The following is a 111,145-nucleotide window of genomic DNA, read 5'->3' on the forward strand; positions in this document are numbered from 1 at the left end:
GCTGCGAACAGTCAGAAGCGAGTTATGACCCTCCTCCTCCCTTCAAGTCCTACCATACAAGCGGGTTTACCCGCGAAGAGGCCGGGCCTGCCTAGATCAACGCTCGATCGCCAAGGCTACGCCTTGCCCGCCACCAATGCACAGGGTCGCCAGGCCTTTCCTGGCGTCCCGCTTGATCATCTCGTGCAGCAGGGTCACCAGCACCCGGCATCCGGACGCCCCAATCGGGTGGCCGAGGGCAATCGCCCCGCCATTCACGTTGACCCGCGCGGCATCCCATTCCAGCGCCTTGCCCACGGCCAGCGCCTGCGCGGCAAAGGCTTCGTTGGCTTCGATCAGGTCCAGCTCGGCCAGTTGCCAGCCGGCCTTGTCCAGGCAGCGCCGGGTGGCCGAAACCGGGCCAATGCCCATGATCGCCGGGTCTACACCGGCACTGGCATAGGCCGCGATCCTGGCCAGCACCGGCAGGCCCAGGGCCTTGGCCTTGGCGGCGCTCATCAGCAGCACGGCGGCGGCGCCGTCATTCAGGCTAGAGGCGTTGCCGGCGGTGACGCTGCCATCTTTCTTGAACGCCGGACGCAGTTTGCCCAGGGATTCGGCGGTGGTACCCGGACGCGGCTGTTCGTCCTGCACGAAGACCTTGGGTTCGCCCTTTTTCTGCGGTAGCACGATCGGGGTGATTTCATCATCGAAGCGGCCGGCCTCTATCGCCGCCACCGCCTTGCGCTGCGACTCGGCGGCAAAGGCGTCCTGCTGCTCACGGCTGAGGCCGTATTGGTCCACCAGGTTTTCGGCGGTGATACCCATGTGGTAGTCATTGAAGGCATCCCACAGACCGTCGGTGATCATGCTGTCGATCAGCTGGCCGTGGCCCATGCGCTGGCCGGTGCGGGCCGAGGGCATTACGTAGGGGGCAAGGCTCATGTTCTCCTGGCCGCCGGCGATTACCACCTCGGCGTCCCCGCAGCGGATGGCCTGAGCGGCCAGGTGCAGCGCCTTGAGGCCGGAGCCGCAGACCTTGTTCAGGGTCAGCGCCGGTACGCTGAAAGGCAGGCCGGCCTTGATCGCAGCCTGGCGTGCCGGGTTTTGCCCGGCGCCGGCGGTAAGCACCTGGCCGAGGATGACTTCGTCGACCTCTGCCGGGGCCAGCCCGGTCTGCTCCAGCAGGCGCTTGATCACGGCGGCACCGAGGTCGACCGCAGGCACAGTGGCCAGGGCGCCCTGGAAGCTACCGATGGCGGTACGGGTTGCGGCGACGATGACCACGTCGTTCATGTTGTTGTTCTCCGTGCGATGGGCGTAGTGCCTCAAGCATCGGTGGCTTTGGCTCATTTGTTAAGTTTGTTTTTTTTTATGATTGATATGCAAAGCAAATGAATGGGCATGAAGCAACCTCCAGATCTATGCTAAAGGATGCTCTACAACACTCAACTGAATGGAGATCATGCTCATGCGCATCTTCATGGCCCTTACCCTCCTTATCGGCAGCAGCATTGCATTCGCTGCCACCGAATGCACCACAGCCGATAAAAGCACCTGGCAAGACCAGGAAAAGTTCCAGGCCCAGCTCAAGGAACAGGGTTACAAGATCAACAAGTTCAAGGTCACCAAGGGCAACTGCTACGAGATCTATGGTCTCGACAAGGAAGGCCGCAAGGTCGAGATCTACCATGACCCTGTGACCGGCAAGGCAGTCAAGTCCGAGGTCGAGGAGTGAACAGCGATGGCACGGTGCAGCTGTGGGACCCTCTCCTGCGACTGTGCCACCTGTCGATCGCCGTGGTGTTCTTTGCCAACTACTTTTTCAACGAAGAAGGCGAAGACTGGCACCAGTGGCTGGGCTACTACGCACTGGGCTGTGTGGTAGTCCGTGTGGTCTGGGGTTTTGTCGGGCCACGCAGTGCGCGCTGGGCCGACTTCTGGCCAACCCCGGCGAGCCTGGTCGGGCATGCCCGGGCGCTGCTGCGTGGGGAGCTAGACCATCACATGGGGCATTCGCCGATTGGTGCCCTGGTGATGATGCTGATGCTGACCGGCATCGCCGGCCTGGGCCTGACCGGGTGGGCGTCGCAGGAGGTGGACGCGCTGTGGGGCGTCGACTGGCCGATGGACCTGCACAGCTGGCTGGCCAACGCGCTGCTGGTGCTGGTTTGCGTGCATGTGCTGGCGGCCATCTACGAGAGCGTGCGCATGCGGGAAAACCTGCCGTGGTCGATGATCACCGGGCGCCGTCGGCATCGCGATTGACTGTTCCGGCCCCTTCGCGGGTGAACCCGCTCCTGCAGGTATTGCGCAGCCTTCAGGATTTGCGCCGTCCCTGTGGGAGCGGGTTCACCCGCGAAGGGGCCGGAACAGGCTAACCACCGTTTTGCATCCCTTTGATCACCCCGTAATATGTGTCGGATAACCTGCGGGGGTAGTCTCACCCTCTGATCAATCGGAATCGCCCATGGCGGCGTTTCCCCCGGCATAAACCTGACGAGGTACAGACATTGGCCATCATTCATCCTAAGGTCCGCGGTTTCATCTGCACCACGACTCACCCGAAGGGCTGCGAGCTCAACGTCCGTGACCAGATCGAAGCCACCCGCAAGCTGGGCGTGCGCGAGGATGGCCCGAAGAAGGTCCTGGTCATCGGTGCTTCCAGCGGCTACGGCCTGGCAGCCCGCATCACCGCGGCGTTCGGCTTCAAGGCCGACACCCTGGGCGTGTTCTTCGAAAAGCCAGGCACCGAGACCAAGGCCGGCACCGCTGGCTGGTACAACGCTGCAGCCTTCGACAAGTTTGCCAAGGCCGAGGGCCTGTACAGCAAGTCGATCAATGGTGACGCTTTCTCCGACGAAGCCCGCGCCAAGGTCATCGAGCTGATCAAGCACGAAATGGGCGGCAAGGTCGACCTGGTCATCTACTCGCTGGCCTCGCCGGTGCGCAAGCTGCCGCAGACCGGTGAACTGGTGCGTTCGGCCCTGAAACCGATCGGCCAGCCGTACAAGTCGACCGCCATCGACACCAACAAGGACACCATCATCGAGGCCAGCATCGAGCCGGCTACCGAGCAGGAAATCGCCGACACCGTCACCGTCATGGGGGGCCAGGACTGGCAGCTGTGGATCGATGCCCTGGCGGGTGCCAACGTGCTGGCCGAAGGCGCCCGTACCGTGGCCTTCAGCTACATCGGCAGCGACATCACCTGGCCAATCTACTGGCACGGTGCGCTGGGCCAGGCCAAGCAGGACCTTGACGAAACTGCCCTGCGCCTGGACCAGAAGCTGGCCGACGAAGTGAAAGGCGGCGCCAACGTGGCCGTGCTGAAGTCGGTGGTCACCCAGGCCAGTTCGGCTATTCCGGTGATGCCGCTGTACCTGTCGATGGTGTTCAAGATCATGCAGGAGAAGGGTGTTCACGAAGGCACCCAGGACCAGCTGGACCGCATGTACCGTGACCGCATGTACCGTGCCGACGGCGCGCCGGCCGAGGTCGACGAGAAGGGCCGCCTGCGCCTGGACGACTGGGAACTGCGTGATGACGTACAGGACGCCTGTAAGGCGCTGTGGCCACAGGTGACCACCGAGAACCTGTTCGAGCTGACCGACTACGCCGGTTACAAGAAGCAGTTCCTCAACCTGTTCGGCTTCGAGCGCGCTGACGTCAACTACGACGAAGACGTGGCTACCGATGTGAAGTTCGACTGCATCGAGCTGTAATCGGCTTTAGCCTGCACCGGCCTCTTCGCGGGTAAACCCGCTCCCACAGTTTCTGCACCATCCTCAAACTCGGTGCTGTACCTGTGGGAGCGGGTTTACCCGCGAAAGGGCCGCTACAGGCTGCACAATCTTTGCTAGCGTTGGCGCACGACAACAGGGAATGTGCCATGAGCAGCCTCACCCAGCCCGCCACTGCCTTTCGCCACACCGCAGCCGACGGCTACAGCCTCGGCGGCTTCCGCTGGCGCCACGCCCGACCTGACCCCCTCCGCCCGCTGGTGATCATCAACGCTGCCACCTCGGTACGCTGCCGCTACTACTCGCGTTTCGCCGACTACCTGTTCGCCCAGGGTTGCGATGTGCTGACCTACGACTACCGTGGCATCGGCGAATCCCGCCCGGCCTCGCTGCGTGGCTTCCAGGCTTCCTGGAGCGACTGGGGGCAGCTGGATTTCGAAGCCATGCTGGTGTACGCCGCAGAACATTTCCCGGGCCAGCCGATGGACGTGGTGGGGCACAGTTTTGGCGGCTGCGCAGTGGGGCTGGCACCGTCGGCGAGCAAGGTACGCCGGGTGGTGATGGTTGGCGCGCAATTCGCCTACTGGCGCGACTACGCGGCTGACCAGCGCTGGCAACTGTTCGGCAAGTGGCATGTGGTAATGCCCCTGCTCACCCGGGTGTTCGGTTATTTTCCCGGCAAGCGCCTGGGGTGGATGGAGGACACGCCATCCGGCGTGGTGCATGACTGGACCACCCGTACCCCGCGCTATGAGCAGCGACCCAGCGGGCGTGCACTGGAGGCACTACCGTTCGCCCAGGTACGGGCGGCGACGCTGGCCATCAGCCTGACCGATGACCCCTTTGGTACCGTGGCGGCGACCGAGCGTTTGCTGGGTTATCTGCAGGGCGCCGAGCGCCAGCACCTGCGCATTGCGCCTGTGGATATCTCGGTCGGGGAAATTGGCCATTTCGCGTTCTTCCATGACCGGTTTCGCGAAAGTTTGTGGCCGGTGGCCTTGCAGTGGTTGCAGCAGGGTGGGTTGGCGGGTGGGGTGCCGGGAACCATCATGGATTGATGGTGGGTTGGAAAATCTGGGGCTGCCTTGCAGCCCATCGCGACGCAAGGCCGCTTCCACAAGGGATCGCATTTCTTCTGTGGGAGCGGCCTTGTGTCGCGAAAGGGCCGCAAAGCGGCCCCGGCTATCTCAAGCCTTGCGCGCAAGCGGCAGCTCGGCAAACTTCACGCCCGCCAACCCATGCTTGATCAGCGCGCGGATATTGCCATGGTCGCTGCCCTCGGGCGTGGCCAGCACGTCCCGGTAGTGCTCGCCAAAGGCCAGCAGTGCTTCCTGGTCGCTCAGCCCTTCCAGCAGCGCCAGGCCCAGGGTCTTGCACGAACCTTCGTTCTGCCCGGCCGCATTCGCCACGCCGCCATTGTCGAAGGCCTGTGGCTGGTAGCTGTAGTTGTCGGCAATGAACGCCAGGGTGTCGGCAAACACGTGTTGGCCGCTGGCCAGGCTGGCGCGCAGAGTATTCAGGTCAGTCACGGGGTTTTCCTTTTTCGAACGCCGCTTGTTGGTCGGCGCTGGCTTCTTTCTGGTATTGGGCTTTCCATTCGGCGTAGGGCATGCCGTACACCGCTTCGCGGGCGTCATCCAGGCTCAGGTCGAGCTGGCGCTCGTCAGCCGCGGCCTTGTACCACTTGGACAGGCAGTTGCGGCAGAAGCCGGACAGGTTCATCAGGTCGATGTTCTGCACGTCGGTGCGCTTTTGCAGGTGTTCGACCAGGCGCCGGAACGCGGCGGCCTCGAGTTCGAGCTGTTGCTGTGGGGTCATGGGCTTCTCTCAGGTCATGCGGTTCTTCAGGTGGCGGCCACCGTTGATGACCACCTGGCTGCCGGTGCTGTACTGGCTGGCGAGCAGGTACTTGACCGTGTCGATCAGCGGGCCGGCGCCGGGTTCGAACTCCAGCAGGGCCTTTTTCAGGGTTTGCTGGCGGTAGGCTTCGTCACCCCCTTCCTTGAGGATCAGCAGCCCAGGCAGGATACCGTTCACATGCACCTTGGGCGCATATTTTTCGGCGAACGACAGTACCATGTTCTGCAACGCGGCCTTGGTCGCGGCATAGCCGATGTGGCTTTTGCTGCCGCGCGAAGAGGTTTCGTCGCAAATGTGGATGATGTCGGCCTTTTCCACCTTGGCCAGCAGCTCGCCCAGGGCCAGGTTGAGGTGGTAGGGCGCTTCGACGTGCAGGCGGAACATGGTCTCGAGGTTGTCGAGGCCATCGTCGAGCCACAGCGAGGCGTTGTGGATGATCGCGCGCAGGCCGTCGTAATGGTTGTGCAGGTAGTCGATCAGGGCCTGGCGGTCGGCCAGCTGGCACAGGTCGGCCTGGAACTGCACGATGTTCGGGTGGGCCGCCTGTGGCTGGATGCTGCGGCTGGCACTGACCACCGTATGGCCGGCCTGCGCCAGTTCAAGGGCCAGGGCCAGCCCGACGCGCTGGCTGGCTCCGGTAACGAGAATGGGGCTGTTCATGTTCGGGGCGGTCAACTTGTCTGTCCTTTGGTTGCCGCCCAGCATACCCGAACTGTTTACCGCGTGTACGGCCTGGCCTCAGCGGCTGCGCAGGGCGCCAGCAGTGGCCGGGGAGGCATGCAGCCAGCCGGCCAGCAGGCGGGTGGACAAGGGGATGAACAGGTAGACCATCACGGGCGTCAGGCCCAAGGTGCTGAGCAGTACGCGGGGCAGCAGGTCCAGCGTTGCCAGCCAGTGGCCGAACACCAGGTTGAACACCAGAGAAACCGGGAAGAAGGCCAGCCAGATGGCCACGGCCTGCTTCCAACGTGGCGGTTTTTGCACCATGTTGGTGCCAAACCAGTCGTCGATGCCGCTCACGCGCGCCTCTTTGGGGCGTTCGAACAGGCCGTTGCCGCGTTGCAACCAGGCCCGGCGCGAGGCGGAATGCTCCCAGGCATGCAGGGTCGGTTCGTCGCTGAAGCGGAAGATGATCTGGAACTCGTCGCTATCGCGGGGTGGTGCGAGGATGCCCGAGCCAAGGTAGCCGGGGAAGTCGGTGGCCAGCTGTTCGCCTTCATGCAACCAGGCCAGCAGGTCCTGGTAGCGGCCGTGGGCGGCGCGGCGCGACACCATCAGGGTGACGGGTGGGGTAGACATCGTGTATCTCCTGGCAACGGGGCTGGCGGGTAGCCGGCCCCTTTGGCTGTGTGGCCCGGGGTGGTGGGCAACACAGGCGTGCATGCAAGAATCGGGCGCGGATTATCGCTCATTGGCGATCTTCGGCAACCGTCAGCTGGCAAACGGTTGCGGCCCAGCGTCTGGCATTGCCGTAGTAGACTAGGTGTTCAACTTGAGCACACAGGGTACCCCGTACAGATGAATGAACAGGGACGTAAACCGGTAATCGATGCGGGCCTCGCGCAGCAGGACCTGTTTCCGATCCGTGAAGTTTCCCGCCTGACCGGCGTCAACGCCGTGACCTTGCGTGCCTGGGAGCGCCGCCATGGGCTGATCCAGCCAACCCGTACCGACAGTGGCCACCGCCTGTACTCCCAGGCCGACATCGATGACATTCGCCGCATCCTTGGCTGGCTGGAGCGTGGTGTAGCGGTGAGCAAGGTGGCCAGCATCCTCGCGCGCGACCATGCCCTTGCCGGGCAGGCAGGTTGCGCTATGGGCGCCTGGGTGCGCTGGCAGCAGCAGATTCGCCAGGCGCTGCAGCGTTTTGACGTGGCCGGCCTAGACCGTCTGTTCGACGAGGTGTTTGCCGCCAGCACCCTGGACCAGGTATTCAGCGAAGTGTTCATGCCGGTATGGCATGACCTGGCGGTCGGGCAGGGCGGCTACGGGCAGGCCAGCGAGTGGCTGTTCCTCGATCAGTTTCTGCGTGGCCGGGTGTTCGCCCGCTTGCAACTTGCCCATGCACCGCGCAGCCGCAGGGTGCTGCTGGCGCCGTTGCCAGGGCAGTGCCACGAGCTGGAATTGCTGGTGACCAGCCTGATCCTGGGCAGCGATGAAGTCGGCGTGACGCCACTGGCAAGCGGGCAGCCGCTGGCGGAACTGGCACTGGTCTGCGAGCGCCTGAAGCCGGATGCCTTGGTGCTGTTTTCCCACCAGTCGCCCACGATGGAACTCACCCGGCGCCTGACGCGCCTGGTGGCAGGGCTGGAATGCCCGTTGTTACTGGCCGGTGAAGCGGCGGAACTGGCGCAGGACAGCCTGGCTGGCAGCCCGATCGTCTGCATGGGCGCGCAGGGTGGCGTGATGCGCCAGCGTTTGCGGCAGTTTCTGGCCGGTCAGCTCGATACCTGAGTGTGTAGCTCGGGGTGGGCCCGGCGATGGGCCTGGAGGATGTAGTCGCGCAGGCGTTCGATCTCTTCGGCCGGGCTTTGGCTGAGGTCGTAGGCGGCCAGGTCCGTGCCGATACGCCGGCCTAGCACGCCATGCAGTTCGATGGGGTTGATACCGCCAGGGGCGAAGCGCAGTTCGAAGCTGGCTGGCGCTGCTGGCAGGCCACGGACTTCCAGCAATGTACCCTTGAACGAAATATCGCGAACCCACAGGCCGCTTTCCTGCCCATGGGCATCGAGCAGTGCGCTCGGCTGGTCCATCGACAGGCGCCAGGGGCGCAGCATGGGGCCGTCTTCATAGATTTCCGGTGAGCCCAGTTGCAGGTGCAGGGCATGGAACTCGTCTTCCACCAGTTGCAGCGGGAAGCTGATCTGCTGGTTGTTGAACTGGGCCTGCAAGGTTACCTGCTCGTTGGCCACCAAGCGGGTGAGCAAGCTCTGGATGCGGCGGTCGCCATTGACCAGCAGGCTCGACATGGGGTCGGCCAGGTTCAACTGCGGCGAATGCTGCATGTTCTGTATGAAGTCCAGCTCGTCCTGGGTCAGGATCGCTTCTGCTTGCATGATCGAACTCGGTGGTGGCGATTTCTTCAACAGGATTGACCGCGCGTGGCGTACTTGGTTCAGGTGCGTTCGTCGGGTTTCGGACGAACGCGCAGTTGGGCCAATTCCCGCTCCAGTTCGACCTGCCGAGTAACGTCTTTCTGGATACCGATGAAGTAGGTGCGCTGTTCGGCGTCGTGCCTTACCGGGGTGATTGACAGCTCGTTCCAGAAAGCGCTGCCATCCTTGCGGTAGTTGCGCAGCACTTCGCGGCACGGGCGGCCTTCGGCCAGGGCCTTGCGGATGCGGGCGCGGCCAAGCTGGTCACGGTCGTCGGCCTGCAGGAAGCGGCAATCCTGGTAGAGGATTTCGTCACGGCTGTAGCCGGTCAGGCGTTCGAAGGCGGCGTTCACGTAGATGAGGATGGTGTCGTCGCCTTCCTGTTCGGCGACCACGATCCCGTCATTGGACGCATCGACCATGGATTGCAGTAGTTGCGCGTTGATCATGTTCGGGCCCTTGGGCAAAGAAGGGTGCGAAGAACGGCTGAAGATGGCTACTTTGGTAGAGGCGGCCTTTTGCCAGCGCTGGATGCTAGTATCCTACGTTTTCACTCAGTTTCGGAATCCTCTACCCGATGAAAGTCGCCATTATTTGCGGATCGGTCTACGGCACCGCCGAAGAAGTCGCCCGTCACGCTGAAACGCTGCTCAAGGCTGCGGGCCTGGAGGCCTGGCATGCGCCGCGCGCCACCTTGCAGGACCTTGAAGGTTTCGCCCCCGACGCCTTGCTGGCCGTGACCTCGACCACGGGCATGGGCGAACTGCCGGACAACCTCATGCCGTTGTACAGCAGCATTCGTGACACCCTGCCTGCGGCCTGGCGTGGCCTGCCGGGTGCCGTGATTGCGCTGGGTGACAGCAGTTACGGCGATACCTACTGCGGTGGTGGCGAGCAGATGCGCGAACTGTTTGCCGAACTTGGCGTGCGGGAAGTGCAACCGATGTTGCGCCTGGATGCCAGCGAGACGGTGACTCCGGAGGCGGATGCAGAGCCTTGGTTGGCTGAGTTGGTGAGTACACTTAAAGCCTGACGGGTATTTTTCGCCTGTACCGGCCTCTTCGCCGGCAAGCCAGCGCTCATAGAACTGCACATAACTCGTTGAATTAGCAGGGCCCCTGTGGGAGCGGCTTTAGCCGCGAACACCGGCGCAGCNCAGGATGCACGGACCGCTTGCGAATTCAGTTCTCTATGCGACAGCGCAGCCCAAAGGGCTGGGCCATCTCCCACAGGTACTGCACAGATTTCAGAGGCTGTGGTGTTCCTGTGGAAGCGGGTTTACCCGCGAAGAGGCCAGCAAGGGCAACTCATTCCTTGCTGTCGAGCACCGGCCACTCGTTCACCAACGCCAACCACGCCTGCGCCGCCCGTGACAGGTACGCCCCGCGCCGCCAGATGAACGCGATATCCCAACGCAAATCCCCCGGCGAGCGCAGCGGCAGGCGCACCACACCAGGGCGCTCCAGTGCTTTCGCCACCACACGGGGCAGCAGCACCACGCCCTGGCCCGCCGCAGCCAGCGCCGCGAGGAAGTCCGCCTGGCCACTGCGCCCGCCTTCCTGGGGAGTAAAGCCCTGCTGCTGACACGCCTTCAGCAGCCGGTCATTTAGCACGAAACTGCGCTGGTAAAGCAGGAACGGGGTATCGGCCAGTTGCTGCAGGTCCACCCCGTTTTTGCCCGCCAGCGCGTGGCCAACCGGCAGCAGGACGTCCATCGGTTCGTTGCAGAAGGGCTGGTAGTCGAACGCCTCGTCACTGGGCGTCAGGCTGCCACCCAGTTCCAGTTCGCCGCTCCTGACCGCCTGCTCGATGTTGCGGCTGCCGCCTTCGAGCAACTGGACCGCGATGTTCGGGTGACGCCGCCGATACTCGGCGAACAACCCGGCGAACAACGCGTCGCTGCCCAGCATCGGCAAGCCTAGGCGCAGTTCGCCGCGGCCCATCTGGCTGAGGTCGTCCAGTTCGCTGAGCAGTGCCTGACGTTGGCGCAGCAAGGCTTCGCCGCGCTCCAGCACAATGCGCCCGGCAGCAGTCAGGTGCAGCCGCGAGGCCTGGCGCTCCAGTAGCGGCTGGCCCATATCTTGCTCCAGCTGGGCCACCTGTTTGCTCACCGCCGACTGGCTGATGTGCAGGGTCTGCGCCGCTTGGGTAAAACCGCCGCGGTGGACCACTTCGATAAAGCTGCGCAGCTGTTTGAATTCCATGATCGCAATTCCATTCTGGAATGGTGTTCAGTCTAACAATTCGCTTCTGGCCTAGGCAGCCGAATCTTAAAATGAGGGCCTGTCGAGGACCACCCCATGAAACCCGCGTTACTGAAAAAAGCCCTGCGCCTGCTCGTCGAGGTGGCGATCCTCTGTGGCCTGTTCCTGCTCGGCGGCCAGCTTGCCACCTGGCTGGGCTGGCCGATTCCCGGCGGCGTGATGGGCCTGGCATTGCTGCTGTTGCTGTTCGCCTCGGGTGTGCTCAAGCCGGCCATGCTGCAACTGGGCGCCGGCTGGCTGATGGCGGAGATGCTGCTGTTCTTCATCCCGGCGCTGATGAGCCTGCTCGATTATGGCGCCCTGATCCGTGACGAGGGCTGGCGCATCCTGCTGGTGATCGCCGTGAGCACCCTGATGGTAATGGTGGTGACCGCGTTGACCGTGGAACTGGTGTGTCGCTGGAGGTTGCGCCATGAGCCTTGAACCCATGCCGCTGTTCTGGCTGGCCCTGACCTTGCTGGCCTACCTGGGCAGCCGCTGGTTGTACCGGCGCAGCGGGCGCTACCTGCTGTCGCCGCTGATCCTGGTGCCGGTCCTGTTGCTGGCGGTGGCCGTGCCGCTGCACACCGCCTATGCCGAGTACGCTCGCAACACCCACTGGCTGATGAGTGTGCTTGGCCCGGTGACCGTGGCATTCGCGGTGCCGATCTGGCAGCAACGGGCCATGCTGGCGCGCCACTGGCCGGCGCTGATGGTGGGCATGGTCGCCGGCAGCAGCGCTTCGATCGCCAGTTCCTGGGGGTTGGCTCATATGTTGGCGCTGGACAGCGCGACCAGCCTGTCGTTGGTGCCGCGTTCGATCACCACGCCCTTCGCCATGCCATTGGCCCATGACCTGGGTGGCGTACCGGAGCTGACGGCGGTGTTCGTGATATTCACCGGCGTGCTGGGCGCCATGTTCGGTGGCGTGCTGCTGCGCTGGTTGCCGTTGCGCACGCCGCTGGCGCGGGGCGCGCTGTTCGGTGTCGGCGCCCATGGCGCCGGGGTCAGCCGGGCACAGGAGGTGGGCCGCGAGGAAGGCTCGGTGGCCGGCCTGGTCATGGTCCTGACCGGGCTGCTGAACCTGTTCGCGGCACCGCTGCTGGCCATGCTGCTCTGACCGTTCGTGCCCCTGACTCGCCAAGTCATCAAGCTGGCTGGCAACGCAAGTTCCAGCCCATGGGCTGCTGGCTAGACTCAGCCTCGACATAGAGAGCACATGTAAGTGCCGAGGTGACATGCAATGACCGCAGCCTTGCTCTATTCCATCAACAATTCTTCACCGGGACCGTTCTGATGCCTATGGCTGAAATTCCATTGTGCGTCTGGCGTACCCGGGGACAGAGTTTCACCTTCCGGGCCCAGAGCATCCGCTACTGGACCGCAGGGCAAGGAGAGCCCCTGCTTCTGTTGCACGGTTTCCCCACCGCCAGCTGGGATTGGCACTACCTGTGGGGGCCCTTGACCCAGCGTTTCCGGGTGATCGCCTGCGACATGCTCGGCTTTGGCGATTCGGCCAAACCGGTCGATCACGTCTACAGCCTGATGGAGCAGACCGACCTGCAGCAGGCTTTGCTTGCCGAGCTGAAGGTTGACCAGCCGGTGCATCTGCTGGCCCACGATTACGGTGGCAGTGTGGCCCAGGAACTGCTGGCGCGACATCATGAACAGCGCGTCAACATTGCCAGCTGCGTATTCCTCAACAGCGGGCTGTTCCCCGAAAGCTGCCGCATGCTGCTGATCCAGAAGCTGCTGCTCAGCCGCTTGGGCTGGCTGGTAGGGCGCTCGTTCGGGCGCGATGACCTGGTGCGCAACTTGACCCAGGTCTACGGCCCTTGCACCCACCCCAGTGAAAGCGCGCTGGATGATTTCTGGAGCCTGATCGCCGCCAACCGTGGCACCCGCATCCTGCACAAGCTGGCAGGTTACATGCCGGAGCGCAGGTTGCACCGCGACCGCTGGGTTGGTGCGATGCAGCACGAAGGCGTGCCGCTGCGCTTGATCAATGGCGTGGTCGACCCGCTGTCCGGCGCGCACATGGTGGAGCGCTACCGGCAACTGGTGCCGAAACCGGACACCGTGCAGTTGCAGGGCATCGGCCATTACCCGCATACCGAAGCACCGGTGCAGGTGCTGCGCCATTACCTGGCCTTTCGTGAACAACCGCTGAGCTGTCTTCCGCAGAAAGTGGCGTGGTCCTGAGGTCGGTGCGGTTGGTGTAGGAGCTGGCTTGCCGGCGATGGGCCGCACAGCGGCCCCATAACCATCGTGCGGCGTTATTGCCAGGCATTCAGCCGGCGTGAGCTTGATTGTCCACCCGCCGCTGGCGGCGGACACTCGGCTGACCTGAAACTGCCTGGAGCCATGAGCATGAGCGAGCCTGTCCGTCTGCAAGATCGCGTGGTGATCGTCACCGGAGCCGGCGGCGGCCTGGGCCGTGCCCATGCGCTGCTGTTCGCTGCGCGTGGTGCCCGGGTGGTGGTCAATGACCTCGGCGGCTCCACCCACGGTGAAGGTGCCAGCGCCTCCGCCGCCGACCGGGTGGTAGAGGAGATCCGCGCCGCTGGTGGCAGTGCCATTGCCAACCATGACTCGGTCAGCCACGGCGCGCGTATTGTCGAGCAGGCCCTGGACAGCTTCGGCCGGGTCGATGTGCTGGTGAACAACGCCGGCATCCTGCGTGACAAGACCTTCCACAAGATGGACGACAGCGACTGGGAGCAGGTGTATCAGGTGCATGTCGAGGGGGCCTACAAGGTCACCCGCGCGGCCTGGCCGCACCTGCGTGAGCAGAACTGGGGGCGGGTGATCTTCACCGCGTCCACGTCCGGCATCTACGGCAACTTCGGCCAGGCCAACTACGGCATGGCCAAGCTGGGCCTGTATGGGCTGACTCGTACCTTGGCGATCGAAGGGCGCAGGCACGGCATCCTGGTCAACGCCATCGCCCCCACGGGGGGCACCCGCATGACCGAAGGGCTGATCCCGCCCCAGGTGTTCGAGCGACTCAAGCCTGAACTGGTCAGCCCGCTGGTGGTGTACCTGGGCAGCGAACAGTGTCAGGGCAGTGGTGAGTTGTTCGAAGTGGGCGGCGGCTGGGTGGGCAAGGTGCGTTGGGCGCGTAGCCTGGGGGTAGGCTTCGATCCGCGCGAAGGCTTTACTCCGGAGCAGGTGGCGGAGAACTGGGCACGGATTGGCGACTTCGACGGGGCAGTGCACCCGCAGGACAGTTTGCAGGCGTTGCAGCAGATGATGGCGAACCTGCAGAAGTATCCGCTGGGCTGAAACTTGTATGCCTGTGCCGGCCTCTTCGCGGGTAAACCCGCTCCCACAGGTACACCACAAGCCTCTGGGGTAGTGATATCCCTGTGGGAGCGGGTTTACCCGCGAAGAGGCCAGCACGGGCGAAGAATTTTTCAGGGCAAATAAAAAAGGCCGCTGCAAGTCGCAGCGGCCAATCGAGACGTCAGATCAAGGAGCTTCAAAATCTACGTCGGTGAACCTCGCAGGCCTGAAGGGCGGGGGGGAGAGCCCTTCAGGCCGGCCAGTGAGTCAAGCATAAGCGCCTGATCCAGTGGGAAAAATAGCCGCTTATGACATTCACCTTTACGCATCGGGCAATAGTGTCGCAGGCGCTTAGCCAGCGGGCGAATAGCCCATGCGCCAGCTGGTTTCCCGCGCTGCCGCCAGCAACCGTTGCGCCGCCGGGCCATGCTCGTCGGCATGGAAGATCGACGTAGGCCCGACCACGGTCATCACTGCGACGATCTGCCCCATGGCATTGAACACCGGGGCCGACAGCGCATCCACGCCCGGCATCAACAGCCCGTGCACATGGTGCAGGCCACGTTCACGAATGCCCGCCAGTACCGCCTGGTAGTCAGCGGCGCTATGCTGCAGGGCGGCCAGTTCCCGGTCACGCAACTCCACGGTCTCGCGCTCGGGCAGGTAGGCGGCGAACACCAGCCCGGTGGACGATGTGAGCAGCGGCAGTACCGAGCCGATCTGCGTTACCACGGTGACCGCACGCACTGCCGGCTCGATGCTGACCACTGTCGCGCCCTGGTTGCCCCATACGGCAACGAAGCAGCTCTCGTTCAGTTCATCGCGCAGTTGCGACAATGGCAGTGCGGCAATCTTCAGCACATCGATGCTGCCCAGCGCCGCCAGTCCTACCCGCAGTGCCTCGCGGCCCAGGCCGTAATGGTTGGTGGCCGCATCCTGCTCGGCAAAACCGCTGGCGATCAATGCCTGCAGGTAGCGGTGTACCTTGCTCGCCGGCATCTGCACATGTTCCGCCAGGCGTGACAGGGAGGTGGACGGGGAGAGCTCGGCAAGGGCTTTGAGGATGTCGGTGCCGACCTCCGCCGAGCGGACTTTCTGCTTGCCGTTGTCGGCGGGGGAGCTGGCTTTGGCCATGGACATCTTCTTCCGGATTCTTCGAGTCGCGCCTTTATAGCTTGACGCATTGTCCGTAGCAAATTACGTTATTCGTAATTTGATTACGATAAAAACAATGCAGAAGCGCTGCCACCCCGCTCCGGGCCAGCAGCCAGCTGCCAGCAACGGCTCGGCCAGAGCCCGGAGGCATCGATGAATCGCGATACGTCACCCGACCTTCACTACCTCAGCGGCTTCGGCAACGAGTTTGCCAGCGAAGCGCTGCCAGGGGCCTTGCCGGTCGGGCAGAACTCGCCGCAGAAGGCGCCCTATGGGCTGTATGCCGAATTGCTCTCGGGCACGGCGTTCACCATGACCCGCAGCGAGCTGCGCCGCACCTGGCTGTACCGTATTCGCCCGTCTGCCTTGCACCCGCGTTTCGAGCGCCTGGCGCGCCAGCCGCTGAGCGGCCCGTTGGGGGCCATCACCCCCAACCGCCTGCGCTGGAATCCCCAGCCGATCCCCGCCGAGCCGACCGATTTCATCGAAGGCTGGCTGCCTATGGTGGCCAACGCCGCTGGGGAAAAACCGGCCGGCGTGAGCATCTACATCTACCGCGCCAACCGTTCCATGGAGCGGGTGTTCTTCAACGCCGACGGTGAACTGCTGCTGGTGCCGGAACAAGGCCGCCTGCGTATCGCCACCGAGCTAGGAGTGATGGAAGTCGAGCCGCTGGAGATCGCGGTGATCCCGCGTGGCATGAAGTTCCGCGTCGAACTGCTCGACGGCCAGGCCCGCGGCTACATCGCCGAAAACCACGGTGCGCCGCTGCGCATCCCGGACCTTGGCCCGATCGGCAGCAACGGCCTGGCCAACCCGCGCGACTTCCTCACCCCGGTGGCGCACTACGAAGAGGCCGATGGCCCGGTGCAGCTGGTGCAGAAGTTCCTTGGCGAACACTGGGCCTGCGAACTGCAGCACTCGCCACTGGACGTGGTCGCCTGGCACGGCAGCAACGTGCCGTACAAGTATGACCTGCGCCGCTTCAACACCATCGGCACGGTCAGCTTCGACCACCCGGACCCATCGATCTTCACTGTGCTGACCTCGCCGACCAGTGTGCACGGCCTGGCCAACATGGACTTCGTGATCTTCCCGCCACGCTGGATGGTGGCCGAAAACACCTTCCGTCCGCCATGGTTCCACCGCAACCTGATGAACGAGTTCATGGGCCTGATCAACGGTGCCTACGACGCCAAGGCCGAGGGCTTCGTGCCGGGCGGTGCCTCGCTGCACGGCGTGATGAGCGCCCATGGCCCCGACGCCGAAACCTGCGAAAAGGCGATTGCCGCCGACCTGGCGCCGCACAAGATCGACAACACCATGGCCTTCATGTTCGAGACCAGCCAGGTGCTGCGCCCGAGCCTGCAAGCCCTTGAATGCCCGCAGTTGCAGGCCGACTACGATAGTTGCTGGGCCACCTTGCCGAGCACCTTCAACCCGAACCGGAGATAACCCATGAACCAGACCGCCATTGCCCGTAGCTGGGTCGAGCACGCCAACGGGCACAGCGACTTCCCGCTGCAGAACCTGCCGTTGGGCATCTTCAGCCGGCCGGGTGAAGCCAGGCGCTGTGGCGTGGCCATCGGCGACGCGATCCTTGACCTGGAGGCGGTGCTGGCCGCCGGCTTGTTCGACGGTGCCGCCAAGGCCGCCGTCGAAGCCACCCGTGGTGGGGCTTTGAACGCATTCTTCGCCCTCGGCCGCGGAGCCCGCGTTGCCCTGCGCGAGCGCCTGTTGGTGCTGCTGGGCGAGCACAGCGAACACCAGGCGGCGCTGCAGGCCGCACTGTATCCAGCCAGCGCTTGCCAGCTGCATGTTCCGGCGCGGATCGGTGACTACACCGACTTCTACGTGGGCATCGAGCACGCCAAGAACGTGGGCAAGCTGTTCCGCCCCGACAACCCGCTGCTGCCCAACTACAAGTATGTGCCGATCGGTTATCACGGCCGCGCCTCGACCATCCGCCCGTCCGGCACCGATGTGCGCCGGCCCAAGGGCCAGACCCTGCCGGCCGGGCACACCGAGCCAAGCTTCGGCCCTTGCGCACGCCTGGACTATGAACTGGAGCTGGGCATCTGGATCGGTCAGGGCAATGACATGGGCCAGGCGATCCCGGTTGGCGATGCCGCCGAGCACGTGGCCGGCCTGTGCCTGCTCAACGACTGGTCGGCGCGCGATATCCAGGCCTGGGAATACCAGCCGCTGGGCCCGTTCCTGTCCAAGAGCTTCATCACCACCGTCTCGCCCTGGGTGGTCACCGCCGAAGCGCTGGAGCCGTTCCGCTGTGCCCAGCCGGCACGCCCGGAAGGCGACCCGCAGCCACTATCGTACCTGCTGGACAAGCGCGATCAGGCCGCCGGTGCATTCGATATCGAGCTCGAGGTGCTGCTGCTGACCGAGCGCATGCGCGAGCAGGGCCTTGCCCCGCATCGCCTGACACTGAGCAACACCCGCAGCATGTACTGGACCGTGGCGCAGTTGGTCGCGCACCACAGCGTCAACGGCTGCCAGCTGCAACCGGGCGACCTGTTCGGCTCCGGCACGCTGTCGGGCGCCACGCCAGGGTCGTTCGGCAGCCTGCTGGAGATCACCGAAGGCGGCAAGCACCCGGTGGAACTGGCCAGCGGCGAGGTGCGCAAGTTCCTCGAAGACGGTGACGAGATTATCCTGCGTGCCCGCTGCGCGCGTGACGGTGTGGCCAGCATCGGCTTCGGCGAATGCCGTGGCACGGTCATCCCAGCCAACTGAGGAGGCACGGGCATGGAGCTGTACACCTATTACCGTTCCACCTCGTCCTACCGGGTGCGCATTGCCCTGGCACTGAAGGGGCTGGCCTACCAGTCCCTGCCGGTCAATCTGTTGCAGGGTGAGCAGCGCGGTGCGGGCTATGTCGCTGTCAACCCGCAGGGCCGGGTGCCGGCCTTGCGCACCGATGGCGGTGAACTGCTGGTGCAGTCGCCAGCGATCATTGAGTACCTGGAAGAGGTTTATCCACAGCCCGCGCTGCTGCCTGCCACGGCCGAGGCGCGCGCCAAGGTACGGGGCGTGGCGGCGATCATCGGTTGCGACATCCACCCACTGCACAACGTCAGCGTGCTCAACCGCCTGCGTCAGGCGGGCCAGGACGAAAGCCAGGTCAACCAGTGGATAGGGCACTGGATCAGCCAAGGGCTGGCGGCAGTGGAGCAACTGATCGGTGATCACGGCTTCTGCTTCGGTGATGAGCCCGGTCTGGCGGATGTCTACCTGATCCCGCAGTTGTACGCGGCCGAACGCTTCAACATCGACCTCGGCAGCTTCCCGCGCATCCTGCGGGTTGCCGCCCTGGCGGCCGGGCACCCGGCGTTCGCCCAGGCCCACCCGGCACAGCAGCCGGATAGCCCGGCTCAGTGAATGGAACGGTTCGCCGCCGGAAGCTTGCCGATACGTTCGGACAGTTTCAGGCGCTGGACTGGGTCTTCCGTCAGCAGTAACGCATGCTCCAGGTCGAAGCGCTCGGCCTGCGGGCAATCCAGGCGTTGGTAGAGCGAGGCGCGGGTCACGTAATCGCTGACCTGCACCGGGCCCAGTTGCATGACCCGCTCGGCATCGATCAGCGCCGCCAGGTGGTCGTCGTTGCTGATGTGCAGCTGGCGCAGGTTGCGTGACAGGCGTTGCAGCATTTGCTGCGGGCTGGCGCTGCGCATGTGCTCGGCCGTCAGCGCCACCTGCGGGCCGAACTGGCGAGCCAGCAGCTCACGGCAATCGTTAGGGTACAGGCGCCGGCCACCACAGGGGTCGAGCAGGTGATCGGCACCCGGCACGCGCAGCAGGAAATGGCCGGGGAAGCCTACGCCTTCAAGGGGGATGGACAAGCGCCGGGCCAGTTCCAGGGCGAGGATGGCCAAGGTAAGCGGTTGGCCACGGCGGCGCTGCAGCACCTTGTCCATCATCGCGGCATGCGGGCGCAGCGGGTGGTATTCATCCTGCTGGAAGCCCAAGGCATTGAGTTGGCGCAGCAGTGGCTGGGCCAGTTCGCACAACGGCAGCATCGGCAGGTTGGCGCTGATCTCGCGCTGCAGGTCATGCAGCTTGGCAAGGCTGGCTGCGGGCTCGACGCTGTGGTCGTGCTCGGCGGCAATCCATAATGCGGCTTCCAGCAGGGCGACGGGCTCGCGTTCCAGGCAGGCCAGGCAGGCTTGACGTGGCTTCATGGGACTTCTCCACACACGCTTGAGTATTAGCCGCGGCGCATGGTTTCGTCCAGTGGTCCGGCGGCGGCGCCAGCCTTGGGGCCACGCCTATACTGGAAGGAGCACCTCGTTGGGGAGCCCGTTGATGTTCGCACTGATGCAAAGCACCCGCACCCAGTCATTGCACCTGTTCACCGACCCGCCCACCGGCCTGAAAGCTGTGGTGGCGATTCACAGCGAGCAGTTGGGCCCGGCCATGGGCGGTTGTCGCTACCTGCCTTATGCCGATGATGAAAGCGCCATGACCGATGCCATTCGCCTGGCGCAGGGCATGAGCTACAAAGCGGCGCTGGCCGGCCTGCCACTGGGTGGTGGCAAGGCGGTGATCATGCGTAACCCGCATGTGGAAAACCGTGCCGCGCTGTTCGAGGCCTTTGGCCGCTTCATCGATACCTTGCAAGGGCGCTTCATCATCGCCGTGGACAGCGGCACTTCAACGCTGGACATGGACTGCATTGCCCAGAGCACTCCGCATGTGACCAGCACCACCGCCTCGGGTGACCCCTCACCCCATGCGGCGATGGGGGTTTTTGCCGGCATTCGTGCGACTACTTCGTTCCGCCTTGGCAGTGATGACCTGCAAGGGCTGCGGGTGGCAGTGCAAGGGCTGGGCAATGTCGGTTATGCGCTGGCGGAGCAACTGCATGCGGCGGGGGCGGACCTGCTGGTGAGCGATCTGGACCCCGGGCGGGTGCGACTGGCAGTGGAGCAGTTCAATGCCCATCCGGTGACCAACGACGCGTTGATCAGCACTCCTTGCGATATCTTTGCCCCTTGCGGCCTGGGACCGGTGCTGAACGGGCAGAGCGTGATGCAGTTGCGTTGCGCGGCAGTGGCGGGTGCGGCGAACAACCAGCTGACCACCTTGCAGGTAGCCGACCAGTTGGAGTCGCGCGGGATACTGTATGCGCCTGACTACGTGATCAATGCCGGTGGGTTGATCTACGTGGCGCTTACCCATCGTGGCGAAGACCTGGGCACCATCACTGCGCACCTGGCGCGAATACCTTCACGGCTGACCGAAGTGTTTGGACATGCGCAGGCCGAGAAGCGCTCGCCGGCGCGGGTGGCGCAGATGCTGGCGGAGCGGTTGCTCTATGGCTGAGGGTTGATACTGGCTTTGCTGGCCTCTTCGCGGGTAAACCCGCTCCCACAGGTAGGGCACAGCCCTCAATACCTGTGCGATACCCGCGAAGCAGGTGGCGCCGATATCACTCGGCAGCACCACCCTCGAGCAACTCGGCCAACGCATCCGGCTGGTTCTTGAATGCCCGGGCGAACACATCGCGGTTCTTGGCCATGTAGACACCGGCTTCCTCGACCTGCTGCTCGGTCAGCGAGGGCACTGCCTTGTGCAGTACTTCGGCCAGGCGCTCGGCCAGTTCGAGCATCTTGTCGTGACGGTCTGCTTCGGCCTTATCCATGAACAAGCGCTCCGGGTCGCGGCTGCTGCGGTACACCACTTCGACGGCCATTCATCACCTCTATGCCTTTTGCTGGGTTTTTACTGTATCCATATACAGTAATGGCAATGTTGATTGGTTCGCAAGCAGAAATTGTAGCGCGGCGCAAAGGGCTTACTGCTTCAGGCCGGTGATGGTCAGTTCGCGTACATAGCCCATCAGCTCTGAGGACTGCTCGCGGGCGTCCCGGCAAGGGATGCCTGGCTCGATGCGCAAGAGTGGGTGGGTGCCGTTTTCACCTTGGAAGAAGGTGGTTTTGCCGACGGTGGATTGGGTGTCTTCTGTGGTCATTTTTGAATCCCCTGAAAATTCTCGACTGCCTGGGCGGGCCCTTTCGCGGGTGAACCCGCTCCCACAGGTACTGCATCTACCTCAAGGCCCGTGGAGATCCGGTGGGAGCGGGTTTACCCGCGAAGAGGCCAGCCCAGGCAACGCAACACTCAAACCTCAGTGCAAAGTCCGAGGCTCAGCGGGCATCTGCACCTGAACCCGTGCCGACTCAAGCAAAGCCCGCAACGTCTCCAGCTCATGCATTGAAGTCATCATCAAAATCGATGCTGACGACTTGGGCTGAAGCAACAAGGCCTGATGCACCACGGTGGCTGCGCACAATGCATAGTCCATAGCCTGGATCAGGGTGTCTTCAAGGGTGGAAAGGCAAAGCCATGTGGTTAGTTCAGGGCGGCCTGTCAAAGCCGGTCGCTGTTTGGCAGCGACGATCCGAGACTAGTGCTCATCCCCGAACACCACAATGGCAGGGAGTATCTTTGGGAAATGCCCTACAAGGAAGGGGTTAAATCTGATTTTTCCCAGCACAGGGCCGTGTTTCTGGCAACTTGCCACGCCTCAAGGTGCCTTGCGGCAATCGGTCGCCTTCCAAGCCAGGGGCCTGGCCCTTTAACTGCATGGCACAAGCGTCACACCGGTGACGCATCATCCTTCAAGACGTATCGGGGAATGGAACATCGTGAACATCAAATGGGCAGAAAAGCTGCGCAAGGGCCTGCACGGCTCGGCCGACTCGCTGGGCAACCTGTGCGTCGAGGCATTCCATTACCTGGCGCTGTTCGGCATTGGCGCGATCACCGCCTATGCAGCGGTGATGACGTTCCTGGACATGCTCGGCAAGGGCGGGGTCAGTGTCGATGACATCCTGCTGCTGTTCATCTACCTGGAGCTGGGGGCGATGGTCGGTATCTACTTCAAGACCAACCACATGCCGATCCGCTTCCTGCTGTATGTGGCCATCACTGCGCTGACCCGCCTGCTGATCGGCGACGTCTCGCACCACAAGGCGCCGGACGTAGGGCTGTTGTACCTGTGCGGTGGCATCCTGTTACTGGCGTTCGCAATCCTGGTGGTGCGCTACGCCTCGTACCGCTACCCCTCGACCAAAGTGCTGGATGCCAACGGCAAGGAAGTGGAGGAGGGCAAGTAAGCCTCAGTTGGCGATGAAATGGCGTGGCTCGTGGCGGGCGTCGCGGGTCAGCGCGGCCAGCACCTGCAGCGGGTTCTGGCTGAGTTCGATGGCCAGGCCCAGGCGGATGCTGTCGATCACCCGCTGCAGGCGCACCGGGTCATTGCGCTGGGCCTGGGTGATCAGGCGCTTGGCGACCACGCCGGCGTCGTCGGACAGGGTCAGCATGATGCTGCCGTCGAGGTTTGCAATGCTCAGGTTGACCCGGTATTCGGGGGCGAATGCAGCACTGATTCGTTCGAATGGGTTGATCATGGTCGTGCTTCTGCGCTGAATGAATGCAGAAGTTGACCGGGTAAATCACCGGTTGGTTCAGCGCCATCGATCGATACAAACGAAAACGCCCGGCAGCAGGCCGGGCGTTTTGCATTGCCGATCAGGCGTCCGGGTCACTCAGTTCCAGGGCACCGCGCTTGCTGCGCAGCTTGCCGTAGAAGTGTTCCAGCGCATGGTTGAGCTTGGCGGCGGCACCATCGACCGCCAGGTCCAGCGAAGTGGCCGTGTGGGTCACGGAAATCGGTTGATGGCCTTTGGGGCGAGCCTCCATCTGGCAGCGTTTGTCATGCGGTCCGGGCTTGGCGCCGTTCTCGTCGCGCAGGTGAACCTCGATGCGGGTGAGGTCGTCCTCGTAACGTTCCAGCGAGTTCTGCAGTGTGCTGCGGACCCACTGGTCGAGCCGGGCATTGCCTTCGAAATGGTTGCTGCTGTTGACCTGGATTTGCATGATTCAATCCTTATTCAGCTTGCTCGCATGGAGACGCGCCTAGGCCTTTGAGACCCTTGGTATTTCTGCGTCTCTTGACTCTAAGGTCAGGCAATGGCGTGACGAATTCAAGCCCTTTTGGAAAATAAATTTCTTGTTGCATACAAGGCGACAGGCGGCGCATCGCTCGGCCTTTGCTTATGAGAATTGAAATCATTATTATTGCAGCCCCGTAAACGCCCGGACCTTCGCCATGACGCGCAAAACCGCCGGCCTCTCGCTCAGCTATCGCCTGGCCGTGACTTCACGCAGCCTGGCCGCGCTGCTGGGCGGCTACCTGCTGGCGTCCATGGCCAGCGTCTGTATTGCCCTGTTAGCGCCACTGGCGCAGGTCGATGCCACGCTCACCGGCCTGCTGTTGTCATTCGTCTTCTACCTGCTGGCGTTCATCTGGTGCTTCGCCTGCCGCAGCGCTTTGCGTGCCTGGCTGGGTGTGCTGGCGCCAAGCGTGTTGTTGGCGCTGATCAGCGGGTTGGCCTACTGGATGAGAACCCCATGAAAGAAGGCTTCCGCCAAGCCATGGCCTGGCTGCACACCTGGACTGGCCTGATCTTCGGCTGGCTGTTGTTCGCCATCTTCCTCACCGGCACGCTGTCGTACTTCAAGGAAGAAATCACCCACTGGTCGCAGCCTGAAGTGCGCAGCCATGCACTGGACCCAACCCATAGCCTGGAGGTGGCCCAGCGTTACCTGCAGGACAACGCCGGGCATTCCGGCACCTGGCTGATCCGTATGCCCAACGCACGCGAGGCCGCCTTGAGCGTGGGCTATCGCGACCCCGATGGCGGGCCACGCGGCATCGCCAGCAAGACCCTCGATACCCAGACCGGCCAGCCGGTGGAGGCGCGCGACAGTCGCGGTGGCGAATTCTTCTACCGCTTCCACTTCCAACTGCAGATGCCTCACCCCTTCGGCCGCTGGCTGTCGACGTTCTGTGCCTTCATCATGCTGCTGGGCCTGGTCACCGGCATCATCACCCACAAGAAGATCTTCAAGGAGTTCTTCACCTTCCGCCCTGGCAAGGGCCAGCGCTCCTGGCTGGACGGGCACAACGCCATCGGCGTGCTGGTGCTGCCGTTCCACCTGATGATCAGCTACAGCAGCCTGGTGCTGTTCATGTACCTGGTGATGCCGGCCGGCATCATGGCCAGCTACGGCAATGACACCGGCAAGTACTTCAACGACCTGTTCGGCCGTAACGCTGCGCCCAAGGCGGCCCATGTGGCCGCGCCGCTGGTACCGTTGCCGAGCCTGTACGCCAAGGTGCAGGACCTGCAACCGGGCGCGCGTATCGGCCGTATCCAGGTGGACAATGCCGGCGACAGCAATGCCCGCGTCACCTTCACCCAGTCCGCGGCCGACCATGTGGCCTATCGGCGCAGTGCCAACTGGACCTTCGATGGCGCCAGTGGTGCGCTGCTGAGCCAAGGCAAGCCGGAGAGCGCGGCGATGGTGACCGCCTTCAGCTTTGCCGGCCTGCACATGGGCAACTTCGCCGGGCCCTGGCTGCGCTGGCTGTACTTCTTCTTTGGCGTGGCCGGTACTGCGGTAATCGGTACCGGGTTGGTGATGTGGCTGGGCAAGCGCCAGCTCAAGCATGCCAACAGCGAACGCCTGCCGGGCGAACTGCGCCTGGTCGAAGTGCTCAATATCGCCAGCATGAGCGGCCTGCTGCTGGCCGTGGCGGGCTTCTTCTGGGCCAACCGCCTGATCCCCATGGGCGTCGAGGGCCGGGCCGACTGGGAGGTCAATGCCTTCTTCATCACCTGGGGCCTGTCGCTGGCGCATGCCGTGCTGCGCAGCGGGCGCCGGGCCTGGGGCGAGCAACTGGCGCTGGGTGCGCTGGCCTTCGCCTTGCTACCGCTGCTCAATGGCCTGACCACCAGCCAGGGCCTGAACCATTCGCTGCCGGTGGGTGACTGGGCCATGGCCGGCTTCGACCTGACCGCGCTGGGCAGCGGCCTGTTCCTGGCCTGGTTGGCCGGCAAAATGTTGCGCAGCCCGAAGCCGGTGGCCAAGCGCACCCCTCGTGCGGCAAAAAAAACGAGCACTGAAACGGTGGAGGCAAGTTGATGCTGGGTAGTGCACTGATCGCCTTCGCAGGCTCCGTTGCCTTGTGCCTGGCCAAGGAGAAACACTTCGTCGAGCTGCTCGGGCGCAAGCCGCGTCCGGGGCAGTTGCGCCTGTTGCGCAGTGCCGGCTGGCTGCTGCTGGTGCTGTCGCTGGTGCTCAGCGTGCACCTGCGCGGCGGGGCCCATGGCCTGGTGGAGTGGACCGCAGTGCTGATGGCCGGGGTGACCCTGTGGGTGTTCGGCCTGCCATATCAGCCCCGCCTGCTGCTGGGGCTTGCCACCGTCAGCGTGGTGCTGGGGCCGTTGCTGGCCGTGTTCGCCGAGTGACCCGGTGAGCGAGCCGGGCGACATGACCGAGGCGGATGCCGAAAGCGGCGGCGGGCGTGCGCGCTTCGTCCAGGTGTTCCAGGCCCAGCGGGCACGCATGGAGGCGCTGGTGAGCCGCCGGGTCGGCTGCCGGGCCACGGCATCGGACCTGGTCCAGGAGCTGTTCCTGCGCTTCTGGCGCCGCCCTGAGGTCAAGGTCGAGGCGCTGGACACCTACCTGCTGCGTTGCGCCGGCAACCTGGCCATCGACTACCTGCGCAGCGAAGGCAGCCGTGAACGCGTGGCCGAAGCTGTGCTGTCGGTGGATGAAGTGGCCATGGCCCAGGCCCCGGAGCAGGCCGTGGAGGTCGACCACGACTTGCGGCGCATCGAAGCTGCCTTGCGCGCCTTGCCTGAACGTACCCGGCAGATCTTCCTGCTCAACCGCATCCACGGCTGCAAGTACGGCGAGATCGCCAAGGCCATGCAACTTTCCCAGAGTGCTGTGGAAAAGCATATGATGCGCGCCCTCGAAGCGTGCAAGGCGAGTGTTGCCGAGCCCGCGTCCACCCCACGCCGGCCAGGGAGTGCCCGCCGATGAGCTGTTTATCGCCGATCACCGAGGCGCAGTCCCGGGCCGCGCTGCAATGGCTCAGCCGTATCAACGAGCAGCCCGCGCAGGCCGAGGGGGCTGCGTTCAAGCGCTGGCTGCTGAGCGACCCCGCGCACCGTGCGGCCTACGAACAGGCCCAGGCGTTGTGGCAGAACAGCGCCGCTCCGGCGGCGCGGCTGGCCAGCGAAGAACAGCAAACCCTGCAACGCTACCTTGATGCCATGGCCAGGCCACCGGCCCGTAGCGCGTGGTGGCGGGGAGCAGCACTGGCAATGGCGGCCTGCATGGTGCTGGCCGTCGGCGTTGCTGGTGGTTGGCATCCGGGTTACTGGTTGCAGGACTTGCGATCGGACTACAGCAGTGCCAGGCACGTTCGCCAGGTGACCTTGGCCGACCAGTCGCAGGTGACACTTGATGCGGCCAGTGCAATTGCGGTCGATTTCGCCCACGGCGAGCGTCGTGTGCGGCTACTCCATGGCGCGGCGTTCTTTCAGGTCTCGCATACCGGCGAGCCGTTCCTGGTCGAAGCAGGTGGTGGCGAGGTACGGGTGCTCGGTACCCAGTTCGAGGTGCGCGAGCAAGGCGACGGGGCCCAGGTCACGGTGCGCGGTGGGCGGGTGGCGGTGAGCCCGGCACAGGGCGCCTTGCCGCGTGAACTGACGGCCAACCAGCAGGCGGCCTACGCTGCCGGTCGAGTCGGCGACACCCTGGCGGTGGACAGCGACAACCGCTTGGCCTGGCGCCAAGGCTGGCTGAATTACTACCAGGTGCCGCTGGCGCAGGTGGTCGAGGACCTGGGGCGCTATTACCCGGGGCGCATCCTGTTGCTCGATGATGAGTTGGGGCAGCGCAAGGTCAGTGGCAGTTTCCCGGCGGCCGAGCCGTTGCTGGCGCTGGATTCGCTGGGCAAGGTGATGGGCTTTTCGCGGCAGACGGTGCTGGGGCGGTTTACCCTCATTCGGTAGGCGCCTGCACCGGCCCCTTCGCGGGTAAACCCGCTCCCACGTGCTCATTGCTTAAAGATCTGAAGGCACAGGTATCACACTGTGCTCAAGGCCTGTGGAAATCCCTGTGGGAGCGGGTTCACCCGCGAAGAGGCCGGCACAGGAAAATATTTTAGATAGCGGGTGAGGTAACAGGACGTGGCATCCGTGTAATGAGTGGAAGTGCGATTCATTCGCAGTCATATCTCTCTCTCAGGTCAGCGTCCATGAAGTTCACCCCGCGTTGCGTCCCCCTCTGGCTAGGCCTTTGCGCGCTGCCGGCCCTCGCTGTCGCCCCCTTGGCCTGCGCCGCCGAGCAACAGCAGGCGTACGTCTTCGCCCAGCCGGCGCAACCCCTGGCCCAGGCACTCAACGCCTTCAGCCGCACCACCGGCCAGAGCGTGGTCTACACCCTGGAACTGCCCGGTGTGCAGGCGCCGGCGCTGAATGGCAGGTTCAGCGCCGAGCAGGCCCTGCAACAGCTGCTGGGCACTACCGGGCTGGCCTGGCGCCGCGTCGATGCACGTACCCTTACCCTCGAGGCGGTGGACACCTCCGGCGCCCTCAACCTGCAGGCCACCACCGTGACCTCGCAACTGGACGACTACAGCTACCAGCCCCCGGCTACCGCCTCGATCATGCGCGGGCAGGGCCCGAGCCAGGACATCCCCCAGGCGATCAACGTGGTACCGGCCCAGGTCATCCGTGACCAGGCCCCGCGTAACCTCGACGACGCCCTGGCCAATGTCAGCGGCATCACCCAGGGCAACAACTTCGGCGGCACCTCCGACACGGTGATGAAGCGCGGCTTCGGCGACAACCGCGACGGCTCGATCATGCGCGATGGCATGCCGGTCGTGCAGGGCCGCAACCTCAACGCCAGCACCGAGCGGGTCGAAGTGCTCAAGGGCCCGGCCTCGCTGCTGTACGGCATCCAGGACCCGGGCGGGGTGATCAACGTGGTCAGCAAGCGGCCGCAGCTTGAGCAGTACAACGCCCTGACCGTGCGCGGGTCCACCTACGGCAGCGGCAAGAACGGCAGCGGCGGCGGCTTCGACAGCACTGGCGCGCTGGGCGACAGCAATTTCGCCTATCGCCTGATCGTCGACCACGAGGACGAGGACTACTGGCGCAACTACGGCGTGCACCGCGAATCGCTGGTGGCGCCGTCGCTGGCCTGGCTGGGCGACGACACCCAAGTGGTACTGGCCTACGAGCACCGCGAATTTCTCTATCCCTTCGACCGTGGCACGGCGTTCGGCAACAACGGCCACCCGCTGGACATCCCGGCCACGCGGCGCCTGGACGAGCCGTTCAACGACATGGAGGGGCGTTCCGACCTGTACCGTCTGGAAGTCGACCACCAGCTGGCCGATGCCTGGAAGCTGCACTTCGGCTACAGCTTCAACCGCGAAACCTATGATGCCAGCCAGGTGCGGGTGACTGGCGTAAATGAGAAAAGCGGCACGCTGGCGCGCAGCATCGACGGCACCCACAACGCCATGAGCCGTGACCAGTTCGCGACCCTGAGCCTGGCCGGCAATGTGCAGTTGGCAGGCATGCAGCACGACCTGCTGTTCGGCGTCGATCATGAGGACCGCAAGATCTTCCGTGGCGACCTGATCCGACAGGCGCCGCAATCCACCTTCAGCTATGTGAACCCGGTCTACGGCCAGGAAGTGGAGGGCACCACGGTAAAGGCCAGTGACAGTGACCAGACCGACAAGCTGCGTACCGACGCGCTGTTCGTGCAGGATGCGCTGCACCTGGACGATCACTGGATCCTGGTAGCCGGTGCGCGCTTCCAGCAATACGACCAGTACGCCGGCCGTGGCCGCCCGTTCAAGGCTAACACCGATACCAGTGGCCAAGCCTGGGTACCGCATGCCGGTATCGTCTACAAGGTCGATGACCAACTGTCGTTCTATGGCAGCTACAGTGAGTCGTTCAAGCCCAACTCCAGCATCGCACCGCTGAGTGGCGGTGTGGTACTGGATTCGTCGGTGGCCCCGGAGGAAGGCAAGTCGTGGGAGCTGGGTGCGAAGCTCGACATGCCAGGCCGCCTGACCGGCACCTTGGCGCTGTTCGACATCACCAAGCGCAACGTGCTGGTTTCCAACTATGACACCATCCTCCGCGAGACGGTCTACAGCAATGCCGGGGAGGTCAACTCGCGGGGTGTCGAACTGGACCTGACTGGCCAGATCAGCGACCGTTGGAGCCTGATTGGCAGCTATGCCTTCACCGATGCCAAGGTGACCAAGGACCCAGACCTGAAAGGCAACCGCCTGCAGAACGTGGCCCGGCACAGTGGCTCGCTGTCGGCGGTGTATGACTATGGCAGCCTGTTTGGCGGCGATCGCCTGCGTATTGGCGCAGGGGCGCGGTACGTGGGCGAGCGGGCTGGCAACCCGACCAACAGCTTTGAGCTGCCGTCCTATACCGTGGCCGATGCCTTTGCCAGCTACGAGACTCGGCTCGACGAGCACAAGGTACTGTTGCAACTGAACGTGAAGAACCTGTTCGACAAGGTGTATTACAGCTCGGCGGTGAACCAGTACTTCGTGGCGATTGGCGATGCGCGGCAGGTGAGCTTGTCCAGTACCTTCGAGTTCTAGGCCAGCCTGTACCGGCCTCTTCGCGGCTAAAGCCGCTCCCACAGATACTGCACTGCCCTTGAGGGTGGCGCTGCCCCTGTGGGAGCGGCTTTAGCCGCGAATGGCCGAACGGTACTCGCCAGGCGTTGCACCGACCGCCTGGCGGAACCGGTTGCTGAAATGGCTGGCACTGGCAAACCCGCACACCAGGGCGATCTCCCCCAACGGCATCACCCCCAACCGTAACAGCTGGCAGGCCCGGTGCAGCCGCCGGGCCAGTAGATACTGGTGCGGCGGCAGCCCGAAGCTGGCGCGGAACATGCGCGCAAAGTGGTATTCGGACAGGTTGCCGCGCAACGCCAGTTCGCCCAGGGTAATCGGCTGGTCCAGGTGCGCCTCGATGTAGTCGACCAGTTGCCGGCGCAGGTTCGGTGCCAGCCCGCCTTTCAGGCGCAGGCCCTGGCGCAGTCCGACCTGGCTGAGCAGCGCATGGTCGACGATCTCGTGCGCAAGGCTGCTGGCTAGCAAGCGTTCGCCAGGTTCGTCCCAGTTCAGGGTTATCAGCTGGCGAAAGCGCGTGGCCTGTTGCCGGTCATCAAGAAAGGTCGCTTCCTGCAGTTGCAGCTCACGTGGTTCCCGGTCGAGCAGGCGCACGCAGCCCAGGGCGAACTGCGCCTCGCTGACATACAGGTGTGCCAGGCGGATCGCGCCATTGACCACCCAGTTCGATTCCTGCCCGGCCGGCATCACGCACAGCTTGTCGGGCGCCCCTTTGTCGCCCGGGCGCTGGCGGCGGAAGGTACCGGTGCCGTCGGCGATGTAGCACGACAGGGTGTGATGACTCGGTGCCTGATAGTCGCGGGCATCGTCGCGGTTGCTCCACAACGCCGCCGCCAGCCCGTCGCCCAGGTGCGCGCTCAGCTCCAGCCGGGCGTGTGGCGAGGCATGCAGGGCGTTGAACACTTGCAGCTGAGTGAGTGGGGTCATGGGCGGTTCCTCTTGCCAGCCATCCTACTGCGCCTTGGGCGGGCTTACAGCTACCCGCAAGACAAATGCGCAAGTTTGTGCAAGCGCGTGGTGGCCCGGCAGGAGAACACTGACCTGCCTCGGCGAGGGCTGCGCCCTCGATTCGCGGGTGAACCCGCTCCCACAGGGACTGCGCCAGCCTTGAGAGCGGCGCACTCCCTGTGGGAGCGGCTTTAGCCGCGAAGCGCCGGGCACCGATCCTGAAAGGCCCAAGGAACCGCCGCCATGAACCTGTCACTCTACCTGCTCACCGTCCTGATCTGGGGCACCACTTGGATCGCCCTGAAACTCCAGTTGGGCGTGGTCGCCATTCCGGTCTCGATCGTCTACCGCTTTGCCCTGGCCGGGCTGATCCTGTTCGCCTTGCTGCTGCTCACCCGTCGCCTGCAGCCGATGAACAAACGCGGCCACCAGATCTGCCTGGCCCAGGGCCTGTGCCTGTTCTGTGTCAACTTCATCTGCTTCCTCAGCGCCAGCCAGTGGCTCGCCAGCGGCCTGATCGCCGTGGTGTTCTCCACCGCCACCCTGTGGAATGCGCTCAACGCGCGGATCTTCTTCGGCCAGAAGATCGCCAGCAATGTGCTTGGCGGCGGCGCCCTGGGGCTACTTGGCCTGGGCCTGCTGTTCTGGCCGGAGCTATCGCACCAGGCGGCCAGCCGCGAAACCCTGTACGGCCTCGGCCTGGCCCTGCTCGGTACGCTGTGCTTCTCGGCCGGCAACATGCTGTCGAGCATGCAGCAGAAGGCCGGGCTCAAGCCCATGACCACCAATGCCTGGGGCATGGTCTACGGGGCAGCGATGTTGGCGCTGTTCTGCGTGGTCAGCGGCGTGCCGTTCAGCATGGAGTGGAACGTGCGGTATATCGGCTCGTTGCTGTACTTGGTGGTGCCGGGCTCGGTGATCGCCTTTACCGCCTACCTGACCCTGGTCGGGCGCATGGGGCCGGAGCGGGCAGCTTACTGCACGGTGCTGTTCCCGTTGGTGGCGTTGAATGTTTCGGCGGTGGCCGAGGGCTATCAGTGGACCGCACCGGCCTTGTCGGGGTTGGTAGCGGTGATGGCGGGGAACGTGCTGGTGTTTCGCAAGCCCAAGGCCCGGGTGGCTGAGGGTGTTGTGGTGGCCAAATAGGTAATGGGTTGCCTGCACTGGCCCTATCGCCGGCAAGCCAGCTCCCACAAGTACTGCACAAGGCTCAGGCCGGTGGGTTACCTGTGGGAGCTGGCTTGCCGGCGATAGGGCCGGTGCAGGCAGTAGAGGGCTATCAGCCCTTCCACACCTGCGGATTGACCAGGTCCTGCGGTCGCTCACCCAGCAGCGCTGCGCGCAGGTTGTCGATTGCCCGGTTGGCCATGGCCTCGCGGGTTTCGGCAGTGGCCGAGCCAACGTGCGGCAAGGTCAGCGCATTGGGCAGCTTGAACAGCGGCGAATCGCTCAGCGGCTCTTTCTCGTACACGTCCAGGCCCGCACCACGAATGGTGCCGTTCTGCAGTGCTTCGATCAGCGCAGCTTCATCCACCACCGGCCCGCGGGCGATGTTGATCAGGAACGCGCTTGGCTTCATCAGTTGCAACTCACGCGCACCGATCAGCTTGCGGGTGGCATCGGACAACGGCACCACGATGCAGACGAAATCGGCTTCAGCCAGCAGTTGCTCCAGGCTGCGGAACTGCGCCCCCAGCTCTTGCTCCAGCGCGGTCTTGCGGCTATTGCCGGAATAGATGACCGGCATGTTGAAACCGAACCGGCCGCGACGGGCAATGGCGGCACCGATGTTGCCCATGCCGACGATGCCCAACGTCTTGCCATGCACATCGCTGCCGAAGTGGGCCGGGCCCACGGTGGCCTGCCAGTTGCCGGCCTTGGTCCACGCGTCCAGCTCGGCGGTGCGGCGGGCGCAGCCCATGATCAGCGAGAAGCCCAGGTCGGCGGTGCTTTCGGTCAGCACGTCGGGGGTGTTGGTCAAGGCGATGCTGCGTTCGTTGAAGTAGTCCAGGTCGTAGTTGTCGTAGCCAACCGACACGCTGGATACCACTTCGAGCCTGGCCGCCCCTTCGAGTTGCGCCCGGCCGAGCTTGCGGCCAACGCCGATCAGGCCATGGGCCTCGGGCAGGGCTTCGTTGAACTGGGCATTGATATCACCGAGCTTGGGGTTCGGCACGATCACGTTGAAGTCTTGCTGCAGGCGTTCGGCCATGGCCGGGGTGATACGGCTGAAGGCCAGGACGGTCTTTTTCATCGGGCTACTTCTCTGCAAGGCGTTGGGGCGGTGGGGGGTTCTTCGCGGGTGAACCCGCTCCCACAGGTATTGCACAGGCCTGGAGGGCGGTGGTGTACCTGTGGGAGCGGGTTTACCCGCGAAGAAGCCGGCAATGGTTAGCAACCTACCATTGTCCGCCCCCGCAATGCAGCAGCTTTTTAGTTGGCGATCATCACCTGATGGGTTTTCAGGTCCGCCTCATGGGCTGCAAGAATTTCCGGCAGCGAGTTGCGCAGGTACTCGACCCAGGTCTTGATCTTGGCATCCAGGTACTGCCGCGACGGGTAGATGGCGTACAGGTTCAGCTCCTGCAGCCGATACTCGGGCAGTACCCGCACCAGGCTGCCGTCGCGCAGGCCGTCGATGGCCGAATAGATCGGCAGCACGCCCACACCCATGCCGCTGCGGATCGCAGTCTTCATGGCATCGGCAGTATTCACCATGAACGGCGAGCTGGTGATGTTGACCATTTCCTGGCCTTCCGGCCCGTCGAACAGCCACTTTTCCAGCGGGATCACCGGGCTGACCATGCGCAGGCAGGCGTGCTTGAGCAGGTCGGCAGGCTTGTGCGCCACGCCGTGGCGGGCGATGTAGGCGGGCGAGGCGCAGACGATGCTGTAGGTGATGCCCAGGCGCTGGGACACGAACCCCGAGTCGGGCAGTTCGGTGGCCAGCACGATGGACACGTCATAGCCCTCGTCGAGCAGGTCGGGCACGCGGTTGGCCATGGTCAGGTCGAAGGTAACGTCCGGGTGCGATTCGCGGTAGCGGGCGATGGCGTCGACCACGAAGTGCTGGCCGACCCCGGTCATCGAGTGCACCTTCAACATCCCGGCCGGGCGGGCATGGGCGTCGCTGGCCTCGGCCTCGGCTTCTTCGACATAGGTAAGAATCTGTTCGCAACGCATCAGGTAGCGCTTGCCGGCTTCGGTCAGCGCAATGCGGCGGGTAGTACGGTTGAGCAGCCTTGTTTGCAGATGGGCTTCCAGGTTGGAGACCGCGCGCGACACGTTCGCGGTGGTCGTATCCAGTTGCCCGGCGGCGGCAGTAAAGCTGCCGAGTTGAGCTACGCAACTGAAAGCACGCATGTTTTGCAGGGTGTCCATGGGTCACTCTCGATTTAGAGGACAAAATTGTGTCACGAAGTAACGTAAAAGAGATGAAAAGTTGCCTTCGACCAAAGGCGGATTATCGCCGTTTTGGTAACAAAGATTCGCAGGAATCCACGCTTATCGCCAGTGCTGCCGCCCCCTAGAATTGCCCGGCCCCTTCACCTCTTCCTCGGGAAATCGCAGCTGTGCCGCGTCGCATCATCAGAACGCTCAATGCGTTCAGTGCCTGTGCCCTTGCCCTCACCTTGAGCGGTTGTATCGGAACCTGGGGCATTGCCCCGCAAAGCAAGACGCTGCAAGCCAACACCCTGACCACCGACGCCGCCATACGCGAAGCCGCGACCGACGCCCACTGGCCCGACCAGCAGTGGTGGCACGCCTATGGTGACCCACAGCTGGACCGCTGGGTTGCCTTGGCCGTGGCCGGTAGCCCGAGCCTGGCCTTGGCTGCGGCGCGGGTGCGCGAAGCCAAGGCCATGGCCGGTGTGGTCGAGTCGGCGGAAAAGCTGCAGGCCAACGGCCAGGCCACGCTCAAGCGCCACAACTGGCCTGAAGACCAGTTCTATGGCCCGGGCGCGCTGTCCGGCGCCAACACCTGGGACAACAACGCCGCGATTGGCTTCAGCTATGCGCTCGACCTGTGGGGCCGCGAACGCAATGCCAGCGAGCAGGCCGTGGACCAGGCGCACATGAGCGTGGCCGAAGTCCGCCAGGCGCAGCTGGAACTGCAGAACAATGTGGTACGCGCCTACATCCAGCTGAGCCTGCACTTCGCCCAGCGCGATATCGTCAAGGCCGAGCTTGTGCAGCAGGAGCAGATCCTGGCCCTGGCCAAGCGCCGCCTGGATGCCGGCATCGGCACCCACTTCGAAGTCAGCCAGGCCGAAGCGCCGCTGCCGGAAACCCACCGCCAGCTCGACAGCCTCGACGAAGAAATTGCCCTGACCCGCAACCAGCTGGCCGCCCTGGCGGGCAAGGGGCCGGGGGAGGGCGCACAGTTGCAGCGTCCGAGCCTGGCCCTGGCCGCACCGCTGAAACTGCCGTCCAACCTGCCGGCCGAACTGGTCGGCCAACGCCCCGACGTGGTCGCCAGTCGCTGGCAGGTAGCCGCCCAGGCGCGTGGCATCGATGTTGCCCACGCCGGCTTCTTCCCCAACGTCGACCTGGTCGGCAGCCTGGGCTTCATGGCTACCGGCGGTGGCCCGCTGGAGTTCCTCACCGGGCGCAAGTTCAACTACAACGTCGGCCCGGCCATCAGCCTGCCGATCTTCGACGGTGGCCGGCTGCGCTCGCAGCTGGGCGTGGCCTCGGCGGGCTATGACGTCGCCGTGGCGCGCTACAACCAGACCGTGGTCGGTGCGCTGAAGAACATCTCTGACCAGCTGATCCGCCGCGAGTCGATGACGGAGCAGTCGCACTTCGCCGCCGAGTCGGTCGCGGCCGCGCAGAAAACCTACGACATCGCCATGGTCGCTTTCCAGCGTGGCCTTACCGACTACCTCAACGTGCTCAACGCCCAGACCTTGCTGCTGCGCCAGCAGCAGGTGCAACAGCAGGTGCAGGCCGCCCGCCTGATTGCTCATGCCGAGCTGGTCACTGCCTTGGGCGGCGGCTTGCAGGCTGGTCAGGACGTGCCGAAAGAGGAGCGTCAGGCAGCGCCGAAAACCCCGGCCACCCTGGCCATTTTCGACAAGAAGCCGGATAACGCCGAATGAGCACTTCCAGTTTGCCCGTGCGCTGGCTGCAGAGCCTGGAATGGCGCCGGGGCTTCTTTGCCTGGGCGCGCACCGACGGCGTGACCTGGGTGTACATCTTCAAGGTGCTGGCCGCAGCGTTCATCACCCTGTGGCTGGCCATGCGCCTGGAGCTGCCGCAACCACGCACGGCGATGATCACCGTGTTCATCGTCATGCAGCCGCAAAGCGGACATGTGTTCGCCAAGAGCTTCTATCGGGTACTCGGCACCCTGGCTGGCTCGGCGATGATGGTGGCGCTGATCGCCATCTTCCCGCAGAACACCGAGCTGTTTCTGCCCAGCCTGGCCTTGTGGGTGGGCCTGTGCTCGGCCGGTGCCATGCGCTACCGCACTTTCCGCGCCTATGGCTTCGTGCTGGCCGGCTACACCGCAGCGATGATCGGCCTGCCGGTGCTGCAACACCCCGACCAGGCGTTCATGGCGGCGGTATGGCGGGTGCTGGAAATTGCCCTGGGCATCCTCGTTTCCACCTTCGTCAGTGCCGCGATCCTGCCGCAGTCGGCCAGCGCCGCCATGCGCAACGCCTTGTACCAGCGCTTTGGCGTGTTTGCCGGGGTGGTGGTCGAGGCCTTGCGCGGTGACAGCCAGCGCGACCGTTTCGAGAGCAGCAACGTGCGCTTTGTTGCCGAGGCGGTGGGCCTTGAAAGCCTGCGTAACGTCACCGCCTTCGAAGATCCGCACATGCGCCGCCGCAGCGGCCGGCTGGTGCGGATGAACAGCGAGTTCATGGCCATCACTACGCGCTTCAATGCCCTGCACCGTTTGCTGGAGCGCCTGCGCGCCCGTGGCCCGCTGCAGATCGTCGGCGCCATCGAGCCGGGCCTGAACACCCTGGTGGAACTGTTGCAACCCTACGTGGGCCGGGCGCTGACCGACGCCGATGCGCTGCGCCTGACCCTGGAGCTGGCCGCCTACAAGGAAGGCCTGCAGGCCCAGGTCCGCGGCCTGCGCGCCGAGTACCTGGCGACCGAACCGAGCGAGTCCGACCTGCTCGACTTCCACACCGCCTTCGAGCTGCTCTACCGCCTCGTCGACGAGATGTACAGCTACGCCGAAACCCACGCCTCGCTGGCCGCGCACCGGCACGAACGCGAGCAGTGGGATGAGCCCTACGTGGCGCAGACCAGCTGGCTGGTGTCGTTGGCCGCCGGTGTGCGTGCCTCGGCGGTGCTGTTGCTGCTGGGCAGCTACTGGCTGTTCAGCGACTGGCCCAGCGGCGCCATGATGACCCTGATCGCCACCGTCACCGTGGGCCTCTCGGCGGCCTCGCCGAACCCCAAGCGCATGTCGTTCCAGATGGCCTGCGGCACGGCCATGGGTGCCTTCGTCGGCTTCTTCGAAACCTTCTTCGTGTTCCCCTGGATCGACGGTTTCCCGCTGCTGTGCATGGTCCTGGCGCCAGTGTTCGTACTGGGCGCGTTCCTTTCGTCACGGCCGGCCTATGCCGGCTACGGCATCGGCCTGCTGGTGTTCTTCGCCATCGGTTCGGTGCCGAACAACCTCACCGTGTATGACCCGTACACCTTCATCAACGACTACATCGGCATGGTCATCGGCATGTTCGTCTGTGCCGCTGCCGGGGCGATCATCCTGCCGCCCAACAGCCGCTGGTTGTGGAGCCGCCTGGAGCAGGAGCTGCGCGAGCAGGTGCTGTTCGCCATCAGCGGCCGCCTGCGTGGCATCGGCACGGCCTTCGAAAGCCGCACCCGTGACCTGCTGCACCAGGCCTATGGTCTGGCCGCTGGCAAGCCGCAGGTGCAGAGCCAGCTGATGGGCTGGATGTTCACCGTGCTGGAGATCGGTCACGCTGTCATCGAGCTGCGCAAGGAGCAGGCCCGTGCGCCGGTGCACCCGGCCTACGCCGAGTCGCAGCCCTGGCGCCAGGCGATCCGCGTGATGGGTCGTGCTCTGGCCCGGCTGTTCCTGCAGCCCAGCGCCAGCAACCACGAGCGCGCGCTGGTGGCAGTGGACCATGCCATCGCCCGTGTGCAGGCCACCGACGAGCCCTTCGCCCGCCACTTCGACACTTCGGTGCTGCGCCGCGCGCAAAGCTACCTGCACTTCATCCGTTCTTCCCTGCTCGACCCACAGTCGCCGTTGGCAGCGGCGAAAGGACTGCCCGATGCTCCGTGAAACCATGCCCCGTGAAATCGCCTTCCATGGCGTGTACATGCCCACCATGACCTTGATGTTCCTGTTCGCCCTGGGCCTGGCCTGGGGCCTGGACCGCTTCATTGCCAGCCATGATGGCTACCGCTTCTTCTGGCACCCGGCGCTGCTGCGCCTGAGCCTGTTCGTCTGCCTGTTCGGCGCCCTGGCGCTGTCGCTCTACTGGTGAGAATCCTTCGATGAAAAAGTTCTTCAGCCTGATCGCCACCCTGTTGGTGCTGGCCGCTGCCGTGGTGATCGGTCGCCAGTTGTGGCTGCATTACATGACCACGCCATGGACCCGCGACGGCCGCGTGCGTGCCGACATCATCAACGTCGCCGCCGACGTGCCCGGCTATGTGGTGGATGTGCCGGTCAAGGACAACCAGCGGGTGAAGAAGGGCGACCTGCTGATCCAGATCGACCCCGAGCACTACCAGCTGGCCGTCGACCAGGCCAAGGCGCAGGTTGCATCGCGCAAGGCCACCTGGGAGATGCGCAAGGTCAACGCCAAGCGCCGTGCCGACATGGACAACCTGGTGATCTCCAAGGAAAACCGCGACGACGCCAGCAACATCGCCAACTCCGCCCAGGCGGACTACCAGCAGGCCCTTGCCGAACTGGCTGCGGCCGAGCTGAACCTCAAGCGCACGCATATCGTGGCCACGGTGGACGGCTACGTGACCAACCTGAATATCCACAAGGGTGACTATGCGCGTACCGGAGAAGCGGTGATGGCGGTGGTCGACGAGAACTCGTTCTGGGTGTACGGGTTCTTCGAGGAGACCAAGCTGCCGCATGTGAAGGTGGGCGATCAGGCCGAGCTGCAGATGATGAGCGGCGAGCGCATCAAGGGCCATGTGGAGAGCATCGCCCGCGGCATCTACGACCGCGACAACCCGCAGAGCCGCGAGCTGATCGCCGATGTGAACCCGACCTTCAACTGGGTGCGCCTGGCGCAGCGGGTGCCGGTGCGCATTCACATCGATGAAGTGCCGGAAGGGTTTTTGCTGGCGGCGGGGACGACTTGTACGGTGGTGGTGAAGCCGGGTTCGCCTTGAGTGGTGTGGCGTCTGTGGGATCGAGCGCCGCCCGCGCGGCGCATCGCGAGCTACGCTCGCTCCTACGTTTGTTTCGGGCCAGTCATGTCTGTGACAGACGCGCGCGACCGCCTGGTTTGCATGACGCAATATCGAGCCATGTGCCAAGGCGTTCGCGCGCAAATCCCACTGGAATAATTGGCCCGAAACAAACGTAGGAGCGAGCGTAGCTCGCGATGCGCCGCGCGGGCGGCGCTCGATCGCCCAGGCGATGAACCTCTCGAGTCATCCACCCGCAGCCCCCACCAACACCGGCACCTCAACCCGGTCAATCACCTTCGCGCTGATCGACGGGTCCAGCAGCCGCCCCAGCCGTGACAGGTGGCGGTGGCCCATGATGATCAGTTCGCAGTTCAGCTCCTGCGCCTTGGCTACGATCGCCTCGACCGGCTGCCCGGCCACCATGCAGCCCTGGCTGGCGAAGCCGGCTTGCTGCAGCGCGCGCACGGCCTCGGTCACGGCCTGGTCGGCCTGATGCTGCTCCTCGCAGGCGGCTGGGTATTCCTCCAGTTCTTCGGCGGTGTAGGGCGCGGGTCGCTCGTGCACGGCGAAGGTGGCGTCGATGGCCAGTAGCACGTGCAGTTCGTGCTCGCCGGGGCGGCAGTAGCGGCGGGCGAGGGTGAGCAGGGCGGTGGATGCAGGGGAGGCATCGATGGCGATCAGGACGGGGCTGGGCATGTGGGATCCTTGTTTCGGGCTGGCTAAGGGGTTGTCTGTTCTGGCCTCTTCGCGGGTGAACCCGCGAAGAGGCCGAACCTGCCATTCCTCATTCTTGGCTCAATCCACCCGCAGGATAAATGCCCCAGCACGCACGGGCGCATTGCGTCTGGTGCAATCCAGCAACCTGCTACCATCGCCATTCCTCACAGCTGTAACGGAAAACGGCCATGCAACTCCCGGACATGAACCTGCTCGTCGCCCTCGATGCCCTGCTCGACGAGGGCAGCGTGGTGGGCGCGGCGCAGCGCATGAATCTGAGCCCGGCGGCGATGAGCCGGACCCTGGGGCGTATCCGCGATGCATTGGGCGACCCGATCCTGGTGCGCGCCGGCCGTGGCCTGGTGCCGACGCCGCGGGCGCTGGCCCTGCGCGAGCAGGTGGCGGCACTGGTGGAGCAGGCTGGCGAGGTGTTCCGCAGTGCCGACGAGGTCGACCTGGCCAAGCTTGACCGGGCCTTCAACATTCGCACCAATGACCTGTTCATCGCCCTCTACGGCGCTCAGTTGCTGAGGCGCATGCACGAGCAGGCGCCGCGCACGGTGCTGCGCTTTGTGCCGGAAAGCCCCGGCGGCGATGACGACAGCGTGCTGCGTGACGGGCGTACCGACCTGATCATCAGCTCGACCGTCGACCTGGGGCCGGAGATCAAGGTGCAGAGCCTGTTCCAGACCTACTACGTGGGTCTGGCGCGGCGTGACCACCCAATCTTCGACCAACCGATCACGGCGCAGCGTTTTGCCAGTTATCCACAGATCAGCGTGTCCCGCCGTGGTCGGGCCAACGGACCGATCGATGTGGAGTTGGCCAACTTCAAGGTGCAGCGGCGGGTGGCGCTGATTACCCCGAGTTTTCACTCGGCGCTGTTCTCGCTGCCGGATTCCGACCTGATCCTGCCGATGCCGGCGAACATCCTCAACAGCGTGCACAAGCTAGGGCTGCCGCTGCGTTCGTTCGAGATACCGGTGCCGCTGGAGCGGGTGACGGTGCTGCAGGCGTGGCACCCACGGTTTCACAATGACCCGGCGCATCGGTGGTTGCGGCAGACCCTGAAGGCTTGCTGCAGCGTCGATCCTTGAGTGATGTTCTGCCTGGGCCGGCCTTTTCGCGGGTGACTCGGTTTCGAAGTGGATTGCGCCTGACGCAACATAAAACTGCCGAGAAGTCAGTTTTCGTCAGCATTCGACCTTCTTAGACTTGTTCCAGTCGCAAATTTGTTGCTGGAGATGTCTGCCCATGAATTCCCTGTCCGCCCCGTCTGCCGCGATTGCCGCCGCCCCAGCGCCGGCCGCGCCTGCGCAGACTGCGTTTGGCCTGCAGGTAGTGGTCGGGCTGTTCGGTGTGTTGCTGGCCGTGCTGTGCGCGGGCCTCAACGAGTCGGTGACCAAGATCTCCCTGGCCGATATCCGCGGGGCCATGGGCATCGGTGCCGACGAAGGCGCCTGGTTGCTGGCGGTTTACAGCGCCGCCTCGGTCTCGGCCATGGCCTTCGCGCCATGGCTGGCCACCACGTTCTCGCTGCGGCGCTTCACCATGAGCGCCATCGGCCTGTTCGCCGTGCTCGGCCTGCTGCAACCGTTCGCCCCCAACCTGCACAGCCTGATGCTGCTGCGTGTGCTCCAGGGCTTCGCCTCTGGCGCCTTGCCGCCGATGCTGATGAGCGTAGCCCTGCGCTTCCTGCCGCCGGGCATCAAGGTCTATGGCCTGGCCTGCTATGCCCTCACCGCCACCTTCGGCCCCAACCTCGGCACGCCGCTGGCAGGGCTGTGGACCGAATACGTCGGCTGGCAATGGGTGTTCTGGCAGATCCTCCTGCCCTCGGCGCTGGCCATTGCCTGCGTCGGCTGGGGCCTGCCGCAGGACCCACTGCGCCTGGAGCGCTTCAAGCAGTTCGACTGGCGCGGCGTGCTGCTCGGCCTGCCCGCCATCAGTTGCCTCGTGCTGGGCCTGTCGCTGGGCGACCGCTGGGGCTGGTTCGATTCGCCGCTGATCTGCTGGCTGCTCGGCGGTGGCCTGCTGTTGCTGGTGCTGTTCATGTACAACGAATGGTCCGAGCCACTCCCGTTCTTCCAGTTACGCATGCTGTCGCGGCGCAACCTGAGTTTCGCCCTGGTGACCCTGGCTGGCGTGCTGATCGTGCTTTCGGGCGTGGGCAGCATCCCGTCGGCCTACCTGGCGCAGATCCAGGGCTACCGCCCGGCGCAGACCAGCCCGCTGATGATGCTGGTGGCCATGCCGCAACTGATCGCCCTGCCGCTGACCGCGGCGCTGTGCAACATCCGTGCGGTGGACTGCCGCTGGGTGCTGGGCATCGGCCTGGCGATGCTGGCGGTGTCCTGTGTCGGCAGCAGCTTGCTGACCAGCGAGTGGATCCGTGGCGACTTCTACCCGTTCTACCTGCTGCAGGTGTTCGGCCAGCCGATGGCGGTGCTGCCATTGCTGATGCTGTCCACCAACGGCATGACCCCGCAGGAAGGCCCGTTCGCCTCCAGCTGGTTCAACACCGTCAAGGGCATGGCCGCAGTGATCGCCGGTGGCCTGCTGGACGCCATGGGTACCCTGCGCCGGCACTTCCATTCCAACCACCTGGTGGACAGCCTGGGCAACGCCCCGCTGGTCGACGGTAACGCTGCTGGCCTGGCCAGGCGTATCCACGACCAGGCGCTGGTGCTGACCTCGGCCGACCTCTACCTGGTCATGGCCTGCATTGCCGTGGCCCTGATCTGCCTGATTCCTTTCGTGCCTACCCGGGTCTATCCGCCGCGCGCGGTGGCCTGAACCCTGGATGAATTCGAGAACCACTGAAATGACCAACAACCGCAAGACCCTGTTCATCGGCTCGGTACTGGCCGTGGCCGTCCTGGCCGGCATCGTCGGCCCCTGGATGTTCGGCAGCGACCACCGCCAGAGCACCAATGACGCCTATGTGATCGCCGACTACACCGTGGTAGCGCCCAAGGTCGCCGGCTTTATCAAGGAGGTGCTGGTGGAAGACAACCAGCAGGTCAGGGCCGGTCAGTTGCTGGCGACCATCGATGCCCGCGACTACCAGGCCGCGCTGGATGCCGCACAGGCGCAGTTGCTGGTGGCCCAGGCGCAAAGCGCCGATGCCCGCGCCACCCTCGAACGCCAGGCGTCGCTGATTGCCCAGGCGGAGGCTGCCGTGAAAGCTGCCCAGGCCGAAGCTGCGTTCGCCGACCATGAAGTCAACCGCTACAGCCGCCTGGCCGAGCAGGGGGCCGGCACCGTGCAGAGCGCCCAACAGGCGCGCAGCGGGGTCGACCAGGCCCGCGCGCGCCTGGCCAATGCCCAGGCGGCACTGGTAGCGGCGCGCAAGCAGGTGGATATCCTTACCGCCCAGGTGGCCAGTGCCGACGGCCAGCTGAAACGGGCCGAAGCGGGGCTGGAAAAGGCCCAGCTCGACTTGTCCTACACCCGCATCACCGCGCCGGTGGACGGCATGGTCGGCGAGCGCGCCTTGCGTGTCGGTGCCTACGTCAACCCGGGCGCCCGCCTGCTGTCGGTGGTGCCATTGCAGCAGGCCTACGTGGTCGGCAACTTCCAGGAAACCCAGCTGACCCACGTGCAGCCCGGCCAGGCGGTGAGTATCAGCGTCGACACCTTTGCCGGTGAGACGCTGCAAGGCCATGTGCAAAGCATCGCCCCGGCCACCGGCGTGACCTTCGCCGCCGTAAAGCCGGATAACGCCACCGGCAATTTCACCAAGGTGGTGCAGCGCATCCCGGTGAAGATCGTTTTCGATGATGGCCAGCCGCTGCTTGCCCGCCTGCGCGTGGGCATGTCGGTGGAAGCGACCATCGACACCCGTGGCGACCAGCTGGACGGCAAAGAGGTAAGCGCACGATGAAACCGGCATTACGCTTGAGCCCGTTGCTGCTGGCCGTGTTGCTGGCCGGCTGCACTCTGGGCCCGGACTTCCAGCGCCCTGACAGCCAGGCACCGCACCAGTGGGCGCCGCTGCAAGGCGAGGCGGCGACCAGCCAGCCGCAGGCCGAACCGCTGGAGCTGCGCTGGTGGCAAAGCTTCCACGACGCCCGCCTGAGTGCCTTGATCCAGCGCGTTGCCGAGCGCAACCTCGACCTGCAGATGGCCAGCGCCCGCCTGCTGCAAAGCCGCGCCTTGCGCAGCACCGTGGCTGCCGACGAAGTACCGGCGGTGGATGTGAATGCCGGCTACAGCCGCGCGCGCAACAGTGCCGAAGGCCTGAGTGATCCGTCCGGCAAGGCGGGCAAGCAAGCCTTCAACCTCTGGCAGGGCGACCTGGTGGCCGGTTGGGAGTTGGACCTGTGGGGCCGCGTGCGGCGCCAGGTCGAGGCTGCCGATGCCACGGTCGAAGTGGCCGAGAACGACCGCCGCGGCGTATTGCTGGCATTGCTTTCGGAAACCGCCGGCAACTACATCCAGCTGCGCGCCGTGCAGCACACCATCGATGTGACCCGCGACAACCTCAAGGTCGCCCAGCACAGCCTGAAATTGTCTGAAAACCGCCAGGTCGAAGGTGTCGCCACGCGTCTGGACGTGGCCCAGGCCAGTGCCCAGGTCGCTTCGATCGAGTCGCGCCTGCCAAGCCTGGAAGCACGGCGCGATGACCTGATCAACGCCCTCAGCCTGCTCGCCGCCGAACCGCCGCGCAGCCTGCAGGCCGAGTTGCTGCAGGGCGGCGAGCTGCCTGCGCCGCAGCAGACGTTCGCCATTGGCTTGCCGTCCGAACTGGCCGAACGCCGCCCGGACATTCGCCAGGCCGAGGCCCGCCTGCATGCCGCCACCGCCAGCATTGGCGTGGCCAAGGCCGACTTCTACCCGAGCATCCGGCTGTCGGGCAGTGTCGGCTTCCAGGCCATGCAGCTGTCCGATTTCGGCGCTTGGGATTCGCGCCGTTTCGCCTTCGGGCCGCAGCTGTCGCTGCCGATCTTCGAGGGCGGCCGGCTCACGGGTACCCTGGAACTGCGCGAGGCGCAACAGCAGGAAGCGGCGTTGAACTACCGCAAGGTGGTGCTGGGCGCCTGGCATGAAATCGACGATGTGCTACGCCTGTACAACGCCAGCCAGTTGCGGCGCGACCACCTGGCCGAGGCGGTGCGGCAGAACCGCATCGCCCTGGAGACCGCCCAGCGCCAATATGTGGAAGGGGCGGTGGACTTTCTCAATGTGCTGACGGTGCAGGGAGCATTGCTGGCCAGCGAGGAGCAGTGGATCGACAGTTCGGCGGCGGTATCGCAGGCGCTGGTGGGCTTGTACAAGGCCTTGGGTGGTGGCTGGCAGGCATTCGACGAACAGCCGGTCAAGGAAGCATGAAAGCGGGGCCGCTGTGCGGCCCATCGCCGGCAAGCCAGCTCCCACAGGTACAGCGCAGATTCCAGAACCTGTGGAGACTTTGTGGGAGCTGGCTTGCCGGCGATAGAGCCGGGACAGGTAATAACAATGTTAAAGCGGGCGCAGCAGGCCAAAGCGCTTGCGCAACGCCCAATCCAGCACCCGCCGCGGCAGTAACCGGGCCATCAACGGCAACGCCGTGCTGCCATTCCCCAACCGCACCACCGCCGGCACCGGCGACTTGCCCACCGCTGCCAACACACCCTGGGCAAACACCGCCGCCGAAGTAGGTTTGTCCTGCGATGCCCGCGCCCGAGCCTGCACCTGCTCGCGCAACGGCCACCACGCTGAGTCCGCCGCCAGCACCTGCTCGGCCTGGCGCTGGGCATTGCTGGCGAACTGCGAGGCAATCGCCCCCGGCTGCACTTCCATCACTTGCACGCCGAACGGCGCCAGTTCCAGGCGCAAGGCATCGCTCAGGGCATGCACGGCAGCTTTCGAGGCGCAGTAGGCGCCAGCGAACGGGGTGACAAGCACACCGGAAACGCTGCCGATATTCACCACCAGGCCGCGTGAGCGGCGCAGCAGGGGGAACAGTGCGCGGGTAACGCCAACCACGGCAAAGACGTTGGTTTCGAACTGTTGGCGTAAGGCTTCCACGCCGCCATCGAGCAATGGGCCCATGGCGCCGTAGCCAGCGTTGTTGATCAGGATGTCGAGGTTTTCCAGGTCCTCGGCCAGGCGGGCCACGGCCTCGCTGTCGTTTACATCAAGTTGCCGGGCGGTGTAGCCGGCGGCGTTCAGTTGCTCGACATCTTCAGGTTTGCGGGCGGTGGCCCAGACATGGTGGCCGGCATCGCGGAAGGCGTCGGCCAGGGCGCGGCCGATGCCGCTGGAACAACCGGTGATCAAAACGGTGGGCATGGTTGGGGCCTGTTGTCAGGGAGGATTGGTTTTCCTGTACCGGCCTCTTCGCGGGTGAACCCGCTCCCACATGGACTCCACAATCTTCGAGTAGGTGGTGATCCTGTGGGAGCGGGTTTACCCGCGAAAGGGCCGGCACAGGCGATACATTAATTGGCAAACGCACCTTGCAGATGCTCTGCACGAAACTCCAGGGTCTGCGGCCGGTACCCGGAGCGCAGTGGCGGCAGTGGCAGGCAGTCTTGCCACTCGGCCCCAGGCTGCAGTTCACCCGGCCCACGGTAGCGCGGGGCGTTGTAGGTGTTTTCGGCCAGGTTCACGGTATCGCCCGGCGCATACGCCGCCACCCGCCAGCGCAGTTCGGTGAGCGGTACTTCGTTGCCGTTCTTCATGCGCACTTGCAGGGCACGGTCGGCGGGGCAGTGTTCGGGGGCGTAGCTCAGGCGCAGGTCCAGGCGGGCCAGTTGCGAGGTTTCGCGGGTGTCCTGCCAGACGACGAACAGAGCTACCAGGCCCAGGCCACACATGGCAGCCAGCGAGATCGGCAAGGCCTTGGCCGGGTAGCGCAACAGCAGCACCAGCCAGGTGAGGATGAGGACGGCACCGATGATCATGGGGCTTGCAGACCTTGATTGCGCGGGGTCTGATCATCGTAGCCCGAAATGGGGAGTGGCTCAAAAAGCGGGGCCGCAAAGCGGCCCCAAGGGTGGAGTTACTGCGCGATGGTCTTCACCGAAATGCCACGCTCGACCGGCGTGGAGGTACGCCCGTACACATCCTCGAAGCGTTCGATGTCATCCTCGCCCAGGTAGCTGCCGGACTGCACTTCGATGATCTCCAGCGGGATCTTGCCCGGGTTGCGCAGGCGGTGGACCGAGGCGATCGGGATGTAGGTCGACTGGTTCTCGGTCAGCAGGAACACGTTCTCGTCACAGGTTACCTCGGCAGTGCCGGACACCACGATCCAGTGCTCGGCACGATGATGGTGCATCTGCAGCGACAGGCTGGCGCCCGGTTTGACGGTGATGTGCTTGACCTGGAAGCGGCCGCCCATGTCCACCGAGTCGTACGAGCCCCACGGGCGATACACTTCCAGGTGGTTCTGGGTTTCGCTGCGGCCCTGCTCGTCGAGGGTCTTGACCATCTGCTTGACGCCCTGAACCTTGTCCTTGTGGGCAATCATCATGGCGTCCTTGGTCTCGACCACCACGATGTTCTCCAGGCCGATCACCGACACCAGCTTGCCGTTGCCGTGGATCATGCAGTTGCGGCTGTCCTGCACCACCACGTCGCCCTTGGTGACGTTGCCGTTGTCGTCCTTCTCGTGCACCTCCCACAGCGACGACCAGCAGCCCACGTCGCTCCAGCCGGCCGACATCGGCACCACGCAGGCGCGCTGGGTCTTTTCCATCACCGCGTAGTCGATGGAGTTGTCCGGGCAGCAGGCGAAGGTGGCTTCGTCGATGCTCAGCACATCACCGTCTTCCTGGCTGCGCTCCAGGGCCAGCACGCAGGTGTCGTAGATGTCGCCGTCGTGCTTCTTCAGCTCTTCGAGGAAGCGGCTGGCACGGAACAGGAACATGCCGCTGTTCCAGAAGTAGCCGCCGGCCTGGACGAACTCGGCGGCGCGTTTTTCGTCAGGCTTCTCGACGAACTGCGCCACGCGCGCCACGCCTTCAGGCAGCAGGGCGTCCTGGCTGGATCGGATGTAGCCGTAGCCGGTTTCCGGCTTGGTCGCCGGCACGCCGAACAGCACCATCTCGCCACGCTCGGCGGCCACGGTGGCCAGGGCCAGGGCGCGTTGCAGGGCCTTCTGGTCATCGATCACGTGGTCGGCGGGCAGCACCAGCATCAACTCGTCACGACCTTCGTTGAGCAGTTTCATGGCTGCCATCGCGACAGCTGGCGCGGTGTTGCGACCGAACGGCTCCATCAGGATGCCTTGGGTTTCCAGCTTCAGGGCCGCCAGCTGTTCCTGGACGATGAACTTGTGGTCCTTGTTGCAGACCACGATGGGCGTGTCCATGCCCTCGAACACCAGGCGCTCGATGGTCTGCTGGAAAAGGGTGTGTTCACCGGTCAGGGCCAGGAACTGCTTGGGGAACTGCTTGCGCGACAGAGGCCACAGACGGGAACCGCTACCACCAGAAAGAATTACCGGGATCATCATGTTTCTCCAATAGTCGTTGAGAGGCAGGGCAATCAGTTGCTAGCCACGGGGCGAGTTACCCACACCGGCGACAAGGCGTTGCCGGAACCCGTTACGTACAGCACTGCGGCTTCGCCGCGCTCCAGGGCGACGGGTTTCACGTCACCCACTTTCTTGTCTCCTTGGTACAGCGCCAGGTTGACCTTGACCGGGTTGATTTCGCGTTCGCCACGGCCGTTGGCGGCTACCGGCTTGACCACTTCGGTCTTGCCATCGGCGGTCTTCAGGGTCAGTTGCTGGTCGCTCAGGTTCTGCACGCGAACCAGGGCTTTCTGCTTGTTCTTGAACGGCGGCTCTTCGATCAGCTGCGGGTTGCCGCTGGCGCTGTTGACCAGGGTGTAGTACTTGTCCGAGGCCAGCTTGACCGGCACGCTCTTGCCGCCGACCTGGGCGGTGTAATCACCCCCTGGCAGGAAGCTGAAGTCGCTGCTGGCCTGGGCGCCAACCTGCTTGATCTGGGTATTGCCGACCGAGGCTGCAGCCGGTGCGCTGGAAGCGTTGTACAGGCGCACGAAGCTCGAGCCTTTCGGTGCGCTCGGGCCATACAGGGCGGCGTCGGCGCCGGCGAAAGCCTGCATGGAAGCCAGGGACAGGCCGGCCGCGAGGGTCAGGGCTTTGGCAATGGAAGTCTTGGTAGTCATGTGTGCGTTCCTCTGATTAGTGGTTCGTCCGGGTGGACGACAAGGCCAGGTTTTCTTCGGATTTACGGGTGTTTTTCAGCTGGGCGATCCACTGCGGATCGAAGCTGCTGAGGTCGTTCTTCATTGGCAGATAACGTTCGGGGAATTCCCACACCACCACTTGCGGTGCGGCGTTTTTAAAGGCGTCGCTTTGCAGGTACTTGAGCATCGGCAGTAGCGGGCCATGGCCGTCTTCGGCGTAGTTGGCCACGTCGCTGCGCAGGGCCTGCTGCAGCGCGCCGAGGAAGTTCCAGTGCGGGTTGGCGCTGTAGCTGGTGCCCACCAGCGCTACCGGGATCTGGGTGTCGGCGAACAGTGCGTCACCGGTTGCACCTTCGGTCTCGACCGGGCGAGTGGTGCGCTGCTGCAGGTTGTCCGGGGCCGGCAGCAGGTTGCTGAACAGCGGGTCCAGTGGCAGGAAGTTGGTCAGGTCGCCCTTGTACGGCGCGGTGCTGCCGGCTTCGGTGATGAACGCCTGCGGGTCGCCATTGAGCAGGCTCTGGCGGCTGACCGCTTCGGCCAGTGCCTGCGCTGCCACTTCAGCGCCCATCGGCGTCCAGTGGGTGTCGGTACGCAGGAACACCTGGCCGCGGGCCTTGGCCTGCTCCATAGGTGCCATCAGGTCCGGGGCGAACACGTTGGCCTGGCGCGCCTGGGCATGGAACTGGTTGTACAGGTCGGCATGCAGGCTGGTCGGCAGCTGCTTGCCCAGGTACTCGGCGTACACCCGCGCCTTGGCCGGCACGATCGTCAGCACCAGCTGGCTGCCGTGCTGCTGCAGGGTGTCGCGCACGCCACGGATCAGCGCCAGGTTTTCCTGCATCAGTTGCTCGGCACCGGCGCTGGGCTTGAACTCTTCGTCACTGAACAGCCACTGGTCGCGGCCCAGTACCACGCCGGGGCGGCCTTCGTTGAACAGCTTGAAGTCCATCGCCGCCCACAGGTTGGTGCCCAGGCGCTTGATCGGGAACTGCTCGTCGTAGTGGGTCTCGGCGGCCTTGGCCAGCTTGCCGTTGAGCAGGGTCATCTGCTCGGTGCGCTGGAAGCTTTGCAGGCCACCGGTGGACCACACGCCCATGCCCACCAGCAGGCCGAGGAACGACAGCGAATAGGTAATGCGTAATGTCCGGGTCATGTCATCAACCTCAGAACTGGAAGTAAAGGAACGGCGAGTAGCTCTGCGCCGAAAGCTTGAGGATCGAGGCCACGAACAGCAGCAGCACCAGAGCGCGGGTCATGACCCGGGTCCAGTCCAGGCCGATCGAGCCGTCGTTGTTGACCTGCACCGGGCTGGCCTTGGGCGTCGGCCTGGCGTTGCGGTAGAAGTCGCGCAGGCCGAAGAACGCCAGGGTGATGTAGGCGACCACCAGGGTGGCTACCTGCAGGCCGGTAAGCTGGGCGCGGTTGAGTTCCGACAGCTGCCAGTCGCCGAAGCTGAACATGGCACCGTACATGCGGCCGGCCACTTCCAGGTTCTCGGCGCGGAAGATCACCCAGCCGACCACCACCAGCAGGAAGGTGAACGCCCACTTCACCGGGTTGAAACGCTGCGGGTTGGTGTCGATGCCCAGTGCGCGCTCGATGGCCAGCCACATGCCGTGCCAGGCGCCCCAGATGATGTAGGTGAAGTTGGCACCGTGCCACAGGCCGCCCAACAGCATGGTCAGGAACAGGTTGCGGTAGGTGTTGAAGGTGCCTTTGCGGTTACCGCCCAGGGTGATGTACAGGTAGTCGCGCAGCCAGGTCGACAGGCTGATGTGCCAGCGCCGCCAGAACTCGGTGATCGACTGGCTGATGTACGGCTGCTTGAAGTTTTCCATGAAACGGAAGCCCATCATCAGGCCCAGGCCGATGGCCATGTCGCTGTAGCCGCTGAAGTCGAAGTACAGTTGCGCGGTGTACGCCAGGGCGCCGAGCCAGGCATCGCCGGTGGTCGGGTTCTGCAGGGCGAAGCAGTGGTCGGCCACTACCGCCAGGGTATCGGCGATGAACACTTTCTTGATGAAACCCTGCATGAAGCGGGTGCAGCCTTCGGAGAACTTGTCCAGGGTGTGGGTACGGTTGTTGAACTGATCGACCAAGTCCTTGAAGCGCAGTACAGGGCCGGCGATCAGGTGCGGGAAGATCGCCACGAACGCCGCGAAGTCGATCAGGTTGCGGGTAGCCGGGGTGTCGCCGCGGTACACGTCGATGATGTAGCTGATCGACTCGAAGATGTAGAACGAGATCCCGATCGGCAGCAGCACGTGAGTGAGGATGAATGGCTCCAGGCCGAACGAGGAGATGATCGCGTTAAGGCTGTCGACACCGAAGTTGGCGTACTTGAAGTAGCCGAGGATCGCCAGGTCGACACCGACGCCGAGCAGCAGCCAGCGCTGCGCGGGCTTGGTGCGCACACCGGCGGCGCCGACTTTCAGGCCGATCCAGTAGTTCCACAGGGTGACCCCGGCGAACAGGGCCAGGAAGTCCACCCGCCACCAGGCGTAGAAGATGTAGCTGGCGACCAGCAGCAGCAGGTTGCGATAACGTTGCCCGCTCAAGTAGTACAGGCCGAGAAAGATCGGCAAGAACAGGAACAGGAACACGTTGGACGAGAAGACCATCCCGGTTCTCCTTTTTGTTCACAGCATCCGGGGCAAAGCGCCCCCCAAACCCCCCACATGTTCGTGGCGGGCTACCTAGATTCCTGTGGGAGCGGGTTTACCCGCGAAGAGGCCGGCACAGGCACCGCACATGGCAGGTCTGGCCTTTTCGCGGGTAAACCCGCTCCTACAGGGGTTTTGCGTTACTTTTTCGATTCCGCGCTCGGGTCGTAGACCCGGGTCAGGTCGCCGCCCAGCCGGAAGCTGTTGAACGGCTGCATACCGCGCTTGCGTTGCAGGGTGTCGCCACTGCACGCATACAGGCTGCAGTACGGCTCCATCCACGCGTACTTGCTGTCGATCTTCAGGTCTTTCATGTCCTGTTTCTCGCCATTGCGGGCCTTGAACGCGCTGGGGTCCTTCGACCCGTTCAGCACCCGCTGCGCCAGGCGCTGCAGGGCGTTGTTGTTCTCGCCGCGCACATCCACGCCATTGACCTGGGCGAAGCTGGCAATCATCGCCAGTGGCGGCAGGGCGTAGTTGTGGTAGGCCAGGGCGCGTTGCTTGCGCTTCAGTTCGTTGGGCAGGAAGCCCTGCTCGTCGACCTGATTGGCGCCAACCCGGTATTCCTTCACGGCCCAGTCGAACAGGTCGCGACGGTCGGTGGCCACGGCGCTGGCCATTACCGCCCAGGCCGCCCAGTAGCTGTGGTTGTTGATCTTCTCCAGCGGCAGGTCGCTCCAGTCGCGTACGGTCTGCTCGGCCAGGCGGGCGAACCATTTTTCGATCAGTTCGGCCTCCGCCTGGTGCGCGGCCAGCGGCTGCGAATTGGAGAACTTCAGGCGCAGCCACGAACCGCTCATGCTGCCCAGCGCCCATTTGCGCATCGACTTGCCGGTGTGGTTGTAGTCGGTGGACATCAGCGCATCGGCGCGGGCCCAGCTGCCCAGCCAGGCCAGGGTGCAGTCGAGCTGCGCCGGGCGGCCGTCACGCATGTACTGGCCGATCATCTTGCTCACGCCTTTCTCAAGGGTGGTGATGGCTTCGGTGGACTTGCGAAAGGCTTTTTCCGAGTCGGCATTGAGCGTGGCCCGCGCCTTGTCCGAGCCTTCGTACTTGCTGCGGAACTGCAGGGCGCCGGTGTATGGCTTGGGGGCAGCCTCGCAGCGGAAGTTGCCGTCGCCGGTCTTGAGCTTTTCGATCCCCTCGTAGTAACCCTGGGGCGGTACCAGCGCGGCGTGCGCGGCACCGCCGCACAACGCCAGGGCAAGCAGGGCGGGACGGGAAATTCGCTTGAACGGGATCATGGTCGCCTCACTGGCCGGCCTGCGCGGTCTGCGCGGGCACGGCGAAGTTGTTGCGTTTGCAGAGCTTGGCCTCGACCTTCTGGGTGCCGCTTTCCGGCCCCTGCACCTCGAACGCCAGCAGGCTCTGGCTGGCCCAGTCCTCGTCTTCACGCATCTGGAAGACGAAGCGGCCATCGGTTTCGGAGGTTTCCGGCTTTTCCAGCTTGATGTCTTCGTGGCGGCCGTTGAGGTACCAGAGGGTGGCCTGCAGTACCTTCACCGACGGGTCTTCGAACTTCACGTCCATTTGTATGTTGCGGTTGACCAGGTCCTTGAGCACACCGCCCTTGCCGTTGACCATCAGCTCGTTCTTGCCGGGCTTGAGCGTGGTGCTGGCACTCATCAGGGCCGGGCGGTCATCGCAGCCGTCGTCGAGCAGGCCAAGGATTTGCCGCCAGATGGTTTCCTGGTCCAGGCGATACAGCGGGGAGAACTCCCAGATCAGGATCTTCGGCGGGTTGTTCTGGAATTCCTCGCTGCCCAGGTACTGGATCATCGAGCCTTCCAGACCACCGCCGGGGAAGGCGACGTTCAACACATCGGCACCAATGTACTGTTGCAGGAAGCCCGCGAAGTTGTAGTTCTTGCCGCTGTGGCTGGTACCCACCAAAGTGATCTGTGCGTTGCCGGCGTCACCGAACAGGTCGTCACCGCCACCGTCGGAGCCTTTCGGCTCGGTGGCGAACTGGTCCATGTACTGGACGGCGTAGCTGGTGCCACAGAGCTGGCCGGCGACGTTATGCAAGGTGCCGGTCTTGCCCATGCGCCCGGACTTCTTCGTTTCGAACTCCTTGCGCGGGATGCCTTCGAAGGCCGGCATGTTGTGCACGGTGTCGGCCACGATCTTCGCCGCACGCTCGGCGCCATACGGCGTCCAGTGCTGGTCGCCACGGAAGTAGAAGTCCTTGCCCTGATCGGCAGCGGCCAGTTGTTCATTGGTCAACGGCGACAGGTCGGGGACGTTGTAGCCCATGCTGGCGAAACGCTTGAGCATGGCCTGGTAGTTGCCCAGGGCCTTCTGGTAGTCGAAGGCGGCTTTTTCCGCCGGGTTGAGCATGTTGCGGTTCACCAGGCCACGGGTCGGCTGGTACACCACCACCAGTTCCACGCCGCGCTTCTTGAACGCGTCGTGCACTTGCTGCAGGCGCTTGTAACCGGCCGGGGTGGTATTGAACTCGGTGCGCAGGTCTTCGCGGGTACGGAACAGCCAGTCGCCCTGGGCCTGCACCAGCGTGGTGAAGTTCTGCTGGTAGCGGGTGGTGTAGCGGCTGGCATCATGCGCTTCAGGGCACAGCTGGCAGCAAGGCTCGGCGCTGAAGGTGGGGGCCTTGACGTCTTCGGCGCGCACGCCTTGGCTGATCGCCAGGAGGGCGGCGGACAGGCCCAGCAGTTTCATCAGATGTGGAGTCATGGTCTGGGCTTCCTTAATCGATCATTTCGGTCTGGCGTTCGACCGGGTCGATCAGCACAGCCTTTTGCTGGCGTACCAGCAGGTCGAGGATTTCGTCCTGGCGTTCGCCAAGAATGCCGTTGAGGCTGATGCCGCTGGCCTTGCGCGGGGCGAGCATGGACACCTTGTACAGTTCGACCGACAGCGGCGAGTCGATCGACAGTGGCCCGGAGCCGTTGGCCGCCAGTTCGCCACCGACCAGGATCAGCGACACCTTGGTGTCGAACGGGTCGAGGGCGATGTCGCGGTCGGTATCGGACAGGTCCTTGATGTGGCCGTACACGCCGACCAGGCCGTTGGCCATGGCGACGTTTTCGTACAGGCGGATGTTCACGCTGTTACGCACGCGGATGCCGTGGCGGCGGTTGTTGATCAGCTTGTTGCCCCACAGCAGGTTGTCACCGCTTTCGTACAAGGTGATGCCGTCGGTGTGGTTGCGGTAGATCTCGTTGTAGGCCACCAGGTTGTTGACGCTGTTACGGTCGATCACCACGCCCGAGAGCTTGTTGTCGAAGCTCTTGTTGTTGATGATCCAGCTGTCGTTGACCTCCCGCGAGACGATGATGCCGTGCTTCTTCTTGGTGCCGTACACCGTGTTGCCGGCGATGATCAGCCGGTGCGAGCGGTCGTGCGGGTCGATGCCGTAGACGATGTTGTCGCGGTAGGTGCTGTCCTTGACCACGAAGTCCTGGGTCTCGTAGCAGTAGAAGCCGTACCACATGTCGCTGAACTCCGAGCCGATGATCCAGCCGGTGGGTTCAGGGCGGCCCATGCGCTTGGCCATGTTCGGCGTGTACTGCGAGATGCTCACGCCGTACGACTTGGACTTGGCGTAGCCGAAGCTGGCCATCTTGGTGTTGACGATGTAGGTCTCGGTGCCGCCCCACGACAGCAGGAACGGGCGGAATTCCTTGGGTGAACGGAAGGTGGCCGGGCCGTTGTCCTTTTCCCGCCAGCCGGTCACCTGGGTGTCGGTGATGAACAGCTTGCCGTCGTTGACCAGGAACGAACCGCCTTCCTGGGACAGGCGCAGTTGCTTGACCTTGCCGTCGATCTCGAGGATGCCCTTCTGCCCGACCACGATCGGCAGGCGCGCCAGGTAAACGCCCGGCTCGACTTCGCTGAGGTACTGCTTGGGTACCTTCTTGCTCAGCTCGACCAGGTCGACATGGCCGTCATCGACGAATATCGCCTGCGGAATGCCATGCTGGCGCTGGACCCACTCGGCCGCCTTGTTGTCGCCGCCGACGAACTCCTTCAGGGAGTCCTCCTGGAACATGCGGCGCAGGCTGACCTTGCCTTTGTGGCGACGGTCGATTTTCTTCTGTACCGCATCAAAGGTGTAACCGGTCAGGTCGGGCAGCTTCGGCGGGTCCATGTGCAGCGGCTCGACCGGTGCGCTGGAGACCGTGTAGGTCTTGGCCTGCTGCAGTTCCTTGGCGATCACCTTGGGCTCTGCGGCAGCCACCAGGCCGCTGGCCAGCAGCAAGGCGCTGGCCAACAGGCTGTGACGTAAGTGCGGGTGAAGGTTCATAACGGTAAGTCCCCTACCGGCCTCAGAAGCGCCAGATCACATCGACGAAGGCACGGTGCATGTACGAGTCCGCTTCCTTGCCGTAGGCGTCACCCGGCTTGAACACACCGGCGCGCAGGCGCACCAGGGCAGATGGCTCGTCGATTGCCTGGCTCATCGAAGCCGGCAGCAGGCCTTGCTTGAAGTACTTGGTCACGACCACGTCCATTTCCTGGCCTAGGTCTTTTTCGCCATCGACCAGCGGGCGGTTTACCCCGTTGTCGTTGACCACCGCGTTGATACCGCTGGAACCGATGTTCTGGTTGCCATCGACACGCCAGAACTTGTGGTAGATGAAGCTGGCGTCGTAGTCGTCGCGCAGCTGCCAGGAGGCGAACAGGGTGGCGGCCTGCAGGTTGCCCAGCTCGCCGCGGAAGGCTTCACCGAAGCGGTGCACGCGCGAACGGGTACCGGTGTAGTTGGAGCGGTTGCTCTCGACGCCGGTCTGCTCGTAGTTGCTCGAACCGTCGTCGCCACCGCCACCGCTGCCACGGGCGTAGGCCGCACCGACCTGCCATTGCGGGTCGAGGCGCAGGCGGATGCCGAGGTCGGTGGCCCAGGCGTTGACGTCACCGCTCTGCTTGCCGGTGGCCACGGTTTCGTCGCCGACGACCTGGCTGCTGAGGGTGTCGCGGTCACCGGTCAGCCAGGTGACGCTGCCCCAGTAGTTGACGGTGTGGTCGTTGCGCCAGTTGTAGGCGTCGCTGTTGGCTTCCAGGCCCAGCCAGGTGAGGTCGCCGGTGCGAGTCTTGTCCAGCGCATCGACGGTTTCGCCCGGGCTCTTCAGGCTGCCGCCGTCGTGGCTGTGGTGGGCGCGTACGCCGACCCAGTGGCCAGGGGTCCACTGCGTGGCGACGTTGCCGTAGAGGTGCGTGCGGTCCTTGTCTTGCGGGGCCAGCTCGGTGAGGTCGGTGCGGTATTCGCTGAAGCGCTGGGCCACGCCCAGGTCGGCCTTGAGCAGGGTGGTGTCGAAGGTCCAGTTCAGCGCCTCGATGTTGGTGTCACGCCACATGCCATCGTCGCTGCGCAGGCGCTGGCGGCCGAAACGCAGCTGCTCGCCGGGGTAGGCGGTGAGACCGCTGTAGCCGACCCAGAATTCGCGCATGGCCAGGTAGCTCTTGTCCTGCTCACGGCCGTCGGCGGCAGTGTCGGTGCTGGTGCCGTCGTCGTTCTGGCGCAGGGTGTCGGTTTCGATGGTGTCGGTGGCGGTGACGGCCTGGCCCATGGCATAGGCGCTCCAGTTGCCACGCTCGCCATATACCCAGGGGCGCAGATCAAGACCGAGGCCGCTGACGTCGCCGCCGGAGCGGGTGCCCAGGTCACGGTCGTCTTCCGACTGGCCGGTGATTTTCACGTCCAGGCCGAAGTTCTTTTCAGCGGTCATTGCCGCCAGGGTCGGGCAGGACCATAGCAGGGCGAAGCTCAGGCCGATGCCAGCTTTCACGAGGGGATTGAGCGTCATAGCGAGTCCTCACCGGTTACTTCTTGTTCGTCGTCTTGCAGGGCTTCGATGGCCAGGGTGCTGTTGGCCCCTTGCGCCATGCTGCCGCGGGCCTGCTTCTCTTGCGCCAGCAGTTGCTGGGCCTGGCTGCGCTGGTCAGGCGTGAGTTGCTGGTCGAGCTGCTGCAGCAGTTCAGCGGACTGCGGTGTCGGATTGAGCTGAGCCAGTTGGGCGAATACCCAGGCATTACCCGGTTGCGGGCGGATGCCGTGGCCTTCGCTGAACAGCTGGGCCAGGGCATAGTCGGCGCTGTTCTGCCCGCCACGGGCGGCGGCCAGCAGGTGGTCGACGGCCTTCTGCGGCTCGACGTTGCCCAGGTAGCCACGGCGGTACAGCTGGCCCAGGTAGTAATGGGCGCTGACTTCGCCGGCGTCGGCGGCAGCCTGCAGGTGTTGCTCGGCTTTGGCCGCATCCGCAGGCAGGGTCTTGCCTTCGTAGTACAGTCGGCCCAGCAACAGTTCGGCGCGTGGCTGTTCGGCTTCGCGGCCCTTGTCGATGTAGGCCATCAGCTGGTCGGTATCGCCCAGTTCGGGGAAGTCGTACACCAGTTGTGCCAGGCTGACCCAGGACGCCGGGTTGGTCGGGGCCACCTGTTCGAGCAGGTCCTTGGCAGTTTTCTCGTCGGTCTGGCCGAGGCTGCGGTCAGCCAGGACCCGGGCCACGCTGTCGACCCGGGTGGCCGGTACTGCGCCGCGGGCGTAGGCAGCCTTGAGCTGGCCGAGCAAGGCGGCCTGCTGGTCGGCCTGGCCACGCTTCTGGTACACGGTGGCCAGTTCGACGTAGCAGATGTCGGTGCTGTTCAGTGCGGCCTTGCAGATTTTCTCCACTTCGCCCAGGTGCTGGTCGTAGCTGCCTTGGGTGCGGTACAGCAGCACCTGGGCCAGGCCCGCTTCCGGGTTGCCGGCGGCGCGCCACTGGTCGATCTGCTGCTGCGCGTTGACCTTGGGGAAGCTTTGCGGGTAGCTCAGGTAGAGCATCGCCAGCGGGATCAGGGTATTACCTTCGCCCTGTTTGGCCGCTTGCTTGAGCAGGGTTTCGGCTTCTTCGCGCTCGGCCTGGGTGCTGTCGGGCTTGGCCACCAGCAGGCGGCCAAGGCGGGCCTGGGCACGCGGCGAAATGGCGGCCGCGGCGCGGTAGGTGGCCTCGGCTTCCTTGATCTTCGCCGGGTCGCGGGTGGCGACCTTGATGTCGGCCAGGCCCACTTGCGCTTCGCTGTAGCCCAGGTCGGCCAAGGCCTTGTAGTTGCGCTCGGCCAGTGCCGTGTCACCGCGCTTCATGGCTTCGTTGGCCAGGCGCTGGTCGGGCAGGCCGGCACAGCCGGCCAGGGTGATGGCTGCAGCCAGGGCACACAGGCCCAGGCTGGCGCTTTTCTTGTAGGGAATCATGTTGTGATCCTCTTACAGCCCACGGGCCATGGCTTTGTCGATCAGCCAGTTCAGCGACGGGCCACGGTCGCTGTTGACCGAAGCCGGGCGGCCGGCGAGTTCGGCGGGCAGGGCGCTGTCGGGCTTGATCTGCACGCGGATGTCGGCGGCCAGGTCTTCGCTGTTGAGGCTGGCGCTGCTGACGATCTGGCCAGTGCGTACTTCGTCTTCGCCGGCTACCTGGAAGTTGACCCGGGTACCTGGCTTGACCTCGTCGAACTGGCGGTAGCTGAAGCGCGCCTCGATCATCGGGTTGCTGGTGCGCGGGATCAGCTGGAAGATCGGCTGGCCCTTGGCGGCGTACTGGCCGTTGTCCACCAGCTGGCGGGCAACCACGCAATCACAGGGGCTGGTGAGGGTGCCGGAGAGCTGCTTGCCGAACAGTTCCTCGATTTTCGCCGGCTCCAGCTGTGCGTCTTCCAGGTTGCCCTTGAGCATGTCCAGCATGCTGGTGGTGAAGCTGGCCAGTGGCGCGCCCTTGGCGATCTGCCCACCGCTGTCGACCAGGCTGTTCACGGTGCCGTCGCGCGGCATGGTGATATTGGTAGTGGGCACTGCGACCACGCCGGCTTCGGCGTGGCTGACGAAGTACATGCCGTACAGCGACTTGGCGATGAAGCCGAAGGCGGCGACACCGACCACGAACACGCCGAGGGTGACCGTGACCGCCTTGAGGCGGCCGAAGGCGCTCAGGCCGGCACCGCCGTCCTTCTGCTTGCGCGCCTTGGTGAAGTTGTCGCGCTGCAGGGTGCTGAGCACGTCGCCGGCGCTGATCAGCTCGCCTGACAGGTGTGAGGTGATGATGTGGCGCAGCGTGGCGATGTCGCGTGGCTCGAGGTTCTGGAACTGCGCGCCGGTACGGCCGCTGCCCGGGATGTAGGAGCGTACCTGGAACTCGATGTCCATCGACAGGCCGAGGTTGTCGACCGTGAACTGCAGCCGTCCGCGTAGCACGTCGCCAACCGACAGTTGTTGCTTGGTGTGGAAGCTCAGGCCACCGGCGGAGAGGTCGTCGACCTTCACATCGTGGGCCTGGCGCTGAGAGTCGAGGAACCGCAGCTTGGCGGGGATGCGTACCCGGGCATGCTGGCGCTGGGCTTCGGACTCATGCACGACGTTGACGTTCACGGCGGTATTCATGTGGTTTGTTCCTGTTAGTTCCGATCCGGGTTGGGCTCACACGACCATGAACAGCACAGCAACGAAGATGCTGGCAGCCGAGAAGGTCATGGTCCGCGAGGACCAGGTGTTGAACCATTGTTGAAAGCTGGCGAGGTCACGCTTGAGGGCAGTGGGCTGACGCGTCCAGGACTGCTTGTCGAGGCGGAAGAACACGTAGATCTTCATCAGCGCGCCGATGATCTGGTTGTAATAGAGAATCAGCGGGTAGGCCGGGCCTACGTTGTGGCCGGAGCACAGCAGCATGATGGTGAGGATCAGGCGGGTGATGCCGATCCACAGCAGGTACACCAGCAGGAAGCCCAGGCCGAACTTGAGGCTGGCGATCACCGCCACGGTCAGGCCGAGCAGGCTGGTCCACATCGACACGCGCTGGTCGAACAGCACGATGCTGGTGAACAGCCCCAGGCGGCGCAGGCCCAGACCGAGCGCGCGGGAGTTCTGCCGCAGGTTGTTGCCGTACCAGCGGTACATCAGCTTGCGGCTGGCCTTGAGGAAGCTCTTTTCCGGCGGGTGCTCGACCGTGTTGATGGTGGCGTCCGGCACGTAGAAGGTGTCGTAGCCCAGGCGCATCAGGCTGAACCAGCTGGACTTGTCGTCACCGGTGAGGAACTTGAAGCGGCCCAGGCGCCAGTGCATCAGCGAGTCGCTTTCGACGTCGGCGATGAACTCGGGGTTGGTCACCACGCTGGCGCGGAACATCGACATACGCCCGGTCATGGTCAGCACGCGCTTGGACAGGGCCATCGAGCACATGTTGATGTGGCGCTGGGCGAAGCGCAGCTTGTGCCACTCGCTCATGATGTAGCCGCCACGCACTTCGCAGAATTCGTTGGTGGTCAGGCCGCCAACGTTGGGGAACAGCTTGAACCACGGCACGGTCTTGCGTACCACGCCATCGCCCAGCACGGTGTCGCCGTCGATCACCGCCACCACGGCGTTCTCGTCCGGCAGCATGCGCGAGATCGCACGGAAGCCGTAGGCCAGGCCGTCACGCTTGCCGGTACCGGCGATGCGCACGATGTCCAGCTTCACATGGGCTGGCGGGTTGTATTTGGCCCACAGGCTTTTCACCAGCAGTTCGTCCGACATCTCCACCAGCGAGCAGACCACGGTGGTGGGGAAGCCACAGTTGATCGCCTCGCGGATCACCGAGCTGTACACCTGGGCGGTGGTGAGTGCTTCGATGCGGAAGCTGGTCACCATCAGGTAGACGTGGGACGGGTCGGTGGCCTTGCCCATTTTCTGCACCTTGCGGCGCAGGTACGGGTACACGCCGTAGAGGAAGATCATGCCGCGGATGAAATGGGTGGCGCCCATGGAATAGCGCCAGATGCCGACTGCGCCGACCAGGAAGATGAAGTGCTTCGACTGCGAGTCGAAGATATCGGCTGGCAGGGCCAGGGCGATCAACATGAGCAGGCTCATGTAGAGCAGCCAACCGGCGCACTGCAACAGCACTGTCTGGAGCCTTTGCATGTTCAGCATCCGTCGAGAATTCGGGAAAGGGTGGGCAGCGGTGGTGCCGCTCTTGTCGAGAGGCACGCCGCTGCCCGGCCAGCACTTACCAGCAGATGCCTTCGGTACGGCTGGTGGCGCAGGTCGGTTTGCTCATGAAGCCGACCAGGTCGATCACGTGCTTGCCGGCCGGTGCTTGCTCGGCCAGTGCACGGAACTGCTCGTCACGGTTGCCCAGGACGATGATGTCGGCGTTGTCGATCACCTTCTGGAAGTCGGCGTTGAGCAGTGACGACACGTGTGGGATCTTCGACTCGATGTAGTCCTTGTTGGCGCCGTGGACGCGGGCGTACTGGACGTTCTCGTCGTAGATGTCCAGCTGGTAGCCCTTGCCGATCAGGCGCTCGGCCAGTTCCACCAGCGGGCTTTCCCGCAGGTCGTCGGTGCCGGCCTTGAAGCTCAGGCCGAGCAGGGCGACCTTGCGCTTGTCGTGGGCTTCGATCAGCTCGAAAGCGTTTTGCACCTGCGATTCGTTGCTGCGCATCAACGAGTCGAGCAGCGGTGCGCGGACATCGAGGCTGGCGGCACGATAGGTGAGGGCGCGCACGTCCTTGGGCAGGCACGAGCCGCCGAAGGCGAAGCCAGGGCGCATGTAGTACTGGGACAGGTTCAGCACCTTGTCCTGGCAGACCACGTCCATCACGTCACGGCCATCCACGCCTACGGCCTTGGCGATGTTGCCGATCTCGTTGGCGAAGGTGACCTTGGTGGCGTGCCACACGTTGCAGGTGTACTTGATCATCTCGGCCACTTCGATCGGCTTGCGGATGATCGGCGCGTCGAGCTCTTCGTACAGGGCCTGCAGGATGTCGCCGCTGGCGCTGTCCAGTTCGCCGATGACGGTCATCGGTGGCTGGTCGTAGTCCTTGATTGCAGTGCTTTCACGCAGGAATTCCGGGTTGACCGCGACGCCGAAGTCGACGCCGGCTTTCTTGCCCGAGCAGTCTTCGAGAATCGGAATCACCACGTTCTTCACGGTGCCCGGCAGCACGGTGCTGCGCACCACGATGGTGTGGCGGCGCTCGCTATCGCGCAGCACGTAGCCGATTTCGCGGCATACCGACTCGATGTACTCGAGGCCCAGGTCGCCGTTCTTCTTGCTTGGGGTACCCACGCAGATCATCGATACGTCGCTGGCACGAATGGCTTCGGCGAAATCGGTAGTGCCGCGCAGGCGGCCGTTGGCGATGCCCTGTTGCAGCAGTGCTTCCAGGCCAGGTTCGACGATGGGCGACTTGCCCTGATTGATCAGGTCGATCTTGGTGCTGGACACGTCCACACCGATCACTTCATGGCCTCGCGCCGTCAGGCAGCCTGCACAGACTGCACCCACATAACCCAAACCAAAGATGCTGATACGCATCGCTATCACCTCATGTGTTTATCACGCCGGCCTCTCCGGAAAGAGCCGGGCTGGGTTGATTAACAACAGTTTTCGGGCGCACGGATCCCATGACGAATGCACACTTCGCCGAGCGCAGGCAAAATAAATCCGGAGCGCAAAAAGTTATGCACTCAAAGGTGGCAGTAAAAAGCCATTAATTAAAAAACGTGCCCTGGAATGCAGCCGTCTTTATTGCAATGCGCTACCTGGCGCGTTGCTGTGCTTGTTTTTTCAAGTGGAAAAATCCTTTGAAATCAACCACTAGGACGAATTGTAAGGGACGCGTCTCTCCTGCGTGGACAGGGTTCTCAGGGGGTGCCCGTCATACCTGTCGAAGTTGTTGGGGCCGGTAGTGGATACCTGCCATTGTCATCTGTAAGTCATCTCTCACAGCCCGAGGGCAGGAAAATCGTTACGGCACTATGAGCGATTCGTCGTAGCAGAAGTTCCGGGGCGGGTTCGGCGCGGATGAAAGATTTCTAAATATTTTTTCAATGGCGGACAATTTCAATTTGATAGCACGCGGCTGTTTCGCCCCTATATATAAAGGGTGAAACTGTTGCGAGATATTTTTATGCCAGCATCGAAAAATTTTTTGAAAAATTCGTCAAAAAAGGTATGAACGGTCTTATGGCGTTTGGCTATAAGTGAGGGAATGTCGTTTTATTGACGTCGAATTTATGGCATGATGGCGATATGAAATGTGCCCTGTTGCGGGGCAGGAGAATGCGTAGTGGCTGCTGGCCTCTTTGCGGCTAAAGCCGCTCCCACAAGTATTGCACTGGTCTTGCGTTCAGTGCGGTACCTGTGGGAGCGGCTTTAGCCGCGAAGAGGGCGTGACAGGCTCACTCGCCAGGATGATCGCGCAGGAACACCAGGTGGTCCGGTTTCGACTGCTCGGCACTGTAGTAGTAGCCCTGTACATCGAACTGCTTGAGTTGCTGCGGGTCGTTGATGCGCTGCTGGATGACGAAGCGGCTCATCATGCCGCGGGCTTTCTTGGCGTAGAAGCTGATGATCTTGTACTGGCCGTTCTTCAGGTCCTTGAAGTCGACGTTGATTACCCGGGCCTTGAGCGCACTGCGTTTCACCGCGCTGAAGTACTCGTTGCTGGCAAGGTTCAACAGCACGTCGTCGCCCTGTTCGGCCAGGGCCTGGTTCAGCCATTCGCTGATGCGCGTGCCCCAGAAGGCGTACAGGTCCTTGCCGCGGGCGTTGGCCAGTTTGGTGCCCATTTCCAGGCGGTAGGGCTGCATCAGGTCAAGCGGACGCAGCAGGCCGTACAGGCCCGAGAGCATGCGCAGGTGGTCCTGGGCGTAGCCGAAGTCGTCTTCGTCCAGGCTCTCGGCGTCGAGGCCGGTGTACACGTCACCCTTGAACGCCAGCAGCGCCTGCTTGGCATTGGCCGGGGTGAAGTCCGGGGTCCAGCTGCCGAAGCGCGCGGCATTCAGGCCGGCAAGCTTGTCGGACAGGTGCATGAGTTCGCTGATCTGCGCCGGCGACAGGTCGCGCAGCTGCTGGATCAGTGCCTGGGAGTCGTCCAGGTACTGGGGCAGGGTGAAGCGCTCGGTCACCGGCGGGGTGTCGTAGTCGAGGGTCTTGGCGGGGGAAATCACCGTCAGCATCGGGTCGGCTCCTGGCATCGTTGGCCGGGGATTCTACGGGTTGGGCGGGGCAAGTCCAAACTATGGCGACGATAGTCACAGACCATGGCCGGTGCAGGCGTTATAGTGCGCGTTTCGCCGTTGCGGAGCCTTCAACCGTGCGCATTGCCTCTGCCTTGCTGGCCGCTCTGCTGAGCCTGGCCGTGCAAGCCGCCCCGTCACCCCAGGTGAGCCTGGATCGCAGCCTGTGGCCCGAGCAGCTGGACAGCCCGGCGCTGTTCGATGTGGCCTCGCGGGCCGAAATCCTCTCGTTCGCCCAGGTGCTGCACGAAAGCGAGTTGCTGGACGACGCAGCGCTGGCGGCACGCCTGGGGCTGCGACAGATCAACCTGCAGAAGGTGCGCCTGGTGCGGGCGCGCATGTGGCAGCGCTTGTGGGAGGGTTATCAACAGGCTCAGCGCAGTTGCGAGCAGGATGCGTCGTTCTGTTATCCGGTAACGTCGATGGCGGAGCTGCGTACACAAGCGGCCACGTTCGCTGCCGATGTTGGCACTTTCTACACCGCCTGGATCGAGCCCAGCCACCAGTTCCATGTGCGTTACCTGGACGAGCAGCTGCGCAAGGCGGCGTTGCTGCCACAGACCAGCAGCGAGGTGCAGCGGCTGTCCTCGCGCGAGCGCAATGGGGATGAACTGAACGACCGCATGTTCCTGCTGACCTTCGTCGGTGGGCCGGGGGCGGAGAGCGGCAGTACCGACCTGCTGGCCGATTACCTGCGCCGGCAAAAGCTTGAAGGCACCTTCTTCGTGCTCGGCAACCGCCTGCAGCAACGCCGCGACGCCGGGGCGGCGAATGCTTTGCGCCAGCTCTACGGCGGGCAGTGCGTGGGAATACAGGGGTGGGAGTACCGCTCCCATGCGCAGTGGACCGATTGGCAGGACTCGCTGCGGCGTAGCCAGGCGCGGGTGCAGGCCGACCTGTCGGAGCAGTACGTGCCATTGTTCCGGCCGCCTTATGGGCAACGTCGTACCGATGGCGAGGCATTCATGGCCAGCCAGCAGTTGCAGGTGTCATTGTGGGACATCGATGCTCAGGATGATGGCGCACTGAACGCCGAGGCCTCGGCGCAGCGGGTACTGACCTTGATGCTGCTGTGGCGCAAGGGGGTGATCCAGTTCCATGACAGCCTGCCCAAGGCGCAGCCGGCGGTGGAGTGGTTGTTGCGCAATACGGCGCAGAGCGGGATTGGTTGGGAAGATTGCCAGGGATATGCCAACCGGGGGTGAGAGGGGGCTGCTGTGCAGCCCATCGCGGGTAAGCCAGCTCCCACAGGTACCGTGCATGGCTTGCTGGCGATGGCTCCTGCAATGCCAGCCTGATTTTTGACTTTAGTCCTCACGCGCCCCCGCGCCAACCCCTGTTCGTCATTTGGAAAAATAAACTTCACCCACACGTAAAAAGACTTTTTTTAGTCATCATTTTTGCGGTATGAAGAAACCAGACAGCCGATTCCTGCAGCACAGGTGGCGTCATCCAGGCCCACCTAGCCAGGTTCGCTTCCCGCCCGTAACAACGCGGATACGGGGACAGCGGCAGTCACTCTGCGGCGTAACAGACCACGCCGTGTGGCTTCGACATAAGGTGACCGAGTATGGATGACCAAGGACGCAACCCTTCCTCCAGCAAGCCTATCCTGTATGTGCTCGATACCAACGTCCTGATTCACGACCCTAACGCGTTACTGAACTTCGAGGAGCACCATGTCGCCATCCCGATGACGGTGCTGGAGGAACTCGACAAGCTCAAGACCGGCAAACAGTCCATCGCCGCCGAATGCCGCCAGGCCATTCGCCTGATCGACCAGACCCTTGGTGACGCTTCACCCAGCGATGTCGAGCAGGGCGTGCCGATCCAGCGTGGCAAGAGCGGGCCCAAGGGCTTCCTGTCCATCCTGATGACTCCGCGCAACGAGCCGAACAAGCTGCTGCCGGAAAACCTCAACGACAACATCATCATCAACCAGTTGCTCGAAGTACGGGCCCGGCGCACCGACCTGGACGTTGTGCTGGTCACCAAAGACATCAACATGCGCCTGAAGGCGCGTGCCTGTGGCATCGCGGCCGAGGACTACAGCACCGACCAGCTGGTCGACGACGTGTCCTTGCTGTCCAAGGGCTACCATTCGGTCACTGGCTCGTTCTGGGACCGGGTGAGCAAGGTCGATACCCGCCAGGAGCGTGGCCGCACCTGGCACCGCGTGCAATTGATCGACAACCTGCCGGCGGTTCACGTCAACGAGTTCATCATCGATGAACAGGGCTTTGTCGGCTGGATCAAGGGTATCCGCAACGATGAGCTGCTGTTGCTCGACCTGCACCAGGAACCGCTGCTGCACCAGGAAGCCTGGGGGCTGAAGCCGCGGGACATCCACCAGAGCCTGGCGCTGTTCGCCCTGCTCGACCCGGATATCCACCTGGTCAACCTGACCGGTGCCGCCGGCTCCGGCAAGACCATCCTGGCCCTGGCCGCGGCCATCGAGCAGACCATGGTCAGCAAGCGCTACCGGCGCATCATCGCCACCCGCAGTGTGCAGGGGCTGGACCAGGAGATCGGCTTCCTGCCGGGCACCGAGGCCGAGAAGATGGAGCCTTGGCTGGGCGCTATCACCGACAACCTCGAAGCCTTGCACATGGATGATGAAAGCACCCATGGCAGCGTCGAGTACATCCTCGAGCGTGTGCCGTTGCAGTTCAAGTCGCTGAACTACATTCGCGGTCGTAGTTTCCAGCAGAGCCTGATCCTGATTGACGAGTGCCAGAACCTCACGCCGCACCAGATGAAAACCATCATCACCCGTGCCGGCTCGGGTTCCAAAGTGGTCTGCCTGGGCAACCTTGCGCAGATTGACACCCCCTACCTGTCCGCGACCAGCTCGGGCCTGACCTACCTGACCGAGCGTTTCAAGGACTTCCCCCACGGCGTGCACATCACCCTGCAGGGTGTGCCACGTTCGGTGCTGGCCGAGTACGCCGAGTCGCATCTGTAACCTTTGTCGCCGGGCGGTTCGCCGCCCGGCCCCTTCGCGGGTAAACCCGCTCCCACAGGTACAGCGCCTAACCTGTTGACGCAGCCCCCTGCTCAAACCTGACCCACAGGTTTACACTGCCAGTTCCCTTCACAGGAGCAGAGCAGTGCTGACACATCTTGATTCCCAGGGGCGGGCCAACATGGTCGACGTCACTGAAAAGGCCGTGACCGAGCGTGAGGCCACCGCCGAGGCGCGGGTGCGCATGTTGCCGCAGACCTTGCAGATGATCGTCGACGGTGAACACCCCAAAGGCGACGTGTTCGCCGTGGCGCGCATTGCCGGGATCCAGGCGGCGAAAAAGACCAGCGACCTGATCCCGCTGTGCCACCCGCTGATGCTCACCAGCGTCAAGGTCGAGCTCAGTGCCGAGGGGCAGGACGCCGTGCGCATCGTCGCCCGCTGCAAGCTGGCCGGGCAGACCGGCGTGGAGATGGAGGCGCTGACCGCGGCCAGCGTGGCCGCGCTGACGATCTATGACATGTGCAAGGCTGTGGATAAAGGTATGGTCATCGAGCAGGTGCGCCTGCTGGAAAAACTCGGCGGCAAGAGCGGCCACTACAAGGTGGAGGCGTGATGAAGGTCAAGGTGATGTACTTCGCCCGTTACCGCGAACTGTTGGGCGTGGATGCCGAGCGGGTGGAGGGTGCGTTCAAGGTGCTCGATGATGTGCGCCAGGCCTTGGTGAACAAGGGCGGGCAGTACGAAGTGCTGGCCGAGCAGAACCTCATGTGCGCGCGCAACGAAGAGCTGTGCAAGCTCGATGAACCGCTGGAAGAGGGCGATGAAGTGGCGTTCTTCCCACCGGTGACCGGAGGCTGAACATGGCTGTGCGAGTACACGAAGGCGCCTTCGACCCGGGGGCCGAGACCAATGCCATGCATGCGGCCAATGTCGGCGTGGGTGCGGTGGTCGGTTTTGTCGGCTATGTGCGGGACTTCAACGATGGCCGCGAAGTGGCGGGGATGTTCCTCGAGCACTATCCGGGCATGACCGAAAAAGCCCTGGCCAAGATCGTGGTCGAGGCCGAGCAGCGCTGGCCGTTGCTCAAGGTCGAAGTGCTGCACCGCATCGGTGCGCTGGAGCCGGGCGAGCCGATCGTGTTCGTTGGTGTGGCCAGTGCCCATCGGCAGGCAGCGTTCGAGGCCTGCAACTTCATCATGGACTACCTGAAGACCCGGGCGCCGTTCTGGAAGAAGGAGAATACCCAGGAAGGGGCAAGGTGGGTGGAAGGGAAGCAGAGTGACCAGGATGCGGCGGGGCGCTGGTAGATCCTTGTTTGATGGCCGGGGCGGAGCCCCGGATCGCCGGCAAGCCAGCTCCCACAGGTACTGCACAGGTTTCGGCAACTGTGCAGTACCTGTGGGAGCCGGCTTGCCGGCGATTGGGCTGCAAAGCAGCCCCAGCATCAGTGGTGTTTACGAGGCACCGGCTTCAGTAGCTCATCCGGCGGCATTTCACACTTGATCTTGCGCCCCAGCAGCTCTTCGATCGACGGCAGCTGGTACGAGTCGTCCTCGCCGGCAAAGCTGATCGACACACCACTGGTGCCCGCTCGGCCGGTCCGGCCAATGCGGTGCACGTAGTCGTCCGCGTCTTCCGGCAGGGTGAAGTTGATCACGTGGCTGATGCCATCGATGTGAATACCACGCCCCGCCACGTCGGTGGCCACCAGCACGGTGATACGCCCTTCGCGGAAGTTCTCCAGGGTACGGATACGCTTGTGCTGTGGCACATCGCCCGACAACTGCGCGGCATTGATGCCGTCGCGCACCAGCTTTTCCTCGATGCGCCGCACTTCGTCCTTGCGGTTGGCGAACACCATCACCCGTTCCCACTTGTTCTGGGTCACCAGGTTGTACAGCAGCTTGTACTTGTCGCTGCCGGCCACCGCATACACGTGCTGTTCCACCGTTTCGCTGGCCACGTTCTCCGGCTCGATCTCGACGATGGCCGGGTTGGTGGTCCACTGCTTGGCCAGGTTCATCACGTCGTCGGTGAAGGTGGCGGAGAACAGCAGGGTCTGGCGCTCGCTTTTCGGCGGCGTCTGGCGAATGATCTGGCGCACCTGGGGGATGAAGCCCATGTCGAGCATGCGGTCGGCTTCGTCCAGCACCATGACCTCGACCATGTCCAGGTGCACCTCGCCGCGCTGGTTGAAGTCCAGCAGACGGCCTGGAGTGGCCACCAAAATGTCGCAGTGGCGCGCTTCCAGGGCCTTGAGCTGCTTGTCGAAGTCCATGCCACCAACGAAGCTCATCACGTTCAGGCCGGTGTACTTGGTCAGGGCGATGGCGTCCTTGGCGATCTGCACCACCAGCTCGCGGGTGGGCGCGATGATCAGCGCGCGTGGCTCGCCCATGTAGCGTTCCTTCGGCGGCGGCGTCTGCTGCAGCTGGGAAATGATCGAGATCAGGAACGCCGCAGTCTTGCCGGTACCGGTCTGGGCCCGGCCGATGGCGTCCTGGCCACGCAGGGTGTAACCCAGCACCTGTGCCTGGATCGGCGTGCAGTATGGGAAGCCCAGGTCGTGGATGGCGTGCATCAGCTCGTTGGACAGCTTGAAGTCGTGGAAGCGGGTCTTGCCTTCGTGCGGCTCGACCACGAAGTCTTCCGGTTTCCACAGGCTGGCCTGCGGCTTGGGCTTGCGCTCCTGACGCGGTTTGTCCTTGGCCGGCTTGTCGGCGGCTGGCGTAACGGCGGCGGGCTGTTCAGCCTTGGGGGTGGCGCATGGGGTGGCCGGTTTTGCTGCGGGCCGGGCTTCGCTGGCGGGCGCGGGTGCAGGCGGCGTTACGCTGGCAGCAGGAGCGCCGGCCTGTGGCGTGGCGTCTCCCTTGCCGAATATTTTCTTGAGTGCCTTGAGCACGATCGTCTCATCAACTGGTTAAGGAATGTACGCCGGGCAGTGTAATGCAAGATTCAGGCGCGGCGTAGTGGAATAGCCTCACAACTACAGGCTGCCCTGGCTTATTGCAATTGCTTGCCCAGCCAGTCGTGGATGTCGTTCAACTCTTCCACCACCACTTCATGTTCCATCGGGTATTCGTGCCAGCGGGCGGCGACGCCCCAGCTATTCAGGTACTCGAAGGCGGTGCGGCCCATGGACGGGATCACCACCGAGTCGTGCGCGCCGTGCAGGCACAGGGCCGGGGTGCGCTGCTGGCAGGCGCTCAACTGATGCTGGTCGTTGAAGGTGGGGGCGTAGGTGGACAGGGCGATCACGCCACCCAGCGCTTCTTGCCACCTTATATAGGCAGTGTGCAACACCACCGCACCGCCCTGGGAGAAACCGGCCAGGAAGATCCGCGACAGGCTGATGCCCTTGGCCTGCTCGGCCTTGATCAGGGCAATGAGCTGCTCGGCCGATTCTTCCAGCTGCACTTCGTCGATGGCGCGGGCCGGGGTCATGGCCTTGATGTCATACCAGCTGGGCATGGCATAGCCGCCGTTGATGGTTACCGGGCGGGTGGGTGCCTGGGGCATGACGAAACGGGTGCTGAACAGGCGTTCCTGCATGAATTCGGCCACTGGTAGGAAGTCGTAACGATCGGCACCCAGACCGTGCAACCAGATCACACAGGCATCTGCGGTTTTCTGTGGTTCGAGAATCAGTGGGTTGGTCATGACTGCTCCGAAAGTGTGCGGGTCTTGTTATGGCGTGCGTGAAAAGAAGGCGCTGGCAATGATTGTCTGAAAAAGAATGTCGCAACGATACAACTTTCCCTACTTGACGAGCGCTTAAACGCTACAGCCAGAAATTTTGGTACGCGCTTTGCAACTCAACCTGTGATGCAAAGGGCAGGCCGTGACGGTAACACCCTTAGCACGCGAAGGCTGTCACAGAACAGTCCATTGCGCCATTTGACCCAATAACAAGCCAATACGGGTCGGACACGCCTCAAAAGGGTGCGGTGCAATTCCGGCTCGATACAACAAGAGCGATTTGGAGGTTGTGAATGAAGATGTTGAAAACCACCCTGGCAGTCCTGACCGCTGCCGCCGCACTGGGCGCCGTGAGCAACGCCCAGGCCGGCGCCACCCTCGATGCGGTAAAGAAGAAGGGCTTCGTCCAGTGTGGCGTGAGCGACGGTCTCCCAGGCTTCTCGGTACCTGATGCGCAGGGCAAGATCGTTGGCATCGACGCTGACGTGTGCCGCGCCGTGGCCGCCGCCGTGTTCGGTGACGCCACCAAGGTCAAGTTCAGCCAGCTCAACGCCAAGGAACGCTTCACCGCGCTGCAGTCGGGCGAAGTCGACGTGCTGTCGCGCAACACCACCTGGACCAGTTCGCGTGATGCCGGCATGGGCCTGGTATTCGCCGGTGTTACCTACTACGACGGCGTTGGCTTCCTGGCCAACAAAAAGCTGGGGGTATCCAGCGCCAAGGAACTCGATGGCGCGACCATCTGCATCCAGGCCGGTACCACCACCGAGCTGAACGTGTCGGACTACTTCCGCGCCAATGGCCTGAAGTACACCCCGATCACCTTCGACACCTCGGACGAGAGTGCCAAATCGCTGGAATCGGGCCGTTGCGACGTGCTGACCTCGGACAAGTCACAGTTGTTCGCCCAGCGCTCCAAGCTGGCCGCGCCGACCGAGTACGTGGTACTGCCGGAAACCATTTCCAAGGAACCGTTGGGCCCGGTGGTGCGTAAAGGCGACGAAGAATGGTTCAGCATCGTCAAGTGGACCCTGTTCGCCATGCTCAACTCCGAAGAGGCGGGCGTCACCTCGAAGAATGTCGAGGCCGAAGCCAAAAGCACCAAGAACCCGGACGTCGCCCGCCTGCTGGGCGCGGATGGCGAGTACGGCAAGGACCTCAAGCTGCCCAAGGACTGGGTAGTGCAAATCGTGAAGCAAGTCGGTAACTACGGCGAAGTGTTCGAGAAGAACCTGGGCCAGGGCACCGACCTGAAGATCGACCGTGGCATGAACGCCCTGTGGAACAACGGCGGCATCCAGTACGCGCCACCTGTGCGCTGATGGCTGCACCCTGCGGCGGCATCCCGCCGCCGCAGGCTGTTCGGAACCCTACTGTCCGGGGCACTTCATGCAAAATCGAATCGGCGCACAAAAGGGGTTATCCCTGAGCGATCCACGTGTGCGCGCGTGGCTGTTCCAGATTCTCACGATAGTCTTCGTGGTCGGTCTGGGCTGGTATCTGTTCCACAACACGCAAACCAACCTGCAACACCGGGGCATCACCTCGGGCTTCGACTTCCTCGACCGCAGTGCCGGCTTCGGCATCGCTCAGCATCTGATCCCCTACGTGGAATCCGACAGCTATGCGCGAGTGTTCGTCATCGGCCTGCTCAACACCCTGCTGGTGACCTTCATCGGCGTGGTGCTGGCGACCATCCTCGGTTTCATCATCGGTGTGGCGCGGTTGTCGCCGAACTGGATGATCAGCAAACTGGCGACCGTGTATGTGGAAACTTTCCGCAACATCCCGCCGTTGTTGCAGATCCTGTTCTGGTACTTCGCCGTGTTCCTGACCCTGCCGGGACCGCGGGGCAGTATCAATATCGACGACACCTTCTTCATCAGCAACCGTGGCCTGAACATGCCCGGCGCGGCCATGGCCGAAGGCTTCTGGCCGTTCGTCGTAGCCCTGATCCTGGCGCTGCTGGCCATCGTGGTCATGGTGCGCTATGCCAACAAGCGTTTCGACGAGACTGGCGTGCCGTTCCACAAGTTCTGGGTGGGGCTGGCGCTGTTCATCGCCATTCCGGGCGTTTGCGTACTGCTGTTCGGCAGCCCGGTGCACTGGGAAGTGCCGCAATTGAAAGGATTCAACTTCGTCGGCGGCTGGGTGCTGATCCCCGAGCTGCTGGCGTTGACCCTGGCGTTGACCATTTATACCGCAGCGTTCATCGCCGAGATCGTGCGTTCCGGTATCCGTTCGGTCAGCCATGGCCAGACCGAGGCCGCGCGCTCGCTAGGCCTGCGCGAGGGCCCGACCCTGCGCAAGGTGATCATCCCTCAGGCTCTACGGGTGATCATTCCGCCGCTGACCAGCCAGTACCTGAACCTGGCGAAGAACTCGTCGCTGGCGGCCGGTATCGGCTACCCGGAGATGGTCTCGCTGTTCGCCGGTACCGTGCTCAACCAGACCGGTCAGGCCATCGAGGTGATTGCCATCACCATGAGTGTCTATCTCGCCATCAGCATCAGCATTTCGCTGCTGATGAACTGGTACAACAAGCGCATTGCGCTGATCGAGCGATGAGGATACGCCCGTGAATGCCCATGTTTTCAAACCCGACATGCCGCCACCGGTGAAAACCGTCGGCGTGCTCGCATGGATGCGTGCCAATCTGTTCTCCAGCTGGCTCAACACGCTGCTGACCCTGTTTGCCATCTACCTGGTGTGGCTGATCGTGCCACCGTTGCTGCAGTGGGCGTTGCTTGACGCCAACTGGGTCGGCACCACCCGTGCCGACTGCACCAAGGAGGGCGCCTGCTGGGTGTTCGTGCAGCAGCGCTTCGGCCAGTTCATGTACGGCTACTACCCGGCCGAGTTGCGCTGGCGCGTGGACCTGACCGTGTGGCTTGCCGTGCTCGGCGCCGCGCCACTGTTCATCAAGCGTTTCCCGCGCAAGGCCTTCTACGGCCTGGGCTTCCTGGTGCTGTACCCGGTGCTGGCCTACACCCTGCTGCACGGGGGCGTCCTGGGCCTGGAAAACGTAGCGACCAGCCAGTGGGGCGGGCTGATGCTGACCCTGGTGATCGCCACCGTGGGCATCGTCGGCGCCTTGCCGCTGGGCATCCTGCTGGCCCTGGGGCGGCGTTCGAGGATGCCGGCAGTGAAGGTGGTGTGCGTGACCTTCATCGAGTTCTGGCGCGGCGTGCCGTTGATCACGGTGCTGTTCATGTCTTCGGTGATGCTGCCGTTGTTCCTGCCCGAGGGCATGAGCTTCGACAAGCTGCTGCGGGCGATGATCGGCGTGATCCTGTTCCAGTCGGCGTACATCGCCGAGGTGGTGCGTGGCGGCCTGCAGGCCATCCCCAAGGGCCAGTACGAAGCCGCTGCGGCCATGGGCCTGGGCTACTGGCGGGCGATGGGCCTGGTGATTCTGCCGCAGGCGCTCAAGCTGGTGATCCCCGGCATCGTCAACACCTTCATTGCCCTGTTCAAGGACACCAGCCTGGTGATCATCATCGGCCTGTTCGACCTGCTGAACAGTGTCAAGCAAGCCGCCGCCGACCCGGCCTGGCTGGGTATGGCCACCGAGGGCTACGTGTTCGCCGCCCTGGTGTTCTGGATTTTCTGTTTCGGTATGTCCCGCTACTCCATGCATCTGGAGCGCAAGCTGGACACTGGCCACAAGCGTTAGGAGTTTCGAAATGAGTGAAGCGATCAAGCAGCCTGCCGGCCCCGAAGGCATCATCCAGATGCAGGGCGTGAACAAGTGGTACGGCCAGTTCCATGTGCTCAAGGACATCAACCTGAATGTGCGCCAGGGCGAGCGCATCGTGCTGTGCGGGCCGTCCGGGTCGGGCAAGTCCACCACCATCCGTTGCCTCAACCGCCTGGAAGAGCATCAGCAGGGGCGCATCGTGGTCGATGGTGTGGAGCTGACCAATGACCTGAAGCAGATCGAGGCCATCCGCCGCGAGGTGGGCATGGTGTTCCAGCACTTCAACCTGTTTCCGCACCTGAGCATCCTGGAGAACTGCACCCTGGCGCCGATGTGGGTGCGCAAGATGCCACGGCGCAAGGCCGAGGAAATCGCCATGCACTACCTGGAGCGGGTGCGTATTCCGGAGCAGGCGCACAAGTACCCGGGGCAGTTGTCCGGTGGCCAGCAGCAGCGTGTGGCGATTGCCCGTGCGTTGTGCATGAAGCCGAAGATCATGCTGTTCGACGAACCGACCTCGGCGCTGGACCCGGAAATGGTCAAGGAAGTGCTCGATACCATGGTGGGCCTGGCCGAGGATGGCATGACCATGCTCTGCGTGACCCACGAGATGGGCTTTGCCCGGACTGTGGCGAACCGGGTGATCTTCATGGACAAGGGCGAGATCGTCGAGCAGGCGGCGCCGGATGACTTCTTCGACCGGCCGCGCAGTGACCGGACCAAGTTATTCCTGAGCCAGATCCTGCATTGATGCTGTTGGGGCCGCTTTGCGGCCCATCGCCGGCAAGCCAGCTCCCACAGAGGCCGCGTCGCGCTTGCGAATAGAGTTCTCTACGCGACAGCGCAGCCCAAAGGGCTGGGTGATCTCCCACAGGGATAGCACCGGCCTCAAGCCCTGTGCAGTACCTGTGGGAGCTGGCTTGCCGGCGATGGGCTGCGAAGCAGCCCCAGACACCAGATCGGAGCCTTACTTCTCTTCTTTCGCCACTGCCGGCGCCGGCGGTGGCCGCAGCCCCACCTCGGCGATCAGCTTCAACTGCTGCCCATTGCGCATCACCTCGATGGTGATCTTCTCGTTGGGCTTGATCCGCGCCACCTGGTTCATCGACTTGCGCCCGTCACCGGCTGGCTCGCCGTTGATGCTCAGGATCACGTCACCCAGCTGCAACCCGGCCTTCGCCGCCGGCCCTTCGCGGAAGATACCTGCCACCACGATGCCCGGGCGGTCCTTCATGCCGAACGACTCGGCCAGCTCCTGGCTCAGCGGCTGTACCTCGATGCCCAGCCAGCCACGGATGACCTGGCCGTGCTCGACGATCGATTTCATCACCTCCAGTGCCAGTTTTACCGGGATGGCAAAACCGATGCCCTGCGAGCCGCCCGACTTGGAGAAGATCGCGGTGTTGATGCCGATCAGGTTGCCGTTGGCATCCACCAGCGCACCACCGGAGTTGCCCGGGTTGATCGCCGCATCGGTCTGGATGAAGTCTTCGTAGTTGTTCAGGCCCAGCTGGTTACGACCGGTGGCGCTGATAATGCCCATGGTCACGGTCTGGCCGACGCCGAACGGGTTGCCGATGGCCAGCGACACGTCGCCGATGTGAATGTTGTCGGAACGGCCGATGGTGATCGCCGGTAAGCTCTTCAGGTCGATCTTCAGCACCGCCAGATCGGTTTCCGGGTCGCTACCAATCACCCGGGCCAAGGTTTCGCGGCCATCCTTCAGGGCCACGACGATCTGGTCGGCGCCACTGGTGACGTGGTTGTTGGTCAGCAGGTAGCCCTCGGGGCTCATGATCACCGCCGAGCCCAGGCTCGATTCCCAGCGGCGCTGCTTGGGCAGGTTGTCACCGAAGAAGCGGCGGAACTGCGGGTCTTCGAACAGCGGGTGGGCGCTTTTGTTCACCACCTTGGTGGTGTACAGGTTGACCACCGCCGGGGCGGCCAGGGTCACGGCATCGGCGTAGGACACCGGGCCCTGCATGATCCGCGAGGTCTGTGGGGCCTGCTGCAGGTTGACGTCCTGGCTGGGCAGGCCGACCCATTCCGGGAAGCGCTGGATGATCAGCATGGCGATCAGTAGGCCGGTAAGCAGGGGCCAGCCAAAGTAACGCAAAGCCTTGAACATGAGTGAATCCTGGAAAGAGCGAGGGACGGTGGCCGCGCGGTGGGGCATGAGCGCGCGCGATCATACACCGGTTCCCCCAGTGCCGGCGACGGCTCATAATGGCCGGCATTATACGGGCGTTGCATGGGCGTTGTGCCCGAGAAAAACGCAGATTTCGAGGAGATTTTCATGGCCGTCGCTCTGAACACCCTGGTCGAGGAAGCCGAGCGTTACCTGGGCAGCGCGAGGATCCAGGATTATTGCCCCAACGGCCTGCAGGTAGAAGGCCGGCCGCAGGTCAGCCGCATCGTCAGCGGTGTCACCGCCAGCCAGGCGTTGCTGGATGCGGCGGTCGAGGCCGAGGCCGACCTGGTGCTGGTGCACCATGGCTATTTCTGGAAAGGTGAGAACCCGTGCGTCACCGGCATCCGCCAGCGCCGGCTGAAGACCCTGTTGAACAACGACATCAGTCTGCTGGCGTTCCACCTGCCGCTGGACCTGCACCCGGACGTGGGCAACAACGTGCAACTGGCGCGGCAGCTGGACATCACCGTCGAAGGGCCGCTGGACCCGGAGAACCCCAAGGTGGTCGGGCTGGTCGGCTCGCTGGCCGAGCCCGTGACCGCGCGCGACTTCGCCCGGCGGGTGCGGGAGGTGCTGGGGCGTGAGCCGTTGCTGGTCGAAGGCGAGCAGATGATCCGTCGGGTCGGCTGGTGCACCGGGGGCGGGCAGGGCTACATCGACACGGCGATCGCGGCCGGGGTAGACCTGTACCTGACCGGCGAGGCGTCGGAGCAGACCTATCATAGTGCCCGCGAGAATGGTGTCAGCTTCATTGCCGCCGGGCACCATGCCACCGAGCGCTATGGGGTGCAGGCGCTGGGCGACTACCTGGCGCGGCGATTTGCCGTGGAACACCTGTTCATCGATTGTCCGAATCCGATCTGAGACCGGCGTCGCTTGCTTCGCGGGTAAACCCGCTCCCACAGGGATCGCATCAAGCCTGAGGCAATGCAGTACCTGTGGGCGCGGGTTTACCCGCGAAAAGGCCGGGCTCGCCAGCCCCAAACCCCCAGTCATATCGTTAGACTTTTTCGATCTAGCCAGCCTTCTAAATAGAAGAAGCCGCTGTGATAAAGTGGCTCGCTCGAACACGGCCCGCAGGCCGTCCATAAGATCGTTTTTCGTGAGTAGCCATGGTCGACAAACTGACGCACTTGAAACAGCTGGAGGCGGAGAGCATCCATATCATCCGCGAGGTGGCCGCCGAGTTCGACAACCCGGTGATGCTGTACTCGATCGGCAAGGATTCCGCCGTGATGCTGCACCTGGCGCGCAAGGCCTTCTTCCCGGGCAAGCTGCCGTTCCCGGTGATGCACGTCGACACCCAGTGGAAATTCCAGGAGATGTACAGCTTCCGCGACAAGATGGTCGAGGAAATGGGCCTGGAGCTGATCACCCACGTCAACCCCGAGGGTGTGGCACAGGGTATCAACCCGTTCACCCATGGCAGCTCCAAGCACACCGACATCATGAAGACCCAGGGCCTGAAGCAGGCGCTGGACAAGCATGGTTTCGACGCCGCCTTCGGTGGCGCGCGCCGCGACGAAGAGAAGTCGCGGGCCAAGGAGCGCGTCTACTCGTTCCGTGACAGCAAGCACCGCTGGGACCCGAAGAACCAGCGCCCGGAACTGTGGAACGTGTACAACGGCAAGGTCAACAAGGGCGAGTCGATCCGCGTCTTCCCGCTGTCGAACTGGACCGAGCTGGACATCTGGCAGTACATCTACCTCGAAGGCATCCCGATCGTGCCTCTGTACTTCGCCGCCGAGCGTGAGGTCATCGAGAAGAATGGCACCCTGATCATGATCGACGACGAGCGCATCCTCGAACATCTCACCGATGAAGAGAAAGCGCGCATCGTCAAGAAGAAGGTGCGTTTCCGTACCCTCGGCTGCTACCCGTTGACGGGTGCTGTCGAGTCGGAAGCCGAGACCCTGACGGACATCATCCAGGAAATGCTCCTGACCCGTACGTCCGAACGCCAGGGCCGTGTCATCGACCACGATGGCGCCGGTTCCATGGAAGACAAGAAACGCCAAGGCTACTTCTAATTTCAGGGTTACTCCATGTCGCACCAATCTGATCTGATCAGCGAGGACATCCTCGCCTACCTGGCCCAGCACGAGCGCAAGGAACTGCTGCGCTTCCTAACCTGCGGCAACGTCGACGACGGCAAGAGCACCCTGATCGGGCGCCTGCTGCACGACTCGAAGATGATCTACGAGGACCACCTCGAGGCCATCACCCGTGATTCGAAGAAAGTCGGCACCACCGGTGAGGAAGTCGACCTGGCGCTGCTGGTCGACGGCCTGCAGGCCGAGCGCGAGCAGGGCATCACCATCGATGTCGCCTACCGCTACTTCTCCACCGCCAAGCGCAAGTTCATCATCGCCGATACCCCGGGCCACGAGCAGTACACCCGCAACATGGCCACCGGCGCGTCCACCTGCGACCTGGCCATCATCCTGGTCGACGCCCGCTACGGCGTGCAGACCCAGACCCGCCGTCACAGCTACATTGCCTCGTTGCTGGGCATCAAGCACATCGTGGTCGCGGTCAACAAGATGGACCTCAAGGGCTTCGACCAGGGCGTGTTCGAGTCGATCAAGGCCGACTACCTGAAGTTCGCCGAAGCCATCAACCTGAGCCCGAGCAGCCTGCACTTCGTGCCGATGTCTGCGCTCAAGGGTGACAACGTGGTCAACCACAGCGAGCAATCGCCGTGGTACGCCGGCCCGACGCTGATGGAAATCCTCGAAACCGTCGAAGTGTCGGCCGACCGCAACTTCACCGACCTGCGGTTCCCGGTGCAGTACGTCAACCGTCCGAACCTGAACTTCCGTGGCTTCGCCGGCACCATCGCCAGCGGCGTAGTGCACAAAGGTGACGAAATCGTCGTGCTGCCGTCGGGCAAGAGCAGCCGGGTCAAGTCCATCGTCACCTACGAAGGTGAGCTGGAAAACGCCGGCCCTGGCCAGGCTGTGACCCTGACCATGGAAGACGAGATCGACATCTCCCGTGGCGACCTGCTGGTACACGCCGATAACGTCCCACCGGTAACCGACCAGTTCGATGCGATGCTGGTGTGGATGGCCGAGGAGCCGATGCTTCCGGGCAAGAAGTACGACATCAAGCGCGCCACCAGCTACGTGCCGGGCTCGATTGCCAGCATCACCCACAAGGTCGATGTGAATACCCTGGAACAGGGCGCTGCCAGCGCGCTGCAACTGAACGAGATCGGCCGCGTCAAGGTCGCGCTGGATGCCTCGATCGCCCTGGACGGTTACGACAGCAACCGCACCACCGGTGCGTTCATCGTCATCGACCGTCTGACCAACGGTACCGTCGGCGCCGGCATGATCATCGCCCCGCCAGTGCTGCCGCACGGCAGCACCGGCCATCATGGCAAGCTGTGCCATGTGGCCACCGAAGAGCGCGCCTTGCGCTTCGGCCAGCAGCCTGCCACCGTGCTGTTCAGCGGCCTGTCCGGCGCTGGCAAGAGCACCCTGGCCTACGCCGTGGAGCGCAAGCTGTTCGACATGGGCCGTGCGGTGTACGTGCTCGACGGCCAGAACCTGCGCCACGACCTGAACAAGGGCCTGCCACAGGACCGCGCCGGCCGCACCGAGAACTGGCGCCGCGCCGCCCATGTGGCGCGCCAGTTCAACGAAGCCGGCCTGCTGACCCTGGCCGCGTTCGTGGCCCCGGATGCCGAAGGCCGCGAACAGGCCAAGGCGTTGATCGGCAAGGAGCGCCTGCTGACCGTTTACGTCCAGGCCTCGCCGCTGGCCTGCCGCGAGCGTGACCCACAAGGCCTGTACGCGGCTGGTGGCGACAACATCCCGGGCGAAAGCTTCCCGTACGATGTGCCGCTGGACGCAGACCTTGTGATCGACACCCAGGCCACCAGTGTGGACGAGGGCGTGAAACAGGTGCTGGACGTGCTGCGTCAGCGTGGTGCGATCTAAGCGCTAGCCTGCAAGAAAAACCCCGCTTCGGCGGGGTTTTTTGTTTCTTTGCCCGGCATACATGCGCGGGTCTCTTGTGTGGCCTTGTGTCGCGAAAGGGCGCTCCCACAAAGGATTGCGCGAGCTTTGGATTTTGAGCAAGGCAGTTGTTCCCGCATGGACTGTGCATGTCGTTCAGATGTGTTTTTCCGACACCGGTATCACCCGCCGTTCCTTCACTGCCTTGTAGGAAAAACTCGAGTAGATCTCCTTCACCCCCGGCAACCGCTGCAGCACTTCCCGGGTGAACTCGCCAAACGACTCCAGATCCCGCGCCAGAATCTCCAGCAAGAAGTCGTAGCGCCCGGAGATATTGTGGCAGGCGACAATCTCGGGAATTTCCATCAGCCGCTGCTCGAACGCCAGCGCCATGTCCTTGGTGTGCGAGTCCATCATGATGCTGACGAACGCGGTCACGCCAAACCCCAGCGACTTGGGCGAGAGGATGGCCTGGTAGCCGGTGATGTAGCCGTTGTCCTCCAGCAACTTGACCCGCCGCCAGCACGGCGAGGTGGTTAGCGCTACCTGGTCGGCAAGTTCGGCAACGGTGAGGCGGGCGTTGTCCTGCAGGGCCGCCAGCAGGGCGCGGTCGGTGCGGTCGAGGCTTGAAGGCATGTTTTGCCCTCCTGGTCAGGTAATTATTGTTTTTGTTCCAACAAGCACGCGGATGCGTGGGCCATTTTGGAAAAAATCGGGCAGCGCGGTGGCATAAGCTTATAGCAAACCACAAGAGGCTGTTGCCATGCGCGACTCCCATAACAACACCGGTTTTTCCACGCGGGCCATTCATCATGGCTACGACCCGCTTTCCCACGGTGGCGCCCTGGTGCCGCCGGTGTACCAGACCGCTACCTATGCCTTCCCCTCGGTGGAATACGGCGCTGCGTGCTTCGCCGGGGAGGAACCGGGGCATTTCTACAGCCGCATCTCCAACCCGACCTTGGCCCTGCTGGAACAGCGCATGGCCTCGCTGGAGGGCGGCGAGGCGGGGTTGGCATTGGCGTCGGGCATGGGGGCCATTACCTCGACGATCTGGACCCTGCTGCGGCCCGGTGACGAGCTGATCGTCGGGCGCACGCTGTACGGCTGCACCTTTGCCTTCCTGCACCATGGCATTGGCGAATTCGGCGTGAAAATCCGCCATGTCGACCTGAACGATGCCAAGGCCCTGAAGTCGGCGATCAACAGCAAAACACGAATGATCTACTTCGAAACGCCGGCCAACCCCAACATGCAACTGGTGGATATCGCCGCAGTGGCCGAGGCGGTGCGCGGGCATGATGTGCATGTGGTGGTCGACAACACCTATTGCACGCCCTACCTGCAGCGGCCGCTGGAACTGGGGGCGGACCTGGTGGTGCATTCGGCGACCAAGTACCTCAGTGGCCACGGTGATATCACTGCCGGCCTGGTGGTGGGGCGTAAGGCGCTGGTCGACCGCATCCGTCTGGAAGGGCTGAAGGACATGACCGGGGCGGTGCTGTCGCCCCACGATGCGGCGCTGCTGATGCGCGGGATCAAGACCTTGGCCCTGCGCATGGACCGCCATTGCGCCAATGCCCGGCAGGTGGCTGAGTTTCTGGCCCGGCAGCCGCAGGTGGAGCTGATTCACTACCCGGGGTTGCCGTCGTTTGCCCAATACGAGCTGGCGCAGCGGCAGATGCGTTTGCCGGGCGGGATGATTGCCTTCGAGCTCAAGGGCGGTATCGAGGCTGGCCGGCGCTTCATGAACGCGCTACAGCTGTTCGCCCGCGCAGTGAGCCTGGGCGATGCCGAGTCGCTGGCGCAGCACCCGGCGAGCATGACCCATTCCAGCTATACACCGCAGGAGCGGGCGCATCACGGGATTTCGGAGGGGCTGGTGAGGTTGTCGGTGGGGCTGGAGGATGTGGAAGACCTGCTGGCGGATGTCGAGCAGGCGCTTGAGGCTTGTCGTTAGGTGGCCTGTGCTGGCCTCTTCGCGGGTGAACCCGCTCCCACAGGTCAAGCGCAGTATTTGAAACCTGCGCCAACCCTGTGGGAGCGGGTTTACCCGCGAAGAGGCCAGTGAATCCAGCCCACAAAAAAGGCCTCTTGCGAGGCCTTTGTCATGTTCGGCAGATCAACGCTTGAGCCCGTAGCTCTCGTCGAGCATGCCCGGCGAGTTCGGCGCTTTCGGCGCGTAGTCGCGAGGCACTTCGGCGGTGTCCTTCGGCGGTGTCAGGCGGTCGCGTGGGCCTTGCGCGCCCTCGGAGTGCAGGGCCGCCAGCAGGCGTTGGCGAGTAACGTCATCAAGGGCCAGGCTGTTGGCCCCTTCGGCCAGGTGATCCTGTACGTCCTGATAGCTCTGGGTCAGTTTCTTGACCAGCACGGCCGTGCTGTTGAAGTGGGTGACCACTTCGTTCTGGTAGCTGTCGAAGCGCTTCTGAATATCGTCCAGCTGACGTTGGGTGCTGCTCGGCGCGGCATTGGGCAGCAGGCGAGCGACGACGAAACCAACCACCACACCGATGACCAGGGCCAGGGTCGGCAACAACCAAACAAGGAGCGAGAGTTCCACGAGTCCTTCCTCTATAAACGGCTTTGCTTTACGTTAACGGCTCAGACCTGCGCTGTATACCGCGAGCGATCGCAAATCAGAACAGAATTCCTCACCTAGACGAATCGACCCCTCCCGAGGTCACGGAGTAGTGCCTTGCTTGTCCGCGAAACCCCCTTGTTCATCGATGGCCCCAGTGGCCAGCTGGAAGCCTTGTACCTGGACGTGGCCAATGCCCGTGGCGTGGTGCTGATCTGCCACCCCAACCCGGTCCAGGGCGGCACCATGCTCAACAAGGTGGTCTCGACCCTGCAACGTACCGCCCGTGACGCCGGTTACGTGACCTTGCGTTTCAACTACCGTGGCGTAGGGCAGAGCGCCGGCACCCACGACATGGGCGCTGGCGAGGTGGCCGATGCCGAGGCCGCTGCGGCCTGGCTGCGTGAAAAACACCTGGGCCTGCCGCTGGTGCTGATGGGCTTCTCGTTCGGCGGCTTCGTTGCCACCAGCCTGGCCGGCCGTCTGGAAGCTGCCGGGGTAGAGCTGCAGCAACTGTTCATGATCGCCCCGGCGGTCATGCGCCTGACGGCGGAGTTTCCGCTGCCGCAGCACTGCCCGATCACCGTGGTGCAGCCGGACGCCGACGAAGTCGTCGCGCCGCAGCTGGTTTACGATTGGTCCGACAGCCTGTCGCGCCCCCATGAGCTGCTGAAAGTGGCAGAATGCGGACACTTCTTCCATGGCAAGCTGACCGATCTGAAGGATCTGCTGCTGCCGCGCCTTTCGAATTGAGCCAAGCCTGAATAAGCGAACACCCATGACCACGCGCATTCTCACCGGTATCACCACCACCGGCACTCCGCACCTGGGCAACTACGCCGGCGCCATCCGCCCGGCGATCCGTGCCAGCCAGGAGCCCGGTGTCGACTCGTTCTACTTCCTGGCCGATTACCATGCCCTGATCAAGTGCGACGACCCGCTGCGCATCCAGCGTTCGCGCCTGGAAATCGCCGCCACCTGGCTGGCCGGTGGTCTCGATCCGGACAAGGTGACCTTCTATCGCCAGTCCGACATCCCGGAAATCCCCGAGCTGACCTGGTTGCTGACCTGCGTCAGCGCCAAGGGCCTGCTCAACCGTGCGCATGCCTACAAGGCCTCGGTGGACAAGAACCTGGAAAACGGCGAAGACCCGGATGCCGGGGTGACCATGGGCCTGTACAGCTATCCAGTGCTGATGGCCGCCGACATCCTGATGTTCAACGCGAACAAGGTGCCGGTCGGCCGAGACCAGATCCAGCACGTGGAAATGGCCCGTGACATCGGTCAGCGCTTCAACCACCTGTTCGGCCAGGGCAAGGACTTCTTCGCCCTGCCGGAGGCGGTGATCGAGGAGAGCGTGGCGACCCTGCCGGGCCTGGACGGGCGCAAGATGTCCAAGAGCTACGACAACACCATCCCGCTGTTCACCAGCGCCAAGGACATGAAAGACGCCATCTCGCGCATCGTCACCGACTCGCGTGCGCCTGGCGAAGCGAAAGACCCGGACAACGCGCACCTGTTCACTCTGTTCCAGGCCTTCTCGACGCCGGCGCAGTGCGCCGAGTTCCGTGAAGAGCTGCTGCAGGGGCTGGGCTGGGGCGAGGCCAAGCAGCGCCTGTTCCAGCTGCTGGACGGCCAGCTGGCCGAGAAACGCGAGTACTACCACCAACTGATCGCCCGCCCAGCGGACCTCGAAGACATTCTGCTGGCTGGCGCCGCCAAGGCCCGCAAGATCGCCACGCCGTTCCTCGAGCAGCTGCGCGAGGCCGTTGGCCTGCGTTCGTTCCGCAGCAGCGTACAGGCCAGCACCGAAGTGAAGAAGAAGGCCGCCAAGAGCGCGCGTTTGGTCAGCTTCCGTGATGAAGACGGCAGCTTCCGCTTCCGCCTGCTGGCCGCCGATGGCGAGCAACTGCTGCTGTCGCGCAGCTTCGCCGACGGCAAGAGCGCCGGCGCCGTGAGCAAGCAGCTGCAGCAAGGTGGCGAGGCGGATGTGCGCGTCGAAGGCTTGGGCTTTAGCCTGTGGCTGAACGGCGAGCAGGTTGCCGACGGGCCGCAGTTCGACAACGCCGAAGCCCGTGATGCAGCCATCGAAAGCCTGCGTGTAGCGCTTCAGCCACAACAAGACTGAGGCATTTCGCCTGTAGGAGCGGGTTTACCCGCGAACACCGGCAAAGCCGGTGCCATCCAGCACTTAGTTGGTCTGGATGAGGCATATTGACGCAAGTCGCATTGCCATTAAGCGGGCCTGTCGCTACAGTGACGGCCCGTTTTTTGTTGCCTCGCTAACGAATCATGACGCCCCTACAACGATATCAAGCAGATCTGAAACGTCCCGACTTCTTCCATGACGCGGCGCAGGAAACTGCGGTGCGTCACCTGCAGCGTCTGTACGACGACCTGGTACACGCGCAGAACAACAAGCCGGGTGTGTTCGGCAAGCTGTTCGGCAAGAAGGAGCAGACCCCGGTCAAGGGCCTGTACTTCTGGGGTGGGGTAGGGCGCGGCAAGACCTACCTGGTCGATACCTTCTTCGAGGCGCTGCCGTTCAAGCAGAAGATGCGCACGCACTTCCACCGCTTCATGAAGCGTGTGCACGAGGAAATGAAAACCCTCAAGGGCGAGAAGAACCCGCTGACCATCATTGCCAAGCGCTTCAGCGACGAAGCCAAGGTGATCTGCTTCGACGAATTCTTCGTGTCGGACATTACCGACGCGATGATCCTCGGCACCCTGATGGAAGAGTTGTTCAAGAACGGTGTATCGCTGGTGGCTACCTCCAACATCGTGCCGGACGGCTTGTACAAGGACGGCCTGCAGCGCGCGCGCTTCCTGCCGGCCATCGCCATGATCAAGCAGTACACCGAGGTGGTGAACGTCGACAGCGGGGTCGACTACCGCCTGCGTCACCTGGAGCAGGCCGAGCTGTACCACTACCCGCTCGATGATGCGGCGCACCAGAGCCTGCGCGCCAGCTTCAAGGCGCTGACCCCTGAGTGCACCCAGGCGGTCGAGAACGATGTGCTGATGATCGAGAATCGCCCGATCAATGCCCTGCGTACCTGTGACGACGTGGCCTGGTTCGACTTCCGTGCCCTGTGCGACGGCCCCCGCAGCCAGAACGACTACATCGAGCTGGGCAAGATCTTCCATGCCGTGCTGTTGAGCAACGTGGAGCAGATGGGCGTCACCACCGACGACATTGCCCGCCGCTTCATCAACATGGTGGACGAATTCTACGACCGCAACGTCAAGCTGATCATCTCGGCCGAGGTGGAGCTGAAGGACCTGTATACCGGTGGGCGGTTGGCCTTCGAGTTCCAGCGCACCCTGAGCCGCTTGCTGGAAATGCAGTCGCACGAGTTCCTGGCGCGGGCGCACAAGCCTTAAGGTTTTCGGGGCCGCTTTGCGCCCCATCGCCGGCAAGCCAGCTCCCACAGGTATTGTGAAGCTTCAAGGCCTGTTCCAACCTGTGGGAGCTGGCTTGCCGGCGATGGGCTGCAAAGCAGCCCGAGAAGGCCTCAAGCCTCCTGCATGAACTGCTGCCGATACTGGTTTGGCGACAACTCGGTGTGCTGGCGGAACAGTCGCGCAAAGAAACTGGCATCGTCATAGCCGACCTCGTAACTGATGGTCTTGATGCTCTTGCGCGTGCTCGACAACAAGCCCTTGGCCGTCTCGATCCTCAACCGTTGCAGGTAGTGCAGCGGTTTGTCCCCCGTCGCGCCCTGGAAGCGGCGCATGAAGTTGCGAATGCTCATGCCGTGGTTGCGAGCCACGTCCTCGAAGCGGAACTTGTCGGCGAAGTGTTCCTCCAGCCAGTGCTGGATCTGCAGGATGATCAGGTCCTGGTGCAGCTTCTGCCCACCGAAGCCCATGCGCCCCGGGGTGTAGTTGCGCTGCACTTCGTAGAGGATGTCGCGGGACACGGCGCGGGCCACGTTGGCGCCGCAGAAACGTTCGATCAGGTAGATGTACAGGTCGCAGGCTGAAGTGGCGCCGCCAGCACAATAGATATTGTCGGCGTCGGTCAGGTGCTTGTCCTGGTTCAGCCGGATCTTCGGGAAGCGTTCGGCAAAGCTGTTGAAGAAGCGCCAGTAGGTAGTCGCTTCCTTGCCGTCGAGCAGGCCGGACTCGGCCAGCCAGAACACACCACTGGCCTCGGCGCACAGCACCGCGCCACGGGCATGCTGTTCACGCAGCCACGGCAGCACCTGTGGATAACGCTGCAGCAGGTTGTCGAAGTCGTCCCAGAAGGCCGGGAGAATGATCACATCGGCGTCTTCCAGACCGCCGTCGACCGGGAGTTGCACATTGCTGAAGCTGTCCACGGGCTGTCCGTCGGGGCTCACCAGGCGGATCTCGAACATGGGCTGCAGGCCCAGGCCCAGCTGTTTGCTGTAGCGCAAGCTGGCGAGGTGGAAGAAATCCTTGGCCTGCATCAAGGTCGAAGCGAATACCTTGTCAATGGCCAGGATGCAGACGCGCCGCAGCGACGCGGAGGGTTGGGTAAACATCATTGTCATTGTTCTTATAGGGTAGAGTGGTCAATCACCGGCTGGATCGTCTTATTTTTTGGCGATTGTGTCTAGCCCGCGAAGCAGCCCCCTTTCGGCTCAAGGCGCCGGGTTCGGCTGCTCCTGGTGAATCGCCTCGATCGCCGCCAGCAGTTCATCACTCAGGTTCAGCTCGAGGCTGGCCAGGTTGCTTTCCAACTGCTCGAGGCTGGTCGCACCAATGATGTTGCTGGTCACGAACGGCTGCCGGGTGACGAACGCCAGGGCCATCTGTGCCGGGGCCAGGCCGTGCTCGCGGGCCAGTTGTACATAGCGGCTGCAGGCCGCAACGGTCTGCGGGTTGGAGTAGCGTGCAAAGCGGCTGAACAGGGTCAAGCGTGCGTTTTCCGGGCGTGCGCCGTTCTCGTATTTGCCGGAAAGCATGCCGAACGCCAGTGGCGAATAGGCCAGCAGGCCGCACTGCTCGCGGATGGCCACTTCCGCCAGGCCCACTTCGAAGCTGCGATTGAGCAGGTTGTACGGGTTCTGGATCGACACTGCCCGCGGCCAGCCGCGGCTTTCGGCCAGTTGCAGGAACTTCATGGTGCCCCACGGCGTTTCGTTGGACAGGCCGACGTGGCGGACTTTGCCCGCGCGCACCTGCTCGTCGAGCACTTCGAGGGTTTCTTCCAGCGGGGTGAAGTGGTCCTGTGGCAGGTGCTGGTAGCCCAGCTTGCCGAAGAAGTTGGTGCTGCGCTCGGGCCAGTGCAGCTGGTACAGGTCGATGCGGTCGGTCTGCAGGCGCTTGAGGCTCTCGTCCAGCGCCGCAACGATGTGCTGGCGGTTGTGCTTGAGCTGGCCGTCGCGGATGTGGCTGATGCCGTTGCCGGGGCCGGCGACCTTGCTGGCCAGCAGCCAGTCGTCGCGATCGCCATTGTCACGGAACCAGTTGCCGATGATGCGCTCGGTGGCGGCGTAGGTTTCGGGGCGGGGCGGCACCGGGTACATCTCGGCGGTGTCGATGAAGTTGACCCCTGCGGCCTTGGCCCGGGCAATCTGCGCGAAGGCCTCGGCCTGAAGGTTCTGCTCACCCCAGGTCATGGTGCCCAGGCACAGGGCGCTGACAGTGAGGTCGGTACGGCCGAGCTGGCGGTATTCCATCGGGTAGACACTCCTTGGCAAATGAAACCCATCAAAGCAGGTTGAAATTTTTCGCGCAATCTGGATAATTCGGCACCTCTCCGTGTGGCGGAAGTGATGCACCACCACGCAGGAAGAACCCCGTCGAACATTGGCGTGCCTGACCCGAGCCCCCAAAGCGTCAGCGTTCGGCTGCGCGCTTGCCCTTGGCAAGCTGTGCACTATCCAGTAAGATTCGCCGTCTATTTTTCGCTGGGCGGCCTCTGAGGCTTTAGAGAATGAAAACTTTTACTGCTAAACCGGAAACAGTAAAGCGCGAGTGGTTCGTAGTCGACGCCGCTGGCCAGACCCTGGGTCGTCTGGCTACCGAAATCGCTAGCCGTCTGCGTGGCAAACACAAACCAGAATACACCCCTCATGTTGACACCGGCGACTACATCGTCGTTATCAATGCTGAACAGGTTCGTGTGACTGGTGCCAAGTCTTCCGACAAGATGTACTACTCCCACTCCGGTTTCCCGGGCGGTATCAAGGAAATCAACTTCGAGAAGTTGATCGCCAAGGCCCCTGAGCGTGTTATCGAAACTGCGGTCAAAGGCATGCTGCCGAAGAACCCGCTGGGTCGCGACATGTACCGCAAGCTGAAAGTGTACGCGGGTGCTGCTCACCCACACACTGCTCAGCAGCCTCAAGAACTGAAGATCTAACGGGATAGTTCATTATGTCGGCGACTCAAAACTACGGCACTGGCCGTCGCAAGACCGCAACCGCTCGCGTATTCCTGCGTCCGGGTACTGGTAACATTTCCATCAACAACCGTTCTCTGGACGTGTTCTTCGGTCGCGAAACCGCTCGCATGGTTGTTCGTCAGCCGCTCGAGCTGACCGAAACCGTCGAGAAGTTCGACATCTACGTCACCGTTTCCGGTGGTGGTGTCAGCGGTCAGGCCGGTGCGATCCGTCACGGTATCACCCGCGCTCTGATGGAATACGACGAAACCCTGCGTGGCGCTCTGCGTCGTGCTGGTTACGTCACCCGCGACGCTCGTGAAGTCGAGCGTAAGAAAGTGGGTCTGCGTAAAGCGCGTAAGCGTCCTCAGTACTCCAAGCGTTAATACCGCTTCGGCAGTCGAAAAAAGCCCGGTTCCTTGGAACCGGGCTTTTTTTATGTCTTGAACTAACCTGTCAGCATGTCCGTGACGACTTGCCGCATAGACGCAGATCAAGCAAAGCGAGGGTTGTAGCCCGTTCCACGGGTAATCACCTTGTCAGTGTGTGGATTTGTTTCTTACCATGGCGGCCAATTTTAGTGGCACAGACATTACCTAAGTACAGGCCAGGTCCAACTGGTCAAGCAAGCTGATGGGAGAGGACTGAATGAGCAATGACGGCGTCAACGCAGGCCGGCGCCGCTTCCTCGTAGCCGCGACATCCGTGGTCGGGGCGGCGGGGGCAGTGGGGGCTGCGGTACCGTTCGTGGGGTCATGGTTTCCCAGTGCCAAGGCGAAAGCCGCGGGTGCACCGGTGAAGGTCAATATCGCCAAGGTCGAGGCCGGGCAGCAGATGGTGGCCGAGTGGCGTGGCCAGCCTGTGTTCATCGTGCGGCGCACGGAGGAGATCCTCGGCAACCTGAAAAAAGTCGTCGATGATCTGGCTGACCCCGAGTCCAAGGCCTCGGTGCAGCCGACCTACGTCGATCCGCAGGTTCGTTCGATCAAGCCGGAAATCCTCATCCTCGTCGGCTTGTGCACGCATCTGGGCTGCTCGCCCACCTTCCGCCCGGAAGTCGCACCCGCCGACCTCGGCCCGAAATGGGTCGGTGGCTATTTCTGCCCGTGCCACGGCTCCCACTACGACCTGGCTGGCCGTGTCTACAAGTCGCAGCCGGCGCCTCTCAACCTGCCCGTGCCACCGCACTCTTACGAGTCGGACGAGATCGTCGTCATCGGCGTTGACCAGGAGAACGCATGATGAGCAAGTTCATGGACTGGATTGATGCTCGCTTCCCCGCCACCAAGATGTGGGAAGACCATCTGAGCAAGTATTACGCGCCCAAGAACTTCAACTTCCTGTACTTCTTCGGCTCCCTGGCGCTGCTGGTGCTGGTCAACCAGATCGTCACCGGTGTGTGGCTGACCATGAGCTTCACGCCCTCGGCGGAAGAGGCGTTTGCCTCGGTCGAGTACATCATGCGTGACGTGGAATACGGCTGGATCCTTCGCTACCTGCACTCCACCGGTGCATCGGCGTTCTTCATCGTGGTCTATCTGCACATGTTCCGCGGTCTGCTCTACGGCTCCTACCAGAAGCCGCGTGAACTGGTGTGGCTGTTCGGCATGCTGATCTACCTGGCGCTGATGGCGGAAGCCTTCATGGGCTACCTGCTGCCGTGGGGGCAGATGTCTTACTGGGGGGCCCAGGTGATCATCTCGCTGTTCGGTGCCATCCCGGTGATCGGTGGCGACCTTACCCAGTGGATCCGTGGTGACTACCTGATCTCGGGCATCACCCTGAATCGCTTCTTCGCCCTGCACGTGGTCGCCCTGCCGATCGTGATTCTCGGCCTGGTGGTGCTGCACATCCTCGCCCTTCACGAAGTGGGTTCGAACAACCCCGATGGCGTCGACATCAAGAAGAAAAAGGACGAAAACGGTATCCCGCTGGACGGTATCCCGTTCCACCCGTACTACACCGTCAAGGACATTGTCGGTGTGGTGGTGTTCCTGTTCGTGTTCTGCGCCGTGGTGTTCTTCTTCCCGGAAATGGGCGGTTACTTCCTGGAGAAACCGAACTTCGAGCAGGCCAACGCCTTCAAGACCCCCGAGCACATTGCGCCTGTGTGGTACTTCACACCGTTCTACGCGATCCTGCGTGCGGTGCCTGACAAGCTGATGGGCGTCATCGCCATGGGGGCGGCCATTGCCGTGCTGTTCGTGCTGCCCTGGCTTGACCGCAGCCCGGTGCGCTCCATGCGCTACAAGGGCTGGATCAGCAAGCTCTTCCTGCTGGTGTTCTGCGTGGCCTTCGTCATCCTCGGCGTGTTGGGCGTACTGGCGCCGACACCTGGGCGTACCTTGCTGTCGCAGGTGTGCACGGTGTTGTACTTCGCCTACTTCCTGCTGATGCCGTTCTACACAAGGCTCGAGAAGACCAAACCGGTTCCGGAAAGGGTGACTGGCTGATGAAAAAGTTGATTGCAGTATTTTTGCTGGCAGTGATGCCTGCCTTTTCCTTCGCGGCCGAGACAGGCCTGGTACTGGACAAGGTCGACATCGACCTGAGTGACAAGGCCGCCATGCAGGACGGTGCGCGTACCTTTGCCAACTATTGCATGGGTTGCCACAGTGCCAAGTTCCAGCGTTACGAGCGGGTGGCCGATGACCTGGGTATTCCCCACGAGCTGATGCTCGAGAAGCTGGTGTTCACCGGTGCCAAGATCGGTGACCACATGCAGGTCGGCATGAAGCCCAGTGACGCCAAGACCTGGTTCGGTGCCGCGCCGCCCGACCTGACCCTGGTGGCCCGGGTGCGTGGCACCGACTGGTTGTACACCTACCTGCGCAGCTTCTATGAGGACCCGTCGCGGCCTTATGGGGTGAACAACAAGGTGTTCCCGAACGTCGGAATGCCTAACGTGCTGGTCGGCCTGCAAGGCAGCCAGGTGGTGGGCTGCAAACAGGTACAGACGGTGACCGATGGCAAGAAGCAATTCGACCCGTTGACCGGCACCCCGATAACCCATGAAGCCTGCGACCAGCTGACCATTACGCCGAATTCCGGTACCCTGACGACTGAGCAGTTCGACGAGAAGGTCAAGAATCTGGTGACCTTCCTGGCCTATTCGGCCAACCCGGTCAAACTGGAAAGCCAGCGCATCGGTACCTACGTGTTGCTGTACCTGGCTTTCTTCTTCGTATTCGCCTACTTGCTCAAGCGTGAATACTGGAAGGACGTGCACTGATCACGCAGTAGTTTCTGGTTGTTGAACGCGCCCGGGGCGCCCTGGCAGAAATGTCGGGGCGCCCCGGGCGCGTTTTCATTTACAGTTGTACAAGCATTCCGTGCGAGGAGCCGCTACATGGGCGCGACCAACAGGTTAGCCTGCTATTCCGACCCCGCTGATCACTATTCTCATCGGGTACGCCTTGTGCTGGCCGAGAAGGGCATCAACGTGCAGGTCATCGATGTCGACCCTGGCCGCCTGCCGCCCAAGCTGGTCGAGGTGAACCCTTACGGCAGCGTGCCGACCCTGGTCGATCGTGACCTGGCGTTGTATGAATCGACCGTGGTGATGGAATACCTCGAGGAGCGTTACCCGCATCCGTCGTTGATGCCGGTATACCCCGTTGCGCGCGGCAACAGCCGTTTGCTGATGCATCGCATCCAGCGCGACTGGTGTGCCTTGGCCGATACCGTGCTCGACCCGCGCAGCAGCGAGGCTGCCCGTGTCGAGGCGCGCAAGGCCTTGCGCGAAAGCCTGACCGGGGTCTCGCCATTGTTCGGCGAGTTCGCCTGTTTCATGAGCGAGGAGCAAAGCCTGGTCGATTGTTGTCTACTGCCCATACTCTGGCGTTTGCCGGTGTTGGGAATCGAGTTGCCGCGGCAAGCCAAGCCGCTGCTGGATTACATGGAGCGGCAGTTCGCCCGCGAGCCTTTCCTGGCGAGCCTGTCCTCTGTAGAACGTGAAATGCGCAAGCTTTAAGGAGCCGTTGATGAACTCCAGTCGCCCCTATCTGGTTCGAGCACTGTACGAGTGGATCGTCGACAACGATTGCACACCCCATATGCTGGTCAATGCCGAATTCCCGAAGGTCCAGGTGCCGGACGGTTTCGCCAGTGATGGCCAGATCGTGTTGAACATTTCGCCAAGCGCCGTGCGCAGCCTGCACATGGACAACGACGCGGTCAGCTTCGAGGGCCGCTTCAGTGGCGTGGCTCACTCGCTGTTCGTACCGGTTGGCGCCATCCTGGGTATCTACGCTCGGGAGAATGGCCAGGGTATGGTCTTCGAGCTGGAGCCGCCGCTGATGGATGACGATGAGCAGCAAGACGATTATGTGCAGCCGGATGACGATGGCCCGCCAGAGGGTGGCGGCCAGCCGCCACGTCCGACTGGCCGACCAAGCCTGAAAGTGGTCAAGTAACAAAAAAGGCGATCCAACCGGATCGCCTTTTTTTTGCCGCCAGCGCGGGGTTACAGGTCGCTGATGGTGCGTACCTGGTCCTTGTTGATGCGGGTGCGCTTGCCGTCCAGTTGCTGGAACTCGTAGAAGCCGGAGTCGGCGTCGAACTTTGGCACATCGACGGTCTGGATTTCGCGGCCGTCGTTGAGGATGATCTGGCTAGGAGTGGAGCAGCCGGCCAGGGTGGCGAAGGTGCCGAACAGCAGGGCGGGCAGCAGAAGCTTTTTCATGCGGTGTTTCCTGGGTATCTGGAAGGATGGAGCATTGTTGTTGCCTGTGTCGGCCTCTTCGCGGGTAAGCCCGCTCCCACAGGGGATACGCTAAACCCTGTGGGGGCGGGTTTACCCGCGAAGAGGCCGGCACAGGCAATCAGTGAATCAGTCGATGTACTCGAACAGCTTGACGATCTTCTGCACGCCCGACACGCCTTGCACCACGGCAGTGGCCGAGTTGGCCTCCTGCTGGGTCACCAGGCCGAGCAGGTAGACGATACCGTTCTCGGTAATCACCTTGATGCGCGAGCTGGGTACGGCATTGTCGGTCAGCATCTGGGCCTTGATCTTGGTGGTCAGCCAGGCGTCGTTGTTGCGCGCCAGGATCGAGGAGGGCTGCATCACCTGCAGCTCGTTGTGCACTTTCTTCACCCGCTGCACCTGGCTGGCAGTCTGCTCGGCGAGGCTCTTGAGGTCGGCGCGCGGGGTCTGGCCGGCCAGCAGGACGATGCCGTTGTAGCTGCTGACAACGATGTGCGAACCTTTGTCCAGGTCAGGGCTGGCCTTGGCGATATTGACCGAGGCCTTGGTTTCGATCAGCGAATCGTCGATCTTGCTGCCGATGGTGCGGGTGCCGCGATCATCTTCGATCGGCGAATTGCGGGTAGAGGTCAGTACCGAGCTGCAACCAGTGACGCTCAGGCACAGGGTCAGGGCCATCAGGCCGAGGCGCATAGGGGTCATTCTTCACTCCCGAACAGTTGGCTGTCGATCAGATCACACAGGCAGTGGATCGCCAGCAGGTGGACTTCCTGGATGCGTGCGGTAACCGTCGAAGGTACGCGGATTTCCACGTCTTCGGGCAGCAGCAGCGAAGCCATGCCGCCGCCGTCGCGGCCAGTCAATGCTACGACAATCATTTCGCGGTCATGTGCGGCCTGGATCGCCTGGATCACGTTGGCCGAGTTGCCGCTGGTGGAAATCGCCAGCAGAACGTCGCCGGGCTGGCCCAGGGCGCGGATCTGCTTGGAAAAGACTTCGTTGTAGCTATAGTCGTTGGCGATCGAGGTCAGGGTCGAGCTGTCGGTGGTCAGCGCGATGGCCGGCAGGCTTGGGCGTTCGCGCTCGAAGCGGTTGAGCAGCTCCGAGGAAAAATGCTGAGCATCGCCGGCCGAGCCGCCGTTGCCGCAGGCGAGCATCTTGCCCTCGTTGAGCAGCGCGTTGACCATGACCAGGCTGGCCTGCTCGATGTGCGGTGCCAGGATGTCCATTGCCTGTTGCTTGGTATCGATGCTGGCCTGGAACAGCCGGCGAATTCGGGATTGCATGTCCATCTGGTGACCTTAAGTGGGGCGGTGGCCTTTGCTACGCGCAACAACGACCAGCCCGCGAAACATAGAGCAAAAAAATCGGAGTGGGTTCAGCATTCGAAGGCGTTTTTCAGCCATTGAAGCGGTTTGCCTGCATGGTGGCTGCCCTGCAGGGCGACTACGTCGAAGCGGCAGGGGTGGTTGCTCCAGTGGGGCTCCTTCTGCAGGAACAGGCTGGCAGCGAGCACCAACCGTTTCTGCTTGCGCCCGTCGATACTGCCGAGGGCGCCACCGAAGCCCGCGTGCCACCGGTAGCGGACTTCGACGAATACTACTGTATCGGCGTCGAGCATGACCAGATCAAGCTCACCGCCTTTGCATCGCCAGTTGCGCGCCAGCAGCTGCAGGCCCTGCCCTTGAAGGTACTCAAGGGCGTGGTTTTCTGCTGCCTGCCCGGCGCTGGTGGGCGACGCTGCTGCCATCAGCGTGCGGTGTCAGGCAGGCGCCGGACCTGGCCGCCGGCGAACTCGGCCCAAGGCAGCTGGCGCTCTACACGCTGGTTGGCGTTCATGCTCAGGCTGCCCGAAAGGCCCAGCACGCGGTTGTCCGGCAGCGCTTTCAACTGGCCCAGGCGCGGCGCCAGGCTGTAGGCATCGACGCCCATGGCATACAGGCGGCCCAGGCTACCGGCGGCTTGCGGCCACTGCTGCACTACCTGCTGGCGCAGGCTGTTGCTGGTGTCAAGCAGCCACGGCGTTTCGCAGAAGCGGATGCCGTTCATGTCGTTGTACTGGTTGACGTCACCGCTGGCGCTATACAGGTTCGAGGTGGCGTAGACCGGTACGTCACCGGCGTACTGGAAGTTCAGGGTCGGCTTGATCTGCTGGGCCTGTTGCGGGGTCGAGGCGAGGAAGATGAAGTCGATGTCCTGGCGGCGCGATGGCTGTGCGGCGATGCTGCCGCCTACCGTGCTCTGCAGGCTCTTGGCGCGGCCTTCGCTCTGGCGCAGCTGGAACAGGTCGGCAATCTGCTGGGCCAGGGCGACCGGCTGGGCGATGCGCTCGGCGGCGAGCAGGGTGCCACCGTTGCCTTCCCAGTCCTGGCGGAAGGCGGCAAGCACGCGGTCGCCCCATTCGCCGCTCGGCACCAGGGCTACGGCGCGGACCATGCCATCGGCGCGGGCGCGGCGGGCTACTTCGCGGGCTTCGTCTTCGGCAGCCAGGCCAAACTGGAACAGCTGCGGCGGAGCCTTCTGGCCGGCGTCGGCGTAGTTCAGGGCCAGGGTGGTGATCGGCAGTTGCGGCTTGGCGGCCAGTTGCTTGACCAGCGGTTTTTCCAGCGGCCCGATGACCAGCTGTACGCCAGCGGCCTGGGCCTGGCGATAGAAGTCGTCGAGCGAGCCGATACGCGAACTGTCGAATACCTGCACGGCTGGCGCCTGCTGGCCGGCTTGCTGGGCCTGGAAGTGTGCAGCCATGAAGCCGTCACGCAGGGCGCGGGCAACACCGGCCAGCGGGCCTTCCTGAGGTAGCAGCAGGGCAATTTTGGTCAGTGGCTGGCTGGCCAGCTCCTTGAGCTTGGTCAGTGCCAGCGGCAGTTGCTGGGCGGCCGGGTGGTCCGGGTGCTGCTTGACCCAGGCTTCGATAGCCGCTTGCTGCTGCTCCAGGGTGCCGGCGCTTTTTACCGCGAAGGCCAGGCTGGTCCAGCCGGCCAGGGTCTGGTCGTTGCCTGGCTGCTGCAGTTGCTCTGCCGGCAGCGAGGCGACCAGGGCCCAGATAGCGTCATTGTTGGTGCTGGCGGCCTGGCCGCTGAGCAGCGGGGCCAGCAGCACGCGCTGGTGTGCAGCGGCCAGGGCCTGGCCATCGGCTTCGAGGGCAGCTGCGTGCACGCTGTAGGTACGCGCTTGCTGTTCTTCCGGCAGTTCGGCGACGCGTTGCAGGCTGGGGTGCGCCAGGGCGGTCAGGGCCGCCTTGGGCTGGTTGCGGCTCATCGCCAGCTCGGCGCCGAGGGTGCTGGCGAACACTTGCTGGGCCGGCTTGAGCGTGTCCAGCGGCACCTGCTCGAGGATGCGTGCGGCGCGTGGGAAGTCCTTCTGCTTGTAGGCCAGGTCGGCTGCGCTCAGGCGCAGCAGGGCGGCGTCTTCCGCAGACTTGCTGGAAGCAGCCTTTTCGAGCAGTTGCTCGATGCTGGCGTCCGGGGTGCGTGGCAGTTCGCCCAGGCTGGATGAGGGCGAGCTGGCGCAGGCTGCCAGCAGGGCGGCAAGGCAGAGGGCTGTGAACAGCCGCAGGCAAGCGATCATGTAAAGGTCCTGTTACTCGATCAAGGTGGCCGGCAATTGTACCCAAGCGCTGGCCGGGGCGCGATGTTGCCGTGTCGATCCTTCACTATAGGTGGCCTGCCATCGGTCGTCGGCGAAGTTCTTTGCGCCCTGTTGCAGGCGCTCGGGCTACAATGGCGCCTTTGATCCGAACGACAGGTGTGCGCAGTGACTGATGTGGCAGGGGCTTCGAAATCCACCGTGGGGACGCTGTATGTGGTCGCAACCCCCATCGGCAACCTCGACGACATGAGCGCCCGGGCGCTGAAGGTGCTGGCGGACGTGGCCCTGATTGCGGCGGAAGATACCCGTCATTCGATCCGCCTGCTGCAGCACTTCGGTATCGACACGCCGCTGGCGGCCTGCCATGAGCACAACGAGCGTGACGAGGGCGGGCGTTTTCTCACCAAACTGCTGGCGGGTGAGAGTGTGGCGTTGGTCTCCGATGCCGGCACGCCGCTGATTTCCGATCCGGGCTACCACCTGGTGCGCCAGGCGCGGGCTGCGGGGGTGAACGTGGTGCCGGTGCCGGGCGCCTGCGCATTGATCGCTGCACTGTCGGCGGCCGGCCTGCCGTCGGACCGCTTCATCTTCGAGGGCTTCCTGCCGGCCAAGGCGGCGGGGCGCCGGGCGCGCCTGGAGCAGGTAAAGGAAGAACCGCGCACGCTGATCTTCTATGAGGCCCCGCACCGTATCCTGGAATGCCTTGAAGACATGGAGGCGGTATTCGGTGGCGAGCGCCCGGCGCTGTTGGCGCGCGAGCTGACCAAGACCTTCGAGACCCTCAAGGGCCTGCCCCTGGCCGAGCTGCGCGCGTTCGTTGCCGGTGACAGTAACCAGCAGCGCGGTGAGTGCGTGGTGCTGGTCGGTGGCTGGAGTGCGCCGGAGGGCGAGCAGGCGATCAGTGCCGAGGCGCAGCGGGTACTCGACCTGTTGCTGGCCGAGCTGCCGCTCAAGCGGGCGGCGGCGCTGGCCGCGGAAATTACCGGGGTGCGCAAGAACCTGCTGTATCAACTTGCCCTGGAAAAGCAGAAAACCGAGTAGTGGCAAATTGATATAAATACCGGTATTGCTTGTTCTCGGGCGCGCGTGCCGTTAATCTTGGCGGCGGAGAGTCGATCGGACAGTCGCTGCCTGCTTTTGTTCCGCAATAGCAGGGGGAGGAAAGTCCGGGCTCCATAGGGCAGAGTGCCAGGTAACGCCTGGGAGGCGCGAGCCTACGGAAAGTGCCACAGAAAATAACCGCCTAAGCACTTCGGTGCCGGTAAGGGTGAAAAGGTGCGGTAAGAGCGCACCGCACGGCTGGCAACAGTTCGTGGCTAGGTAAACCCCACTCGGAGCAAGACCAAATAGGGTTCCATCAGGCGTGGCCCGCGTCGGAACCGGGTAGGTTGCTAGAGGCGTCCAGTGATGGCCGTCGTAGAGGAATGACTGTCCTCGACAAAACCCGGCTTACAGATCGACTCTCCACCTTTCCTTCCCTGCTTGATTCGATAGCAGATGCCCGTTGGTAATACCGAAAAAATCTTACTCTTGATAAATCACTTTAAGTTCGAACTCCATTCGCTTGGGTGGGTTTGATTTTTCTCGTGTTTTTCTCTCCTTGGTAGTCCTTCCACATTCCCTTATTGCGCTAAATCTCGGTCCTGTAAGGCTTTTCCTTCCGAACGTGCCTTGACGGTGCTGCGGGCGGATTCCTATAGTGTGCGCAAGTGGCAGAAAGTGGGATGAAGTGGGTTTTCTGGCACAAAAAAGCTAACATTGTGGGGAATCGCAGCCGTGTTCCGCGGAGCCAACGCCGTCAGCCTCGATGCCAAGGGTCGTCTCGCCATGCCGAGCCGGTACCGTGACGAGCTCGATTCGCGTTGCAATGGTCAACTGATCGTGACCATCGACGCCGTTGACCCCTGCTTGTGTGTTTATCCCCTCGATGAGTGGGAACAGATAGAAGCCAAGTTGCGTGCCTTGCCATCGTTGCGTGAGGAAAACCGCCGCCTGCAGCGTTTGCTGATCGGTAATGCGGTTGACCTGGAGCTCGATGGCAGTGGGCGTTTCCTGGTGCCGCCCCGTCTGCGTGAGTACGCCAAGCTCGACAAGAAGGCGATGCTGGTGGGGCAGCTGAACAAATTCCAGCTGTGGGATGAGGATGCCTGGAACGCGGTTTCGGCAGCCGACCTTGCAGCTATTCAACAACCGGGCGCCATGCCCGACGAATTGCGTGACCTGATCCTGTGACCATAGATAGCGGCTTCAACCACATTACCGTCCTGCTCGACGAAGCTGTCGAGGCATTGGCCCTGCGCGCCGACGGTTGCTATCTGGACGGCACTTTCGGCCGTGGCGGGCACAGCCGGCTGATTCTCAGCAAGCTCGGGCCGCAAGGGCGGCTGCTGGGCTTCGACAAAGATCCACAGGCGATTGCCACGGGGCAAGCGCTGGCGGCCGAAGACGGCCGCTTTGTCATTGTGCAGCGCAGCTTTGCCGAGCTGGGTGCGGAAGTGGCCGAGCGCGGGCTGCACGGCAAGGTCAGTGGTGTGCTGCTGGACCTGGGCGTGTCTTCGCCACAGCTGGATGACCCCGAGCGCGGGTTCAGCTTCCTCAATGATGGCCCGCTGGACATGCGCATGAACCCGGACCAAGGCATCAGCGCGGCAGAGTTCATCGCCACTGCGCCAGTGGAAGAAATCGCTCGTGTCTTCAAGGAGTACGGCGAGGAACGCTTCGCCGGGCGCATGGCGCGAGCCGTGGTCGAGCGTCGCGAAAAACAGCCGTTCACCCGTACCGCCGACCTAGCAGAAGTGCTCAAGGTGGCCAATCCTGCGTGGGAGAAGGGCAAAAACCCGGCAACCCGTGCCTTCCAGGGGCTTCGCATTCACGTCAACAACGAACTGGGCGACCTTGAGGCCGGCCTTGAGGCCGCACTCGATGCGCTCGAAGTCGGTGGCCGCCTGGCGGTCATCAGCTTCCACTCGCTGGAAGACCGTATCGTCAAACTGTTCATGCGCAAGCTGGTGAAAGGTGAGGCCGACAACCTGCCGCGCAACCTGCCGGTTCAGCACAAGGTCTTCGAGCCGAAAATCAAGCTCATCGGCAAGGCCCAGTTCGCCTCCGAAGCCGAACTCAAGGCCAACCCACGGTCGCGTAGCGCCGTGATGCGCGTGGCGGAGAAACTGCGGTGAGCAGGCTGTTTGCCAAACCCTTGCCAGGCGGAAGCTTCCTGATGCTTCTGCTGTTCGTTGCCGTGCTGATTTCGGCCATCGCCGTGTCCTACAGCGCGCACTGGAACCGTCAGTTGCTCAATACCCTGTACGGGGAATTGAACGAGCGCGACAAGGCCCAGGCCGAGTGGGGCCGGCTGATCCTCGAGCAAAGCACCTGGACCGCCGCCAGTCGCATTGAAAGCCTGGCTTCCGAGCAACTGAAGATGCGCGTACCTTCGGCTGACGAAGTACGGATGGTGGCGCCATGATGAAGCTCGAAGGCGCACTCTACCCGTGGCGCTTCCGCGTTGTGATCGGCTTGCTGGCGCTGATGGTCGGTGCCATTTGCTGGCGCATCATCGACCTGCAGGTGGTCGACCGTGACTTCCTCAAGGGCCAGGGCGATGCGCGCAGCCTGCGTCACATCCCTATCCCGGCGCACCGTGGGCTGATCACCGACCGTAACGGTGAGCCGCTGGCAGTCAGTACCCCGGTCACCACCCTGTGGGCCAACCCCAAGGAAATGCAGGCCTCCAAAGACCGCTGGCCACAGCTGGCCGCAGCGCTGGGGCAGAACCCGCAGCAGTTGGCCGAGCGCCTGACCCAGCAGGCCAGCAAAGAGTTCATCTACCTGGTCCGCGGCCTGACCCCGGAGCAGGGCCAGCATGTGCTCGACCTGAAAGTGCCAGGGGTGTATGGCCTGGAAGAATTCCGCCGCTTCTACCCGGCCGGTGATGTCACCGCGCACATGGTCGGCTTCACTGACCTCGATGACCACGGTCGCGAAGGGGTGGAACTGGCCTATGACGAGTGGCTGGCCGGCGTACCCGGAAAGCGGCAGGTGATCAAGGACCGGCGCGGCAGGCTGATCAAGGACATCCAGGTAACCAAGAACGCCAAGGCAGGGAAGACCTTGGCGTTGTCGATTGACCTGCGCCTGCAGTACCTGGCGACCCGCGAGCTGCGCAACGCCATTGCTGAACAGGACGCCAAGGCCGGCAGCCTGGTGATCATGGACGTCAAGACCGGTGAGGTCCTGGCCATGGTCAACCAGCCGACCTACAACCCCAACAACCGCCGCAGCATGTTCCCGGCCGCCATGCGTAACCGCGCGATCATCGACGTCTTCGAGCCAGGCTCCACGGTCAAGCCGATCTCCATGAGTGCGGCGCTGCAGAGTGGCCGCTGGAAGCCGACTGACAAGGTCGAGGTGTACCCGGGCAGCCTGCAGATCGGCCGCTATACCATCAAGGACGTGTCCAAGAGCGAGGGCCCGATCCTCGACCTGACCGGCATTCTGATCAACTCCAGTAACGTCGGCATGAGCAAGATCGCCTTCGACATCGGCGGCGAGGCCATCTACCGGGTCATGTCTCAGGTCGGCCTGGGCCAGTACACTGGCCTTGGCTTCCCCGGCGAGCGGGTCGGCAACTTGCCCAACCACCGCGAGTGGCGCAAGGCCGAGACTGCGACCCTGTCCTATGGCTATGGCGTTTCGGTGACCGCCCTGCAGTTGGTGCATGCCTACGCGGCGCTGGCCAACGACGGCAAGATGGTGCCGCTGTCGATCCTTAAGGTCGACAAGGCCCCGGAAGCCGTGCAGGCCATTCCGAAGGAAACCGCCGAAACCGTCCAGGGCATGCTGCAGCAGGTGATCGAAGCACCGCGCGGCGTGTTCCGCGCCCAGGTGCCGTTCTACCACGTGGCCGGCAAGTCCGGTACCGCGCGTAAAGCCACCGTGGGCTCCAAGGGCTACACCGAAAACGCCTACCGCTCGCTGTTCGCCGGTTTCGGGCCGATGAGCGACCCGCGTTACGCCATCGTCGTGGTCATCGACGAACCGGGCAAGGGCGGCTACTTCGGTGGCCTGGTTTCGGCGCCGGTGTTCAGCAAGGTCATGTCCGGCACCCTGCGCCTGATGAACGTGCCGCCAGACAACCTGCCGCCACCGGCACCCGCCGAACAATCGCAAGTCAATGCAGCTGCAACCGCCAAGGGAGGGCGTGGATGATGACAATGCCATTGAGCAAGCTTTTCGCTCACGCCAGCCGTGACCCGCTGATCCGTGAGCTGACCCTGGACAGCCGCAATGTGCGCCCGGGCGACCTGTTCCTGGCCGTGCCGGGCGCCAAGGTCGATGGCCGTGAGCATATCGCCGATGCCCTGGCCCGTGGCGCTGCCGCTGTGGCCTATGAGGAACAGGGCGCGAGCGTCCTGCCAATCACCGATGTGCCGCTCATCCCGGTCAAGGGCCTGATCGCCCAGCTTTCGGATATTGCCGGTCGCTTCTATGGCGAACCGAGCCGCCAGCTGAACCTGGTGGGCGTGACCGGTACCAACGGCAAGACCAGCGTCACTCAGCTGGTGGCCCAGGCGCTGGATGTGCTTGGCCAGCGTTGTGGCCTGATCGGCACCCTGGGTACCGGCTTCCATGGTGAGCTGCAGAGCGGCCGCCTGACCACGCCCGACCCGATCGCCGTGCAGTCGACCCTCAACGACCTCAGGAAAGGCGGCGCCAAGGCCGTGGCCATGGAGGTTTCCTCCCATGCCCTGGAGCAGGGGCGTGTCGCTGCGCTGGAGTTCGACATCGCGGTCATGACCAACCTGTCCCGCGACCATCTGGATTACCACGGCAGCATGGAGGCCTACGAGGCCGCCAAGGCCAGGCTGTTCGCCTGGCCGAGCCTGCGTTGCCAGGTGGTCAACCTGGATGATGACTTCGGCCGTCGCCTGGCTGCCGACTTTGCCCGCCGCCCGAGTGCCGACCATATCGAGACCCGGTTGCTCAGCTATAGCCTGGAGAACCCGGAGGCCTCGCTGTTCTGCCGTGAGGCCGTGTTCAGTGACGAAGGCGTGCGCGCCACCCTGGTCACCGCCCAGGGTGAACGTACCCTGCGCAGCCAGTTGCTGGGCCGCTTCAACCTGAGCAACATGCTCGCCGCCGTGGCGACTCTGCTGGCGCTGGACTATGCGCTGGACGAAATCCTCAAGGTCACCCCGCAGCTGCAAGGGCCGGTCGGCCGCATGCAGCGCCTGGGGGGCGGCGACAAGCCGCTGGTGGTGGTCGACTACGCGCACACGCCGGACGCCCTGGAAAAAGTACTCGAAGCCCTGCGCCCGCACGCCCACGGCAAGCTGCTGTGCCTGTTCGGCTGCGGCGGCGACCGTGACCGCGGCAAGCGCCCGCTGATGGCCGAAGTGGCCGAGCGCCTGGCCGACCGCGTACTGGTCACCGACGACAACCCGCGTACTGAGGACCCGCTGCGCATCTTTGACGACATCCGCCCGGGTTTCGCCAAGCCTGCCGAGGTCGAGTTCGTTGCCGGTCGTGGCGAAGCCATCGCGCATCTGATCGCCACCGCTGCTGCCAACGATGTGATCGTACTGGCCGGCAAGGGGCACGAGGATTACCAGGAGATCAATGGCGAGCGCCATGCCTTCTCCGATTTGACCGAGGCCGAAAAGGCACTTGCAGCCTGGGAGGCTCCACATGCTTAAGCCGATGGTACTCAGCCAGCTGGCCACAGCACTCGCTTCACAACTGCGTGGTCAACCAGTCGGTGCCGACGCCACCTTCACCGGCGTCAGCATCGACAGCCGCAGCGTTGGTGCCGGGCAACTGTTCGTCGCCCTGACCGGCCCGCGCTTCGATGGCCACGACTACCTGGCCGATGTAAAGGCCAAGGGCGCTGTTGCGGCGCTGGTCGAGCGTGAAGTGGCCGATGTCGACCTGCCGCAGCTGCTGGTCGCCGATTGCCGCCTGGCCCTCGGCCAGCTTGGCGCGCTGAACCGTGCTGCCTTCGACAAGCCGGTGGTGGCCATCACCGGTTCCAGCGGCAAGACCACGGTCAAGGAGATGCTCGCCAGCATCCTGCGTACCCGTGGCCTGGTGCACGCCACCCGCGGCAACCTGAACAACGACCTCGGCGCGCCGCTGACCCTGCTGGAAATCGCCCCCGAGCACAGTGCCGCGGTGATCGAGCTGGGCGCCTCGCGCATTGGCGAGATCCGCTACACCGTCGGCCTGACCCGGCCTCAGGTGGTCATCATCAACAACGCCGGTACTGCCCACGTTGGCGAGTTCGGCGGCCCGGAAAAGATCGTCGAAGCCAAGGGCGAGATCCTCGAAGGCCTGGGCGAGGGCGGTATCGCCATCCTCAACCTGGACGATAAAGCCTTTGGCATCTGGAAGGCGCGCGCCGGTACGCACAAGGTCTTCAGCTTCGCCCGCAGCAACGCGAATGCTGATTTCCATGCCACGGACATCGGTCGCGATGCCCGTGGTTGCCCGTCGTTCAAGCTGCATGGCGCTGGCGAGGTGGTAGACGTGCAACTCAATGTGCTCGGTGAGCACAACGTCAGCAACGCCCTGGCCGCCGCCGCCGCTGCCCATGCCGTTGGTCTGAGCCTGAGCGGCATCGCCGCCGGGTTGGCTGCCGTGCAACCGGTCAAGGGCCGTACCGTGGCGCAGGTGGCGGCGAACGGTGTGCGGGTGATCGACGACAGTTACAACGCAAATCCCACCTCCATGTGCGCGGCCATTGATATACTCGCCGGCTTTTCCGGACGCACCGTCTTGGTGCTTGGGGATATCGGCGAACTGGGGCAATGGGCGGAAGAAGGCCACCGTCAGGTAGGTGACTACGCGCGTGGCAAGGTCGACGCCCTATACGCAGTGGGTTGCAACATGACGCACGCGGTCAAGGCGTTCGGCGCCAATGGCCACCATTTCGCTACTCAAGCTGAGCTGATCGCCGCGGTTGGCGCCGAGAATGCCAGCGACACCACTATCTTGATCAAGGGCTCGCGCAGCGCTGCGATGGAAAACGTCGTGGCGGCATTGTGCGGTGCCAGCGGGGAGAAACATTAATGCTGCTGCTGTTGGCCGAGTATCTGCAACAGTTCCACAAAGGCTTCGCGGTCTTCCAGTACCTGTCCCTGCGCGGGATTCTGGGTGTGCTGACCGCGTTGTCGCTGGCGCTGTGGCTGGGGCCGTGGATGATCCGTACCCTGCAAATCCGCCAGATCGGCCAGGCCGTGCGTAACGACGGCCCGCAATCGCACCTGTCCAAGTCCGGCACCCCGACCATGGGCGGGGCGCTGATCCTGTCCGCCATCGCCGTCAGCACCCTGCTGTGGGCCGACCTGACCAACCGTTACGTGTGGGTGGTGCTGATCGTTACCCTGGCGTTCGGTGCCATCGGCTGGGTCGACGATTACCGCAAAGTGATCGAAAAGAACTCGCGTGGCCTGCCAAGCCGCTGGAAGTACTTCTGGCAGTCGGTGTTCGGCCTGGCTGCTGCCATCTTCCTGTACAAGACCGCGCCGACCAGCGTCGAAACCACGCTGATCCTGCCCTTCATCAAGGATGTCACCATTCCGCTGGGCATCGGCTTCGTCGTGCTGACCTACTTCGTCATCGTCGGATCGAGCAACGCGGTCAACCTCACCGACGGCCTCGACGGCCTGGCGATCATGCCGACGGTGATGGTTGGCGGCGCCCTGGGCATCTTCTGCTATCTGTCGGGCAACGTGAAGTTCGCCGAATACCTGCTGATCCCTTACGTGCCGGGCTCGGGCGAGCTGATCGTGTTCTGCGGTGCGCTGATCGGTGCCGGCCTGGGCTTCCTGTGGTTCAACACCTACCCGGCGCAGGTGTTCATGGGTGACGTCGGCGCGCTGGCGCTGGGCGCCGCGCTGGGCACCATCGCCGTGATCGTCCGCCAGGAAATCGTGCTGTTCATCATGGGCGGCGTGTTCGTCATGGAAACCCTGTCGGTGGTGATCCAGGTTGCCTCCTTCAAGCTGACCGGCAAGCGCGTGTTCCGTATGGCACCGATCCACCACCACTTTGAACTCAAGGGCTGGCCAGAGCCACGGGTGATCGTCCGCTTCTGGATCATCACCGTGATCCTGGTGCTGATCGGCCTTGCAACCCTGAAACTGAGGTAGATGAGCGTGTCTTTGATCGCTTCCGACCAATTCCGCATCGTTGTCGGCCTCGGCAAGAGCGGCATGTCCCTGGTTCGCTTCCTGGCGAGCCGGGGCATTGCCTTTGCGGTCGCCGACACCCGCGAGCAACCGCCGGAACTGGACGCCCTGCGCCGTGATTACCCGCAGGTGGAAGTGCGCTGTGGTGAACTGGACGTGGACTTCCTGTGCCGCGCCAACGAGTTGTACGTAAGCCCTGGCCTGGCCCTCGCCACCCCGGCCCTGCAACAGGCGGCCGCGCGTGGCGTGAAGCTGTCCGGCGACATCGAACTGTTCGCCCGCTACGCCAAGGCCCCGATCATTGCCATCAGCGGCTCCAACGCCAAGAGCACCGTCACCACCCTGGTTGGCGAAATGGCCGCCAAGGCGGGCAAGCGCGTGGCGGTGGGCGGCAACCTCGGTACCCCGGCGCTGGACCTGCTGGCCGATGATGTCGAGCTGTACGTGCTGGAACTGTCCAGCTTCCAGCTGGAAACCACTGACCAGCTCAACGCCGAAGTGGCCACCGTGCTGAACATCAGCGAAGACCACATGGACCGCTACAGCGGCCTGCCGGCCTACCATCTGGCCAAGCACCGGATCTTCCGTGGCGCCCGCCAGGTTGTGGTCAACCGTCAGGACGCTCTGAGCCGGCCGCTGCCGGTGGAAGGCCGCCCGTACTGGACCTTCGGCCTCAACCAGCCGGACTTCAAGGCCTTCGGCCTGCGCGAAGTGGACGGCGAGAAATACCTGGCGTTCGAGTTCCAGGCGCTGATGCCGGCGCGTGAGCTGAAGATTCGCGGCGCCCACAACCAGAGCAATGCTTTGGCGGCGCTGGCCCTGGGGTACGCTGCCGGCCTGCCGTTCGAACCGATGCTCGAGGCGCTGCGCGAGTTCGCTGGCCTGGCCCACCGTTGCCAGTGGGTGCGCGAGCGCAACGGCGTGAACTGGTACGACGATTCCAAGGCCACCAACGTCGGTGCTGCCCTGGCTGCCATCGAGGGCCTGGGTGCCGATATCGAAGGCAAGCTGGTGCTGATCGCCGGTGGCGATGGCAAGGGCGCCGACTTCGCTGCGCTGCGCGAGCCGGTCCAGCGCTTCTGCCGCGCCGTGGTACTGCTTGGCCGTGATGCCGAGCGTCTGGCCGAAGCCCTTGGCGATGGCGTGCAACTGGTCCGCGTGAAGACCCTCGACGACGCCGTGCAGCAATGCGCCGAACTGGCCCAGGCGGGTGATGCCGTGCTGCTGTCGCCGGCGTGCGCAAGCCTCGACATGTTCAAGAACTTCGAAGAACGTGGGCGCCTGTTCGCCCAGGCAGCGGGAGGCCTTGCATGATCTTCGGCATCCTCAAGCCCTACCCGTCGCCGCTGATCAGCGGCCGTGGCATCGACCTGGACTTTGCGATGCTCGCCGGCTGCCTGGCATTGCTGGGCCTGGGCCTGGTGATGATCACTTCGGCGTCCTCGGAAGTGGCTGCGGTACAGTCGGGCAACCCGCTTTACCACATGTTCCGCCACCTGGTGTACGTGTTCATCGGTCTGGTCGCCTGCGGCGCCACCATGCTGGTGCCGATCGCCACCTGGCAGCGCATGGGCTTCATGATGCTGCTGGGGGCCTTCGGCCTGCTGGTGCTGGTGCTGGTGCCGGGTATCGGCCGCGAAGTGAACGGTTCCATGCGCTGGATCGGCTTCAGCTTCTTCAACGTGCAGCCCTCGGAAATCGCCAAGGTGTTCGTGGTCATCTACCTGGCCGGTTACCTGGTACGCAGGCAGACCGAGGTACGCGAAACCTGGATGGGCTTCTTCAAACCGTTCATCGTGCTGCTGCCCATGGCTGCCCTGCTGCTGATGGAGCCGGACTTCGGTGCCACCGTGGTGATGATGGGCGCGGCGGCGGCCATGCTGTTCCTGGGCGGTGTGGGGCTGTTCCGCTTCAGCCTGATGGTGGTGTTGGCAGTGGTCGCGGTGTTCGTTCTGGTACAGGCACAGCCTTACCGCATGGCGCGGCTGATTACCTTCACCGACCCGTGGTCCGACCAGTTCGGCTCCGGCTACCAGCTGACCCAGGCGCTGATCGCCTTTGGCCGTGGCGAGTGGCTGGGCGTTGGCTTGGGCAACAGTGTGCAGAAGCAGTTCTACCTGCCTGAAGCGCATACCGACTTCGTCTTCTCGGTACTGGCCGAAGAACTCGGCGTGGTTGGCTCGCTGCTGACTATCGCGCTGTTCGTCTTCGTGACTGTGCGTGCCCTGTATATCGGCCTGTGGGCCGAAAAAGCCAAGCAGTTCTTTGCCGCTTATGTCGCCTTCGGGCTGGCGTTCCTGTGGATCGGCCAGTTCCTGATCAACATTGGTGTGAACGTCGGCCTGCTGCCGACCAAGGGCTTGACCCTGCCGTTCCTCAGCTATGGGGGCAGTTCGCTGGTGATCTGCTGTGCCTGTGTGGGCCTGTTGCTGCGTATCGAATGGGAAAGCCGCACGCACCTGGGCAGTGAGGAACACGAATTCAGCGAAAGCGATTTTGCCGAGGAGACCAATCATGGCCGCTGACGGCAAGAATGTATTGATCATGGCGGGCGGCACCGGGGGCCACGTGTTCCCGGCCCTGGCCTGCGCCCGTGAGTTCCAGGCCCGCGGTTACAGCGTGCACTGGCTGGGCACCCCGCGTGGCATCGAGAACGAACTGGTGCCCCAGGCTGGCCTGCCGTTGCACCTGATCAAGGTCAGCGGCCTGCGCGGCAAGAGCAAACTGTCGTTGCTCAAGGCGCCGTTCACCCTGGTCAAGGCCGTGCTGCAGGCGCGGCGCATCATGCGCCAGCTCAAGCCGGTTTGTGTGCTCGGCTTTGGTGGCTACGTGACCGGCCCCGGTGGTGTGGCTGCGCGGCTGTGCGGCGTGCCACTGGTAATCCACGAGCAGAACGCCCGCGCCGGTACCGCCAATCGGTTGCTGGTGCCACTTTCGGCACGGGTTTGCGAAGCTTTCCCGAACACCTTCGAGGCCAGCGACAAACGTCGCACCACTGGCAACCCGGTGCGCCCGGAGCTGTTCATGGACGCGCAACGTGCGCCCCTGGCCGAGCGCCGTGCACACCTGTTGGTGCTCGGTGGCAGCCTGGGTGCGGAACCATTGAACAAATTGTTGCCTAAGGCCCTGTCCGAGGTGCCTGCCGCGCTGCGGCCAGAGGTGTTCCACCAGGCTGGCAAGCAACACGCGCCGATCACCGCCGAGCGCTATCACGAGGCGGGTGTCGAGGCTCAGGTAGAGCCCTTCATCAAGGACATGGCCCAAGCCTATGGCTGGGCCGACATGGTGGTGTGCCGGGCTGGTGCGCTGACCGTCAGTGAGCTGGCGGCAGCGGGCCTGCCTTCGATGCTGGTGCCATTGCCCCACGCGATCGACGACCACCAGACCCACAACGCCCAATATCTGGCCCGGGAAGGCGCTGCCTT

Annotated in this window: 109 protein-coding genes, 1 other RNA gene and 1 pseudogene (1 of these 111 cut by a window edge); 65 read left to right on the plus strand and 46 right to left on the minus strand. The window is 63.5% G+C overall.

Features of this window, described 5'->3' with window-relative positions:
• Positions 1-96: 96 nt before the first annotated feature.
• Positions 97-1,275 (minus strand): acetyl-CoA C-acetyltransferase, encoded by a 1,179-nt coding sequence (locus tag FQ664_RS06665; protein ID WP_144171013.1) that lies wholly within the window; start codon positions 1,273-1,275, stop codon positions 97-99.
• A gap of 175 nt (positions 1,276-1,450) precedes the next feature.
• On the opposite strand from FQ664_RS06665, the gene FQ664_RS06670 reads away from it, so the two are divergent.
• The 4 genes from FQ664_RS06670 (at position 1,451) to FQ664_RS06690 (ending at position 4,780) form a co-directional block, all read left to right on the plus strand.
• Entirely contained in the window at positions 1,451-1,717 is a 267-nt protein-coding gene (locus FQ664_RS06670) for a PepSY domain-containing protein (RefSeq protein WP_144171328.1), read from the plus strand.
• On the plus strand, positions 1,714-2,247 hold the full coding sequence (locus FQ664_RS06675) for a cytochrome b/b6 domain-containing protein (protein WP_144171015.1): 534 nt from the start codon (positions 1,714-1,716) through the stop codon (positions 2,245-2,247). Before FQ664_RS06670 ends, FQ664_RS06675 begins: the two co-directional genes overlap by 4 nt.
• A 245-nt stretch (positions 2,248-2,492) precedes the next feature.
• A complete protein-coding gene (fabV, locus tag FQ664_RS06680; RefSeq protein ID WP_144171017.1) occupies positions 2,493-3,704 on the plus strand; it encodes an enoyl-ACP reductase FabV in 1,212 nt (403 codons plus the stop codon).
• Between the two features lie 167 nt (positions 3,705-3,871).
• Positions 3,872-4,780 (plus strand): alpha/beta hydrolase family protein, encoded by a 909-nt coding sequence (locus tag FQ664_RS06690; protein ID WP_144171019.1) that lies wholly within the window; start codon positions 3,872-3,874, stop codon positions 4,778-4,780.
• 129 nt (positions 4,781-4,909) lie between these two features.
• Here FQ664_RS06690 and FQ664_RS06695 read toward each other — a convergent pair whose 3' ends face one another.
• Genes FQ664_RS06695 through FQ664_RS06710 form a run of 4 tightly spaced genes read right to left on the minus strand, consistent with a single transcriptional unit; the run spans position 4,910 to position 6,881 of the window.
• Positions 4,910-5,251: a HopJ type III effector protein gene (locus FQ664_RS06695; RefSeq protein ID WP_178090955.1), complete on the minus strand. Its 342-nt coding sequence runs from the start codon at positions 5,249-5,251 to the stop codon at positions 4,910-4,912.
• Positions 5,244-5,540: a DUF1244 domain-containing protein gene (locus FQ664_RS06700; RefSeq protein ID WP_003260708.1), complete on the minus strand. Its 297-nt coding sequence runs from the start codon at positions 5,538-5,540 to the stop codon at positions 5,244-5,246. The genes FQ664_RS06695 and FQ664_RS06700 overlap by 8 nt, the downstream gene beginning before the upstream one ends.
• Before the next feature lie 9 nt (positions 5,541-5,549).
• Positions 5,550-6,287 (minus strand): dihydromonapterin reductase, encoded by a 738-nt coding sequence (gene folM, locus FQ664_RS06705; RefSeq protein WP_144171025.1) that lies wholly within the window; start codon positions 6,285-6,287, stop codon positions 5,550-5,552.
• Positions 6,288-6,320: 33 nt separating this feature from the next.
• Entirely contained in the window at positions 6,321-6,881 is a 561-nt protein-coding gene (locus FQ664_RS06710; RefSeq protein WP_144171027.1) for a putative antibiotic biosynthesis monooxygenase, read from the minus strand.
• Between the two features lie 219 nt (positions 6,882-7,100).
• On the opposite strand from FQ664_RS06710, the gene FQ664_RS06715 reads away from it, so the two are divergent.
• The gene (locus tag FQ664_RS06715; RefSeq protein WP_144171029.1) at positions 7,101-8,036 is read left to right on the plus strand and encodes a MerR family transcriptional regulator; all 936 of its coding nucleotides are present in this window, start codon (positions 7,101-7,103) and stop codon (positions 8,034-8,036) included.
• Here FQ664_RS06715 and FQ664_RS06720 read toward each other — a convergent pair.
• Both FQ664_RS06720 and FQ664_RS06725 read right to left on the minus strand, forming a co-directional pair.
• Positions 8,021-8,638: a hypothetical protein gene (locus tag FQ664_RS06720; protein WP_144171031.1), complete on the minus strand. Its 618-nt coding sequence runs from the start codon at positions 8,636-8,638 to the stop codon at positions 8,021-8,023. The genes FQ664_RS06715 and FQ664_RS06720 overlap by 16 nt on opposite strands.
• Before the next feature lie 59 nt (positions 8,639-8,697).
• The gene (locus FQ664_RS06725; protein ID WP_054572763.1) at positions 8,698-9,126 is read right to left on the minus strand and encodes a PAS domain S-box protein; all 429 of its coding nucleotides are present in this window, start codon (positions 9,124-9,126) and stop codon (positions 8,698-8,700) included.
• 128 nt (positions 9,127-9,254) lie between these two features.
• On the opposite strand from FQ664_RS06725, the gene FQ664_RS06730 reads away from it, so the two are divergent.
• Positions 9,255-9,710 (plus strand): flavodoxin, encoded by a 456-nt coding sequence (locus FQ664_RS06730; protein WP_144171033.1) that lies wholly within the window; start codon positions 9,255-9,257, stop codon positions 9,708-9,710.
• 274 nt (positions 9,711-9,984) lie between these two features.
• Here the strand turns inward: FQ664_RS06730 and FQ664_RS06735 are convergent, their stop codons facing one another.
• A complete protein-coding gene (locus tag FQ664_RS06735) occupies positions 9,985-10,881 on the minus strand; it encodes a LysR family transcriptional regulator (RefSeq protein ID WP_144171035.1) in 897 nt (298 codons plus the stop codon).
• Positions 10,882-10,977: 96 nt separating this feature from the next.
• Between FQ664_RS06735 and FQ664_RS06740 the strand changes: the two genes are divergently transcribed.
• The 4 genes from FQ664_RS06740 (at position 10,978) to FQ664_RS06755 (ending at position 14,205) form a co-directional block, all read left to right on the plus strand.
• Positions 10,978-11,364 (plus strand): CidA/LrgA family protein, encoded by a 387-nt coding sequence (locus FQ664_RS06740; RefSeq protein WP_144171037.1) that lies wholly within the window; start codon positions 10,978-10,980, stop codon positions 11,362-11,364.
• Positions 11,354-12,040 carry an LrgB family protein gene (locus FQ664_RS06745; protein WP_144171039.1) on the plus strand — a complete coding sequence of 229 codons (687 nt, stop codon included), beginning with the start codon at positions 11,354-11,356 and terminating at the stop codon, positions 12,038-12,040. The genes FQ664_RS06740 and FQ664_RS06745 overlap by 11 nt, the downstream gene beginning before the upstream one ends.
• 176 nt (positions 12,041-12,216) lie before the next feature.
• Complete coding sequence (locus FQ664_RS06750) at positions 12,217-13,122, plus strand: alpha/beta fold hydrolase (protein WP_144171041.1); 906 nt, start codon at positions 12,217-12,219, stop codon at positions 13,120-13,122.
• Positions 13,123-13,290: 168 nt separating this feature from the next.
• On the plus strand, positions 13,291-14,205 hold the full coding sequence (locus FQ664_RS06755; RefSeq protein WP_144171043.1) for an SDR family oxidoreductase: 915 nt from the start codon (positions 13,291-13,293) through the stop codon (positions 14,203-14,205).
• Between the two features lie 351 nt (positions 14,206-14,556).
• Here the strand turns inward: FQ664_RS06755 and FQ664_RS06765 are convergent, their stop codons facing one another.
• Complete coding sequence (locus FQ664_RS06765; RefSeq protein WP_144171045.1) at positions 14,557-15,339, minus strand: IclR family transcriptional regulator; 783 nt, start codon at positions 15,337-15,339, stop codon at positions 14,557-14,559.
• Positions 15,340-15,513: 174 nt separating this feature from the next.
• On the opposite strand from FQ664_RS06765, the gene hmgA reads away from it, so the two are divergent.
• The 3 genes from hmgA to maiA are packed head-to-tail and all read left to right on the plus strand — an operon-like array spanning position 15,514 to position 18,756.
• Positions 15,514-16,815, plus strand: a complete 1,302-nt coding sequence (gene hmgA / locus FQ664_RS06770; protein ID WP_144171047.1) for a homogentisate 1,2-dioxygenase — start codon at positions 15,514-15,516, stop codon at positions 16,813-16,815.
• 3 nt (positions 16,816-16,818) lie between these two features.
• Positions 16,819-18,111, plus strand: a complete 1,293-nt coding sequence (fahA, locus tag FQ664_RS06775; protein ID WP_144171049.1) for a fumarylacetoacetase — start codon at positions 16,819-16,821, stop codon at positions 18,109-18,111.
• A 12-nt stretch (positions 18,112-18,123) separates the two neighbouring features.
• On the plus strand, positions 18,124-18,756 hold the full coding sequence (gene maiA, locus FQ664_RS06780; protein WP_144171051.1) for a maleylacetoacetate isomerase: 633 nt from the start codon (positions 18,124-18,126) through the stop codon (positions 18,754-18,756).
• On the opposite strand, the gene FQ664_RS06785 is transcribed toward maiA, so the two are convergent.
• On the minus strand, positions 18,750-19,556 hold the full coding sequence (locus FQ664_RS06785; RefSeq protein WP_144171053.1) for a SirB1 family protein: 807 nt from the start codon (positions 19,554-19,556) through the stop codon (positions 18,750-18,752). The two genes, maiA and FQ664_RS06785, sit on opposite strands and share 7 nt — an antisense overlap.
• A 124-nt stretch (positions 19,557-19,680) precedes the next feature.
• Here FQ664_RS06785 and FQ664_RS06790 point away from each other — a divergent pair, with 124 nt between their 5' ends.
• Positions 19,681-20,700, plus strand: coding sequence for a Leu/Phe/Val dehydrogenase (locus tag FQ664_RS06790; protein WP_144171055.1), 1,020 nt, complete (start codon positions 19,681-19,683; stop codon positions 20,698-20,700).
• Positions 20,701-20,806: 106 nt separating this feature from the next.
• Here FQ664_RS06790 and FQ664_RS06795 read toward each other — a convergent pair whose 3' ends face one another.
• The 3 genes and pseudogenes from FQ664_RS06795 to FQ664_RS27735 all read right to left on the minus strand — a co-directional run bounded on the left by FQ664_RS06795 (position 20,807) and on the right by FQ664_RS27735 (position 21,751).
• Positions 20,807-21,070: a YebG family protein gene (locus FQ664_RS06795; protein WP_144171057.1), complete on the minus strand. Its 264-nt coding sequence runs from the start codon at positions 21,068-21,070 to the stop codon at positions 20,807-20,809.
• Between the two features lie 111 nt (positions 21,071-21,181).
• Positions 21,182-21,349 (minus strand): annotated as a pseudogene (locus FQ664_RS06800) (DUF3077 domain-containing protein); the annotation flags it as partial.
• Between the two features lie 156 nt (positions 21,350-21,505).
• Positions 21,506-21,751 carry a hypothetical protein gene (locus tag FQ664_RS27735; protein WP_144171059.1) on the minus strand — a complete coding sequence of 82 codons (246 nt, stop codon included), beginning with the start codon at positions 21,749-21,751 and terminating at the stop codon, positions 21,506-21,508.
• Positions 21,752-22,025: 274 nt separating this feature from the next.
• On the opposite strand from FQ664_RS27735, the gene FQ664_RS06810 reads away from it, so the two are divergent.
• The gene (locus FQ664_RS06810; protein WP_144171061.1) at positions 22,026-22,496 is read left to right on the plus strand and encodes a phosphate-starvation-inducible protein PsiE; all 471 of its coding nucleotides are present in this window, start codon (positions 22,026-22,028) and stop codon (positions 22,494-22,496) included.
• A gap of 3 nt (positions 22,497-22,499) precedes the next feature.
• Here FQ664_RS06810 and FQ664_RS06815 read toward each other — a convergent pair whose 3' ends face one another.
• Both FQ664_RS06815 and FQ664_RS06820 read right to left on the minus strand, forming a co-directional pair.
• On the minus strand, positions 22,500-22,790 hold the full coding sequence (locus FQ664_RS06815; RefSeq protein ID WP_144171062.1) for a DUF3509 domain-containing protein: 291 nt from the start codon (positions 22,788-22,790) through the stop codon (positions 22,500-22,502).
• 121 nt (positions 22,791-22,911) lie between these two features.
• Positions 22,912-23,259 (minus strand): HPF/RaiA family ribosome-associated protein, encoded by a 348-nt coding sequence (locus tag FQ664_RS06820; RefSeq protein WP_144171064.1) that lies wholly within the window; start codon positions 23,257-23,259, stop codon positions 22,912-22,914.
• A gap of 232 nt (positions 23,260-23,491) precedes the next feature.
• Here FQ664_RS06820 and FQ664_RS06825 point away from each other — a divergent pair, with 232 nt between their 5' ends.
• The 6 genes from FQ664_RS06825 (at position 23,492) to FQ664_RS06850 (ending at position 29,890) form a co-directional block, all read left to right on the plus strand.
• A complete protein-coding gene (locus FQ664_RS06825; protein ID WP_144171066.1) occupies positions 23,492-23,797 on the plus strand; it encodes a DUF3649 domain-containing protein in 306 nt (101 codons plus the stop codon).
• On the plus strand, positions 23,794-25,371 hold the full coding sequence (locus FQ664_RS06830; RefSeq protein WP_144171068.1) for a PepSY-associated TM helix domain-containing protein: 1,578 nt from the start codon (positions 23,794-23,796) through the stop codon (positions 25,369-25,371). The genes FQ664_RS06825 and FQ664_RS06830 overlap by 4 nt, the downstream gene beginning before the upstream one ends.
• Complete coding sequence (locus FQ664_RS06835) at positions 25,371-25,697, plus strand: DUF3325 domain-containing protein (protein ID WP_144171069.1); 327 nt, start codon at positions 25,371-25,373, stop codon at positions 25,695-25,697. The genes FQ664_RS06830 and FQ664_RS06835 overlap by 1 nt, the downstream gene beginning before the upstream one ends.
• Positions 25,698-25,719: 22 nt before the next feature.
• Entirely contained in the window at positions 25,720-26,277 is a 558-nt protein-coding gene (locus tag FQ664_RS06840; protein ID WP_178090957.1) for an RNA polymerase sigma factor, read from the plus strand.
• Positions 26,274-27,254 (plus strand): FecR family protein, encoded by a 981-nt coding sequence (locus FQ664_RS06845; RefSeq protein ID WP_144171073.1) that lies wholly within the window; start codon positions 26,274-26,276, stop codon positions 27,252-27,254. Before FQ664_RS06840 ends, FQ664_RS06845 begins: the two co-directional genes overlap by 4 nt.
• A gap of 245 nt (positions 27,255-27,499) precedes the next feature.
• The gene (locus FQ664_RS06850) at positions 27,500-29,890 is read left to right on the plus strand and encodes a TonB-dependent siderophore receptor (protein ID WP_144171075.1); all 2,391 of its coding nucleotides are present in this window, start codon (positions 27,500-27,502) and stop codon (positions 29,888-29,890) included.
• Positions 29,891-29,980: 90 nt separating this feature from the next.
• Here the strand turns inward: FQ664_RS06850 and FQ664_RS06855 are convergent, their stop codons facing one another.
• Positions 29,981-30,856 (minus strand): helix-turn-helix domain-containing protein, encoded by an 876-nt coding sequence (locus tag FQ664_RS06855; RefSeq protein WP_144171077.1) that lies wholly within the window; start codon positions 30,854-30,856, stop codon positions 29,981-29,983.
• 264 nt (positions 30,857-31,120) lie between these two features.
• On the opposite strand from FQ664_RS06855, the gene FQ664_RS06860 reads away from it, so the two are divergent.
• Positions 31,121-32,023: a DMT family transporter gene (locus FQ664_RS06860; protein ID WP_144171078.1), complete on the plus strand. Its 903-nt coding sequence runs from the start codon at positions 31,121-31,123 to the stop codon at positions 32,021-32,023.
• 133 nt (positions 32,024-32,156) lie between these two features.
• Here the strand turns inward: FQ664_RS06860 and FQ664_RS06865 are convergent, their stop codons facing one another.
• Together FQ664_RS06865 and FQ664_RS06870 are read right to left on the minus strand one after the other, a co-directional pair.
• Positions 32,157-33,131, minus strand: coding sequence for a 2-hydroxyacid dehydrogenase (locus tag FQ664_RS06865; RefSeq protein ID WP_144171079.1), 975 nt, complete (start codon positions 33,129-33,131; stop codon positions 32,157-32,159).
• A 179-nt stretch (positions 33,132-33,310) separates the two neighbouring features.
• Positions 33,311-34,258, minus strand: coding sequence for a LysR family transcriptional regulator (locus FQ664_RS06870; RefSeq protein WP_015271759.1), 948 nt, complete (start codon positions 34,256-34,258; stop codon positions 33,311-33,313).
• Positions 34,259-34,449: 191 nt separating this feature from the next.
• Between FQ664_RS06870 and FQ664_RS06875 the strand changes: the two genes are divergently transcribed.
• From FQ664_RS06875 to FQ664_RS06890, 4 genes are read left to right on the plus strand one after another with little or no spacing between them, the layout of a single operon-like run.
• Positions 34,450-35,979, plus strand: coding sequence for an efflux transporter outer membrane subunit (locus FQ664_RS06875; protein ID WP_144171081.1), 1,530 nt, complete (start codon positions 34,450-34,452; stop codon positions 35,977-35,979).
• Positions 35,976-38,153, plus strand: coding sequence for an FUSC family protein (locus tag FQ664_RS06880; RefSeq protein ID WP_144171082.1), 2,178 nt, complete (start codon positions 35,976-35,978; stop codon positions 38,151-38,153). Before FQ664_RS06875 ends, FQ664_RS06880 begins: the two co-directional genes overlap by 4 nt.
• Before the next feature lie 4 nt (positions 38,154-38,157).
• Positions 38,158-38,358, plus strand: a complete 201-nt coding sequence (locus FQ664_RS06885; protein WP_008097766.1) for a DUF1656 domain-containing protein — start codon at positions 38,158-38,160, stop codon at positions 38,356-38,358.
• Positions 38,359-38,368: 10 nt separating this feature from the next.
• Positions 38,369-39,229, plus strand: coding sequence for an efflux RND transporter periplasmic adaptor subunit (locus FQ664_RS06890; RefSeq protein ID WP_144171084.1), 861 nt, complete (start codon positions 38,369-38,371; stop codon positions 39,227-39,229).
• 264 nt (positions 39,230-39,493) lie between these two features.
• Here FQ664_RS06890 and FQ664_RS06895 read toward each other — a convergent pair whose 3' ends face one another.
• Positions 39,494-39,946, minus strand: a complete 453-nt coding sequence (locus FQ664_RS06895; protein WP_144171086.1) for a universal stress protein — start codon at positions 39,944-39,946, stop codon at positions 39,494-39,496.
• 209 nt (positions 39,947-40,155) lie between these two features.
• On the opposite strand from FQ664_RS06895, the gene FQ664_RS06900 reads away from it, so the two are divergent.
• The 4 genes from FQ664_RS06900 to FQ664_RS06915 all read left to right on the plus strand — a co-directional run bounded on the left by FQ664_RS06900 (position 40,156) and on the right by FQ664_RS06915 (position 45,301).
• A complete protein-coding gene (locus FQ664_RS06900) occupies positions 40,156-41,064 on the plus strand; it encodes a LysR family transcriptional regulator (protein ID WP_144171088.1) in 909 nt (302 codons plus the stop codon).
• 157 nt (positions 41,065-41,221) lie between these two features.
• A complete protein-coding gene (locus FQ664_RS06905; RefSeq protein ID WP_144171090.1) occupies positions 41,222-42,763 on the plus strand; it encodes an MFS transporter in 1,542 nt (513 codons plus the stop codon).
• Between the two features lie 28 nt (positions 42,764-42,791).
• Complete coding sequence (locus FQ664_RS06910) at positions 42,792-43,853, plus strand: HlyD family secretion protein (protein WP_144171092.1); 1,062 nt, start codon at positions 42,792-42,794, stop codon at positions 43,851-43,853.
• Positions 43,850-45,301, plus strand: a complete 1,452-nt coding sequence (locus FQ664_RS06915; protein ID WP_144171094.1) for an efflux transporter outer membrane subunit — start codon at positions 43,850-43,852, stop codon at positions 45,299-45,301. The genes FQ664_RS06910 and FQ664_RS06915 overlap by 4 nt, the downstream gene beginning before the upstream one ends.
• A gap of 129 nt (positions 45,302-45,430) precedes the next feature.
• Here FQ664_RS06915 and FQ664_RS06920 read toward each other — a convergent pair whose 3' ends face one another.
• The 15 genes from FQ664_RS06920 to yaaA form a co-directional block, all read right to left on the minus strand.
• The gene (locus FQ664_RS06920) at positions 45,431-46,243 is read right to left on the minus strand and encodes an SDR family oxidoreductase (RefSeq protein WP_144171096.1); all 813 of its coding nucleotides are present in this window, start codon (positions 46,241-46,243) and stop codon (positions 45,431-45,433) included.
• Positions 46,244-46,392: 149 nt separating this feature from the next.
• A complete protein-coding gene (locus tag FQ664_RS06930; RefSeq protein ID WP_144171100.1) occupies positions 46,393-46,857 on the minus strand; it encodes a multidrug transporter in 465 nt (154 codons plus the stop codon).
• Between the two features lie 98 nt (positions 46,858-46,955).
• Entirely contained in the window at positions 46,956-48,410 is a 1,455-nt protein-coding gene (locus FQ664_RS06935; RefSeq protein ID WP_144171330.1) for a mannose-1-phosphate guanylyltransferase/mannose-6-phosphate isomerase, read from the minus strand.
• Between the two features lie 35 nt (positions 48,411-48,445).
• Positions 48,446-49,093: an alginate O-acetyltransferase AlgF gene (locus tag FQ664_RS06940; RefSeq protein WP_144171102.1), complete on the minus strand. Its 648-nt coding sequence runs from the start codon at positions 49,091-49,093 to the stop codon at positions 48,446-48,448.
• A 16-nt stretch (positions 49,094-49,109) separates the two neighbouring features.
• The gene (locus FQ664_RS06945) at positions 49,110-50,267 is read right to left on the minus strand and encodes an alginate O-acetyltransferase (RefSeq protein ID WP_144171105.1); all 1,158 of its coding nucleotides are present in this window, start codon (positions 50,265-50,267) and stop codon (positions 49,110-49,112) included.
• Positions 50,268-50,277: 10 nt separating this feature from the next.
• Complete coding sequence (locus FQ664_RS06950) at positions 50,278-51,735, minus strand: MBOAT family O-acyltransferase (protein WP_144171107.1); 1,458 nt, start codon at positions 51,733-51,735, stop codon at positions 50,278-50,280.
• A 182-nt stretch (positions 51,736-51,917) separates the two neighbouring features.
• Positions 51,918-53,021: a mannuronate-specific alginate lyase gene (locus FQ664_RS06955; protein ID WP_144171109.1), complete on the minus strand. Its 1,104-nt coding sequence runs from the start codon at positions 53,019-53,021 to the stop codon at positions 51,918-51,920.
• A 7-nt stretch (positions 53,022-53,028) separates the two neighbouring features.
• Entirely contained in the window at positions 53,029-54,471 is a 1,443-nt protein-coding gene (locus FQ664_RS06960) for an alginate O-acetyltransferase (RefSeq protein WP_144171111.1), read from the minus strand.
• Positions 54,472-54,484: 13 nt separating this feature from the next.
• Positions 54,485-56,044, minus strand: coding sequence for a mannuronan 5-epimerase AlgG (gene algG / locus FQ664_RS06965; RefSeq protein WP_144171113.1), 1,560 nt, complete (start codon positions 56,042-56,044; stop codon positions 54,485-54,487).
• Positions 56,045-56,066: 22 nt separating this feature from the next.
• Positions 56,067-57,545 (minus strand): alginate export family protein, encoded by a 1,479-nt coding sequence (locus FQ664_RS06970; protein ID WP_144171114.1) that lies wholly within the window; start codon positions 57,543-57,545, stop codon positions 56,067-56,069.
• Entirely contained in the window at positions 57,542-58,969 is a 1,428-nt protein-coding gene (gene algK / locus FQ664_RS06975) for an alginate biosynthesis TPR repeat lipoprotein AlgK (protein WP_144171116.1), read from the minus strand. Before algK ends, FQ664_RS06970 begins: the two co-directional genes overlap by 4 nt.
• Positions 58,970-58,981: 12 nt before the next feature.
• Positions 58,982-60,148, minus strand: a complete 1,167-nt coding sequence (locus tag FQ664_RS06980) for an alginate biosynthesis protein Alg44 (RefSeq protein WP_144171118.1) — start codon at positions 60,146-60,148, stop codon at positions 58,982-58,984.
• Positions 60,149-60,184: 36 nt separating this feature from the next.
• Complete coding sequence (locus FQ664_RS06990; RefSeq protein WP_144171120.1) at positions 60,185-61,666, minus strand: glycosyltransferase family 2 protein; 1,482 nt, start codon at positions 61,664-61,666, stop codon at positions 60,185-60,187.
• 85 nt (positions 61,667-61,751) lie between these two features.
• The gene (locus FQ664_RS06995; RefSeq protein ID WP_144171122.1) at positions 61,752-63,068 is read right to left on the minus strand and encodes a nucleotide sugar dehydrogenase; all 1,317 of its coding nucleotides are present in this window, start codon (positions 63,066-63,068) and stop codon (positions 61,752-61,754) included.
• A gap of 866 nt (positions 63,069-63,934) precedes the next feature.
• Positions 63,935-64,714, minus strand: coding sequence for a peroxide stress protein YaaA (gene yaaA, locus FQ664_RS07000; RefSeq protein WP_144171124.1), 780 nt, complete (start codon positions 64,712-64,714; stop codon positions 63,935-63,937).
• Positions 64,715-64,851: 137 nt separating this feature from the next.
• Between yaaA and FQ664_RS07005 the strand changes: the two genes are divergently transcribed.
• The 5 genes from FQ664_RS07005 (at position 64,852) to moaE (ending at position 69,049) form a co-directional block, all read left to right on the plus strand.
• Complete coding sequence (locus FQ664_RS07005) at positions 64,852-65,979, plus strand: polysaccharide deacetylase family protein (RefSeq protein ID WP_144171126.1); 1,128 nt, start codon at positions 64,852-64,854, stop codon at positions 65,977-65,979.
• Between the two features lie 365 nt (positions 65,980-66,344).
• Complete coding sequence (locus FQ664_RS07010; protein ID WP_144171128.1) at positions 66,345-67,739, plus strand: PhoH family protein; 1,395 nt, start codon at positions 66,345-66,347, stop codon at positions 67,737-67,739.
• A 145-nt stretch (positions 67,740-67,884) separates the two neighbouring features.
• Positions 67,885-68,355, plus strand: coding sequence for a cyclic pyranopterin monophosphate synthase MoaC (gene moaC / locus FQ664_RS07015; RefSeq protein WP_003251775.1), 471 nt, complete (start codon positions 67,885-67,887; stop codon positions 68,353-68,355).
• Positions 68,355-68,600, plus strand: a complete 246-nt coding sequence (gene moaD, locus FQ664_RS07020; protein ID WP_144171332.1) for a molybdopterin converting factor subunit 1 — start codon at positions 68,355-68,357, stop codon at positions 68,598-68,600. The genes moaC and moaD overlap by 1 nt, the downstream gene beginning before the upstream one ends.
• A 2-nt stretch (positions 68,601-68,602) precedes the next feature.
• Positions 68,603-69,049, plus strand: a complete 447-nt coding sequence (gene moaE / locus FQ664_RS07025) for a molybdopterin synthase catalytic subunit MoaE (RefSeq protein WP_144171130.1) — start codon at positions 68,603-68,605, stop codon at positions 69,047-69,049.
• Between the two features lie 137 nt (positions 69,050-69,186).
• Here moaE and rhlB read toward each other — a convergent pair whose 3' ends face one another.
• Positions 69,187-70,644 carry an ATP-dependent RNA helicase RhlB gene (rhlB, locus tag FQ664_RS07035; RefSeq protein WP_144171134.1) on the minus strand — a complete coding sequence of 486 codons (1,458 nt, stop codon included), beginning with the start codon at positions 70,642-70,644 and terminating at the stop codon, positions 69,187-69,189.
• Positions 70,645-70,745: 101 nt separating this feature from the next.
• Positions 70,746-71,402, minus strand: coding sequence for an alpha/beta hydrolase (locus FQ664_RS07040; RefSeq protein WP_144171136.1), 657 nt, complete (start codon positions 71,400-71,402; stop codon positions 70,746-70,748).
• A 332-nt stretch (positions 71,403-71,734) separates the two neighbouring features.
• Here FQ664_RS07040 and FQ664_RS07045 point away from each other — a divergent pair, with 332 nt between their 5' ends.
• The 4 genes from FQ664_RS07045 (at position 71,735) to FQ664_RS07060 (ending at position 75,892) form a co-directional block, all read left to right on the plus strand.
• On the plus strand, positions 71,735-72,763 hold the full coding sequence (locus tag FQ664_RS07045) for an amino acid ABC transporter substrate-binding protein (RefSeq protein ID WP_144171138.1): 1,029 nt from the start codon (positions 71,735-71,737) through the stop codon (positions 72,761-72,763).
• A 67-nt stretch (positions 72,764-72,830) separates the two neighbouring features.
• Entirely contained in the window at positions 72,831-74,009 is a 1,179-nt protein-coding gene (locus FQ664_RS07050; protein WP_144171140.1) for an amino acid ABC transporter permease, read from the plus strand.
• Between the two features lie 10 nt (positions 74,010-74,019).
• Positions 74,020-75,117 (plus strand): amino acid ABC transporter permease, encoded by a 1,098-nt coding sequence (locus tag FQ664_RS07055; RefSeq protein WP_063913329.1) that lies wholly within the window; start codon positions 74,020-74,022, stop codon positions 75,115-75,117.
• Between the two features lie 10 nt (positions 75,118-75,127).
• Complete coding sequence (locus FQ664_RS07060; RefSeq protein WP_003251792.1) at positions 75,128-75,892, plus strand: amino acid ABC transporter ATP-binding protein; 765 nt, start codon at positions 75,128-75,130, stop codon at positions 75,890-75,892.
• 216 nt (positions 75,893-76,108) lie between these two features.
• On the opposite strand, the gene algW is transcribed toward FQ664_RS07060, so the two are convergent.
• Positions 76,109-77,269 (minus strand): Do family serine endopeptidase AlgW, encoded by a 1,161-nt coding sequence (algW, locus tag FQ664_RS07065; protein WP_144171142.1) that lies wholly within the window; start codon positions 77,267-77,269, stop codon positions 76,109-76,111.
• Positions 77,270-77,437: 168 nt separating this feature from the next.
• Here algW and FQ664_RS07070 point away from each other — a divergent pair, with 168 nt between their 5' ends.
• The 3 genes from FQ664_RS07070 (at position 77,438) to cysN (ending at position 81,279) form a co-directional block, all read left to right on the plus strand.
• Positions 77,438-78,196 (plus strand): Nif3-like dinuclear metal center hexameric protein, encoded by a 759-nt coding sequence (locus FQ664_RS07070; protein ID WP_144171144.1) that lies wholly within the window; start codon positions 77,438-77,440, stop codon positions 78,194-78,196.
• 248 nt (positions 78,197-78,444) lie between these two features.
• Entirely contained in the window at positions 78,445-79,362 is a 918-nt protein-coding gene (gene cysD, locus FQ664_RS07075; protein ID WP_013974136.1) for a sulfate adenylyltransferase subunit CysD, read from the plus strand.
• 15 nt (positions 79,363-79,377) lie between these two features.
• Positions 79,378-81,279 carry a sulfate adenylyltransferase subunit CysN gene (gene cysN / locus FQ664_RS07080; RefSeq protein ID WP_144171146.1) on the plus strand — a complete coding sequence of 634 codons (1,902 nt, stop codon included), beginning with the start codon at positions 79,378-79,380 and terminating at the stop codon, positions 81,277-81,279.
• 174 nt (positions 81,280-81,453) lie between these two features.
• Here cysN and FQ664_RS07085 read toward each other — a convergent pair whose 3' ends face one another.
• Positions 81,454-81,933, minus strand: coding sequence for an Lrp/AsnC family transcriptional regulator (locus FQ664_RS07085; protein ID WP_016498026.1), 480 nt, complete (start codon positions 81,931-81,933; stop codon positions 81,454-81,456).
• A gap of 127 nt (positions 81,934-82,060) precedes the next feature.
• Between FQ664_RS07085 and FQ664_RS07090 the strand changes: the two genes are divergently transcribed.
• Positions 82,061-83,257 (plus strand): methionine gamma-lyase, encoded by a 1,197-nt coding sequence (locus FQ664_RS07090; protein WP_144171148.1) that lies wholly within the window; start codon positions 82,061-82,063, stop codon positions 83,255-83,257.
• 162 nt (positions 83,258-83,419) lie between these two features.
• Here FQ664_RS07090 and FQ664_RS07095 read toward each other — a convergent pair whose 3' ends face one another.
• The gene (locus FQ664_RS07095; RefSeq protein ID WP_085626500.1) at positions 83,420-83,857 is read right to left on the minus strand and encodes a Z-ring associated ZapG family protein; all 438 of its coding nucleotides are present in this window, start codon (positions 83,855-83,857) and stop codon (positions 83,420-83,422) included.
• A gap of 135 nt (positions 83,858-83,992) precedes the next feature.
• On the opposite strand from FQ664_RS07095, the gene FQ664_RS07100 reads away from it, so the two are divergent.
• The 3 genes from FQ664_RS07100 to zapE all read left to right on the plus strand — a co-directional run bounded on the left by FQ664_RS07100 (position 83,993) and on the right by zapE (position 87,262).
• Complete coding sequence (locus FQ664_RS07100) at positions 83,993-84,628, plus strand: alpha/beta hydrolase (RefSeq protein ID WP_144171150.1); 636 nt, start codon at positions 83,993-83,995, stop codon at positions 84,626-84,628.
• Between the two features lie 25 nt (positions 84,629-84,653).
• Complete coding sequence (locus tag FQ664_RS07105; protein ID WP_144171152.1) at positions 84,654-86,003, plus strand: tryptophan--tRNA ligase; 1,350 nt, start codon at positions 84,654-84,656, stop codon at positions 86,001-86,003.
• A 164-nt stretch (positions 86,004-86,167) separates the two neighbouring features.
• Positions 86,168-87,262, plus strand: coding sequence for a cell division protein ZapE (gene zapE, locus FQ664_RS07110; RefSeq protein WP_144171154.1), 1,095 nt, complete (start codon positions 86,168-86,170; stop codon positions 87,260-87,262).
• Positions 87,263-87,393: 131 nt separating this feature from the next.
• Here zapE and FQ664_RS07115 read toward each other — a convergent pair whose 3' ends face one another.
• Positions 87,394-88,314: a GlxA family transcriptional regulator gene (locus FQ664_RS07115; RefSeq protein WP_178090958.1), complete on the minus strand. Its 921-nt coding sequence runs from the start codon at positions 88,312-88,314 to the stop codon at positions 87,394-87,396.
• A 174-nt stretch (positions 88,315-88,488) separates the two neighbouring features.
• The gene (locus tag FQ664_RS07120) at positions 88,489-89,529 is read right to left on the minus strand and encodes an NADP(H)-dependent aldo-keto reductase (protein WP_144171156.1); all 1,041 of its coding nucleotides are present in this window, start codon (positions 89,527-89,529) and stop codon (positions 88,489-88,491) included.
• 257 nt (positions 89,530-89,786) lie between these two features.
• On the opposite strand from FQ664_RS07120, the gene rplM reads away from it, so the two are divergent.
• From rplM to FQ664_RS07155, 7 genes are all read left to right on the plus strand, one after another.
• On the plus strand, positions 89,787-90,215 hold the full coding sequence (gene rplM, locus FQ664_RS07125) for a 50S ribosomal protein L13 (RefSeq protein ID WP_003260798.1): 429 nt from the start codon (positions 89,787-89,789) through the stop codon (positions 90,213-90,215).
• Positions 90,216-90,229: 14 nt separating this feature from the next.
• Positions 90,230-90,622: a 30S ribosomal protein S9 gene (gene rpsI / locus FQ664_RS07130; protein WP_003260797.1), complete on the plus strand. Its 393-nt coding sequence runs from the start codon at positions 90,230-90,232 to the stop codon at positions 90,620-90,622.
• Between the two features lie 262 nt (positions 90,623-90,884).
• Positions 90,885-91,478: a ubiquinol-cytochrome c reductase iron-sulfur subunit gene (petA, locus tag FQ664_RS07135; protein WP_144171158.1), complete on the plus strand. Its 594-nt coding sequence runs from the start codon at positions 90,885-90,887 to the stop codon at positions 91,476-91,478.
• Positions 91,478-92,689, plus strand: a complete 1,212-nt coding sequence (locus FQ664_RS07140; protein WP_025340560.1) for a cytochrome b — start codon at positions 91,478-91,480, stop codon at positions 92,687-92,689. Before petA ends, FQ664_RS07140 begins: the two co-directional genes overlap by 1 nt.
• Complete coding sequence (locus tag FQ664_RS07145) at positions 92,689-93,468, plus strand: cytochrome c1 (RefSeq protein ID WP_144171160.1); 780 nt, start codon at positions 92,689-92,691, stop codon at positions 93,466-93,468. The genes FQ664_RS07140 and FQ664_RS07145 overlap by 1 nt, the downstream gene beginning before the upstream one ends.
• Before the next feature lie 117 nt (positions 93,469-93,585).
• Positions 93,586-94,209: a glutathione S-transferase N-terminal domain-containing protein gene (locus FQ664_RS07150; protein WP_144171162.1), complete on the plus strand. Its 624-nt coding sequence runs from the start codon at positions 93,586-93,588 to the stop codon at positions 94,207-94,209.
• A 10-nt stretch (positions 94,210-94,219) separates the two neighbouring features.
• Positions 94,220-94,651: a ClpXP protease specificity-enhancing factor gene (locus FQ664_RS07155; protein ID WP_144171164.1), complete on the plus strand. Its 432-nt coding sequence runs from the start codon at positions 94,220-94,222 to the stop codon at positions 94,649-94,651.
• Positions 94,652-94,701: 50 nt separating this feature from the next.
• On the opposite strand, the gene FQ664_RS07160 is transcribed toward FQ664_RS07155, so the two are convergent.
• The 5 genes from FQ664_RS07160 to FQ664_RS07180 form a co-directional block, all read right to left on the minus strand.
• Positions 94,702-94,920: a YgdI/YgdR family lipoprotein gene (locus FQ664_RS07160; protein ID WP_144171166.1), complete on the minus strand. Its 219-nt coding sequence runs from the start codon at positions 94,918-94,920 to the stop codon at positions 94,702-94,704.
• A 147-nt stretch (positions 94,921-95,067) separates the two neighbouring features.
• Positions 95,068-95,646: a BON domain-containing protein gene (locus tag FQ664_RS07165; protein WP_063913315.1), complete on the minus strand. Its 579-nt coding sequence runs from the start codon at positions 95,644-95,646 to the stop codon at positions 95,068-95,070.
• Positions 95,643-96,236 (minus strand): phosphoheptose isomerase, encoded by a 594-nt coding sequence (locus FQ664_RS07170; RefSeq protein WP_012274070.1) that lies wholly within the window; start codon positions 96,234-96,236, stop codon positions 95,643-95,645. Before FQ664_RS07170 ends, FQ664_RS07165 begins: the two co-directional genes overlap by 4 nt.
• A gap of 86 nt (positions 96,237-96,322) precedes the next feature.
• Positions 96,323-96,694 carry a YraN family protein gene (locus FQ664_RS07175; protein WP_144171168.1) on the minus strand — a complete coding sequence of 124 codons (372 nt, stop codon included), beginning with the start codon at positions 96,692-96,694 and terminating at the stop codon, positions 96,323-96,325.
• Entirely contained in the window at positions 96,694-98,511 is a 1,818-nt protein-coding gene (locus tag FQ664_RS07180) for a penicillin-binding protein activator (RefSeq protein ID WP_144171170.1), read from the minus strand. Before FQ664_RS07180 ends, FQ664_RS07175 begins: the two co-directional genes overlap by 1 nt.
• A 186-nt stretch (positions 98,512-98,697) precedes the next feature.
• Here FQ664_RS07180 and rsmI point away from each other — a divergent pair, with 186 nt between their 5' ends.
• The 12 genes from rsmI to murG form a co-directional block, all read left to right on the plus strand.
• A complete protein-coding gene (gene rsmI / locus FQ664_RS07185; protein WP_144171172.1) occupies positions 98,698-99,573 on the plus strand; it encodes a 16S rRNA (cytidine(1402)-2'-O)-methyltransferase in 876 nt (291 codons plus the stop codon).
• A gap of 67 nt (positions 99,574-99,640) precedes the next feature.
• An RNA gene (gene rnpB, locus FQ664_RS07190) (RNase P RNA component class A) lies at positions 99,641-100,000 on the plus strand.
• Between the two features lie 308 nt (positions 100,001-100,308).
• Positions 100,309-100,764 carry a division/cell wall cluster transcriptional repressor MraZ gene (mraZ, locus tag FQ664_RS07195; RefSeq protein WP_004575120.1) on the plus strand — a complete coding sequence of 152 codons (456 nt, stop codon included), beginning with the start codon at positions 100,309-100,311 and terminating at the stop codon, positions 100,762-100,764.
• Positions 100,761-101,708: a 16S rRNA (cytosine(1402)-N(4))-methyltransferase RsmH gene (gene rsmH, locus FQ664_RS07200; RefSeq protein ID WP_085626512.1), complete on the plus strand. Its 948-nt coding sequence runs from the start codon at positions 100,761-100,763 to the stop codon at positions 101,706-101,708. Before mraZ ends, rsmH begins: the two co-directional genes overlap by 4 nt.
• The gene (gene ftsL / locus FQ664_RS07205; RefSeq protein ID WP_144171173.1) at positions 101,705-101,998 is read left to right on the plus strand and encodes a cell division protein FtsL; all 294 of its coding nucleotides are present in this window, start codon (positions 101,705-101,707) and stop codon (positions 101,996-101,998) included. Before rsmH ends, ftsL begins: the two co-directional genes overlap by 4 nt.
• The gene (locus FQ664_RS07210) at positions 101,998-103,740 is read left to right on the plus strand and encodes a peptidoglycan D,D-transpeptidase FtsI family protein (protein WP_178090959.1); all 1,743 of its coding nucleotides are present in this window, start codon (positions 101,998-102,000) and stop codon (positions 103,738-103,740) included. Before ftsL ends, FQ664_RS07210 begins: the two co-directional genes overlap by 1 nt.
• A complete protein-coding gene (locus FQ664_RS07215) occupies positions 103,737-105,227 on the plus strand; it encodes a UDP-N-acetylmuramoyl-L-alanyl-D-glutamate--2,6-diaminopimelate ligase (protein ID WP_474707136.1) in 1,491 nt (496 codons plus the stop codon). Before FQ664_RS07210 ends, FQ664_RS07215 begins: the two co-directional genes overlap by 4 nt.
• Entirely contained in the window at positions 105,220-106,599 is a 1,380-nt protein-coding gene (locus FQ664_RS07220) for a UDP-N-acetylmuramoyl-tripeptide--D-alanyl-D-alanine ligase (protein ID WP_144171177.1), read from the plus strand. The genes FQ664_RS07215 and FQ664_RS07220 overlap by 8 nt, the downstream gene beginning before the upstream one ends.
• Positions 106,599-107,681, plus strand: coding sequence for a phospho-N-acetylmuramoyl-pentapeptide-transferase (mraY, locus tag FQ664_RS07225; protein WP_023661969.1), 1,083 nt, complete (start codon positions 106,599-106,601; stop codon positions 107,679-107,681). Before FQ664_RS07220 ends, mraY begins: the two co-directional genes overlap by 1 nt.
• Positions 107,682-107,687: 6 nt before the next feature.
• A complete protein-coding gene (gene murD, locus FQ664_RS07230; RefSeq protein WP_144171338.1) occupies positions 107,688-109,034 on the plus strand; it encodes a UDP-N-acetylmuramoyl-L-alanine--D-glutamate ligase in 1,347 nt (448 codons plus the stop codon).
• Positions 109,031-110,245: a putative lipid II flippase FtsW gene (ftsW, locus tag FQ664_RS07235; RefSeq protein WP_144171179.1), complete on the plus strand. Its 1,215-nt coding sequence runs from the start codon at positions 109,031-109,033 to the stop codon at positions 110,243-110,245. The genes murD and ftsW overlap by 4 nt, the downstream gene beginning before the upstream one ends.
• On the plus strand, positions 110,235-111,145 hold the 5' portion of the coding sequence (gene murG / locus FQ664_RS07240; RefSeq protein ID WP_144171181.1) for an undecaprenyldiphospho-muramoylpentapeptide beta-N-acetylglucosaminyltransferase. The gene runs 169 nt beyond the window's last position; 911 of the gene's 1,080 nt are visible here — the first part of the coding sequence; it begins with the start codon at positions 110,235-110,237; its stop codon lies off the right edge, out of view. The genes ftsW and murG overlap by 11 nt, the downstream gene beginning before the upstream one ends.

The sequence above is a fragment of the Pseudomonas persica genome (assembly GCF_900291015.1).
Lineage (GTDB): Bacteria > Pseudomonadota > Gammaproteobacteria > Pseudomonadales > Pseudomonadaceae > Aquipseudomonas.

Bases quoted from the DNA above. Each gene is read 5' to 3' on its own strand.
- petA (WP_144171158.1), top strand. From the start codon at position 90,885: ATGAGCAATGACGGCGTCAACGCAGGCCGGCGCCGCTTCCTCGTAGCC.
- rpsI (WP_003260797.1), top strand. From the start codon at position 90,230: ATGTCGGCGACTCAAAACTACGGCACTGGCCGTCGCAAGACCGCAACC.
- FQ664_RS07045 (WP_144171138.1), top strand. From the start codon at position 71,735: ATGAAGATGTTGAAAACCACCCTGGCAGTCCTGACCGCTGCCGCCGCA.
- FQ664_RS06785 (WP_144171053.1), bottom strand. From the start codon at position 19,556: ATGAAGCCACGTCAAGCCTGCCTGGCCTGCCTGGAACGCGAGCCCGTC.
- FQ664_RS06845 (WP_144171073.1), top strand. From the start codon at position 26,274: ATGAGCTGTTTATCGCCGATCACCGAGGCGCAGTCCCGGGCCGCGCTG.
- FQ664_RS07050 (WP_144171140.1), top strand. From the start codon at position 72,831: ATGCAAAATCGAATCGGCGCACAAAAGGGGTTATCCCTGAGCGATCCA.
- FQ664_RS07170 (WP_012274070.1), bottom strand. From the start codon at position 96,236: ATGGACATGCAATCCCGAATTCGCCGGCTGTTCCAGGCCAGCATCGAT.
- FQ664_RS06945 (WP_144171105.1), bottom strand. From the start codon at position 50,267: ATGACCCGGACATTACGCATTACCTATTCGCTGTCGTTCCTCGGCCTG.
- FQ664_RS07175 (WP_144171168.1), bottom strand. From the start codon at position 96,694: ATGGCAGCAGCGTCGCCCACCAGCGCCGGGCAGGCAGCAGAAAACCAC.
- FQ664_RS06745 (WP_144171039.1), top strand. From the start codon at position 11,354: ATGAGCCTTGAACCCATGCCGCTGTTCTGGCTGGCCCTGACCTTGCTG.
- hmgA (WP_144171047.1), top strand. From the start codon at position 15,514: ATGAATCGCGATACGTCACCCGACCTTCACTACCTCAGCGGCTTCGGC.
- FQ664_RS06840 (WP_178090957.1), top strand. From the start codon at position 25,720: ATGACCGAGGCGGATGCCGAAAGCGGCGGCGGGCGTGCGCGCTTCGTC.
- FQ664_RS07155 (WP_144171164.1), top strand. From the start codon at position 94,220: ATGAACTCCAGTCGCCCCTATCTGGTTCGAGCACTGTACGAGTGGATC.
- FQ664_RS06690 (WP_144171019.1), top strand. From the start codon at position 3,872: ATGAGCAGCCTCACCCAGCCCGCCACTGCCTTTCGCCACACCGCAGCC.
- FQ664_RS06890 (WP_144171084.1), top strand. From the start codon at position 38,369: ATGAAAAAGTTCTTCAGCCTGATCGCCACCCTGTTGGTGCTGGCCGCT.
- FQ664_RS07180 (WP_144171170.1), bottom strand. From the start codon at position 98,511: ATGATCGCTTGCCTGCGGCTGTTCACAGCCCTCTGCCTTGCCGCCCTG.
- algW (WP_144171142.1), bottom strand. From the start codon at position 77,269: ATGTTCAAGGCTTTGCGTTACTTTGGCTGGCCCCTGCTTACCGGCCTA.
- FQ664_RS06670 (WP_144171328.1), top strand. From the start codon at position 1,451: ATGCGCATCTTCATGGCCCTTACCCTCCTTATCGGCAGCAGCATTGCA.
- fahA (WP_144171049.1), top strand. From the start codon at position 16,819: ATGAACCAGACCGCCATTGCCCGTAGCTGGGTCGAGCACGCCAACGGG.
- FQ664_RS06725 (WP_054572763.1), bottom strand. From the start codon at position 9,126: ATGATCAACGCGCAACTACTGCAATCCATGGTCGATGCGTCCAATGAC.
- FQ664_RS06895 (WP_144171086.1), bottom strand. From the start codon at position 39,946: ATGCCCAGCCCCGTCCTGATCGCCATCGATGCCTCCCCTGCATCCACC.
- FQ664_RS07215 (WP_474707136.1), top strand. From the start codon at position 103,737: ATGATGACAATGCCATTGAGCAAGCTTTTCGCTCACGCCAGCCGTGAC.
- FQ664_RS07115 (WP_178090958.1), bottom strand. From the start codon at position 88,314: ATGCAGGCCAAGGATTTCTTCCACCTCGCCAGCTTGCGCTACAGCAAA.
- FQ664_RS07060 (WP_003251792.1), top strand. From the start codon at position 75,128: ATGAGTGAAGCGATCAAGCAGCCTGCCGGCCCCGAAGGCATCATCCAG.
- FQ664_RS06830 (WP_144171068.1), top strand. From the start codon at position 23,794: ATGAAAGAAGGCTTCCGCCAAGCCATGGCCTGGCTGCACACCTGGACT.
- FQ664_RS06990 (WP_144171120.1), bottom strand. From the start codon at position 61,666: ATGCAAAGGCTCCAGACAGTGCTGTTGCAGTGCGCCGGTTGGCTGCTC.
- FQ664_RS06765 (WP_144171045.1), bottom strand. From the start codon at position 15,339: ATGGCCAAAGCCAGCTCCCCCGCCGACAACGGCAAGCAGAAAGTCCGC.
- FQ664_RS07160 (WP_144171166.1), bottom strand. From the start codon at position 94,920: ATGAAAAAGCTTCTGCTGCCCGCCCTGCTGTTCGGCACCTTCGCCACC.
- FQ664_RS06870 (WP_015271759.1), bottom strand. From the start codon at position 34,258: ATGGACACCCTGCAAAACATGCGTGCTTTCAGTTGCGTAGCTCAACTC.
- FQ664_RS06755 (WP_144171043.1), top strand. From the start codon at position 13,291: ATGAGCGAGCCTGTCCGTCTGCAAGATCGCGTGGTGATCGTCACCGGA.
- FQ664_RS06865 (WP_144171079.1), bottom strand. From the start codon at position 33,131: ATGAAAAAGACCGTCCTGGCCTTCAGCCGTATCACCCCGGCCATGGCC.
- FQ664_RS07140 (WP_025340560.1), top strand. From the start codon at position 91,478: ATGAGCAAGTTCATGGACTGGATTGATGCTCGCTTCCCCGCCACCAAG.
- FQ664_RS06750 (WP_144171041.1), top strand. From the start codon at position 12,217: ATGCCTATGGCTGAAATTCCATTGTGCGTCTGGCGTACCCGGGGACAG.
- FQ664_RS06900 (WP_144171088.1), top strand. From the start codon at position 40,156: ATGCAACTCCCGGACATGAACCTGCTCGTCGCCCTCGATGCCCTGCTC.
- FQ664_RS06885 (WP_008097766.1), top strand. From the start codon at position 38,158: ATGCCCCGTGAAATCGCCTTCCATGGCGTGTACATGCCCACCATGACC.
- FQ664_RS06905 (WP_144171090.1), top strand. From the start codon at position 41,222: ATGAATTCCCTGTCCGCCCCGTCTGCCGCGATTGCCGCCGCCCCAGCG.
- FQ664_RS06825 (WP_144171066.1), top strand. From the start codon at position 23,492: ATGACGCGCAAAACCGCCGGCCTCTCGCTCAGCTATCGCCTGGCCGTG.
- algK (WP_144171116.1), bottom strand. From the start codon at position 58,969: ATGATTCCCTACAAGAAAAGCGCCAGCCTGGGCCTGTGTGCCCTGGCT.
- FQ664_RS06815 (WP_144171062.1), bottom strand. From the start codon at position 22,790: ATGATCAACCCATTCGAACGAATCAGTGCTGCATTCGCCCCCGAATAC.
- FQ664_RS06995 (WP_144171122.1), bottom strand. From the start codon at position 63,068: ATGCGTATCAGCATCTTTGGTTTGGGTTATGTGGGTGCAGTCTGTGCA.
- FQ664_RS06820 (WP_144171064.1), bottom strand. From the start codon at position 23,259: ATGCAAATCCAGGTCAACAGCAGCAACCATTTCGAAGGCAATGCCCGG.
- FQ664_RS07120 (WP_144171156.1), bottom strand. From the start codon at position 89,529: ATGGAATACCGCCAGCTCGGCCGTACCGACCTCACTGTCAGCGCCCTG.
- FQ664_RS06880 (WP_144171082.1), top strand. From the start codon at position 35,976: ATGAGCACTTCCAGTTTGCCCGTGCGCTGGCTGCAGAGCCTGGAATGG.
- FQ664_RS07070 (WP_144171144.1), top strand. From the start codon at position 77,438: ATGGCCGTCGCTCTGAACACCCTGGTCGAGGAAGCCGAGCGTTACCTG.
- zapE (WP_144171154.1), top strand. From the start codon at position 86,168: ATGACGCCCCTACAACGATATCAAGCAGATCTGAAACGTCCCGACTTC.
- FQ664_RS07165 (WP_063913315.1), bottom strand. From the start codon at position 95,646: ATGACCCCTATGCGCCTCGGCCTGATGGCCCTGACCCTGTGCCTGAGC.
- yaaA (WP_144171124.1), bottom strand. From the start codon at position 64,714: ATGCTGACGGTGATTTCCCCCGCCAAGACCCTCGACTACGACACCCCG.
- FQ664_RS06740 (WP_144171037.1), top strand. From the start codon at position 10,978: ATGAAACCCGCGTTACTGAAAAAAGCCCTGCGCCTGCTCGTCGAGGTG.
- FQ664_RS06940 (WP_144171102.1), bottom strand. From the start codon at position 49,093: ATGACTACCAAGACTTCCATTGCCAAAGCCCTGACCCTCGCGGCCGGC.
- FQ664_RS06955 (WP_144171109.1), bottom strand. From the start codon at position 53,021: ATGATCCCGTTCAAGCGAATTTCCCGTCCCGCCCTGCTTGCCCTGGCG.
- FQ664_RS06710 (WP_144171027.1), bottom strand. From the start codon at position 6,881: ATGTCTACCCCACCCGTCACCCTGATGGTGTCGCGCCGCGCCGCCCAC.
- FQ664_RS06855 (WP_144171077.1), bottom strand. From the start codon at position 30,856: ATGACCCCACTCACTCAGCTGCAAGTGTTCAACGCCCTGCATGCCTCG.
- folM (WP_144171025.1), bottom strand. From the start codon at position 6,287: ATGCTGGGCGGCAACCAAAGGACAGACAAGTTGACCGCCCCGAACATG.
- FQ664_RS06720 (WP_144171031.1), bottom strand. From the start codon at position 8,638: ATGCAAGCAGAAGCGATCCTGACCCAGGACGAGCTGGACTTCATACAG.
- FQ664_RS07210 (WP_178090959.1), top strand. From the start codon at position 101,998: ATGAAGCTCGAAGGCGCACTCTACCCGTGGCGCTTCCGCGTTGTGATC.
- cysD (WP_013974136.1), top strand. From the start codon at position 78,445: ATGGTCGACAAACTGACGCACTTGAAACAGCTGGAGGCGGAGAGCATC.
- cysN (WP_144171146.1), top strand. From the start codon at position 79,378: ATGTCGCACCAATCTGATCTGATCAGCGAGGACATCCTCGCCTACCTG.
- FQ664_RS06835 (WP_144171069.1), top strand. From the start codon at position 25,371: ATGCTGGGTAGTGCACTGATCGCCTTCGCAGGCTCCGTTGCCTTGTGC.
- FQ664_RS06970 (WP_144171114.1), bottom strand. From the start codon at position 57,545: ATGACGCTCAATCCCCTCGTGAAAGCTGGCATCGGCCTGAGCTTCGCC.
- FQ664_RS06980 (WP_144171118.1), bottom strand. From the start codon at position 60,148: ATGAATACCGCCGTGAACGTCAACGTCGTGCATGAGTCCGAAGCCCAG.
- FQ664_RS07085 (WP_016498026.1), bottom strand. From the start codon at position 81,933: ATGCCTTCAAGCCTCGACCGCACCGACCGCGCCCTGCTGGCGGCCCTG.
- FQ664_RS06795 (WP_144171057.1), bottom strand. From the start codon at position 21,070: ATGGCCGTCGAAGTGGTGTACCGCAGCAGCCGCGACCCGGAGCGCTTG.
- FQ664_RS06735 (WP_144171035.1), bottom strand. From the start codon at position 10,881: ATGGAATTCAAACAGCTGCGCAGCTTTATCGAAGTGGTCCACCGCGGC.
- FQ664_RS07090 (WP_144171148.1), top strand. From the start codon at position 82,061: ATGCGCGACTCCCATAACAACACCGGTTTTTCCACGCGGGCCATTCAT.
- ftsW (WP_144171179.1), top strand. From the start codon at position 109,031: ATGATCTTCGGCATCCTCAAGCCCTACCCGTCGCCGCTGATCAGCGGC.
- mraY (WP_023661969.1), top strand. From the start codon at position 106,599: ATGCTGCTGCTGTTGGCCGAGTATCTGCAACAGTTCCACAAAGGCTTC.
- FQ664_RS06700 (WP_003260708.1), bottom strand. From the start codon at position 5,540: ATGACCCCACAGCAACAGCTCGAACTCGAGGCCGCCGCGTTCCGGCGC.
- FQ664_RS06920 (WP_144171096.1), bottom strand. From the start codon at position 46,243: ATGCCCACCGTTTTGATCACCGGTTGTTCCAGCGGCATCGGCCGCGCC.
- FQ664_RS06930 (WP_144171100.1), bottom strand. From the start codon at position 46,857: ATGATCATCGGTGCCGTCCTCATCCTCACCTGGCTGGTGCTGCTGTTG.
- maiA (WP_144171051.1), top strand. From the start codon at position 18,124: ATGGAGCTGTACACCTATTACCGTTCCACCTCGTCCTACCGGGTGCGC.
- FQ664_RS06950 (WP_144171107.1), bottom strand. From the start codon at position 51,735: ATGGTCTTCTCGTCCAACGTGTTCCTGTTCCTGTTCTTGCCGATCTTT.
- rplM (WP_003260798.1), top strand. From the start codon at position 89,787: ATGAAAACTTTTACTGCTAAACCGGAAACAGTAAAGCGCGAGTGGTTC.
- FQ664_RS06910 (WP_144171092.1), top strand. From the start codon at position 42,792: ATGACCAACAACCGCAAGACCCTGTTCATCGGCTCGGTACTGGCCGTG.
- FQ664_RS06860 (WP_144171078.1), top strand. From the start codon at position 31,121: ATGAACCTGTCACTCTACCTGCTCACCGTCCTGATCTGGGGCACCACT.
- FQ664_RS06915 (WP_144171094.1), top strand. From the start codon at position 43,850: ATGAAACCGGCATTACGCTTGAGCCCGTTGCTGCTGGCCGTGTTGCTG.
- FQ664_RS06960 (WP_144171111.1), bottom strand. From the start codon at position 54,471: ATGACTCCACATCTGATGAAACTGCTGGGCCTGTCCGCCGCCCTCCTG.
- FQ664_RS07145 (WP_144171160.1), top strand. From the start codon at position 92,689: ATGAAAAAGTTGATTGCAGTATTTTTGCTGGCAGTGATGCCTGCCTTT.
- algG (WP_144171113.1), bottom strand. From the start codon at position 56,044: ATGAACCTTCACCCGCACTTACGTCACAGCCTGTTGGCCAGCGCCTTG.
- FQ664_RS06935 (WP_144171330.1), bottom strand. From the start codon at position 48,410: ATGATCCCGGTAATTCTTTCTGGTGGTAGCGGTTCCCGTCTGTGGCCT.
- FQ664_RS06850 (WP_144171075.1), top strand. From the start codon at position 27,500: ATGAAGTTCACCCCGCGTTGCGTCCCCCTCTGGCTAGGCCTTTGCGCG.
- FQ664_RS07105 (WP_144171152.1), top strand. From the start codon at position 84,654: ATGACCACGCGCATTCTCACCGGTATCACCACCACCGGCACTCCGCAC.
- moaE (WP_144171130.1), top strand. From the start codon at position 68,603: ATGGCTGTGCGAGTACACGAAGGCGCCTTCGACCCGGGGGCCGAGACC.
- FQ664_RS07010 (WP_144171128.1), top strand. From the start codon at position 66,345: ATGGATGACCAAGGACGCAACCCTTCCTCCAGCAAGCCTATCCTGTAT.
- FQ664_RS06715 (WP_144171029.1), top strand. From the start codon at position 7,101: ATGAATGAACAGGGACGTAAACCGGTAATCGATGCGGGCCTCGCGCAG.
- FQ664_RS06790 (WP_144171055.1), top strand. From the start codon at position 19,681: ATGTTCGCACTGATGCAAAGCACCCGCACCCAGTCATTGCACCTGTTC.
- FQ664_RS06730 (WP_144171033.1), top strand. From the start codon at position 9,255: ATGAAAGTCGCCATTATTTGCGGATCGGTCTACGGCACCGCCGAAGAA.
- moaD (WP_144171332.1), top strand. From the start codon at position 68,355: ATGAAGGTCAAGGTGATGTACTTCGCCCGTTACCGCGAACTGTTGGGC.
- FQ664_RS07040 (WP_144171136.1), bottom strand. From the start codon at position 71,402: ATGACCAACCCACTGATTCTCGAACCACAGAAAACCGCAGATGCCTGT.
- FQ664_RS07220 (WP_144171177.1), top strand. From the start codon at position 105,220: ATGCTTAAGCCGATGGTACTCAGCCAGCTGGCCACAGCACTCGCTTCA.
- FQ664_RS07150 (WP_144171162.1), top strand. From the start codon at position 93,586: ATGGGCGCGACCAACAGGTTAGCCTGCTATTCCGACCCCGCTGATCAC.
- FQ664_RS06665 (WP_144171013.1), bottom strand. From the start codon at position 1,275: ATGAACGACGTGGTCATCGTCGCCGCAACCCGTACCGCCATCGGTAGC.